General features: G+C 72.3%; 91 protein-coding genes and 1 pseudogene (2 of these 92 cut by a window edge). 33 read left to right on the forward strand and 59 right to left on the reverse strand.

The annotated features are described in order from the left end of the window. Nucleotides 1–244, reverse strand: partial view of an FAD-dependent monooxygenase gene (locus AC07DS_RS19255; RefSeq protein WP_479147127.1) — the 5' portion only. It extends 980 nt beyond the left edge of the window; the window shows 244 of its 1,224 coding nt (coding positions 1–244); its start codon is at nt 242–244; its stop codon lies beyond the left edge, outside the window. Nucleotides 245–588: 344 nt separating this feature from the next. On the opposite strand from AC07DS_RS19255, the gene melC1 reads away from it, so the two are divergent. Both melC1 and melC2 read left to right on the forward strand, forming a co-directional pair. Then, a complete protein-coding gene (gene melC1 / locus AC07DS_RS19260) occupies nt 589–963 on the forward strand; it encodes an apotyrosinase chaperone MelC1 (RefSeq protein ID WP_479146806.1) in 375 nt (124 codons plus the stop codon). A 34-nt stretch (nt 964–997) separates the two neighbouring features. Further along, on the forward strand, nt 998–1,819 hold the full coding sequence (gene melC2, locus AC07DS_RS19265) for a tyrosinase MelC2 (RefSeq protein WP_479146808.1): 822 nt from the start codon (nt 998–1,000) through the stop codon (nt 1,817–1,819). On the opposite strand, the gene AC07DS_RS19270 is transcribed toward melC2, so the two are convergent. Both AC07DS_RS19270 and AC07DS_RS19275 read right to left on the reverse strand, forming a co-directional pair. Beyond that, the gene (locus AC07DS_RS19270) at nt 1,820–2,512 is read right to left on the reverse strand and encodes a ribonuclease H family protein (RefSeq protein ID WP_479146811.1); all 693 of its coding nucleotides are present in this window, start codon (nt 2,510–2,512) and stop codon (nt 1,820–1,822) included. Between the two features lie 45 nt (nt 2,513–2,557). Then, the gene (locus tag AC07DS_RS19275) at nt 2,558–3,352 is read right to left on the reverse strand and encodes a VOC family protein (protein ID WP_479146813.1); all 795 of its coding nucleotides are present in this window, start codon (nt 3,350–3,352) and stop codon (nt 2,558–2,560) included. Nucleotides 3,353–3,499: 147 nt separating this feature from the next. Here AC07DS_RS19275 and AC07DS_RS19280 point away from each other — a divergent pair, with 147 nt between their 5' ends. From AC07DS_RS19280 to AC07DS_RS19300, 5 genes are all read left to right on the forward strand, one after another. Next, entirely contained in the window at nt 3,500–4,537 is a 1,038-nt protein-coding gene (locus tag AC07DS_RS19280; protein WP_479146814.1) for a zinc-binding alcohol dehydrogenase family protein, read from the forward strand. 230 nt (nt 4,538–4,767) lie between these two features. Further along, nucleotides 4,768–6,210 (forward strand): family 2B encapsulin nanocompartment shell protein, encoded by a 1,443-nt coding sequence (locus tag AC07DS_RS19285; RefSeq protein WP_479146816.1) that lies wholly within the window; start codon nt 4,768–4,770, stop codon nt 6,208–6,210. Nucleotides 6,211–6,226: 16 nt separating this feature from the next. Next, nucleotides 6,227–7,279, forward strand: a complete 1,053-nt coding sequence (locus AC07DS_RS19290; RefSeq protein ID WP_479146818.1) for a family 2 encapsulin nanocompartment cargo protein terpene cyclase — start codon at nt 6,227–6,229, stop codon at nt 7,277–7,279. A 49-nt stretch (nt 7,280–7,328) separates the two neighbouring features. Further along, nucleotides 7,329–8,213: a geranyl diphosphate 2-C-methyltransferase gene (locus tag AC07DS_RS19295; protein WP_479146820.1), complete on the forward strand. Its 885-nt coding sequence runs from the start codon at nt 7,329–7,331 to the stop codon at nt 8,211–8,213. Nucleotides 8,214–8,311: 98 nt separating this feature from the next. Next, a complete protein-coding gene (locus tag AC07DS_RS19300) occupies nt 8,312–9,202 on the forward strand; it encodes an aminoglycoside phosphotransferase family protein (RefSeq protein WP_479146822.1) in 891 nt (296 codons plus the stop codon). A gap of 75 nt (nt 9,203–9,277) precedes the next feature. Here AC07DS_RS19300 and AC07DS_RS19305 read toward each other — a convergent pair whose 3' ends face one another. Then, entirely contained in the window at nt 9,278–9,760 is a 483-nt protein-coding gene (locus AC07DS_RS19305) for a VOC family protein (RefSeq protein WP_479146824.1), read from the reverse strand. Nucleotides 9,761–9,882: 122 nt separating this feature from the next. Here AC07DS_RS19305 and AC07DS_RS19310 point away from each other — a divergent pair, with 122 nt between their 5' ends. Beyond that, the gene (locus AC07DS_RS19310) at nt 9,883–11,088 is read left to right on the forward strand and encodes an epoxide hydrolase family protein (RefSeq protein ID WP_479146826.1); all 1,206 of its coding nucleotides are present in this window, start codon (nt 9,883–9,885) and stop codon (nt 11,086–11,088) included. Nucleotides 11,089–11,107: 19 nt separating this feature from the next. On the opposite strand, the gene AC07DS_RS19315 is transcribed toward AC07DS_RS19310, so the two are convergent. From AC07DS_RS19315 to AC07DS_RS19325, 3 genes and pseudogenes are all read right to left on the reverse strand, one after another. Then, a complete protein-coding gene (locus tag AC07DS_RS19315) occupies nt 11,108–11,533 on the reverse strand; it encodes a helix-turn-helix domain-containing protein (protein WP_479146828.1) in 426 nt (141 codons plus the stop codon). A gap of 9 nt (nt 11,534–11,542) precedes the next feature. Beyond that, on the reverse strand, nt 11,543–11,995 hold the full coding sequence (locus AC07DS_RS19320; protein ID WP_479146830.1) for an ATP-binding protein: 453 nt from the start codon (nt 11,993–11,995) through the stop codon (nt 11,543–11,545). Between the two features lie 760 nt (nt 11,996–12,755). Further along, nucleotides 12,756–13,832, reverse strand: a pseudogene (locus AC07DS_RS19325) (DUF6777 domain-containing protein); the annotation flags it as partial. Between the two features lie 183 nt (nt 13,833–14,015). On the opposite strand from AC07DS_RS19325, the gene AC07DS_RS19330 reads away from it, so the two are divergent. Next, nucleotides 14,016–15,284, forward strand: a complete 1,269-nt coding sequence (locus tag AC07DS_RS19330) for a streptophobe family protein (protein WP_479146832.1) — start codon at nt 14,016–14,018, stop codon at nt 15,282–15,284. Between the two features lie 19 nt (nt 15,285–15,303). On the opposite strand, the gene AC07DS_RS19335 is transcribed toward AC07DS_RS19330, so the two are convergent. The 4 genes from AC07DS_RS19335 to AC07DS_RS19350 all read right to left on the reverse strand — a co-directional run bounded on the left by AC07DS_RS19335 (nt 15,304) and on the right by AC07DS_RS19350 (nt 19,697). Then, the gene (locus AC07DS_RS19335) at nt 15,304–16,305 is read right to left on the reverse strand and encodes a serine/threonine-protein kinase (protein ID WP_479146834.1); all 1,002 of its coding nucleotides are present in this window, start codon (nt 16,303–16,305) and stop codon (nt 15,304–15,306) included. Beyond that, nucleotides 16,305–16,856, reverse strand: a complete 552-nt coding sequence (locus AC07DS_RS19340; protein WP_479146836.1) for a hypothetical protein — start codon at nt 16,854–16,856, stop codon at nt 16,305–16,307. Before AC07DS_RS19340 ends, AC07DS_RS19335 begins: the two co-directional genes overlap by 1 nt. Before the next feature lie 8 nt (nt 16,857–16,864). Next, nucleotides 16,865–19,204, reverse strand: coding sequence for an ABC transporter ATP-binding protein/permease (locus AC07DS_RS19345; protein ID WP_479146837.1), 2,340 nt, complete (start codon nt 19,202–19,204; stop codon nt 16,865–16,867). A gap of 82 nt (nt 19,205–19,286) precedes the next feature. Then, entirely contained in the window at nt 19,287–19,697 is a 411-nt protein-coding gene (locus tag AC07DS_RS19350; RefSeq protein WP_479146839.1) for a hypothetical protein, read from the reverse strand. A gap of 327 nt (nt 19,698–20,024) precedes the next feature. Between AC07DS_RS19350 and AC07DS_RS19355 the strand changes: the two genes are divergently transcribed. Then, nucleotides 20,025–20,405 (forward strand): nuclear transport factor 2 family protein, encoded by a 381-nt coding sequence (locus tag AC07DS_RS19355; RefSeq protein ID WP_479146840.1) that lies wholly within the window; start codon nt 20,025–20,027, stop codon nt 20,403–20,405. 77 nt (nt 20,406–20,482) lie between these two features. Then, nucleotides 20,483–20,785, forward strand: a complete 303-nt coding sequence (locus AC07DS_RS19360) for a DUF1905 domain-containing protein (RefSeq protein WP_479146842.1) — start codon at nt 20,483–20,485, stop codon at nt 20,783–20,785. A gap of 21 nt (nt 20,786–20,806) precedes the next feature. On the opposite strand, the gene AC07DS_RS19365 is transcribed toward AC07DS_RS19360, so the two are convergent. The 3 genes from AC07DS_RS19365 to mgrA are packed head-to-tail and all read right to left on the reverse strand — an operon-like array spanning nt 20,807 to nt 22,350. Continuing rightward, nucleotides 20,807–21,097, reverse strand: a complete 291-nt coding sequence (locus AC07DS_RS19365; protein ID WP_479146844.1) for a helix-turn-helix transcriptional regulator — start codon at nt 21,095–21,097, stop codon at nt 20,807–20,809. Next, a complete protein-coding gene (locus AC07DS_RS19370; RefSeq protein ID WP_479146846.1) occupies nt 21,097–21,327 on the reverse strand; it encodes a hypothetical protein in 231 nt (76 codons plus the stop codon). Before AC07DS_RS19370 ends, AC07DS_RS19365 begins: the two co-directional genes overlap by 1 nt. A 30-nt stretch (nt 21,328–21,357) precedes the next feature. Next, nucleotides 21,358–22,350: an L-glyceraldehyde 3-phosphate reductase gene (gene mgrA, locus AC07DS_RS19375; protein WP_479146848.1), complete on the reverse strand. Its 993-nt coding sequence runs from the start codon at nt 22,348–22,350 to the stop codon at nt 21,358–21,360. Nucleotides 22,351–22,476: 126 nt separating this feature from the next. Here mgrA and AC07DS_RS19380 point away from each other — a divergent pair, with 126 nt between their 5' ends. Then, nucleotides 22,477–23,391 carry a LysR family transcriptional regulator gene (locus tag AC07DS_RS19380; RefSeq protein WP_479146850.1) on the forward strand — a complete coding sequence of 305 codons (915 nt, stop codon included), beginning with the start codon at nt 22,477–22,479 and terminating at the stop codon, nt 23,389–23,391. A 97-nt stretch (nt 23,392–23,488) separates the two neighbouring features. Then, complete coding sequence (locus tag AC07DS_RS19385; RefSeq protein ID WP_479146851.1) at nt 23,489–24,004, forward strand: mycothiol transferase; 516 nt, start codon at nt 23,489–23,491, stop codon at nt 24,002–24,004. Here the strand turns inward: AC07DS_RS19385 and AC07DS_RS19390 are convergent. From AC07DS_RS19390 to AC07DS_RS19425, 8 genes are all read right to left on the reverse strand, one after another. Then, nucleotides 23,986–25,056: an adenosine deaminase gene (locus AC07DS_RS19390; protein WP_479146853.1), complete on the reverse strand. Its 1,071-nt coding sequence runs from the start codon at nt 25,054–25,056 to the stop codon at nt 23,986–23,988. The two genes, AC07DS_RS19385 and AC07DS_RS19390, sit on opposite strands and share 19 nt — an antisense overlap. Before the next feature lie 46 nt (nt 25,057–25,102). Continuing rightward, nucleotides 25,103–25,495, reverse strand: coding sequence for a VOC family protein (locus AC07DS_RS19395; protein ID WP_479146854.1), 393 nt, complete (start codon nt 25,493–25,495; stop codon nt 25,103–25,105). A 108-nt stretch (nt 25,496–25,603) separates the two neighbouring features. Beyond that, on the reverse strand, nt 25,604–26,533 hold the full coding sequence (locus AC07DS_RS19400; protein WP_479146856.1) for a M48 family metalloprotease: 930 nt from the start codon (nt 26,531–26,533) through the stop codon (nt 25,604–25,606). After that, nucleotides 26,533–26,901 (reverse strand): BlaI/MecI/CopY family transcriptional regulator, encoded by a 369-nt coding sequence (locus tag AC07DS_RS19405; protein WP_479146858.1) that lies wholly within the window; start codon nt 26,899–26,901, stop codon nt 26,533–26,535. The genes AC07DS_RS19400 and AC07DS_RS19405 overlap by 1 nt, the downstream gene beginning before the upstream one ends. 290 nt (nt 26,902–27,191) lie before the next feature. Then, a complete protein-coding gene (locus tag AC07DS_RS19410; RefSeq protein ID WP_479146859.1) occupies nt 27,192–28,100 on the reverse strand; it encodes an aldo/keto reductase in 909 nt (302 codons plus the stop codon). A gap of 37 nt (nt 28,101–28,137) precedes the next feature. Continuing rightward, on the reverse strand, nt 28,138–29,460 hold the full coding sequence (locus tag AC07DS_RS19415) for an aldehyde dehydrogenase family protein (protein WP_479146860.1): 1,323 nt from the start codon (nt 29,458–29,460) through the stop codon (nt 28,138–28,140). A 121-nt stretch (nt 29,461–29,581) separates the two neighbouring features. Beyond that, entirely contained in the window at nt 29,582–30,781 is a 1,200-nt protein-coding gene (locus AC07DS_RS19420) for an RNA polymerase sigma factor (protein ID WP_479146862.1), read from the reverse strand. After that, entirely contained in the window at nt 30,781–31,131 is a 351-nt protein-coding gene (locus AC07DS_RS19425; protein ID WP_479147129.1) for a YciI family protein, read from the reverse strand. Before AC07DS_RS19425 ends, AC07DS_RS19420 begins: the two co-directional genes overlap by 1 nt. Nucleotides 31,132–31,280: 149 nt before the next feature. Here AC07DS_RS19425 and AC07DS_RS19430 point away from each other — a divergent pair, with 149 nt between their 5' ends. Continuing rightward, nucleotides 31,281–32,351 carry an acyl-CoA dehydrogenase family protein gene (locus AC07DS_RS19430; RefSeq protein ID WP_479146864.1) on the forward strand — a complete coding sequence of 357 codons (1,071 nt, stop codon included), beginning with the start codon at nt 31,281–31,283 and terminating at the stop codon, nt 32,349–32,351. A 522-nt stretch (nt 32,352–32,873) separates the two neighbouring features. On the opposite strand, the gene AC07DS_RS19435 is transcribed toward AC07DS_RS19430, so the two are convergent. From AC07DS_RS19435 to AC07DS_RS19465, 7 genes are all read right to left on the reverse strand, one after another. Continuing rightward, nucleotides 32,874–33,410, reverse strand: a complete 537-nt coding sequence (locus tag AC07DS_RS19435; protein WP_145881485.1) for an HXXEE domain-containing protein — start codon at nt 33,408–33,410, stop codon at nt 32,874–32,876. 99 nt (nt 33,411–33,509) lie between these two features. Continuing rightward, nucleotides 33,510–34,712 carry a hypothetical protein gene (locus AC07DS_RS19440; RefSeq protein WP_479146866.1) on the reverse strand — a complete coding sequence of 401 codons (1,203 nt, stop codon included), beginning with the start codon at nt 34,710–34,712 and terminating at the stop codon, nt 33,510–33,512. Between the two features lie 27 nt (nt 34,713–34,739). Continuing rightward, nucleotides 34,740–35,177, reverse strand: a complete 438-nt coding sequence (locus AC07DS_RS19445) for a peptidoglycan-binding protein (RefSeq protein WP_479146868.1) — start codon at nt 35,175–35,177, stop codon at nt 34,740–34,742. A gap of 87 nt (nt 35,178–35,264) precedes the next feature. Further along, nucleotides 35,265–36,410: an LLM class flavin-dependent oxidoreductase gene (locus tag AC07DS_RS19450; protein ID WP_479146870.1), complete on the reverse strand. Its 1,146-nt coding sequence runs from the start codon at nt 36,408–36,410 to the stop codon at nt 35,265–35,267. 134 nt (nt 36,411–36,544) lie between these two features. Next, entirely contained in the window at nt 36,545–37,102 is a 558-nt protein-coding gene (ssuE, locus tag AC07DS_RS19455) for an NADPH-dependent FMN reductase (RefSeq protein WP_145881480.1), read from the reverse strand. Between the two features lie 231 nt (nt 37,103–37,333). Further along, on the reverse strand, nt 37,334–37,417 hold the full coding sequence (locus AC07DS_RS19460; protein WP_361374499.1) for a putative leader peptide: 84 nt from the start codon (nt 37,415–37,417) through the stop codon (nt 37,334–37,336). 267 nt (nt 37,418–37,684) lie between these two features. Further along, complete coding sequence (locus tag AC07DS_RS19465; RefSeq protein WP_479146872.1) at nt 37,685–38,719, reverse strand: MerR family transcriptional regulator; 1,035 nt, start codon at nt 38,717–38,719, stop codon at nt 37,685–37,687. A gap of 397 nt (nt 38,720–39,116) precedes the next feature. On the opposite strand from AC07DS_RS19465, the gene AC07DS_RS19470 reads away from it, so the two are divergent. Continuing rightward, complete coding sequence (locus tag AC07DS_RS19470) at nt 39,117–39,554, forward strand: SPW repeat protein (protein WP_145881478.1); 438 nt, start codon at nt 39,117–39,119, stop codon at nt 39,552–39,554. A 143-nt stretch (nt 39,555–39,697) separates the two neighbouring features. On the opposite strand, the gene AC07DS_RS19475 is transcribed toward AC07DS_RS19470, so the two are convergent. Continuing rightward, entirely contained in the window at nt 39,698–41,155 is a 1,458-nt protein-coding gene (locus AC07DS_RS19475) for an APC family permease (RefSeq protein ID WP_479146875.1), read from the reverse strand. A gap of 119 nt (nt 41,156–41,274) precedes the next feature. Here AC07DS_RS19475 and AC07DS_RS19480 point away from each other — a divergent pair, with 119 nt between their 5' ends. Together AC07DS_RS19480 and AC07DS_RS19485 are read left to right on the forward strand one after the other, a co-directional pair. Further along, complete coding sequence (locus AC07DS_RS19480) at nt 41,275–42,459, forward strand: ROK family transcriptional regulator (RefSeq protein WP_479146877.1); 1,185 nt, start codon at nt 41,275–41,277, stop codon at nt 42,457–42,459. Nucleotides 42,460–42,560: 101 nt separating this feature from the next. Beyond that, complete coding sequence (locus AC07DS_RS19485; protein ID WP_479146879.1) at nt 42,561–45,284, forward strand: glycoside hydrolase family 2 protein; 2,724 nt, start codon at nt 42,561–42,563, stop codon at nt 45,282–45,284. Between the two features lie 39 nt (nt 45,285–45,323). Here the strand turns inward: AC07DS_RS19485 and AC07DS_RS19490 are convergent, their stop codons facing one another. After that, entirely contained in the window at nt 45,324–46,775 is a 1,452-nt protein-coding gene (locus AC07DS_RS19490; protein ID WP_479146880.1) for a hydrolase, read from the reverse strand. Nucleotides 46,776–46,991: 216 nt separating this feature from the next. Between AC07DS_RS19490 and AC07DS_RS19495 the strand changes: the two genes are divergently transcribed. Next, nucleotides 46,992–47,255 carry a GlsB/YeaQ/YmgE family stress response membrane protein gene (locus tag AC07DS_RS19495; RefSeq protein WP_403965069.1) on the forward strand — a complete coding sequence of 88 codons (264 nt, stop codon included), beginning with the start codon at nt 46,992–46,994 and terminating at the stop codon, nt 47,253–47,255. Nucleotides 47,256–47,262: 7 nt separating this feature from the next. Here AC07DS_RS19495 and AC07DS_RS19500 read toward each other — a convergent pair whose 3' ends face one another. Beyond that, nucleotides 47,263–48,039 carry a GNAT family N-acetyltransferase gene (locus AC07DS_RS19500; RefSeq protein ID WP_479146882.1) on the reverse strand — a complete coding sequence of 259 codons (777 nt, stop codon included), beginning with the start codon at nt 48,037–48,039 and terminating at the stop codon, nt 47,263–47,265. Between the two features lie 15 nt (nt 48,040–48,054). Next, nucleotides 48,055–48,447: a MerR family transcriptional regulator gene (locus AC07DS_RS19505; protein ID WP_479146884.1), complete on the reverse strand. Its 393-nt coding sequence runs from the start codon at nt 48,445–48,447 to the stop codon at nt 48,055–48,057. A 59-nt stretch (nt 48,448–48,506) separates the two neighbouring features. Here AC07DS_RS19505 and AC07DS_RS19510 point away from each other — a divergent pair, with 59 nt between their 5' ends. Together AC07DS_RS19510 and AC07DS_RS19515 are read left to right on the forward strand one after the other, a co-directional pair. Next, complete coding sequence (locus AC07DS_RS19510) at nt 48,507–49,796, forward strand: MFS transporter (protein WP_479146886.1); 1,290 nt, start codon at nt 48,507–48,509, stop codon at nt 49,794–49,796. Beyond that, nucleotides 49,780–50,262 (forward strand): nucleoside deaminase, encoded by a 483-nt coding sequence (locus tag AC07DS_RS19515; RefSeq protein ID WP_479146888.1) that lies wholly within the window; start codon nt 49,780–49,782, stop codon nt 50,260–50,262. The genes AC07DS_RS19510 and AC07DS_RS19515 overlap by 17 nt, the downstream gene beginning before the upstream one ends. Nucleotides 50,263–50,304: 42 nt before the next feature. Here the strand turns inward: AC07DS_RS19515 and AC07DS_RS19520 are convergent, their stop codons facing one another. Both AC07DS_RS19520 and AC07DS_RS19525 read right to left on the reverse strand, forming a co-directional pair. Beyond that, nucleotides 50,305–51,159 carry a GNAT family N-acetyltransferase gene (locus tag AC07DS_RS19520; protein WP_479146890.1) on the reverse strand — a complete coding sequence of 285 codons (855 nt, stop codon included), beginning with the start codon at nt 51,157–51,159 and terminating at the stop codon, nt 50,305–50,307. 236 nt (nt 51,160–51,395) lie between these two features. Beyond that, nucleotides 51,396–52,043: a chaplin gene (locus tag AC07DS_RS19525; protein WP_479146892.1), complete on the reverse strand. Its 648-nt coding sequence runs from the start codon at nt 52,041–52,043 to the stop codon at nt 51,396–51,398. 301 nt (nt 52,044–52,344) lie between these two features. Here AC07DS_RS19525 and AC07DS_RS19530 point away from each other — a divergent pair, with 301 nt between their 5' ends. Further along, a complete protein-coding gene (locus AC07DS_RS19530; RefSeq protein WP_479146894.1) occupies nt 52,345–53,982 on the forward strand; it encodes an alpha/beta hydrolase in 1,638 nt (545 codons plus the stop codon). A gap of 130 nt (nt 53,983–54,112) precedes the next feature. After that, a complete protein-coding gene (locus AC07DS_RS19535; RefSeq protein WP_479146895.1) occupies nt 54,113–54,640 on the forward strand; it encodes a DUF4232 domain-containing protein in 528 nt (175 codons plus the stop codon). Nucleotides 54,641–54,742: 102 nt separating this feature from the next. On the opposite strand, the gene asnB is transcribed toward AC07DS_RS19535, so the two are convergent. The 6 genes from asnB to AC07DS_RS19565 all read right to left on the reverse strand — a co-directional run bounded on the left by asnB (nt 54,743) and on the right by AC07DS_RS19565 (nt 76,894). Beyond that, nucleotides 54,743–56,584, reverse strand: coding sequence for an asparagine synthase (glutamine-hydrolyzing) (asnB, locus tag AC07DS_RS19540; RefSeq protein WP_479146897.1), 1,842 nt, complete (start codon nt 56,582–56,584; stop codon nt 54,743–54,745). Nucleotides 56,585–56,861: 277 nt separating this feature from the next. Beyond that, nucleotides 56,862–57,641, reverse strand: coding sequence for an alpha/beta fold hydrolase (locus tag AC07DS_RS19545; protein ID WP_145881452.1), 780 nt, complete (start codon nt 57,639–57,641; stop codon nt 56,862–56,864). A gap of 62 nt (nt 57,642–57,703) precedes the next feature. Beyond that, complete coding sequence (locus AC07DS_RS19550; protein WP_479146900.1) at nt 57,704–58,843, reverse strand: alpha/beta hydrolase; 1,140 nt, start codon at nt 58,841–58,843, stop codon at nt 57,704–57,706. Continuing rightward, nucleotides 58,840–61,338, reverse strand: coding sequence for a thioester reductase domain-containing protein (locus AC07DS_RS19555; RefSeq protein ID WP_479146902.1), 2,499 nt, complete (start codon nt 61,336–61,338; stop codon nt 58,840–58,842). Before AC07DS_RS19555 ends, AC07DS_RS19550 begins: the two co-directional genes overlap by 4 nt. A gap of 33 nt (nt 61,339–61,371) precedes the next feature. Further along, nucleotides 61,372–75,039 carry an SDR family NAD(P)-dependent oxidoreductase gene (locus AC07DS_RS19560; protein ID WP_479146903.1) on the reverse strand — a complete coding sequence of 4,556 codons (13,668 nt, stop codon included), beginning with the start codon at nt 75,037–75,039 and terminating at the stop codon, nt 61,372–61,374. A gap of 133 nt (nt 75,040–75,172) precedes the next feature. Beyond that, nucleotides 75,173–76,894, reverse strand: a complete 1,722-nt coding sequence (locus tag AC07DS_RS19565; protein ID WP_479146905.1) for a fatty acyl-AMP ligase — start codon at nt 76,892–76,894, stop codon at nt 75,173–75,175. Nucleotides 76,895–77,316: 422 nt separating this feature from the next. Between AC07DS_RS19565 and AC07DS_RS19570 the strand changes: the two genes are divergently transcribed. Together AC07DS_RS19570 and AC07DS_RS19575 are read left to right on the forward strand one after the other, a co-directional pair. Beyond that, the gene (locus AC07DS_RS19570; protein WP_479146906.1) at nt 77,317–78,411 is read left to right on the forward strand and encodes a baeRF3 domain-containing protein; all 1,095 of its coding nucleotides are present in this window, start codon (nt 77,317–77,319) and stop codon (nt 78,409–78,411) included. A 147-nt stretch (nt 78,412–78,558) separates the two neighbouring features. Next, nucleotides 78,559–79,584: a Gfo/Idh/MocA family protein gene (locus tag AC07DS_RS19575; RefSeq protein WP_479146908.1), complete on the forward strand. Its 1,026-nt coding sequence runs from the start codon at nt 78,559–78,561 to the stop codon at nt 79,582–79,584. Here the strand turns inward: AC07DS_RS19575 and AC07DS_RS19580 are convergent. Together AC07DS_RS19580 and AC07DS_RS19585 are read right to left on the reverse strand one after the other, a co-directional pair. Further along, nucleotides 79,574–81,598: a phosphocholine-specific phospholipase C gene (locus AC07DS_RS19580; protein WP_479146910.1), complete on the reverse strand. Its 2,025-nt coding sequence runs from the start codon at nt 81,596–81,598 to the stop codon at nt 79,574–79,576. The two genes, AC07DS_RS19575 and AC07DS_RS19580, sit on opposite strands and share 11 nt — an antisense overlap. A gap of 139 nt (nt 81,599–81,737) precedes the next feature. After that, nucleotides 81,738–82,151, reverse strand: a complete 414-nt coding sequence (locus tag AC07DS_RS19585; RefSeq protein WP_479146912.1) for an SsgA family sporulation/cell division regulator — start codon at nt 82,149–82,151, stop codon at nt 81,738–81,740. Between the two features lie 347 nt (nt 82,152–82,498). Between AC07DS_RS19585 and AC07DS_RS19590 the strand changes: the two genes are divergently transcribed. Beyond that, nucleotides 82,499–83,935 carry a PP2C family protein-serine/threonine phosphatase gene (locus tag AC07DS_RS19590; protein ID WP_479146914.1) on the forward strand — a complete coding sequence of 479 codons (1,437 nt, stop codon included), beginning with the start codon at nt 82,499–82,501 and terminating at the stop codon, nt 83,933–83,935. Between the two features lie 94 nt (nt 83,936–84,029). Here the strand turns inward: AC07DS_RS19590 and AC07DS_RS19595 are convergent, their stop codons facing one another. Further along, the gene (locus tag AC07DS_RS19595) at nt 84,030–85,523 is read right to left on the reverse strand and encodes a DNA-binding protein NsdB (protein WP_479146916.1); all 1,494 of its coding nucleotides are present in this window, start codon (nt 85,521–85,523) and stop codon (nt 84,030–84,032) included. A 308-nt stretch (nt 85,524–85,831) separates the two neighbouring features. Between AC07DS_RS19595 and AC07DS_RS19600 the strand changes: the two genes are divergently transcribed. Together AC07DS_RS19600 and AC07DS_RS19605 are read left to right on the forward strand one after the other, a co-directional pair. Next, nucleotides 85,832–86,977, forward strand: coding sequence for an aminoglycoside phosphotransferase family protein (locus AC07DS_RS19600; protein ID WP_479146918.1), 1,146 nt, complete (start codon nt 85,832–85,834; stop codon nt 86,975–86,977). A 324-nt stretch (nt 86,978–87,301) separates the two neighbouring features. Next, nucleotides 87,302–89,272 carry an N-acetylmuramoyl-L-alanine amidase gene (locus AC07DS_RS19605; protein ID WP_479146919.1) on the forward strand — a complete coding sequence of 657 codons (1,971 nt, stop codon included), beginning with the start codon at nt 87,302–87,304 and terminating at the stop codon, nt 89,270–89,272. Nucleotides 89,273–89,285: 13 nt separating this feature from the next. Here AC07DS_RS19605 and AC07DS_RS19610 read toward each other — a convergent pair whose 3' ends face one another. The 8 genes from AC07DS_RS19610 to AC07DS_RS19645 all read right to left on the reverse strand — a co-directional run bounded on the left by AC07DS_RS19610 (nt 89,286) and on the right by AC07DS_RS19645 (nt 98,371). Further along, nucleotides 89,286–89,783, reverse strand: coding sequence for a glycosyltransferase family protein (locus AC07DS_RS19610; RefSeq protein ID WP_145881428.1), 498 nt, complete (start codon nt 89,781–89,783; stop codon nt 89,286–89,288). 54 nt (nt 89,784–89,837) lie between these two features. Further along, complete coding sequence (locus AC07DS_RS19615; protein ID WP_479146921.1) at nt 89,838–92,720, reverse strand: ATP-binding protein; 2,883 nt, start codon at nt 92,718–92,720, stop codon at nt 89,838–89,840. Between the two features lie 161 nt (nt 92,721–92,881). Then, on the reverse strand, nt 92,882–93,802 hold the full coding sequence (locus AC07DS_RS19620; protein WP_479146923.1) for a universal stress protein: 921 nt from the start codon (nt 93,800–93,802) through the stop codon (nt 92,882–92,884). Between the two features lie 139 nt (nt 93,803–93,941). Beyond that, nucleotides 93,942–94,184, reverse strand: coding sequence for a DUF397 domain-containing protein (locus AC07DS_RS19625; protein WP_479146924.1), 243 nt, complete (start codon nt 94,182–94,184; stop codon nt 93,942–93,944). 82 nt (nt 94,185–94,266) lie between these two features. Continuing rightward, a complete protein-coding gene (locus tag AC07DS_RS19630; protein ID WP_479146926.1) occupies nt 94,267–95,433 on the reverse strand; it encodes a thiolase domain-containing protein in 1,167 nt (388 codons plus the stop codon). Continuing rightward, nucleotides 95,430–96,479, reverse strand: coding sequence for a thiolase domain-containing protein (locus AC07DS_RS19635; protein WP_479146928.1), 1,050 nt, complete (start codon nt 96,477–96,479; stop codon nt 95,430–95,432). Before AC07DS_RS19635 ends, AC07DS_RS19630 begins: the two co-directional genes overlap by 4 nt. After that, on the reverse strand, nt 96,476–97,417 hold the full coding sequence (locus AC07DS_RS19640) for a Zn-ribbon domain-containing OB-fold protein (protein ID WP_479146930.1): 942 nt from the start codon (nt 97,415–97,417) through the stop codon (nt 96,476–96,478). Before AC07DS_RS19640 ends, AC07DS_RS19635 begins: the two co-directional genes overlap by 4 nt. A gap of 153 nt (nt 97,418–97,570) precedes the next feature. Then, nucleotides 97,571–98,371 (reverse strand): crotonase/enoyl-CoA hydratase family protein, encoded by an 801-nt coding sequence (locus tag AC07DS_RS19645; protein WP_479146932.1) that lies wholly within the window; start codon nt 98,369–98,371, stop codon nt 97,571–97,573. A gap of 187 nt (nt 98,372–98,558) precedes the next feature. Between AC07DS_RS19645 and AC07DS_RS19650 the strand changes: the two genes are divergently transcribed. Both AC07DS_RS19650 and AC07DS_RS19655 read left to right on the forward strand, forming a co-directional pair. Beyond that, nucleotides 98,559–100,172: an acyl-CoA synthetase gene (locus tag AC07DS_RS19650; RefSeq protein ID WP_479146934.1), complete on the forward strand. Its 1,614-nt coding sequence runs from the start codon at nt 98,559–98,561 to the stop codon at nt 100,170–100,172. A gap of 182 nt (nt 100,173–100,354) precedes the next feature. After that, complete coding sequence (locus tag AC07DS_RS19655; RefSeq protein WP_479146936.1) at nt 100,355–102,103, forward strand: alkaline phosphatase family protein; 1,749 nt, start codon at nt 100,355–100,357, stop codon at nt 102,101–102,103. Here AC07DS_RS19655 and AC07DS_RS19660 read toward each other — a convergent pair. Both AC07DS_RS19660 and AC07DS_RS19665 read right to left on the reverse strand, forming a co-directional pair. Continuing rightward, a complete protein-coding gene (locus AC07DS_RS19660) occupies nt 102,072–102,944 on the reverse strand; it encodes an alpha/beta fold hydrolase (RefSeq protein WP_479146938.1) in 873 nt (290 codons plus the stop codon). The genes AC07DS_RS19655 and AC07DS_RS19660 overlap by 32 nt on opposite strands. A gap of 50 nt (nt 102,945–102,994) precedes the next feature. Continuing rightward, entirely contained in the window at nt 102,995–103,372 is a 378-nt protein-coding gene (locus AC07DS_RS19665; RefSeq protein ID WP_479146940.1) for a hypothetical protein, read from the reverse strand. A 144-nt stretch (nt 103,373–103,516) separates the two neighbouring features. On the opposite strand from AC07DS_RS19665, the gene paaK reads away from it, so the two are divergent. Next, complete coding sequence (gene paaK, locus AC07DS_RS19670; RefSeq protein WP_479146942.1) at nt 103,517–104,812, forward strand: phenylacetate--CoA ligase PaaK; 1,296 nt, start codon at nt 103,517–103,519, stop codon at nt 104,810–104,812. Nucleotides 104,813–104,815: 3 nt separating this feature from the next. Here the strand turns inward: paaK and AC07DS_RS19675 are convergent, their stop codons facing one another. Continuing rightward, the gene (locus AC07DS_RS19675) at nt 104,816–106,057 is read right to left on the reverse strand and encodes an MFS transporter (protein ID WP_479146944.1); all 1,242 of its coding nucleotides are present in this window, start codon (nt 106,055–106,057) and stop codon (nt 104,816–104,818) included. A gap of 80 nt (nt 106,058–106,137) precedes the next feature. Here AC07DS_RS19675 and AC07DS_RS19680 point away from each other — a divergent pair, with 80 nt between their 5' ends. Together AC07DS_RS19680 and AC07DS_RS19685 are read left to right on the forward strand one after the other, a co-directional pair. Next, nucleotides 106,138–106,701 (forward strand): CGNR zinc finger domain-containing protein, encoded by a 564-nt coding sequence (locus AC07DS_RS19680; RefSeq protein WP_479146946.1) that lies wholly within the window; start codon nt 106,138–106,140, stop codon nt 106,699–106,701. A gap of 90 nt (nt 106,702–106,791) precedes the next feature. Further along, nucleotides 106,792–107,742, forward strand: a complete 951-nt coding sequence (locus tag AC07DS_RS19685; protein WP_479146948.1) for a hypothetical protein — start codon at nt 106,792–106,794, stop codon at nt 107,740–107,742. An 8-nt stretch (nt 107,743–107,750) separates the two neighbouring features. On the opposite strand, the gene AC07DS_RS19690 is transcribed toward AC07DS_RS19685, so the two are convergent. From AC07DS_RS19690 to AC07DS_RS19700, 3 genes are read right to left on the reverse strand one after another with little or no spacing between them, the layout of a single operon-like run. Then, a complete protein-coding gene (locus tag AC07DS_RS19690; RefSeq protein WP_479146950.1) occupies nt 107,751–109,277 on the reverse strand; it encodes an acyl-CoA synthetase in 1,527 nt (508 codons plus the stop codon). Between the two features lie 42 nt (nt 109,278–109,319). Continuing rightward, entirely contained in the window at nt 109,320–110,870 is a 1,551-nt protein-coding gene (locus AC07DS_RS19695; RefSeq protein ID WP_479146952.1) for an acyl-CoA synthetase, read from the reverse strand. Continuing rightward, the gene (locus tag AC07DS_RS19700) at nt 110,867–111,994 is read right to left on the reverse strand and encodes an NAD(P)H-dependent flavin oxidoreductase (protein ID WP_479146954.1); all 1,128 of its coding nucleotides are present in this window, start codon (nt 111,992–111,994) and stop codon (nt 110,867–110,869) included. Before AC07DS_RS19700 ends, AC07DS_RS19695 begins: the two co-directional genes overlap by 4 nt. A 153-nt stretch (nt 111,995–112,147) precedes the next feature. Between AC07DS_RS19700 and AC07DS_RS19705 the strand changes: the two genes are divergently transcribed. Beyond that, a complete protein-coding gene (locus AC07DS_RS19705; protein WP_479146956.1) occupies nt 112,148–113,911 on the forward strand; it encodes a serine hydrolase domain-containing protein in 1,764 nt (587 codons plus the stop codon). Between the two features lie 60 nt (nt 113,912–113,971). Here AC07DS_RS19705 and AC07DS_RS19710 read toward each other — a convergent pair whose 3' ends face one another. Then, on the reverse strand, nt 113,972–114,587 hold the 3' portion of the coding sequence (locus AC07DS_RS19710; RefSeq protein WP_479146958.1) for a phytoene desaturase family protein. The gene runs 944 nt beyond the window's last position; only the last 616 of its 1,560 coding nucleotides appear in the window; its start codon lies beyond the right edge, outside the window — the gene reads right to left on this strand; the stop codon is at nt 113,972–113,974.

The following is a 114,587-nucleotide window of genomic DNA, read 5'->3' on the forward strand; positions in this document are numbered from 1 at the left end:
GGACGTGGGCCACGCCCTGGTTCCAGCGGACCGAACTCTCCTCGATCGCGCGCGCGGACTCGGGGTCGTGCTCGTGGAGCCGGTCGAGCAGCGCGCGCCAGTACGTGACGCCCCAGCCGTAGGTCGAGCCCTCGGGGTCGCGTTCGTGGACGGTGATGTCGTGGGCGGGGTTCTGCCGCTTGAGCAGGATGGCGAGGTACAGGCCCGCGGGCCCGCCTCCGACACAGACGACCTTCACGCACACACCCCTGACGATCACCGCTCGTGACTGAACGGCACCGCAGGGTAGCAGGGTTGAAGGGTGCGGCCGGACTTCCGGATCGCGTCAGTCTGGCGCGGTGACCCGCGCCACTCGGGCGGATCGCGGACGCGAAAGATCACCGGATTCCTGGACGCCCCGGCAAGGAATTCCCCGTTCCGCAGCAGAAGAGCCCATCTCCACAGCAAGATCATCTTGGTTCAATCTTCCACGACATGTGGCCAATTGTCCGGATCGCAGCCAACCGGTTCCGGGCGATTTCTTCCCCTCCCGAACGGCCAGGTAGGCATGCGGAGTCACCACTCGAACTCCCCCACAGGAGGACACGCATGCCCGAAATCACCCGGCGCCGCGCGCTCACCGCGGCGGCCGCCCTGGCCGCCACGGCCTCGGCCGCCGCGCTCGTCGCTCCCGGCGCCTCGGCCGCCGAACACCCGCACGGCGCACCGGATTCCTTCGACGAGGTCTACAAGGGCCGCCGGATACAGGGCCGTCCGATGAGCATGGGCGGTCACCACCACGAACACGGCGGCGGCTACTCCGTGTTCGTCGACGGGGTGGAGCTGCACGTGATGCGGAACGCGGACGGCAGCTGGATCAGCGTCGTCAGCCATTACGACCCGGTGCCCACGCCGCGCGCCGCCGCCCGCGCCGCGGTGGACGAGCTGCAGGGCGCCGCGCTGCTGCCGTTCCCCGCCAACTGACCGCCCCCGCAAGGACATCCGGAGCACCACGCACATGACCGTACGCAAGAACCAGGCCACCCTGACCGCCGACGAGAAGCGCCGTTTCGTCAACGCCGTCCTCGAACTCAAGCGCAGCGGGCGCTACGACGAGTTCGTCCGCACGCACAACGGCTTCATCATGGCCGACACCGACAGCGGTGAACGGACCGGCCACCGCTCCCCGTCCTTCCTGCCCTGGCACCGCAGATTCCTGCTCGACTTCGAGCAGGCCCTGCAGGCGGTCGACTCCTCGGTCGCCCTGCCGTACTGGGACTGGAGCACCGACCGCACCGTACGCGCCTCGCTGTGGGCGCCGGACTTCCTCGGCGGCACCGGGCGCAGCAGCGACGGCCGGGTGATGGACGGCCCGTTCGCCGGGTCAACCGGCAACTGGCCGATGAGCATCCGCGTGGACGGCCGTACGTTCCTGCGCCGCTCGCTCGGCACGGCCGTGCGTGAGCTGCCGACGAGCGCGGAGGTCGAGTCCGTGCTGGCCATGTCGACGTACGACATGGCGCCGTACAACAGCTCCTCCGACGGCTTCCGCAACAACCTCGAGGGCTGGCGCGGGGTCAATCTGCACAACCGGGTCCACGTGTGGGTCGGCGGGCAGATGGCCACCGGGGTCTCCCCCAACGACCCGGTGTTCTGGCTGCACCACGCCTACGTCGACAAGCTGTGGGCCGAGTGGCAGCGCCGGCACCCGGACTCCGCCTACGTGCCGACCAGCGGGACGCCCGACGTCGTCGACCTGAACGACACGATGAAGCCGTGGAACAACGTGCGCCCGTCGGACCTGCTGGACCACACGAAGTTCTACACGTTCGACAGCTGATCAGGCCTCGGCGGTACGGCACTCCGGGTGGCCCCAGCCCTGCGCGTTCTTGGCGATGGACTCGCCGGCCGCGTAGCTGCGCCCGCACAGGCAGCGGCCGGGGAACTTCGCCTTGATGGTGCGCGAGGACGCTCCGCCGTCGGTCCGGCGGGGCGCCTTGCGGCGCGGGGCGGCCGCCTTGGGGGTGTCGGGCGACGGGGGCGGCTGCGGGGAGCCGAGGGCACTGCCGGCCTCCTCCTGGACCGAGGCGGCCTGGCTTGCGGCTCGGTCGGCGAAGTCGTTCAGCGGGTCGCCGTCGATCTGGTGGGCGGGCACGTAGCGGAACTCGACCGAGCGGCCGTCGAGCAGCTCGTCGATGCGGACCACCAGCTCCTGGTTGGCGACCGGCTTGCCGGCGGCCGTCTTCCAGCCGTTGCGCTTCCAGCCGGGCAGCCACGTGGTGACCGCCTTCATCGCGTACTGCGAGTCCATGCGGATCTCCAGCGGCACGTCCGGTTCGACGGCCGCCAGCAGGCGCTCCAGCGCGGTCAGTTCCGCGACGTTGTTGGTGGCCCGGCCGAGCGGGCCCGCCTCCCAGCGGGCGGGGGTCCGCTCGTCGTCCGAGACCACCCATGCCCATCCGGCCGGTCCGGGGTTTCCCTTCGAAGCCCCGTCGCACGCGGCCACCACACGTTCACGCATGCGGTCGATCATGCCACGGCCGCGCCGGCCACCGCTCCGTACCTGGTCGGAACCTGGTCAGATCTCCTGGAAGCTGGGCCTGTCGCCCTCGGTCGTCGTGGTGTCGATCACGGAGAAGTTGGCGCCCTGCGGGTCGCTGAGCGCCGCGAACCGGCCGAAGGGGCTGCTCATGGGCCCGAAGCGAAGAATGCCGCCCAGCTTGACGGCCCGGGCCACGGCCGCGTCGCAGTCGTCGACGCCGAAGTACACGTTGATGTACGACGGGATCTCGGGCGGGAACTCGTCGGTCATCCGCATCCGGCCCAGGACCGTGTCGTCGCCGAGGTTGAAGACACGGAAGTCGACCCCGTCGTCCTCGAGCTGCTTCGCCGCGTACGGGAAGACGGCCGTGAGGAAGGTGTCCGTTTTATCGGGGTCGCGGGTGAAGACCTCGGCCCAGGTGTAGGCGCCCGGCACCGCCGTCGCCTCGAAGCCCTCGTGAACACCTGCCTGCCACACGCCGAACACGGCACCACTGGGCTCGAGAGCCAGGCACATCGTGCCGAAGTCACCGACCTGCATCGGCTCCATCAGCACCTCGCCGCCGCTCTCCCGGATCCTGGCCGCGGTGGCCGCGGCGTCCGGCGACGCGAAGTACAGGCACCACTGCGACTGCCCCTCCTGGCCGGGCATCGGCGGCACGACCGCGGCCACCGCCCTGCCGTTCGCATAGGCCTGCGTGTAGTTGCCGTACTCCGACGACGCTTCGCCGAAGGTCCAGCCGAGGACCTCGCCGTAGAAGTTCTTGGCGCCCTCGACGTCGGTGAACATCGCGTCGGCCCAGCAGGGCGTTCCCTCAGGTTGCACGGCCATGGTCGCGACCCTCTCCGGTGAGGCGGATTGTCCGTATTCTCACGCTAGTCATCCCTGGGTCGGCCCGCGCGCCGAACGGGTGAACCTGCCCGACACTGGACGGGGGAGCCGGGAGGGACGGCGGGCTTCGGCGAGACGGAGCGCGGAATGTCTGAGTTGACGGCGACGACAGGGACGACACGGGCGTGGTCGCTGACCCGGCCCGCGCCGGTGGAGGAGGATCCCCTCCGGTTCGTCGAACGACCGGTGCCCGTGCCCGCGGACGACGAGCTGCTGGTCCACGTGCGCGCCTGCGGAGTGTGCCGCACCGATCTGCACGTCACCGAGGGGGACCTGCCGGTGCACCGGCAGGGGGTGACCCCCGGACACGAGGTGGTGGGCGAGGTCGCCGGGTTCGGGACGGGGGTCGAGGGTTTCACCGTGGGCGACCGGGTGGGCGTGGCCTGGCTGCGGCACACCGACGGCGCGTGCGTGTACTGCCTGCGGGGCGCCGAGAACCTGTGCCCGCGGTCCCGGTACACCGGCTGGGACGCCGACGGCGGCTACGCCGAGTACACGACCGTACCGGCGGACTTCGCCTACCGGCTCCCGGGCGCACTGGACGACGTGCCACTGGCGCCGCTGCTGTGCGCCGGGATCATCGGCTACCGCGCGCTGCGACGCGCCTCGCTGCCGCCGCGCGGCCGGCTCGGGCTGTACGGGTTCGGGGGCAGCGCCCATCTGTGCGCGCAGGTGGCCATCGCCGAGGGCGCCACGGTGCACGTCCTCACGCGCGGCGCGGCCGCCCGGCAGCTGGCCCTCGAACTGGGCGCCGCCTCGGCACGCGACGCGTACGACCTGCCGCCGGAGCCCCTCGACAGCGCGATCCTGTTCGCTCCGGTCGGCGACCTGGTCCCGGTCGCGCTGCGGGCGCTGGACCGCGGCGGTGTCCTGTCCGTGGCGGGCATCCACCTGAGCGACGTACCGCCGCTGCACTACGAGACCGACCTCTTCTACGAGAAGGAACTGCGCAGCGTCACCTCCAACACACGCACGGACGGACGCGAGTTCCTGGAGAAGGCCGCGCTGCACAAAGTCCGCGCGACGACGCACACGTATCCCCTGTCGCGGGCGCCACAGGCCCTGAAAGACCTCAAGGCCGGACGCTTCGACGGGGCAGCCGTGCTGGTGAACGATCTTTCCTGAGCGCAAACGTGAGGATTCACCGCGTGCGGAGGCAGAGTTCAGGCTCGTGATCACGAACACCGACTCGCAGCGCTCTCGACGGCGGGTTTGCACCACTGTTGATCAAAGGCGCCCCCTTCGCGCTGTACCCGAAGATCACGAGTCCTGTTTGGCTGGTCGGAGCGCACCGGCACCCCGCGCACCACCGACCCATCCCCATCACCCCCGTTCGCCTCTCCGCAGGAGGGAATGTGTCCACTCCGGACATCGCCACCGGTTCCGCAGTCGACGAGCCCGATCCCGGGCCCCCGACCGACGGGCAGCTCACCAGCCTGAGCACGCGGGCGGCCCGCAACCTCGCCACCACGACCAAGTCCGAACCGCAGATGCAGGCCATCACCTCGCGATGGCTGCTGAAGACCCTGCCGTGGGTGGACGTCAAGGGCGGCACGTACCGGGTCAACCGCCGTCTGCAGCTGCGTACCGGGCGCGGGCGCGTGCACTTCGAGCAGAACGGCGCCGACGACATCCGGGTCATTCCCGGGACACTGACCGAACTGCCCATCCTGCGCGGCTACTCCGACCTGGACGTGCTGCGGGAGATGGCCACCCGCTTCCGGCCCCGGGAGGTGCGCCCGGGCCAGGTGCTGTTCGAGGCCGGACAGCCGGTCACGGAGGCGTACCTGGTGGTGCACGGCCGGTTCACCCGGTTCGCGGCCGGCAAGTACGGCCAGGAGGAGATCGTCGGGGTCGTCACGGACGGCGACCAGATGGGCGACGAGGCGGTCGGCCAGTCCGACCCGCTGTGGCTCACCTCGGTGCGCGCGGAGACGGCGGGCGTGGTGCTGGCGCTGCCCTGGGACGTCGTCCAGGAGTTCACCGAGCGGGTGCCGTCCCTCGCCGCCCATCTCCACGCGTACGTCGAGCAGCAGCGCAGGCCGATGAACCGCAAGGGCGAGGCGGAAGTGCCGGTGCAGGCCGGCCACGTCGGCGAGCAGACACTGACCGGCGGCTTCGTGGACTACGAACTCGCCCCTCGTGAATACGAGTTGTCACTCACCCAGACCGTGCTGCGGGTGCACACCAGGGTCGCCGACCTCTACAACAGCCCGATGGACCAGACCCAGCAGCAGCTGCGCCTCACGGTCGAGGAGATCCGTGAGCGCCAGGAGTGGGAGCTGGTCAACAACCGCGAGTTCGGGCTGCTGCACAACATCGACTACGGGCAGCGGATCAGCTCCTTCACCGGGCCGCCGACGCCCGACGACATGGACGAGCTGCTCTCCATGCGCCGCAAGACCAAGGTGTTCCTGGCGCATCCGAAGGCGATCGCGGCCTTCTTCCGGCAGTGCAACCGGCGCGGTCTGATGCCCGCCTCCGCGAACATCGACGGGCACGAGATCCCGGCCTGGCGCGGTGTCCCGATCTATCCGTGCAGCAAGATCCCGATCAGCGACGACCACACCACCAGCATCATCGCGCTGCGCACCGGCGAGGCCGACCAGGGCGTCATCGGCCTCTACCAGACCGGTATCCCGGAGGAGTTCCAGCCGGGCCTGAACGTCCGCTTCATGGGTATCGACACCGCCGCGATCATCAAATACCTCGTCACCGCCTACTACTCGCTGGCCGTCCTGGTCCCCGACGCCGCGGGGATCCTGGAGAACGTCCAGCTCGGCCGTACCGCCGACTGACGGCCTGGAGCACGCCATGAGCACACCCATCCACTCCTACGCACTCCCCGGGCCGCCGAACATCGCCCAGAGCCTGCGCCGGCCGCGGCGCACCGGCGTGATCCCCGGACTGCGCTACCAGCCGGCCGTTCCCGCCGACCCGGAGAAGGCCGCCGAGATCGACCGCCGGCTCGAGACCTGGGCCCGCGACCTGGATCTGTTTCCCGAGGCCTGGACCGGTGACTTCTCGGACTTCCAGTTCGGCCGGGCCGTCGTGCTCCAGCATCCGGGCGCTCTCGACCTGGACCGCCTCACCGCCGCGGGCAAGCTGCTGCTCGCCGAGAACATCGTCGACTCCTGCTACTGCGAGGAGGACGAGGGCCGGGGCGGATCGCGGCGCGGCCTCGGCGGCCCGCTGATCATCGCCCAGTCGGCGCTCGACCCCTTCCACGGCATCCCGGAGCTGGAGGAGGAGTGGCGGGAGGGCATCCGGGCCGACGGTCCGCTGCGCTCGTACCACTTCGCCCTCGCGGACTACGCGGCCATCGCCACGCCCAGCCAGACCGGCCGGTTCGTGCACGACATGGCCCGGCTGCACATGGGCTACCTGGGCGAGGCCGCCTGGATGGAGACCAAGTACGTGCCGCGGGTCTGGGAGTACCTGGTGATGCGGCAGTTCAACAACTTCCGTCCCTGTCTGTCGCTCGTCGACGCGGTGGACGGCTACGAACTGCCCGAACAGGTCTACGCCCGGCCGGAGATCCAGCGGATCACCGCCCTCGCGTGCAACGCCACCACGATCGTCAACGACCTGTACTCCTTCACCAAGGAGCTGGCGAGCGATCCGGACCATCTCAATCTGCCCCAGGTGGTCGCCGCCAACGACCGGCGCGGACTGAAGGCGGCCTATCTGAAGTCCGTCGAGATCCACAACCGGATCATGGAGGCCTTCGAGGAGGAGTCCGCCCTCCTGGCCGCCACCTCGCCCCTCGTCGAGCGCTACGCCCAGGGGCTGTCCGCCTGGGTCGCCGGCAACCACGAGTGGCACTCGACCAACACCAGCCGCTACCACCTTCCCGACTACTGGTGATCACACCAGTTCTCCGAAACACCGTCAGACGCACTTCGAGGAGTCACTGTTGACCACCGCCCCTGTCGCCCGGAAGACCCCCACGTCAGCTCCGGTGCCGACCCAGTCCACGTACCAGACCCGTGTCGCGGACTACTGGAACGCCGAGGAGAACCCGGTCAACCTCGAACTCGGAAAGATCGACGACCTGTACCACCACCACTACGGCATCGGGGACGCCGACTGGTCGGTACTCGACGAGCCCGACCCTGACCTGCGCAGGAAGCGGGTCACCGGTGAACTGCACCGTCTGGAACACGCCCAGGCCGAACTGCTGGCCGGCCATCTCGGCCCGCTCACCCCCGCCGACCGTGTCTTCGACGCCGGCTGTGGCCGGGGCGGCGGCAGCGTCGTGGCGAACCTGCGCCACGGCTGCCACTCCGACGGTGTCACGATCTCCGCCAAGCAGGCCGAATTCGCCAACGCGATGGCCCGCAAGCGGGGCATCGACGGCAAGGTGCGCTACCACCACCGCAACATGCTCGACACCGGCTTCGAGTCGGGCGCGTACGCCGCCTCGTGGAACAACGAGTCCACCATGTACGTCGAGCTGGACCTGCTGTTCGCCGAGCACGCCCGGCTGCTGCGCCGTGGCGGACGGTACGTGGTGATCACCGGCTGCTACAACGACACCTACGGGCAGGCCTCGCGCGAGGTGTCCCTGATCAACGCGCACTACATCTGCGACATCCACCCGAGGTCGGAGTACTTCCGCGCGATGGCCCGCAACCGGCTGGTGCCGGTGCACGTCGAGGACCTGACGCAGGCCACCGTCCCGTACTGGGAACTGCGCAAGGAGGCTGACCACCTGGTCACGGGCATCGAGGACACCTTCCTGTCCGCGTACCGCAACGGCAGCTTCCAGTACCTCCTGATCGTGGCCGACCGGGTCTGATCCCGGCAGGCCGACGGGCGGGGGCGGTGTCCGACGACGCCGCCCCCTCTCGGTATTTCGCTCGACAGGGGGCGCGCCGGGCCGTTGGATGGGGGCCCATGTGTGCGGTGAAGATGCACGAGGACGAGGTCGCGATCGACGCTGCGCTGGTCGGGCGGATGATCGCGCGGCAGTTCCCGGCCTGGGCGTCGCTGCCCGTCCGGCGCCTGGAGTCCTCCGGCACCGAGAACGCGATGTTCCGGCTGGGGACGGAACTGGTGGTGCGGCTGCCCCGGCGTCCCGGCGCCGTGGCCGACGTGGTGCACGAGCAGCGCTGGCTGCCGCTCCTCGGGGCACGCGTTCCGGTGGCCACGCCCGAGCCGGTCGGGCTCGGCGAGCCGGACGAGGGCTTTCCGTGGCCCTGGTCGGTGTACCGCTGGCTGGAGGGGCGCAACCCGGTCGCGGGTGCCGTCGAGTCGCCGGAGCGTTTGGCCGGGGAGCTGGGGGCGTTCGTGGCCGCGCTGCGCCGGACCGGCCTCGGGGACGGGCCGTCCGCCGGCCGGGGCGTCCCGCTCGCGAACCGCGACGAGCCGACCCGTGCGGCCCTGGCGCAGCTCACCGGCAGGATCGACACGGATCCGGTGACAGCTCTGTGGGAGCGTGCGCTGCGCGCCCCGGCGCACGCCGGGCCACCGGCCTGGATGCACGGCGATCTGTCCCCGGGGAACGTGCTGGTGGCCGACGGGCGGCTGAGCGCGGTGATCGACTTCGGCTGCGCCGGGACCGGCGATCCCGCCGTGGACCTGATCGTGGCCTGGAACCTGCTGCCCGCGACCGCCCGCGACACCTTCCGCAAGACCGTGGGCGCCGACGACGCCGAGTGGGCGCGCGGGCGGGGCTGGGCGCTGTCGATCTCGCTGATCCAGCTGCCGTACTACTGGCACACCAACCCGGCGCTCGCGGAGAACTCCCGGCATGTGATCGCCGAGATCCTTGCCGAGGCCGGCTAGGGCCTGTCGTCACATTCGCGGGGCGGACGGGAAGGTGACGACGGGCCCCGGCGGCCCGGCCCGTCGCGGGACGGCCTACTCGCCCGCGTACGCCTTGTCCAGCTCGGCGATGTCGAGCTTGCCCATGCTCAGCATGGCGCGGCTGGTACGGGTCGCCTTCTCCGGGTCCGGGTCACCGATCATGTCGATAAGGCGGTCGGGGACGACCTGCCAGGAGACGCCGTACCGGTCCTTGAGCCACCCGCAGGGGCCGCCCTCGCCGCCGTTCTCGGTGAGCCGGTTCCAGTAGTGGTCGATCTCCTCCTGGTCGGCGCAGAAGATCTGGAACGAGATCGCCTCGTTGAACCTGAACTGGGGGCCGCCGTTGAGCGCGACGAACTTCTGCCCGTTGGCCGTGAACTCCACGGCCACCACGGAACCGGCCGGTCCGGGCCCGGCCTCGGTGAAGCGGCCGACGCGGCCGACACTGGAGTTCTTGAAGATCGACACGTAATAGTCGGCGGCCTCCTCGGCCTGGCCGTCGAACCAGAGACACGTGGTGAATCCGTCGGTGGTCATGCGCACCTCCTGGGGCGTGGAACACGGTCATGTGTATCGACCGGCCCGCGCCCCGAAACTCATCGGCCGGCCACCGACCGGCCTCCCGGGGACCCGGCCCGCCGGGCACTAGCATCCGGGCCATGACGTCTGCGTCCGCCGAGACCATCCGGCCGTTTCGACTGTCGGTCCCGCAGAGCGATCTGGACGACCTCCACGACCGTCTCGACCGCACCCGCTGGCCGGCCGAGTTGCCGGGGGCGGGCTGGGAGTACGGCGTTCCCGACGGCTACCTGCGGGATCTGGCCCGGTACTGGCGGCACGAGTACGACTGGCGGGCCGCCGAGGCACGGCTGAACGAGTGGCCGCAGTTCACCACCACGGTGGACGGGGCGCACGTCCACTTCGCCCATGTGCGCTCCCCCGAGCCGGACGCGACCCCGCTCATCCTGACCCACGGCTGGCCGGGTTCGATCGTCGAGTTCCTGGACGTCGTCGGGCCGCTCACCGACCCGGTGGCGCACGGCGGCGAGGCCGCCGACGCGTTCCATGTCGTGGTGCCGGGGCTCCCGGGCTTCGGTCTCTCCGGGCCCACCACGCAGCCCGGCTGGGAGGCGGCCCGGGTCGCCGACGCCTGGGCGGAGCTGATGCGGCGGCTCGGCTACGAGCGCTTCGGCGCGCACGGCGGCGACTGGGGCGCGGTGATCTCCCGGGAGCTGGGCCGCGCCCGTCCCGACCGGGTGATCGGCGTCCACCTCACCCTGCTGCCGGGCGCCCAGGCCGCCACCGAGCCCGACGCGGAGGAACTGAGCGGGCTCGGCGCGCGGGAACGGGAGAACACCCTCGCCTCGTGGCGGCGGTGGGCGCAGTGGTCGCGCGAGGGCACGGGCTACGCCGTCCTGCAGTCCACCCGGCCGCACACCCTCGGGTACGCGCTGACGGACTCGCCGGTCGGTCAACTCGCCTGGATCGTCGAGAAGTTCCGGGAGTGGACCGACTCCGAGGAGGTGCCGGAGGAGGCCGTCGACCGGGACCGGCTGCTGACGAACGTCATACTGTACTGGCTGACCGGAACGGCCGGTTCGTCCGCGCGCATCTACTACGAGCGGGCCCACGCGCACGGCCGTACCGCGCGCCCCGCCGAGCCGTCCACGGTGCCGACGGCTCTCGCCCTGTTCCCGGCCGAGCTCCAGATCCCGCTGCGCCACAGGGCGGACCGGACCGAGAACATCGTGCGCTGGACGGAGTTCGACCGGGGCGGGCACTTCGCGGCCCTGGAGGAACCGGACCTGCTGGCGGCCGACCTCCGGGCCTTCTTCCGGCAGCTCCGCGAGAAGGGCATCGGCTGAGCGGACCGGGGCCGGCGCCTCAGGCCACCAGGCACAACCCGTTGTACGGCCGGTACGGGCGCTGCGGCACCGCGGCCGTACGGCGGCTCGCGGCGGCGTGCCGGGTCAGCTCGCCCTGCGTCAGCGACAGCAGATCGCCGAGGCCCAGGCCGAGTGCGCGGGCGGCCGCCGCGAGGACCTCGGAGGAGGCCTCCTTGCGGCCGCGCTCGATCTCGGAGAGATAGGGCAGGGAGATCCGGGCCTCGTCGGCCACGTCCCGGAGCGTGCGCTCCTGCGCCAGCCGCTCACGGCGCAGCACCTCACCGACAAGATCGCGCCACAGGGGCTCCCTGGGCGCGGGCTCCGGCGCGTCCGTCCGGACCGGTTCGGGTCGGTTGGGCTCCGGGCGGTCGGGCTCCGGGCGGAGCGGGATCACACGGGCTTCGTTGCTCACCTGGTTGCTCACCCCCTCACCCTAGGACGCGAGTTCCACCCGCGCGCACACGCGCTTGCCCACCGGCACGCGCTCCACGGTCACCTGCGCGGCCAGGGCGTGCACGATCTCCATACCGTGCCGGCCGACGCGCTCGGGGTCCTTCGGGAACCGTCGGGGCAGCGCCGCGCTGCTGTCGTACACCACCACCGTGACGGCGGTGTCCGTGCCCTCCAGCTCCAGGATGTACGGGCCGCTGCTGTGCCGGTCCGCGTTGGTGACCAGCTCGCTCACGACGAGGAGCAGCTCGCCGTCGGCCCGGCTGTCGATGGCGGCGCACCACTCGGTCCTCAGCTGCTGCAGGAACTGGGCCGCGAAAGCCCGTGCGTCGCCGATACATCCGGGTTCGCCGGTGTAGTGCGCCGCGCGTCGCAGCGGCTCCACGGGTACGTCGAAACCAGTCGGTATCACTGCCCCGCCCAGGTATTCGGTCATGCGCGTCTCTCTCGGAAGCCCGTCCGGCCGTTCAGTGTTGCACCAGTCCTCGTACCCCGAGCCGGGCCCGCCAGTCCCCTGTTGTGTTCGCCGACCGCGCACAGCGAGCTTTGTCACAGTCGCCGGGGCGGGACTGTGGGGCCGCTCACGTCGCCGGGGCGTTCTCGGCCGGGGAGTTCTGCGCGGGCGGGTTCTCGGCCGGGGAGTTCTCGGCGGGCGGCTTCTCGGCGGGGGAGTTCTCGGCCGGCGGCTGCTCCTGAGCGCTGGACTTTTCCGCCGACTGCTGAGTCTTCGGGGACTCGCCCTGGCTGGACGGGGGCTCCGACACGGATGACTTCGAGGACGGCGCTCCCGATGTGGAGCCTTCCGTCTTCGGTGACTCCGACGACGGGGACCCGGAGGTCGGTGACTCCGATGATGACGCGGACTTCGACGACGGGGATTCCGATGACGGGGATTCCGACGACGGGGATTCCGACGACGGGGATTCCGATGACGGGGACTTCGAAGACGGGGATTCCTTCGACGGCGACTCGGACGTGGACGATGGCGACTCGGACGACGGCGACTCGGACTTCGACGATGGGGACTCCGACGACGAGGACTTCGACGACGGCGACTCAGAGCTGGGCGAAGCCGAGGTCGGGGACGACGAAGAAGTGGGCGAAGGGGATGAAGTTGGCGAAGAGGGCGTAGAGGGCGAGGTTGAGGGCGAGGGGGACAAGGAGGACTCGAAGAACGGGGACGAGTTGGAGGGGCTGGTCGGCATAGACGTCGGCGGCACGCCCCAGGGGTGGGTTTGGCGGGGCGGCTTGGTGTGCTGGTCGTGGCGGCCGGTGTCGTCGCCGCGCCGGCGGTGGAACCAGTCGTCGCGGTGGGAGTCGTAGATCACGAAGACTTTGACGACCACGATGGTGGGCCGCACCACAACGACGTTCGCGGGGTGGTACGACGACCAGTGGTCGCCCGTCTGCCGTGGCGCGGTGCGCTGGGCGACCGGCGGGGTCAGCGGGTTGCCGCAGGCGCAGCGCGCCCGGGGAACGCCGTGCCCGTCGACCAGGACGGCGGTGCCGGACTGGAGGACGGCCTGGTAGGAGGTGCCGGAGCCGCTGCGGTAGCCGTGGTTGGTGACGCGGGTGTCGGCACGCAGCGTCACGGGGGTGAGCGAGCGCAGGTAGGCGGGGACGGCGGAGGGCTGGATGCCGGCTTCCGCCGCGTACGCGCGGTTCTTCGCCGGGTCGGCCTGGAGGGTCCTGATCTGCTTCTCGACGTCACAGCTGGGGCGGTTCTGCACACCGCTGTAGAGGCCCGGCGCACCGCCGTCGACCGTGCGCACCTGGTTGGCGGGCGCGGACGGTGCCGCCTGCGAGGTGCCGGCCGGGGCGGAGGACTTCCCCGGCGGGGCGGTCGTCGCCGGGGCGGAGGACTTCCCCGGCGGGGCGGTCGTCGCCGGGGCGGAGGACTTCCCCGGCGGGGCCGTCGCCGTCGGGGCGGAGGTCTTGGGCGGGGCGGAACCCTCCGTCGCGGTCGACTCCATGAAGGGGTCCGGGCCGGTCTTGCTCGCGGCCTGCAGGAAGACCTCGCCGCCCTGTGCGGTGCCTCCGCCGCCGGGCCGGGTGAGGACCAACGCCACCACGACCGCGGCGACCACGACACCGGTGAGGGCGGCCACGCGCGGGGCGGACCTCCACCACGGCCGGCGCGGTCCGCCGGCCCCCGCCCCGGAGCTCTGGCCGGGTGGCGGTTCGGGCGGGCCGGAGGGGGGCTGGTTGGGTCCCGACAGCGGGCCGGAGGGGGGTCCGGTCGGGCGGCCGGATGACGGAGGTTCGACGCTCACGAGCACTTCTTCCCGTCGCGCTACCCGTCGCGATGCGCGGCTCATATCCGAGAAAGACCCGTTTGATGTTCATTTGCAGCGCAATTCCTCCTATTGTGTGCTCCGGCCCCAGGTGACTCGCAAGCCGACGCGGACGGGCCACCCGGCGGGCGGGGCGCCCGCACGCTGCCTAGCGTGGCAAGGGTGAGCCCCGAGACCGTCCCCGCACGGCCCGTCGCCCGCCACGGCTGGGTACAGGCCGCGGCCGCGGTGCTGACCGGGCTGGCCGTCATGGTCGTACTCGCCGCGCTGGGCCTGTGGGCGGCCGGAGCCGCTGACCTGCCGGACGGCGCGTTCCCCCGGGTGGTGACGGCGACCGTGGTCGCGGCGGTCGGCGGCACGCTCGAACTCTCCGGCAACGCGGGCGAGCTGGCGCAGGCCCGGGCAGGCCTCACCGTGATCCCGCTGTCCGTGACCCTCGCCGGTGCGCTGGTGATCGGCGCGGGCTTTCTGCGGCCGCTGCGGCACCGGGCGGTCGCCTCGGCCCGGGAACTGGCGGGCTGGGCCGCCCGTATCGCGGTGTTGTGGCTGGTCGCGCTGCTCGGCCTCTCGTTCGCCGCCCGGAAGACCTTCGCCGTGGACGTGGGCAAGGGCACCCTCAGCGATCTCACCGACCTGTTCGACTCGGCTCCGAAGGTCGGGTTCACCACGAACGTGCCGCTGACCGTGCTGTTCGGGCTGCTGTGGCTGGCCGGGGTGCTGGCGCTGACCGTGCTGGTCGCGCCCGGCGCGCCGCTGCCGGGGCGCCTGCTGCGCTGCCAGGAGTCGGTGCGCCCCGCCGCGCACGCCATGGTCGTCCTCCTGCTGGTCTACGTCGGCCTGGGTCTCGTCGCCGCGCTGGCGTCGGCGGTGACGCGCGGGCACGTCGCCGAGACGTTCGCGGTGATCCTGCTCGGGCTGCCCAACCTGGCCTGGCTCGCTCTCTCCCTCGGTCAGGGCGCCACCTGGCACGGCCGGGTCGAGGGCCCGTTCGGCCTGCCGATGCCGCATGTCCTGGACCGGATCCTGCGCGCACCCGATGTCGCCACGCTGAATCTGCGCACGCTCACCGAGTACGACCGCGGGATGTGGTGGCTGCTGGTCACACAGGTGGTGGTGCTGGCGGGGGTCGCCTTCCTGATGGCGGCGCGGTCCCCGGCCCGGGTCCGGGCCTGGCAGCACGCCCTGCGGCTGGCCGTCGCCCTGGCCCTGACGATGCTGATGATCTGCCTGCTGTGCCGGGTATCGGCGCACTACGGCCTCTCCCTGCTCGGCATCGGCGAGCTGGGCGGCGGTCTGTCCGGGGAGCTGTTCCTCGAACCCCGGTTGTGGCAGGCGGCGGGCCTCGGTGCCCTGTGGGGTCTGGCGGCCGGCTTCCTGGGCGCGCTGCTGGCCCGGCCCGTGCACCGTAGGGGCGAGGTCGAGACGCCCTAGAGACCCTCTCGGAGCCCCGCTAGCGGAAGAAGGACTGAGCCCACCGGGGTGGCTGCGGGAGTTCGGCGGGTGTCCGCAGGTCGGTCTCGGTGTCCGGATCGTCGTCACCGTCACCCCCGCCGTCGCCGTCGTCATGGCCGACGTCGCCGGCCGGGGCCGTGCGCAGGGCGGCGACGAAGTCGAGGCAGGTGTCGTAGCGGGCGTCCGGGCTCTTGGCGAGGGCCCTGGCGAACACGGCGTCGACGGCCGGGACGAGGTCGGGGCGGGGGTCGCTCGGCGGGGGCGGCTCGTCGTACTGGTGGGCCCAGAGCAGCGCCATGTCGTCCTCGCGCACGAAGGGCGGGTGTCCGGCCAGGGTCTCGTAGACGACACAGGCGAGGCCGTAGACGTCGCAGCGCCCGTCGACGGGCCGCCCGGAGATCTGCTCGGGAGCCACGTAGTCGAGGGTGCCGACGAACTGGCCGACGCTGGTGAACCCGGTCAGGGACAGCGATTTCTTGGTCAGTCCGAAGTCGGTGAGGTAGACGTGCTCCGGGTGCTCGCTGTCGGTACCCCGGGCCACCAGGATGTTGCCGGGCTTCACGTCCCGGTGGACCAGGCCGTGTTCGTGGGCGGCGTCGAGCGCGGAGGCCACCTGCCCGGCGATACGTACGGCGGCCTCGAACGGCAGCGGTCCGCGTTCGTCGAGGAGATGGCGCAGGTCGCTGCCGGGGACGTACCGCATGGCGATGTAGAGGACACCGTCCGTCTCTCCGGCCTCGAAGACGGGCACGATGTGCGGATGGTCGATCGCGGCGGCCACCCGGGACTCGTGGGTGAAGCGCTGCCGGAAGGTGTCGTTGCGGGCGAGTTCCGGGGCGAGCAGCTTGAGCGCGACCGTCCGGTCCAGACGCAGGTCGCGGGCCCGGTAGACGACGGCCATGCCGCCGCGGCCGATCTCGCTCTGCACCAGGTAGCCGGCCACCTGGCACCCGATGAGCTGCGAGGGCCGGCGGGAGGACAGGCTGGTCCGGCGGGCCATCAGGGCTCACCCTTGGGGGCCACGAAGCGGGTGGCGGCGTGCCCGGTGTCCTCGTCCGACGGCGTCCGGTCGGTGGCGTAGGTGTGCAGCCGCCGTCCGTCGCCGTACAGCCAGCGTTCCTCCTCGGGGTCGTACACCCACATGGACTCGCCGTCCAGCACGACACCGACGCGCAGTCCGCGGGTGCGGTCCCCGAAGGACTGCCCGTCCAGGTCCCCGGCCGCGAGTTCCTCCACCGCGGACCGGTAGTCGGCCAGGGCCTGCTCGGCGCGGGCCAGCAGCGGGCGCGGATCCGAGGTGCCGGTGGGCGGGCCGTCGCCGGCGGGCGGGTCCTGGGGTACGGCGATCAGGTGGCGGCCGTCGACCCAGGCGGCCCAGCCGTTGGCGCAGCGGATGTGTCCCCAGTCGCCGACCCGTTCCTCCAGCACCACGGGCAGCAGCGGGTCGAGGGACGCGGTGGGCCGGGAGGGGTCCGGGGCCTCCCAGGCGGGCATGCCGTTCGGCGGCACGACGTGGGTCGGGCGGAATCCGGGTGGCTGCTGTTTTGTCATGGCGCCGCCTACTTCCGCATCACGGCGGGTTCGTGGCGGCGCAGCAGCCGGGCGACCAGGAATCCGTAGCCGGCGGACAGCACCAGCAGCATGGCGAGGTCCAGCAGCCAGACGCCGGCCGAGTGCCGGAACAGGGGGTCGGCGGTGAGGTCGCCGGGCACGATCCGGGCGAGGTCGACCGTGCCGGCCATGGCGCCGAGCGCCCAGCGGGAGGGCACCAGCCAGGACAGCTGTTCGAGTACGGGTACGCCGTGCAGCGGGAGCAGGGCACCGCAGAAGACGACCTGGACGATGGCCAGCAGCACCAGCAGCGGCATGGTCACCTCCTCCTTGCGCACCAGCGCGGAGACCAGCAGGCCGAGCATCATCGCGGTGAACGACAGCAGGGCGACGGCGAGGGTGATCTCGGCCAGGGGAGGCATCAGGACGCCGTGACCGCCGGGGGCGTTGAGGTCGACGCCGAGCAGCGCGACCAGGGTGAGGACGACGGCCTGGACGACCGTGATGGTGCCGAGCACGACGACCTTGGACATCAGGTACGCCGATCTGGGCAGGCCGACGGCGCGTTCGCGGCGGTAGACCACGCGTTCCTTGACGAGTTCGCGCACCGCGTTGGCGGCGCCGATGAGCACGCCGCCGACACACAGGATGAGCAGCGCGTTCATCGCAGTGTCCGGGGTCAGTTTCCCGCCCGCGAGGGCACGGTCCATGGCGCCCATCACGAACGGCAGGGCGATCATGACGGCGAGGAAGGTGCGGTCGGCGGCGAGGACGGCGGTGTAGCGGCGGACGAGGGTGCCGAGCTGGGCACGCCGGCTGCGGGGGCGGGGCGGCGGGGCTGGGGCCACCGGCGCGGAGTCCGGGCGGCGGGGCTGGGTGGTGGCCTCGCTGACGTAGTGCCGGTGGAACGGCGAGTCGCGGTACTCCCCGGACCAGTCCCGGTCCTGGTCGCGGTCGAAGGCCTCGAAGGCCTCGGGCCAGTGCTCGAAGCCGAAGAAGGCGAGGGCGTCGTCGGGCAATCCGTAGTACGCGATCCGGCCGCCGGGGGCGAGGACCAGGAGGCGGTCGCAGACGTCCAGGCTGAGGACGCTGTGCGTGACCACGACGACGGTGCGGCCGTCGTCGGCGAGACCGCGCAGCATGTGCATCACCGAGCGGTCCATGCCGGGGTCGAGGCCGGAGGTCGGCTCGTCCAGGAAGAGCAGCGACGGTTTGGTCAGCAGTTCCAGGGCCACGCTGACCCGCTTGCGCTGCCCGCCGGAGAGGCTGTGGACGGGCTGCTCGGCGCGCTGTTCGAGGCCCAGTTCCCGGATCACCTCGTCCACCCGGGCCAGGCGTTCCGTCCTCGCCGTGTCCTCGGGGAAGCGCAGCTCGGCGGCGTAGGACAGGGCGGCGCGCACGGTGAGCTGGGGGTGCAGGATGTCGTCCTGCGGGACCAGGCCGACGCGCCCGCGCAGCTCGGCGTAGTCGTGGTACAGGTCGCGGCCGTCGTACAGGACGGTGCCGTGGTCGGCGGGCCGCTGGCCGGTCAGGGCGTGCAGCAGCGTGGACTTTCCGGCGCCGCTCGGTCCGACCACCGCGAGCAGGCACTTCTCCCCCACCGGGAAGGAGACGTGGTCGAGCAGGACCTTGCTGCCGTGGTCGACGGCGACCGTGAGGTCCTGCACGTCGAGGGAGATCTCGCCGCGGTCGACGTACTCCTGGAGTTCGTCGCCGACCAGGCTGTACGCGACATGGCCGATGCCGATGATGTCGCCGGGGCCGACCGGGGCGCGGGTGACGGGCCGGCCGTTGAGATAGGTGCCGTTGTGGCTGCCGAGGTCGACGATCTCGTGGCCGCCGCCGGGGAGGGCGCGCAGCTCTGCATGGCGCCGGGACACGGTCAGGTCGTCGACGACGAGGTCGTTGCCGTCGGAGCGGCCGATGCGGATCGTGCGTGCGGGCAGCGGCCGTACGCTGCTCGGCGCGCGGAAGGTTCCGGTCAGCTCGGGACGCGAGATCCCCGACGGGCGGTCGGCGGCGGGTGCGCGCGGGCCGAGCGGGACGGCCCGGGGGCCGTCGTCCGGATTGCCGAAGCGGATCACGCTGCCGGGGCGGACGTCCCACTCCCGGATGCGCAGGCCGTCGGCGAAGGTGCCGTTGGTGCTCTGCTCGTCCCTGAGCGTCCAGCCGTCGTGGCCGCGGCTCAGCACGGCGTGGTGCCATGAGACCCGGGCATCGTCGAACACGATGTCGCTCAACGGATCACGTCCGACGTGGTAGTCGTGGCCCGGGCTCATCACCGTGGAGCCCGTGTCGGTCTCCAGAACGAGTTCGAGTGACGTCGGGGCGACCGGCTGCTCCGCCATGGCCAGAATTGTACCGATTCGCCCATATATGCGCCCCTGTGGCGTCGGGGTCCCGGTGTACACGGAACCGCCGTGGCACGTGTCAGGCGACGGGTACGACGAGGGCCGGGAGGGTGCGCTGCATGCGCAGGGCGTCCACGGACTCGGCGAGCAGCTCGTACTCCGTGGTGTCGTCGGTGGCGGCGATCCGCACCAGCCGCCCGCCGGCCAACTCGTCCGCGACCAGCTCCTGCTGCATGTCGTCGGCGCACCACGCACGCAGGAGCGCGGGGACGTCGGCCACCGTGTCCGCGACCGGCACGAGCGCCCCCACGGGGAAGGTGGGGGTCTCCGGGCTGGGGTCGAGCCGCTCGGCGATCCAGGACGCCCGGTCGCGCAGCCACCACAGGGCCAGCGCCAGGGTCGGCGCGCGATAGGTGCCGAGCGGTACGCCGATCCGCTGTCCGCCGCACATGCCGTACGCGGTGACATGGCACAGGAATTCGTCGTGCACGATCACTCCCCCGAACGCATAGCTGTGGTGCCGGCCGAACCCTCGCTTTCCGTGCGGCTCCCGTGCGGTGAAAGTGCCCCTGAAGTTCGAGTATCGCCACTCCCGAAACACTGTCACCATGACTTTCCGGCCAGTCTCTTGGCATATTCACCGCCCGTTCTGGCTGAAAATGCACCGGCTATGCACCGGCCGTACGGCGCCTCCGTCATTACCCGGGAGGTAATCGACCCTCCCCCGCCGCTCGGGCATGGTGGTCACACCGGATCGGCGGAACCCCGGATCCGGCTCCTGACCAGCAGATACGACCTCGATGGAGGCTGATTCGCCATGACCGTGAACACCAACAGTTACGACAGCGCCGTCACCCGTTACTTCGAGGCCTGGAACGCCATCGAGCCGGAGGCCCTGGAGAAGGCGGTCGCGGCGGCCTGGACCACCGACGGCGGCTACACCGACCCGCTCGCCGACGTCCGCGGGCACGACCAGATCGCCGCCTTGATCGCCGCGGCCCACGAGCAGTTCCCCGGGTTCGCGTTCCGCCCCCTCGGCGCCGTGGACGGGCACCACGACACCGCGCGGTTCGGCTGGGAGCTGGTGAACGAGGCGGACGGCTCGGCGCCGGTGGCCGGGTTCGACGTGATCACGCTGGACGGCGAAGGCCGTATCCGGCAGGTGCTGGGCTTCCTTGACCGGCTGCCGGGGGCCTGAGGCGGAAAGGGTGATGAGTTTTCCCGCTCGCGGCGGTCCGGTAATGCAGAAAAAGATCACCGCGAGCGGAGGCCGTCATGAACACCGACGACAGAAACACGGGCACGGCGGAGAAAGTCGACGAGGAATTCACCGCCGTCCTGCGCAAAAGCCCGGAGAAAGGCGGCTGGACCTATGTGGTCCGGCCGCGGTCCGTCGAATTCTTCGGCACCCGCGGACAGGTCAAGGTGCGCGGGACGGTCGACGGCCACCCTTTCCGGAGCTCCTTCATGGCCCTGGGCGACGGCACCCACAAGCTCCCCGTGAAGGCCGACGTACGCAGGGCGATCGGCAAGGGCGAGGGCGACACGGTGACCGTACGCATCCTGGAGCGGCTGTGATCGCACGCCGTCCGGAGCGGCTCAGCTCCTGGCCACCTCCCGGTAGCGGCGGGGCGCCACGCCGACGGCGCGTTCGAAGGCGTTCCCGAAGGCGCTCTCGGAGGTGTAGCCGACCGAGCGGGCGAGCGCCGCGACCGGGGTGGAGTCCTGCCCGAGGGCGCGGGCGGCCAGGCTCATCCGCCAGTTCTGGAGGTAGGTGAGGGGCGGCACGCCGGCGGCTTCACGGAAGCGGACGGCGAAGGTGGTCCCGGACATCGCGGCCGCCCGGGCCGGCTCCTCCAGCTGCCAGGGGTGGGCCGGGTCGGCGTGCATCAGACGCAGGGCGGGGGCGAGCCGCTCGTCCGCCAGGGCCCGCTGCCGGCCGGCAGCCCCGCCGCCTCACCGAGGCAGGCGCGCAGCACCTGGACGAACATCGGCTGGGCCAGGTGGGCCGCCCCTGCGGACGAGGCCGGGTGACGGGCGGAGCCGGGGCTGCCCGGCGTGCTGCCCGCCGCAGACCCGGAGGCGGCTGCGCGCCTCAGGGAGGTCGGCGAGCGGCTCACGGCCCGACGGTCCCTCACCGCTCCGCCTTCTCAGACCTTCACGATCGCGTCGATCCGCGCCAGTTCCTCGTCGTCGAAGTCCAGGTTGCGGATCGCGCCGACGCTGTCCTCGATCTGCCGCGGGCTGCTCGCGCCGACCAGCGCGGAGGTCACGCGGCCGCCCCGGAGCACCCAGGCCAGGGCCAGCTGGGCCAGGGTCTGGCCGCGGGACCCGGCGATCTCGTCCAGGGCGCGCAGCCTGCCGACCAGGTCCTCGGTGACCGCGTCGGAGTTCAGGAAGGGGCTGTCGCTCGCGGCCCGGGAGCCCTCGGGGATGCCGTCGAGGTAGCGGCCGGTGAGCAGGCCCTGCTCCAGCGGGGAGTACACGATGGAGCCGGCCTGCAGCTCGTCCAGGGCGTCCAGCAGGCCCTCGTCCTCCGGGCGCCGGTCGAGCATCGAGTAGCGCGGCTGGTGGATGAGGAGCGGGGTGCCGAGTTCGCCGAGGATGCGGGCGGCCTCGCGGGTCTGCTCCGCCGAGTAGTTGGAGACGCCGACGTAGAGCGCCTTGCCCTGCTGCACCGCGGAGTGCAGGGCGCCCATCGTCTCCTCCAGCGGAGTGTCCGGGTCGAAGCGGTGCGAGTAGAAGATGTCGACGTGGTCGAGCCCCATCCGGGTGAGGCTCTGGTCCAGCGAGGACAGCAGGTACTTGCGCGAGCCCCATTCGCCGTACGGACCCGGCCACATGAGGTAGCCGGCCTTGGTCGAGATCACCAGCTCGTCGCGGTACGGCGTGAAGTCGGCCTTCAGGGCCTCGCCGAGCGCGGACTCGGCGGCGCCGGGCGGCGGGCCGTAGTTGTTGGCGAGGTCGAAGTGGGTGACACCGAGGTCGAAGGCGCGGCGCAGGATGGCGCGCTGGGTCTCGACGGGCCGGTCGGGCCCGAAGTTGTGCCACAGGCCGAGGGACAGCGCCGGGAGCTTCAGGCCGCTGCGCCCGGTGCGCCGGTAGGGCATGTCGGCGTAACGGTCGGGGTGTGCGGTGTACAACGCGACTCCAGAGGGGTTGGCACAGGCGAGTCAGGTTCCGGGGAACCGGTGTCCACTCTGTCGCGGGCCGCGGGCAGTGGTCCAACAGGAGAATCCGATGGAATTAAGCGGATACGCTTCTGAGTCATGGAACTGCGTCATCTCCAGCACTTCGTCGCGGTCGCCGAGGACCAGCACTTCACCCGGGCCGCCGAGCGTCTCATGGTGTCGCAGTCCGGCCTGTCGGCGTCCATCCGGGCACTGGAACGGGAGCTGCGGGCGCCGCTGTTCGTGCGCACCACCCGGCGGGTGACGCTCACCGAGGCGGGGCGCGCGCTGCTGGTGGAGGCCGAACGGATCCTGGCGCAGGTGCGCTCGGCGCACGAGGCGGTGGCGGCGGTGCAGGGCGTGCTGCGCGGCACGCTGGCGCTGGGCACCGAGCAGTGCATCGCCGGGGTGCACGTGGCGCAACTGCTGGCGGGCTTCCGGCGGCGGCATCCGGACGTGGAGATCCGGCTGCGGCAGGCGGGTTCGGGCGCGCTGGCCGAGGAGGTCGCGGCCGGACGGCTGGACCTGGCCTTCGCCTACCGGACCCAGGCGGACGACGACCAGCTGCGCTCGGTGTCGCTGACCAGCGAGCCGATGACGGTCCTGTGCCATCCCGATCACCGGCTCGCCGCGACCGGGGCGGTGCTGACACCGGACGACCTGGCCGGTGAGGTCTTCGTGGACTTCCATCCGGACTGGGGGCCGCGCCGCACCACGGACTCCGCCTTCGCCGCGGCCGGGATCCGGCGCCCGGTCGCGCTGGAGGTCAACGACGTGCACAGCCTGCTGGACCTGGTCGACGAGAACCTCGGCATCGCCGTCGTACCGCGGCACTTCCGGCACAAGCGGCCCTCACTGACGGCGCTCCCGGTGAAGGGCACGGGCGAGGCGGAGTACGAGACCGTGGCCCTGCTGCCGCCGGAGCGGGCGACGAGCCCCGCGGCCCGCGCCCTGGTCACGCTCCTGGAGACGGAGGGTCTGACACCGTCCCAGGAGGGGTCCCGGGCCTCCTGATCGAACGGCGGGGCACGGGCGTCACCGCCCCGCACCGGGTCCGGGCGGGGGCCCGATTCCGCACGCACGACAGCGCGCGATGCGCGATGGTGGACGCATGCATGCGAAGGACATCCTCATCGACGGCTACGGCCGCATCCAGGAAGAAGTCCATGCCGCCCTCGACGGCCTCGGACCGGACCAGCTGCACTCCCGTCCGGCCCCCGACGCCAACTCCATCGCGTGGCTCGTCTGGCACCTCGCCCGGGTGCAGGACGACCACGTCGCCGACGCCTTCGACCTCGACCAGGTGTGGCTCACCCAGGACTGGCAGAAGCGCTTCGGCCTCGACCTGCCCCGCCACGACACCGGCTACGGGCACACTCCCGCGAAGGTCGCGAAGGTGCGGGTCGAGTCGGCCGACCTGCTCACCGGGTACTACGACGCCGTGCACGAGCAGACCCTCGGCGTCCTGCGCGAGCTGGCCGCCAAGGATCTCGAACGGATCGTGGACGAGCGCTGGGATCCCCCGGTCACCCTGGGGGTCCGCCTGGTGAGCGTCCTGTCCGACGACCTTCAGCACATCGGACAGACCGCCTACCTGCGGGGGCTGCTTCAGAGCGCGGCCGCGTAACCCGGCAGGACCACGTTCTCGATGAGGGCGCCTCGCTCGTCGAACGGGATGAACGCGCTCTTGACGGCGTTCACGGTGACCGTGCGCAGGTCCTCGACGGTCCAGCCGGCCTCCTCGACCAGCAGGGACATCTCCCGGGTCATCGTCGTACCGGAGACCAGCCGGTTGTCGGTGTTGAGGGTGACCCTGAAGCCCAGGTCCTTCAGCGCGGTGATGGGGTGCTCGGCGATCGAGGTGGCGCAGCCCGTCTGCAGGTTGGAGGTGGGGCACATCTCCAGGGCGATGCGGCGGTCGCGCACCCAGCCGGCCAGGCGGCCGAGCTTGCCGTCGACGATGTCCTCGGTGATGCGCACGCCGTGGCCGATGCGCTGGGCGCCGCAGACCTGCAGGGCCTGGTGGATGCTGGGCAGGCCGTGCGCCTCGCCGGCGTGGATGGTGAAGGGAACGCTCTCGCGGCGCAGGTGCTCGAAGGCGGCCAGGTGGTCGGCGGGCGGGAAGCCGTCCTCGGCGCCGGCGATGTCGAAGCCGACGACACCGGCGTCGCGGTAGGCGACGGCCAGCTCGGCGGCCTCGCCGACGCGGTCGAACATGCGCATGCCGCACAGCAGGGTGCCGACACGGACGGGCGTACCGGCGGCGGCCGCCTTGGCCATGCCGGCGGCAAGGCCTTCCTGGACGGTCTCCACGACCTCGTTCAGGGTGAGCCCGCCCTGGGTGTTCAGCTCGGGCGCGTAGCGCACCTCGGCGTAGACGACGCCGTCGGCGGCGAGGTCGAGCACGTACTCCTCGGCGACGCGCAACAGGCCCTCTCGGTTCTGCATGACGGCGAGGGTGTGCTCGAAGGTGGCTATGTAGCGGACCAGGTCGCCGGAGTTTGCGGCCTCGTAGTACCAGGCGGCCAGCTCGTCGGGGTCGGTGGTCGGCAGGGTGTGGCCGACCGCGGCCGCGAGCTCGACGACGGTGGCGGGGCGCAGGCCGCCGTCGAGGTGGTCGTGGAGGACGGCCTTGGGCAGGCGGCGGATCACGTCGGCGTCTACGCGCGTAGCAGTCATGGCGGGTCTTTCCTTGAGCAGGCGGTTCGAAGCAGCGGGAGAAAAGTCAGGCGGCGGGCTGGAGCAGGTCCCAGCGGTTGCCGTAGAGGTCCTGGAAGACGGCGACCGAGCCGTAGGGCTCGTGGCGCGGCTCCTCCAGGAAGGTCACGCCGGCGGCGGTCATGCGAGCGTGGTCGCGGGCGAAGTCGTCGGTGTACAGGAAGAACCCGACCCGCCCACCGGTCTGGTCCCCGATCCGGGCCCGCTGGTCCTCGCCCTTGGCGCGGGCCAGCAGCAGGCCGGTGCCGTGGCCGTCCGTGCCGGGCTCGACGACGACCCAGCGGGAGCCGTCAGGCCGCGGCGCGTCCTCGGCCAGCCGGAATCCGAGGGCCTCGGTGTAGAAGCGGATGGCCTCGTCGTAGTCGTCCACGACGAGGGTGACCAGGGCAACGCGTCGCATCGGGGCCTTCCGGTGAGGGTGGTTAGCGGGTGAGGTTATACGTAAAACTTCGTGGACGCCAGTCACCCGCCCCACGGGTGGGTCCGGCGGGGCGCGAGTAGCGCCGGATCAGGGCTTTTCGTCGCCCTGGGCGACCTCGACCCGATGGTGGAAGTCGGCCATTCCGGTCACCGCGGCCACACAGGAGACGGCGGCGCAGGCGAGCAGGAGCGCGGCGATGCGCCGGCCGGTGCGGTGCGCGGCCCGGGGGGCGGCCAGCAGGGCCTGGACGCGTTGCGGGACGGGGCCCGTCGTGGCCGCCGCGGCGAAGTCGGGCCGCTCCGAGCGGGCGGCCTGGCCGGCGAGGGCTGCGCGGGCGATGGCACGGGCGGTCAGGCGCCGGTCGCCCACGGAGGAGGCGGCGGCCTCGTCGGCGGCGCGCTCGGCGGCGAGCCGGATGGTCTCGCGGACCGGGCGCAGGGCGGGATGGCAGTGCGCCGCGAGTTCGGCGGCGGCGAGGAAGTAGTGGTGGCCGCCCTCGTTGTGCGCCCGCTCGTGTGCGAACAGCGCCTCGCGCTCGGGTCCGTCGAGGCTGCGCAGCATGGCGGTGGTGACGACGATGCGGTGCGGGCGCCCGGGCAGGGCGTACGCGTCCGGGCGGGGCGAGTCGACCACGCACAGGTCGCCCGCGGCGGGTCCGCGGCCGGCCTCCGTGCGCGCGGCCCGGAAGGCGCGGGTCTGGCGCAGCACCGAGCGGACGAGGGTCCAGCCGCAGACCGCGAGGGCGCCGACGGAGGTGGCGGCGGCGGGCAGGACGACGAGGTCCGAGGCCGTGCGCAGCGGATGGACCAGTTCACCGAGGGCGGCGAACAGCGGCACCTTGAGCAGGCCCGTCAGGACGAACCCGCCGAGCGCGGCGAGCGAGCTGCCCGCGAGGACGACCGCACAGGCCGTGATCGCCCACAGCGCGACGGCCGGGACGAGCCGGTCCAGGGCCCGCCGGGCCAGCGCCGGCAGAGCGAACGGCAGCAGCAGTGGCAGCAGGAGCAGTGCGGTCATCAGTCGTCGGATTCGAGCAGGTCCCGCAGGATGCGTTCGTCGTCGGGGCTGAGCTGAGCGACGAAGCGGGCGAGGACGGTCTCGCGGTCGTTGTCCCGGTCGAGTTCGGTGTGCATCCGGCGGGCGGTGAGGCCCTGGGCGTCCTGGAGCGGGAAGTAGGCGAAGCCGCGGCCCTGGCGCTGCCGCTCCACCATGCCCTTGTCGTGCAGGCGGGTGAGGATGGTCGTCACCGTCGTACGCGCAAGGGCCGCGCCGAGACTCAGCTGGACCTGGCCGGGTGTCTGGGGCGCTGCGGCGGCCCAGAGGGCGGCCATGACGCTCGCTTCGAGCTCACCGGCCGGCCGGCGTTCGTCCTTGGCGTCGGTCATGGGAACGTTCCTCACCCCGTCTTCGTCTGCAGTTCGGAAGACCGTCTACGTCATTGTAGTCAGCCGGGTGCCATGCCGGGCCGTGCGCCCGGACGCCCAGTATGGAAGGGGCCGCCGACGAAGTCCGAACGGCCGCGTGCGTACCGCCCCGCTGCCCTTCCTCGACGGCCCCCGTCCGGCGCTGCGGTCCCGCGGCACTGCCCGGCTCGCGCCTGCCGGCGCACGTGAACGCCGGCGGGGCACTCGGCCCTTCCCGCGCCGTCCGCGGCCGGGGGTCAGACGTCCTGGGTTCAGACGTCCTGGGTGTGGAGAGCGTCCAGCCGCTCCAGCTCCTCCTGGCTGAGCCGCAGGGCGCCCGCGGCGACGTTCTCCGTCAGATGGTCCGGGTTGCCGGTGCCGGGGATGGCGAGGACGTGCGGGCCCTGGTGCAGGGTCCAGACGGTGCGGATCTGCGCGGGGCTCACACCGTGCGCGCGGGCGACGGCGAGGATCTCGTCGTCGTTGCGCGTGCCGGCCGCGCCGCGCTCGCCGCCCGTGCCCGCGACGGCGTAGTAGGGCACGAAGGCGATGCCGCGTTCGCCGCACATCCGCACGAGCTCGTCGGCCCGCGGGTCCGGGGCGTCCAGCGCGTACCGGTTCTGCACGGAGACGACGGGAGCGATCTCCAGCGCCTCGGTCAGGTGTCGGGGCTGGATCGCGGAGATGCCGAGGTGCCGGACCAGACCGGCCTCGCGCAGTTCGGCGAGGGCACCGAAGTGTTCGGCGATCGAGTCCTGGTTCATCCGGCGCAGATAGACGAGGTCGAGGTGGTCCCGGCCGAGCTGGCGCAGGTTCTCCTCGACGTGACCGCGCAGCTGGTCGGGCCGGGCCGAGGTGGCCCACTCCCCGGAATAGTCGCGGAACGGGCCGACCTTGGTCGCGATGACCAGGTCGTCGGCGTACGGCGCGAGGGCGGTGTTGATGAGTTCGTTGGCCGAGCGCAGGGAGGAGAAGTAGAACGCGGCCGTGTCGATGTGGTTCACACCGAGTTCCACGGCCCTGCGCAGGACGGCGATCGAGCGGGCGCGGTCGCTGACGGTGCCCAGGTGGAAGGCCGCACTGCCCGTCAGCCGCATGGCACCGAAGCCGATGCGGTGGACGGGCAGGTCGCCGAGCTTGAAGGTTCCGGAGGCGTCCGCGGTGATCGTTTCAGCGGTCATCGGCGGAGTCTCGCACACGCGCCCCGGAACCGTCCCTTCAGCCGAGGGGCTTGGCCAGCACCGCCTTGCGGTGGCTGAACGTCTCGATCGAGTAGCGCCCGTGGTAGCTGCCCGTGCCGCTCTCCCCCACACCGCCGAACGGCAGGTCGGAGACGGTCAGATGGGCGAGCGGCAGGCCGTAGCCGAGGCCGCCCGAGGAGGTCTCGGCGGCCATGCGCCCGCGCGTCTGCTCTGACTCGGTGAAGACGTACAGCGCGAGCGGCTTGTCGCGGTCGTTGATGAAGTCGATCGCCGCGTCCAGGCCCGGCACGGCGACGATCGGCAGCACCGGCCCGAAGATCTCCTCCTGCATCACGGGGGACTTCGGGTCGACGTCCGTGAGCACGGTCGGCGCGATGTACTTGTCCGTGCGGTCGCTGCCGCCGCCGACCGCCACCCGGCCGGAGCCGAGCAGGGCGGAGAGCCGGTCGAAGTGGCGCTCGTTGACGATCCGGCCGTACTCGGGCGAGGCCTGCGGGTCGGTGCCGAAGAGGGTCTCGACGGCGCGGACCAGCGCGGCCTCCAGGCCTGCGGCGGTCTCGTGGTCGGTGAGGACGTAGTCGGGGGCGACGCAGGTCTGGCCCGCGTTCAGGAACTTGCCGCGCGCCAGCCGGTCGGCGACCACGTCGAGATCGGTGCCGCGGTCGACGAACACCGGGGACTTGCCGCCCAGTTCGAGGGTGACCGGGGTGAGGTGCTCGGCGGCGGCGCGCATCACGATGCGGCCGACGGTGCCGTTGCCGGTGTAGAAGATGTGGTCGAAGCGCTCGGCGAGCAGTGCCGTGGTCTCCGGGACGCCGCCCTCGACCACGGCGACCGCGTCGCTGTCGAGATACACGGGGATCAGCTCGGCCAGCACGGCCGAGGTGGCCGGGGCCAGTTCGCTCGGCTTGGCCACGACCGCGTTGCCGGAGGCCAGCGCACCGACCATGGGGGCGAGCAACAGCTGGGCCGGGTAGTTCCAGGGGGCGATGACGAGGACGACGCCGAGCGGGTCGTACTGCGTCCAGGCCGTCGCGTCGCCGCCGAGGTGCGCCGGTACGGGCGCGGACTCCGGGCGCAGCCACTCGTCCAGGTGCTCGAGGGTGTGGTCGATCTCCCGGATCGTGAAGTCGATCTCGGTGCGGTAGGCCTCGGTGCTGCTCTTGCCCAGGTCGGCGTGGAGGGCGGCGGCGAAGCCCGCGCCGTTCTCCGTGAGCATCGCGCGCAGGCGCCGGAGCTGGCCGGTGCGCCACTCGACGGGCTTGGTGCGGCCGGTGCGGAAGGTGGCGCGCAGCCGGGCCACGACGTCGGCGGGCTGCTCGGGGGTGGAGTGGTTCACGGATGCCTCGCTGGTGGTGCACGGGCTGGTCGGCCCGAGCGTAGGGTCTCGAAAGTCAGATGTAAATGCCAACCTTTTAGGTTCCCAAGTAAATTCCGCCGGCTGCCGTCGGTGACGAGAGTCACGTCCGGTGGCCGAGGTCCCGTCTGCGCCGCTCCAGATGGGCCCGCTCGGCCTCGCTCGTCGCCAGCTCGACGGCTTTCGCATACTCCGCCGCGGCCTCGGCGGGCCGGTCCAGGCGGCGCAGCAGGTCGGCGCGGACGGCGTGCAGGACGTGGTAGCCGGTGAGGTCGAGGGAGTCGACCAGCGCCAGGGCCTCGGCCGGGCCCTCGACCTCCGCCACCGCGACCGCCCGGTTCAGTGCGACGACCGGTGACGGGGCGACGGCCGTCAGCTGGTCGTACAGGCTGAGGATCTGGCCCCAGTCGGTGGCGGCGGCGATCGGCGCGTCGCTGTGCACGGCGTTGATCGCGGCCTGGATCTGGTACGGCCCGGGCCGGTCGCGGCGCAGACAGCGCCGGACCAGGTCCTGGCCCTCGGCGATGAGGCCGCGGTCCCACCGGCCGCGGTCCTGCTCGGGCAGCGGCACCAGCGCGCCGTGCGCGTCCCGCCGGGCCGGACGGCGTGCCTCGATCAGCAGCATCAGGGCGAGCAGTCCGGTGACCTCCGGTTCGTCCGGCATCAGCTCGGCCAGCAGCCGGCCGAGCCGCACGGCTTCCGCGCACAGGGCGGGATCGCCGGTGTAGCCCTCGTTGAAGATCAGGTAGACGACGGCGAGGACCCCGCCGAGCCGGTCGGGCAGATCGGCGTCGCGGGGCACGCGGTACGGGATGCCCGCGTCGCGGATCTTGGCCTTGGCCCGCACCAGCCGCTGGGCGAGGGTCGGCTCGGGGACCAGGAAGGCCCGGGCGATCTGGGCGGTGCTCAGGCCGCCGAGCAGGCGCAGGGTGAGGGCGACCCGGGACTGCAGGGCGAGCGCGGGGTGGCAGCAGGTGAAGATCAGACGGAGCCGGTCGTCGCGCACGGGGCCCTCCTCGGGCGGTGCGTCGGGCGCGTACAGCCGGGTGGCCTCGGCGTGTCGGGCGTCCCGGGAGGACTCCCGGCGCAGTCGGTCGACGGCCCGGTTGCGGGCGGTGGTGATGATCCAGCCGGCCGGGCTCGGCGGTACGCCGGTCTCCGGCCACTTGCGCACCGCGGTGGCGAAGGCGTCCTGCACCGCCTCCTCGGCGAGGTCGATGTCGCCGAGGAAGCGGACGAGGACGGCGACCGCGCGCCCGTACTCCGCGCGGAAGACGGCCTCGATGTCGGGCGCCTTCGCCATCAGTGCTGGTCCACGAAGGGCCGCACCTCGATGGGCAGGGTGGTCGCCAGGGCTGCCTTGCGTCCCCACTCCAAGGCCTCGTCCAGGTCGGCGGCCCGGATCAGGCAGAGTCCGCCCAGGTACTCCTTGCCCTCGGCGTAGGGCCCGTCGGTGATGAGCACGTCGCCGTCCTTGGGGCGCAGCACGGTGGCGGTCTCCGGGCCGTGCAGGCCACCGGCGAAGACCCAGGCTCCGGCCGCGCGGAGTTCGTCGTTGAACGCCTCGACGTCGCGCATGATCCCGGCGAGCACCTCGGGGGCGGGCGGCTGCTCTCCGGCCGGCTGGACCACGCTGAGCAGGTAGTGCTTCATGATGTCCTCCTGGGGGTTCTTCCCCGGCGTCTTCCCGGTGCCGGGGGTGTCTGTCACCTCCTACACGAACGGGCGGGGCCCGGATCGACACCGCGCGCCACCGATCCGGAAGAAAAAATCCGGCAGCCGTCTTCGGAAGAATCCCCCGCATGACCGACACCGCACATCCGCTCGTCGTAAGCGCCCGGCGGCTCGCCGCCGACCTGCTCGTCCCCGAGGCCGAGCGGGTGGACCGCGAGGGCGTCCCCGTGAGCCACATCGAGGCGGTGAAGGAGTCCGGGCTGCTCGGCGTCGTCGCACCCGTCGCGTACGGCGGCTCGGGGGCACCGCCGGCCGTGCTGCGGGAGACCGCGGAGATCCTGGCCGGGGCGTGCTGTTCGACGTGGTTCGTCCAGACACAGCACCACACTCCGGTGCAGACCCTGGCGAAGAGCGAACTGCCGGTACGTGAACGCCTGTTGGGCCCGCTGGCCCGCGGCGAACTGCTGTCCGGGGTGGCGTACGCGCATCTGCGGGCCCATCCACGCGTCCCCGTGCGGGTGCGGCGGGAGGGCGGCGGCTGGCGGTTCGACGGGACCGTCCCCTGGTACACCGGATGGGGCCTGAACGACGTCATGCTCCTCGCCGGGGTGACCGAGGCGGACGAAACCCTGTTCGCCTTCGTCGAGGCACGCGACCAGCCGGGCCTGCGGGCCTCGCCGCCGCTGCGCCTCGCGGCGCTCACCGCCGCCCGCACGGTGTCGCTGGAGCTGGACGGCCTACGGGTCCCGGAAGAGGCGGTGGCCCTGCGGACACCGTACGAGTCGTGGGCACCCGGCGACCGGGCCAGGACTCTGAACACCGTTCCGGCGGTCTTCGGCATCGCGGAGGCGGCGCTGTCCGCGCTGGACGAGGAGGCCGCCGGTCCGCTGCGCGCGCGCCTCACCGACGTCCGCCGCCGCGCCTACGCGCTGGCCGACCACCCGGCGCCGCTGGAGCGGGTCGCGGAACGGCTGGCCGTGCGGGCCGAGGCGTACGACGTCCTGGGTACGGCCACCACGGCGGCGGTCGTGGCCGGCGGCGGCCGAGCCATGTCCCTGACCAGCCGCGCCCAACGACTGGCCCGCGAGGGCATGTTCCTGCTGGTCCAGGGGCAGACGGCGGAAACCCGTGCGGCGCATCTGCGGGCGCTGGGCGGGAGATCGGCTGTGGGCGGGGGATCGGCTGCGGGCGGGGCGTGAAGCCTGGCACGGCTTGAGGTCGAGCGGCGCGTGAAGCCTGGCCCGGCTTGAGGCCGAGCGGGGCGTGAGCCGAGCAGCGCGTGAAGCCAGGCAGGGCATGCAGCCGAGCGGCGCGGGAACCGGGCGGCCCGTGAACCGGGCGGCGCTCACGGGCAGGCGCCGAGCACCGACCAGGGACGCGGCCGAGTCCGTCATGGCGACGATGCGAGAGGGGGAGGCGGTGCCCGGGCGCAGCCGAGGTGGACTCGCGGGCACACCGGCGGAGGCCGTACACCACGGCCGGCCGGCTCGCGTGGACGCGCCACACGCGTACGGGTCGGCGGCGGCCACCCGGTCAAATCGGCAGAGGCCGCACACCACAGCAAGCCGGCTTACGTCCACGCGCCACACGCTGACGGACCGACGGCGGCCACCAGGTCGAACCTCAGGCGAACGGACCGGCGGCGGCATCCCCACGCACACCGCCGGAGCTGCGCGCCACAGCAAGGCGACTCGTGTGCGCGGGCCGCACGCGGGCCGGGGTCAGCGGTGGCGCAGTACCCGGCGCGCCACGGCGTGGGTGCCCACCGTGGCGGCCGCGGCGAAGGCGAGGCCCTGGAGTGCGTCGCGCGGGCGGGTGGGGCGGAGGACCCCGGAGCGGCGCAGGCGGCCGCGGGCCCAGAGGGTGAACGGGAGGACGATCAGCGGGGTGGTCACCGAGCCCGGGGTGTAGCCCCGGAACGCGGCCGCCTGGGCCAGGTGCACCACACCGTGCAGGCCGAAAGCGTTGAGCGCTGTCTGGTAGACGGCTGACCGGCCGCCGGTGCGGTGCCCGTCGGCGGCAGCCGCGGCGAGCACCACCGCCATCGCGGCCACGGCGGTCGTGAACTCGCGGCCGTCCACCGACTCCAGTTGCCGCCACACCGTCTCCGGCACCCGGGGATACCTCTTCCGTAACTCCGGAACTCCGGTCCGCACCCACCTCGGCACCGTGACCAGTTCCTCGGTGTCGTGCACGGCCCAGGCGGCCAGCAGTCCGAAGGTGACGGATGCCCCCACATCCAGCGGTTCTCGTGTCATGAACCCGCAGTCTGCCAGGCGGAGTTGCTCACCCGGTCGGCGCCCCGACGGCACCTGCACCCGCGACTCGCCGACCGGGGTGTCAGGCCGGCGCCCCCTTCACCGCGGGGGCGACCCGGCAGGTTGCTCCACCGCTGCTTCCTTGCCCCGGCCCCTCCGGGTCTGCTGACTGTTCCCGTACACGGTGGCCTCCATGACGGCGGCGTTCTCCGGGTCGACCACCGAGTCGGTGGGTTTGCCCACCTCCGACAGCGTCATCTGCGCACGGTCGTCGACCAGGCGGGTCACCAGGTGCTGCGCGGCGCCGAAGACGGCGGCCCAGGCGATGACCTGCGCCCGGCTGTCCAGGTCGCTGAGTCCGGGTACGAAGGCGCCCCTGATCAGCAGTACCCCGAGGAAGGCGGACAGAGCGCCGGTGGGGAACTTCAGCACCGCGGACGCCAGGGGCAGCATGTAGGGCGTGCTGGTGCCCCGGATGTGGCGCAGTGAGGCGATGACGGTGAAGGCCGCGCCGGCCAGCCCGGCCACCTCGACGGTGAGGATGTCCCTCGGATCGGCGCGACTGCTGGGAACGGTGCCTGCCGGCAGACCTCGGAAGTCCTTGCTCGGGCAGACGATGTCGACGGCGGTCCCGCCGCCGGGGCCGAGCTTGGGCGCGAAGCACAGGCTGAGCGACTGGGGGAAGAACCAGCCGTACACGGCGAGGCCCGCCACCCCGAGAAGGACGACGAACGTGGCGGTCCAGAGAATGTTGCGCAGGCTCCGGACGCGGGCCAGTTCGGCGTCGAGGGCGACGTACGCGCTGTCCAGCGCCCGGACCAGCAGTTCCCGGTCGGTCGGCGCCAACTCGCCGGAGACTATGGGACGGATCCGCTGGGCGAGTCTGACGCGCTGCGGATCGTCCCTGCCCAGATGGCGCTTGACCAGCGCCATGACCTCACTGGCGCGGCCCGCGGCCTCCTGGTCGGACACCAGCTGGAGCAGCAGCACGTCGGCGCTGCGCAGATTCGACCAGACGCCTTCCTGGGCGGTCGACCCCGACCACAACCGCCGCCACCCGAAGGTCTCCTCCACCGCCGCGCGGGCCTTGCCGAGGTGGCCTTCCATTCCCTTGAGCAGGGCCTTGCGGTCGGCGGAGGGCGGTCTGGCCTCCTCGCGTTTCAGCTGCACCTCGAGATAGGCGAGACGGGTCTTGGCCCGGGCCCGCCAAGGCGACCGCGGCGGCCGGGGACGCAGCCCGGACTCGAGCCGTCGGCGCGTACGAGCCCAGGGACTTCCCCGGGCCGCCACGGAAGTGGCCATGGCGGGCTCCCCTGACGCCCCGGCAGGCTAGCGACTCAGGGCGGGCACATGGAGTTTCTTCCACGACGCCGGCCCTGGAGTTCCGTCGGCGTCGCTGCCGCCGAATCCGAGTTTGCGCTGAAATTTGGCGTAGGATTCCCGGTCCTCTTCGCTCCACTGGGAGTCGGGCTCGTCGTCGGGATACGCCGAGCAGCCCTCCTCGATGAGGCGCCAGCCCATGAGCTCGATGATCGGGCTGCTCACGGACGGCTGGAAGAAGTCCTTGCCCGGGAAGGGCTCGTCCGCACCGACCGGCTCCTGACTCGGCGCCCTCACACGGACCTGCTGGCCCACCTGAATGATGTTCGGATTCTTGATCTGGGGGTTCCACTCCTCGATCTGGGCCAGGGTCACATGGAAGTTGGCCGCAATTTTGGCGAGTGTGTCACCCGCCCGTACCACGTAGAACTCCGGTGTAGCGTTCATACGTCCATGCTAATGACGGATCGACAAGAATTCGACACGGGAAATCCCCCGGAGAACCGGTTGAATCAGGGCCAGTTGAATATTCACTCAGCCCGCGAAAGGAACCTGGGTCGTGGGGGCGGCCGCCGTACGGAAGGGGTGCCGCCACAGCCCCTCCGCGGCAAGTCGCGGCAGCACTCCCTCTCCGAACCAGTACGCCTCCTCCAGGTGCGGATATCCGGACAGCACGAACTCCTCGATTCCCAGGGCCGCGTACTCCTTGATGCGCTCGGCGACCTCCACGTGGCTGCCCACGAGCGCCGTGCCCGCGCCGCCGCGCACCAGGCCGATACCGGCCCAGAGGTTGGGGTGGATCTCGAGGCCGTCACGGTTGCCGCCGGCGTGCAGTGCGAGCATCCGCCGCTGCCCTTCGGACTCACTGCGGGCCAGTCCGGCCTGCACGGACTTCACGGTCTCGGTGTCGAAGCCCGCGAGCAGCCGGCCGGCCTCCGCCCAGGCCTGCTCCGAGGTGTCGCGGGTGATGACATGGAGCCGGATGCCGAAGCGCAGGGTGCGCCCCTGCTCGGCGGCGAGCCCCCGAATCCAGGCGATCTTCTCGGCGACCTGAGCGGGTGGCTCACCCCAGGTGAGGTACACGTCGACATGCTTGGCGGCGACCTCTCCGGCGACGGGCGAGGACCCGCCGAAGTACACCTCGGGGACAGGGGCGGGCACACGGGCGAGTCTGGCGTCCTCGACCTGGAGGTGTTCCCCGTGCAGGTCGACGCTCTTGCCCTCCCACAACTCCCTTACGATGTGCAGGAATTCGCCGGTACGGCGGTAGCGGTCGTCCTTGTCGAGGAAGTCGCCGTAGGCACGCTGCTCGTGGCTCTCGCCGCCGGTGACCACGTTGAGCAGGAGTCGTCCGCCGGTCTGCCGCTGGAAGGTGGACGCCATGTGCGCGGCCAGGGTCGGTGAGACGAAGCCGGGCCGGAAGGCGACCAGGAACTTCAGTCGTTCGGTGTGCCGGCTGACCATGGCGGTGGTCAGCCATGCGTCCTCGCACCAGGCACCCGTCGGGGTGAGCGCGCCGACGAAGCCCAGGTCCTCGGCGGCCCGCGCGATCTGGCTCAGGTAGGCCACGGTCGGCGGCCGGTCCCGGCCGGAGGCGGTGGCCGGGGAGCCGTGGCCGCCGCCGACGACATGCCGGCTGTCGCCGTTGGTGGGCAGGAACCAGTGGAAGGTGAGGGACACGTGGGGGTCTCCGATCAGAGCAGGCCGTGACGGGGCGGCGGGGTCCGTTCAGCAGGTGCCGGAGTCGACGGCCGCGCAGAGCAACTCGGGTTCGGCGTAGAGGCGTTGCCGCCGCACCTGTGCGGTCGTGCCGCTCAGCCAGCCGCCGCCAGTACGGGAGTGGTGCGCTCCAGGGCCGCCGAGAACTGGTCGACGATCTGTTCCAGGGCCTCGGTGGTGGCCGGAGCCACGGTGAGCGAGCCGTCCTCTCGTACCGTGATGTCCTTGTCGAGGGTGAACCAGCCCTGGACTATGTGCGCGGCACCCATGGAGTTCAGCACCGGGCGCAGCGCGTAGTCGATGGCGAGGACATGCGCGGTGGAGCCGCCGGTGGCGAGCGGCAGCACGGTCTTGCCGGTGAGCGCGTACTGCGGGAGCAGGTCGAGGAGCGCCTTGAGGACTCCGGAGTACGACGCCTTGTAGACGGGGGTGCCGACCACGACGCCGTCGGCACGGGCGAACAGCTCGGTCACCTCGGCGATGGCCGGGTGCCCGAAGTCCGCGCCGAGCAGCGCGTCGGCCGGAATCGTGCGGACGTCGAGCGGGATCACCTGATGGCCCTGGGCGATCAGTCGCTGGTCCAGGTGGCGCAGCAGGCGGCCGGTGCGCGAGGAGGCGGAGGGACTGCCGGAGACGGACAGGACGGTGGCCATGGGGTGCCTCATTCTGGGTGCCGGGCGCCGGTGGGGAGACGGGCGCGAGAAGGGGGAAGTCAGGCTCGGGAAGGGCGGCACGTGCCTGTCGAAGTACTCGGCCTTGCAGGCGACGATGCGCTCCGCTTTCTGCTCCGGGCACGCCGAATTCGGTGCGCGCCGAACGCAGGGGAATTCAGGCGGAAGCAGAAGGGAGGAGAAGGAATCGCGGCGGATCGAAAAGGCGGACGATCAGGCCGCGGGGCGACAGGAGGCGCTGGAGACACGCGCGAGGTCGACATGGCGTCGCCGCGTGAGGTCCAGTCGCATCGTCATGCCGCCGATCGTGGCAGCCGCCCGCGAAAGCCGTCAAGGAAATCCCGGCGGGTCTCGTATCGCGGAACATTGAATCTCACGAGGGTGCGTCCGCCGGTCGTCCACGACCGGAACTTCCAAGTGGACGCGACTTCTCGCCTCTCCCCCGCGCCTGCACTTCGGGCGCTCTGACGCATCCGGCCCCGACCACCGAACTGTCCGACGGGGCTGCCCACTTCGACTGGGCGCACGGTCGTGACTGAGGATGGTCCGGCCGCGCTGTGGGGCCTACCGTTCCGGGCCCGGTCGGCCGCAGGTCGCCGCCAGCGCGTCGAGGGCTTGGGGCAGGCTCGCCGGACGCAGCATGCCGTGACCGGGCCGGCCGGCCCAGCCGGGGCCGCCGAGGAGGACCAGCGGTCGCGATCTGGCTCCCTTCACCCCCCACTCCGTGGCCGCGACGTGCTGCGCCAGCGGCAGGCTCGCCGTGGAGCGGGCCTGCGCCCACAGCACCACGGCGGCAGGGCCCAGGCGCCGTACCGCCGCAGCGAGCGCCTCCACGGGGACGGCGGCGCCGAACATCCTTGTGGCGATGCCGAGTTGACTCAGTCCGGCGTTGAGCGCCTCCAGGGGCAGGCTGTGCTGTTCGCCGGGCACGCAGGCCAGCAGGACCGGGCTCGCCGCGGTGGGACCGGCGGACGCCGCGGGCGGTCGGGTGTGCCGGCGCAGGGTGGTGGAGACGTGCCAGGACAGCAGGTGCTCCACCTCCACGTAGCGGTCCCCGGACGTGGCCCACTTGCGGCCCACGGCATGCAGGGTGGGCACCATGACCTCCTGCCAGGCGTGGACGAGGCCGAACCCGGACACTGCGGCGGCCAGCCGCTCCTCCACGGTCGGTGCGTCCAGCCGCACCGCCGCGCGGGCCAGGCCACGGCACTCCTGGCGCACGGCGTCCGAGGGCGGCACGGCGGCCTCGGGGGTGCGCGTGGACGCAGGTACGCCCGTCGCCGCCTCGTCCTGGGCGGCGCGGCGCTGGTGCCCGCCCGCCGAGGCCTCGTTCCGCGCGGTCCGGGCCGCCTCGGCGGGGGCCAGGCCTGCCGCGGTCAGCCGGCACATCGTCTCCAGCACGGCCACGTCCCGGGGCGACCAGCGCCGGTGCCGGCCCGCCATGCGCTCGGCAGGGCCGATTCCGTAGCGGCGTTCCCAGGAGCGCAGGGTGGTGGGTGAGACCCCGAGCCGGCGGGCGAGGGCACCCGTGGTCAGACCCGCCGCGGCCGCCCCTTCGTCCGGCGCGGAGGGGTTGGCACCGATGCGCTTCTCGTCCACACCGCGACTATACGATGCAGAATCGATGCGGGTTGAGGGCACAGCTCGAGCACTCCGAGGATGGCGACATCGTCCACGCGAGAGCCATGACATTCCCGGCATCACCTTGCGCCGGACCGGCTTCGGCGTCTGCTCGGGCCGGTACGGGCCGGAGGCTCCGGTGCGGAAGCGGTGCCGCTTCGAGGAGATCGCCGCCGAGGCACCGCTCCCCTCCGTCGGCCCCCGGAGAGAGTCGGCGCTCTTCGGGGGCTCTCCCCTCTCCCGGACCGCACGGTCAAAGGGACGCACCGACCTCTACACATAAAGGGCGAATAAGAGGAAACTAGGTACACGGCGCTTACCGCACGCACACCGCACCGGACGCGGTCAGGCCCGCAAGTCAAGAAGGAGACGAGTCATGGCCAACGTCTCGCACAGGGGTGACATGACAACCCACCCCGATGTCTCCGAAATGCGGGCACGGTACGCCCGCATGCTCGGTGGTCGTGATGTGGCGCTGGTGGACGGGCCGGTGTTCCTGCTCGGTCTGTACTGCGCGGCATCTCCGTGGATCCTTCACTACACGACAAGCCAGCCGGCGCTCGCCACCCACAACCTGATCGTGGGCATCGCCATAGGCCTGCTGGCCCTGGGGTTCACCACGGCCCCCGAGCGGATGTACGGCCTCAGCTGGGCCATGTGCGCCATGGGTGTCTGGATGATCATCGCGCCGTGGATCGTGGGCAGCAGCCCGGACACCGGCGTGATCATCAACAACATCGTCATCGGCGCCCTGGCCATCGTTCTCAGCCTGATGTGCGCCGGTACGGCTGCGAAGAGCGTCCCCAAGCCATAAGGACAGGGCACGAGGAAGGGAGGACCACGTCGAAGGAAGCGAAGGCCACGAAAGGAAGACGGGGCCGGTCCGCCCGGGCGGACCGGCTTCCGTGTGCGCGCACCTCATGGCGGTGACTTCGGTGCAGCGCACGGCTGTTGGCGTCAGGCCCCGGCCGGCTGACCGTCCGGAACCGGTGTGGCGGCCAGGTACTCCTCGCTGATCTCCCGTTCGCCGAGCGGCCAGACCTTCTCCCATCGCGCCCAGATCAGGAAGGCCACGCAGCCGAGGACCAGCCAGCCCAGGGACCACTCGATGGGGTGACGGCCCGGGGAGTTCTTGTCGGCGTAGGCGTAGATCACGCACCAACCGGCGAAGGCGATGATGCTGGGGAGCGGGTAGAGCCACATCCGGTACGGGCGGCGCAGCGTCGGCTGCCGCTTGCGCAGGACGGAGAGGGCGACGATCTGGGCCAGCGCCTGGACGATCACCATCACCGTGGTGAGCAGCTGGATCAGCGTGGCGAGGTCGGTGTGCCGGCCGATCAGGAAGCCGACCGCGGTGATCACGCCCATGGTCGCCAGGCCCAGCATCGGGAAGCGGTGCTTCGGGTGCAGCTTCTCGTACGGGCGGAAGAAGACCCGGTCGCGGGCCGCGTCGTAGGGGACGCGGGAGCCGCCGAGCAGGCCCGTGAAGACCGAGGCGAAGGCCGTGATCAGGATGAGGACGGTCACCGTGTCGGCGGCGCCCTTGCCCCAGGTCTCCTCCAGCACCGCGGAGGCCACCGAGGTGGAGGCGATGTCCTTCGGGTCGGTCATGCGGTGCCAGTCGAGGACGCCGAGCGTGCCGATCTGCAGGAGCAGGTAGATCGCCATGATGCCCAGGATCGAGAAGAGGATGGAGCGCGGCAGGATGCGGCCGGGGTCCTTGATCTCGGCGCCCATGTAGGCGGTGGTGTTGTAGCCGAGGTAGTCGTAGATGCCGATGGTCAGGCCCGCGGCGAAACCGAGCCAGAAGTGGTTCGAGGTGAGGTCGAAGGCGTGCGCCGGGTAGGTGAAGGCACGGTGCGGGCTGAAGTCCGTGGCCGCGGCGACGATCACCAGGAGGACCGAGGCGATCATCACGGTCCACATCACGGCGGTGATGCGGGCGATGTGCTCGATGCCGCGCCAGAGCAGCAGCACGACGAGGGCGATGACGCCGAGGCCGATGAGGTCCCCCGAGGTCCGGCCGAGGTCGGGGGCGAGGTAGCCCAGGTACTGCACGAAGCCGACCACGCCGGTGGACATGATCAGCGGGATGAAGAGCATCGCCGTCCACACGAACAGGAACGGCATCAGCCGGCCGGTGCGGTACTGGAAGGCCTGGCGGAGGTAGACGTAACTGCCGCCGGAGCCGGGCATGGCGGCGCCCAGTTCGGCCCACACCAGCCCGTCGCAGAGGGCCAGCACGGCGCCCGCGACGAATCCGATGACCGCCTGGGGGCCGCCGAACGAGGCGACCATCAGCGGGATCGTCACGAACGGGCCGATGCCGCACATCTGGCTCATGTTGATGGCCGTGGCCTGGAACAGGCCGACACGACGGACGAAGCCACCCGAGGGTGGCGGGCTACCGGACATGGAGGCTCCTGACGCGAGGCACGGAGAGGGGTCTGCCGGAGGAGGCTGGATGGCCGATAAAGTTAAGGAGCCTTACTAGATACGTCAAGCATGCGTCAGTAATGCGTGAGAATGGTGCGATGCCCGCCAGCGACGCCGTAGAGCAGCACGAACAGCCCTGGAGCCGTCGGCGGCTGCGCAGCGCCAACGAGCGGCTGCTCCTGGACCGGCTGCGCCACGCCGGCGCCGCCTCACGCGCCCAGCTGGCCCGGGAGACCGGCCTGTCCAAGCCCACGGTGTCCAGCGCGCTCGCCTCACTGGAGGCGGCCGGACTCGTGCACGAGGTCGGCACCCACGCCCCCGAGCGCGGGCGCGTCGCCGTGCTGTACGCACCCGACCCGGCGGCCGGTCACGCGCTCGGCGTCGACATAGGCCGCAGCTGGCTGCGGATCGCGCTGGCCGACCTGGACGGCACGGTGGTCGCACGGTCCGACGTGCGCAACCCGGCCCGCGGCGCGGACGCCCTCGCCGACCTGGTCGTGGGCACCGCCCGCCAGGTCGTCGCCAACTCCGGGGTGGACCCGGCGGAGGTGGTGCACGGAGTGGTGGGCACGCCCGGGGTCTACGACGAGAAGCAGCGGCGGGTGCGGTACGCGATGCATCTGCCGGGGTGGGGCCGTGCGGGGCTGCTCGACCGCCTGCGCGAGGAGCTGGGCATACCGCTCGAGGTGCACAACGACGCCAACCTGGCCGCCCTCGGCGAGTACACGTACGGGGTCGGCGCGGGCAGCCGGCTCTTCGCCTACATCCTGATCGGTACCGGTCTCGGCATGGGCGTCGTCAGCGAGGGACGGCTGTTCACCGGGGCGCACGGGCTGGCCGGGGAGATCGGGTTCCTGCCGTGGCCGGGCCGGCAGAAGCCTGAGCGGCTGGAGGACGCGGTGTCGGGGGTGGCCGTCGTGGAGGCGGCGCGGCACTTCGGGATGCGCGGGCAGCTCACGGCGAAGGCCGTGTTCGACGCGGCCCGGCAGGGCAACACGGCCGCGGTACAGGCGGTGGAGCTGGAGGGCGAGCGGATCGCGCACACCGTGGCGGCCGCGGCCGCGGTGCTCGATCCGGACCTCGTCGTGCTCGGCGGCGGCGTGGGCCACAGCGTGGACCTGCTGCTGCGGCCGGTACGGGAGCAGCTGCGCGCGCTCACACCGCTGCGGCCGAAGCTCGCACCCAGCCGACTGGGTGAGGACGCGGTCCTGTTGGGCGCGGTGGCGACGGCTCTGGGCGCGGCACGGGAGATGGTGTTCGAGCGCAGGACGGCCACACCCTGAGCATCTGCCGCCGCGGCCACGGTGATTGACACCGCCCACCGCGCGCCCTAGCTTGAGGCAGGTTAGTAAAGTTTCCTAACTTTACGAGCCTGGAGACCGCCGTGTTCCCTCGCCCCGATCGCAGACGCCGCCTGGCCACGGCCACCATGGCCCTGGGTCTGCTCTGCTCGCTGTCCACCAGTGCCTGGGCCGGGTCCCGGGATCCGGTCCCGGCACACCGGCACGCCCCGGTCACCCGCGTGCCCTCCGCAGCCGGAAGCAGCACACCGCTGTCCGGCTACGCGATCCAGTCGACGGCGAAGGTCGGCGACTCGGCGGAGGCCGTCTCCTCCCCCGGCTATCCGGCGACCGGCTGGTATCCGGCGGGCCCGCGCTCGACGGTCCTCGCGGCGCTGCTCGCCGACGGCCGGTACGCGGACCCGTTCCACTCCACCGACCAGGACAAGATCCCCAGGGCCGACTTCCAGGTCCCGTGGTGGTACCGGGCCGACTTCACGGTCGCCGACACCACCGAGCGCACCCACCTCGACTTCAGCGGCGTGATCTCGGCGGCGGACGTCTATGTGAACGGCCGTCAGGTGGGCCGGGCGGCCGATGTCGTCGGCGCCTACACCCACCACGAACTGGACATCTCCTCACTGGTGAAGTCCGGCACGAACACGGTCGCCTTCCGCATCCAGCCCAACGAGCCCAACAAGAACCTCACCATGGGGTGGATCGACTGGCTCCAGCCGCCGCCCGACCGGAACATGGGGATCGTCCGTGACGTCCTGGTCCGCCGGGGCGGCCCGGTCGCCCTGCGCGACGCACATGTGGTGACCAGGCTCGCCGTGCCGTCCCTGGCCACCGCCGACCTGACCGTCAGGGCGCAGGCCCGCAACGACTCCGCCACGGCGGTCACGGCCGAGATCTCCGGCACCGTCGCCGGGACGGCCGTCACCAGATCCGTGCCGCTCGCCGCGCACGAGACGAAGACTGTCACCTTCTCCCCCGCCGACGTCCCCGGGCTCCGTCTCACCTCCCCGAAGGTGTGGTGGCCGGCCGGCATGGGCGGGCAGCCGCTGTACGACCTGGACCTCACCGCGTCCGTGTCCGGCACGGCCTCGGACACCGCCCACGAGAGCTTCGGCATCCGCGACGTGCAGGCGCCCCTGAACTCCGACGGCGCCCGCCAGTACCGGATCAACGGCCGCAAGCTGCTGATCAAGGGCGGCGGCTGGTCGCCGGACGAGTTCCTGCGCTGGGACTCCACCTATGTGGAGGACCGGCTGAAGTACGCCCTCGACCTCGGGCTGAACACCATCCGCCTGGAAGGCCACATCGAGCCGGACGAGTTCTTCGACATCGCCGACCGGTACGGCGTGCTCACGCTGCCGGGCTGGGAGTGCTGCGACAAGTGGGAGGGCCAGGTCAACGGCAGCGGTGAGACCGGCGACGAGTGGACCGCCGCCGACTACCCGGTCGCCAAGGCCTCCATGGCCGCCGAGGCCGCCCGGCTGCGCGACCACCCGAGCGTGATCTCGTTCCTGATCGGCAGCGACTACGCGCCCGACGCGACCATCGAGAAGAACTACCTGGACGCTCTGAAGGCGGCCGACTGGCCAAACCCGGTGGTCTCCTCGGCCTCCGACAGGTCCTCGCCCCAGCTGGGCAGTTCGGGCATGAAGATGTCCGGGCCCTACGACTGGATCCCGCCGAACTACTGGTACGCCAAGCGCGAGGGCGGGGCCACCGGCTTCAACTCCGAGACCAGCGCGGGCCCCGACATCCCCACGCTCGACACCCTGCACCGGATGATGACGCCCGCCGAGCTCGACACGCTCTGGAAGAACCCGGACACCAGGCAGTACCACCGCTCGCCCTCGCCCGTGTTCGGCACGCTCAAGATCTACGACGCGGCCCTCACCGGCCGCTACGGCGCCCCGACCGGCCTCCCCGACTATGTGCGCAAGGCGCAGCTCGCCCAGTACGAGAACGTCCGCGCCCAGTACGAGGCCTACGCGCGCAACGCGACGGACGCGAGCAAGCCCTCCACCGGAATGATCTACTGGATGTTCAACAGTGGCTGGACCTCGCTGCACTGGCAGCTGACGGACCGCTATCTGGACCAGGGCGGCGCCTACTTCGGCGCCAAGAAGGCGAACGAGCCGCTGCACGTCCAGTACTCCTACGACGACCGCTCGGTCGTCGTCGTGAACAACCGGCACGCCGCGGCCGGCGGACTCACCGCGCGTGCCACGCTGTTCAACCCCGACGGCACACAGAAGTACGACAGGACCGTGACCGGGATGACGGTGAACGGCGACGGTGCGCACGGCACCGCGCTCACCCTGCCCGCGTCGGTGAGCGGCCTGTCGTCCAGTTACCTGCTGCGGCTGACGCTGACCGGCGCGGACGGCAAGGAGGTGAGCCGGAACGTGTACTGGCTCTCCACCAAGGCCGACACGCTCGACTGGGCGAAGACCGACTGGTACCACACACCGACGACCGGCTACGCCGATCTGAAGGGGCTGGCCTCGATGGCGCAGACACCGGTGTCGGCCACGGCCTCGACCGAGTCGGCCGGCGGTACGTCGACCACCACGGTGACCCTGCGCAACACGGGCAGCGGGCTGACCCCGTCGCTGTTCACGGACGTCCACCTGGTCGACGCGCAGGGGAAGCCGGTGCTGCCGGTGCGGTGGTCGGACAACGAGGTCGGTCTGTGGCCGGGCGAGTCGGTGACGCTGACCGCCACCTACCGGACGGCCGACCTGCACGGCTCGGCGCCGGGCGTACGGGTCTCGGGCTGGAACACGCCGGAGCGGACGGTCCCGGCCGCCTGACGTGCCGGGGGTGGGCCGGACGGCCCACCCCCGCACGGCTCAGCCGACGTTGAGCGCGGTGTCGTCCACGACGAACGAGGTCTGGAGCTTGGAGCCCTCGGTGCCGGTGAACTTGAGGGTGACGGTCTGCCCGGCGTAGCTGCTCAGGTTGAAGCTGCGCTGGGTGTAGCCGGAGGCGGCGTTGAGGTTCGAGTACGTCGCCAGGGTGCCGAGCACGGTGCCGGAGCTGTTGAGGACCTGGACCTTGAGCGTGTCGTAGGCCGTGGTGGTCGTGGTCTCCGCGGTGTCGATGTGGAGATAGAAGCTGAGCGTGGCCGACGTGCAGGCGGACGGGATGGTCACCGACTGGGAGAGCGTGTCGGTGGTCGCGGTCGCGGTGCCGTCGAGCCAGGCGTAGTACGAGCCGGAACGGGCAGACTCGCCGCTGGAGTTGGTGATGACGCCGCTGGTGGCGCTCCAGGTCGAGTTGCCGGACTCGAAACCGTTGTTGCCGAGGAGCTGGGCGGCGGTGCAGGTGCCGCCACCGCCGCCACCTCCGCCACTGGTTCCCGCGCCGGCCAGCCAGGCGGTCGCGTTGAGGGCGAGGGCCGCATTGGTGGCGCTGGAGTCGTTCCAGCCGTCGTACAGGGTGTTGCCCGACTGGCCGGTGCCGTCGTCGATCGGCGAGCTGTCGCCCCAGAAGGCGACGCGGCCGCTGCCGAAGGTGGACGTCAGGAAGAAGGCGCCGGTGTTGCCGGAGTAACCGGTGCGGTAGAGCAGGCCCTTGACGCCGGAGTTGTCGGCGGGCTTGAGCGTGGCGGTGGTGCCGCTGGCGATCAGGCTCTTGGTGACGGTGCCGAAGGAACCGTGCAGGACCGGGTCGGTGCTGTCGCTGATCGCCGACGGGTGGTCGGAGCTGATGCTCAGCGAGTCGATGGAGAAGCCGAACGGGTCGGTGGAGTCGACGCTGTTGTTCGTCATCAGGTCGTTGAGGATCTCGACCGCGTCGTAGCCGTCGTTGTTGCGGTCGGCTCCGGTGTGGTCGGAGATCATGAAGAGACCGCCGCCGTTCTTCACGAAGTTCATGATCGCCGTCTTCTCGGCGGTCGTGAACATCGTGTTGGGCTCGGGCAGGACCAGCGTGTCGAAGTTCGACAGGTCGGTGGTCGACGAGCCGCCGTAGCTGAGGCTGGAGCCCGAGGGCAGCGTCTTCAGGCTGTAGCTGCCGGTCTTCTGCAGGTCGACGCCCCAGGAGGACAGGGCGCCGGTCCAGTCCGTCTCGGCGGACGGGGAGGAGTCCTGGCCGAGCGGGTCGGGCTGGCTGGTGGAGATGATCCAGTCCGCGTTGCCGGCCGTCTCGGCATGGGCGTTGTCGAACAGGATCCGGTGCGTGGTGGCCGCGTGGGCGGGGGTGGCGCTCGTGCCGACCTGCAGGGCTGCGGACGTGACTAGCAGCCCGAGTCCGGCCAGGACAGTGGTGAATCTGCGGCGGGATCTCCTCGATCCGAGCATCCGGCGAACCTCCATGAGGGGTGGGGAGAGGCGGTGGGGACGCCAACTCTGCGCGCGTAGAACCCGCTTGAGGGTTCTACACGCGTTGATTGGTTGAAAGGTACATGGCATGTCGGCTCGGTGAACAGAAAGTCCCGGCAATAACCGCAGCGGAGTGCCCGCGGCCGGAGCGGGCACATGGAACGTCAGCGGGGAACGCGACGGAGAGGGGTGGACATGGAGATCTCAGGCCTCATCAGCGCCATCGTCATCGGACTCGTCATCGGCGTGCTGGGCCGGCTGGTCGTACCCGGACGGCAGCACATCGGCATCCTGTGGACCATCGTGGTCGGCATCGTGGCGGCGCTGCTGGGATCGGCGATCGCCGCCGGGTTCGGGGTCGCGGACACCAAGGGGCCCGACTGGATCGAGTGGTTCATCCAGATCGCCCTCGCGGCCGTGGGTGTCGCCGCGCTGGACCGGGCGCAGGCCCGACGCTGATGGGAGATCAATTCCCGTACAGGTAAGGGGTGGTGGTGCTCAGTGCGTGGAAGCCGAGGCGTTCCAGGATCGGACGGCTCATGACCGAGGCGTCGACCTGGAGGTAGCGGTAGCCGTGGGCGGCGGCGACGCGGGCGCGGTGGGCGACCAGGGCGCGGTAGACGCCCCTGCCCCGCCAGCCCTCGATGATGCCGCCGCCCCACAGTCCGGCGAAGCGGGTGCCGGGCGCCAACTCCATGCGGGCGGCGCCCACCGGCTCGTCCCCGGCGAGCGCGACCACGGCGACGAGCGTGCCGGGGTCGGCGGCCAGCCTGGCGAGCAGCCGGTGGCGCAGCCGAGAGCCGTCGGTACCGAAGGCCTTCTCGTGCACGTCCACGACGAGGTCGATGCCGGCCGGGTCGGTGGCCTGGACGAGGCGGATCCCTGACGGCGGCTCCGCGTCCGGGGCGAGCCGGGCGACCTCGCCGATCAGGAGCGTCTCCTCGGGCTCCGCGCGGAATCCGGCGGCGGCGAGCCGGGGGCCGAGGTCCACCGGCCGGTCGTGTCCGTAGAGCTTCCACTCGAAGTCGCGGCCGAGGTCCGTGAAGTACGCGATCTGTTCGCCGATCGCCCGGTCCGCGCTCCCCTCGTCCAGGGCGGACCACACCACGCCGTTCCAGCCCTGCGCGTCGGCGACCTGGCGGACGACCGGGCCGGTCCGCTCGATCCGGACTCCGGGCCCGTCGGGGCGTGCGCCCTCGCGCATGTCCCGGTCGTAGAGGGCGAGTACCGCGGTGTGATCCATGGGATCACTCCAGCATCAGCGCCCCGGCGGCGCAACGGAATTACCCTCCGGCCGCACCACCGACAGGTATGCGGTGAGCCGGTCGCGGTTGCGGGCCAGGCAGTCGATGCGGGCCTGGATGCGGTCGATGTGCGACTGCAGCAGGGCCGCCGTCCGCGAGGTCACGCACTCGGCGGGCGGGTGCAGTTCCTCCGGTCCCGACAGGTACGGCAGGATCGCGCGGATCATCTCGGTCGTCAGGCCCGAGTCCAGCAGGCCACGGATCTGCTGGACGTCCGGCACGGCGGAGTCGGGATAGCTGCGGTAGCCGTTGTCGGCGCGGTCGGGGTGGAGCAGGCCCTGCTCCTCGTAGTAGCGGAGCAGGCGGGTGGGTACGCCGGTGCGCCGGGACAGTTCCCCGATCCTCATTCACGCCTCCCGTTCCCACGCTTGCCTTCACACTGATGTCAAGGTTCCACCATGGTCGCATGTCCCTGTCTTCCCAGGTCAAGGCCGGTCGGCTGCCGTGGTCGGGGCTGCTCGCCCTGTCCTGCGCCGCCTTCACGGCCGTCCTGACCGAACTCCTGCCCGCGGGTCTGCTGCCCGCGATGGCACCCCGGCTAGGGGTGGCCGAGTCCCGGATCGGCTTCCTCGTCACCGCGTACGCGGCGGCCTCCTTCCTGGCGGCCGTGCCGCTCACGACGGCGCTGCGCCGGCTGCCGCGGCGGCCGGTGCTGTGCGGCGCGCTGCTGGGGTTCGCGGTCAGCGACGCGCTCGTCGCGCTGTCGTCGTCGTACGCGCTCACCTTCGCGGCCCGGCTGCTGGCCGGCGCCATGGGCGGCACGCTGTGGGCGATGCTCGTGGGCCATGCGGCCCGGATGGTGCCGGCCGCCAGGAGCGGCCGGGCCATCGCGGTCGTGCTCGCCGGGATCACCCTGGCCCTGGCGCTGGGCCTGCCCGCCGGTACGGCGCTGGCCGGTGCGGTGGGCTGGCGGGCGGCCTTCGGCTCACTGGCCGTCCTCGCCGTACTGCTCGTGGTGTGGGTACGGATGCGGGTGCCGGGCTTCCCGGGCGAACCCCCGCACGCGCGCGTGCCGCTCGTCCGGGTCGCCGTACGCCCCGGGATCCGGCCGGTGCTGTCCGTGACGCTGTGTCTGCTGCTGGGGCACCAGGTGATGTACACCTACGTCGCCCCGTTCGCCGCGCACGCCGGATACGCCCGCACCGGCGTGCTGCTCGCGGTGTTCGGGGCCGCCACGGTGACCGGGATCTGGCTCACCGGCGTGCTGGTCGACCGGCATCTGCGGCCCACGCTGCTCGCGGCGCTCGCCCTGTTCGCGACGGTCCTGCCGGTGCTGGGCCTGGCCTGCGGTGCGCACGCGGTACTGGTCAGCGCCGTCGCCGTGTGGGGCGTCGCCTTCGGCGGGGCGCCGACGCTGATCCAGACAGCGCTGGTCGACGTCTCGGGACCGGCCGACGCCGATGTGGCGACCTCGCTGCAGACCACGGTGTACAACGCGGGGATCGCCGCGGGTTCACTCACCGGCGGGGTCGCGCTGGACTCCCTGGGTGCCGGGGCGCTGCCCTGGACGGCGCTGCCCGCGGCCGTGCTCGCGCTGGGGACGGTGGCGGCGGGGCGCCGGTACGCCTTTCCGGCCGTGCGGCACGGTGCGGCGCCGCACGGGAGCCGACTGGCTGTGTCACCGTCGGTGGCCGTAGCCTGCGGCGCCGAAGATCATGCTGCGAGGAGGTCCGTGCCCCATGGTGAAGGACAGTGAGCTGGGTCATCTGCGCCGGTGCGTCGCGCTCGCGCGGGAGGCGCTCGAGGCGGGCGACGAGCCCTTCGGGTCGGTGCTCGTGGCGGTGGACGGCACGGTCCTCGCCGAAGACCGCAACCGGGTGGCCGCCGGGGACCGCACCCGGCATCCGGAGTTCGAGCTGGCCCGCTGGTCGGCCGCCCACCTCACGCCCGAGGAGCGGGCCGCCGCCACCGTCTACACCTCGGGCGAGCACTGCCCGATGTGTGCGGCCGCGCACGCCTGGGTCGGGCTCGGCCGCATCGTGTACATCGCCTCGTCCGAACAGCTCGAGTCCTGGCTGACCGAGTTGGGCGTGCTCGCGGCTCCGGTGCGGGCGCTGCCCGTGCGTGAGGTGGCCCCCGGTGTGGCCGTCGAGGGGCCGGTGCCCGAGTTGGTCGAGGAGGTACGGGACCTGCACCGCCGCTGCCACTCGGACGGTCGCTGACCGGCGCCTCACGCCCCCGGCTGCCGGCCGGCGCCGGCCGCCTCAGCCGAGTTCGAGCGTGGCGACGCCGAAGATCCGCTCCCTGGCATGCTCACGGACCGGCCCGGTGTACATCCGGGCGGTCTCGAACGAGGTGCTGAAGCCGGCCTCCTCGGCCAGCGCGACACCGGCCGTGTTCGGTTCGGGGACGTCGATCGCGACCTCGTGGCCCGCGGCCTCGGTGGTGAGTGCGGCGAACAGGGCCCGGGCGTCGTCGGCGGTGTCGGCGAAGAGCGGGCCGATGCGCAGGCTGTCGTGGCCGGGCCGGATCACGCCGTAGCCGGTGAGGCGGTCGCCGTCGTGGCGGAGGAACGCGCGGTGGCCGGGTCCGGTGAGCCACTCGGCGAGGAAGCGCGGGCGGTCGGCCGGGGAGCAGGCGCCGTCGTAGGCGGTGACGGCGGGCAGGTCGGCCGGACCGGCGGGCCGGACGCCCTCGGGCATCCGGCTCTGCGGGGCGGTGCCGGTGAAGCGGACGGTGCGGTAGGCGAGTTCGAAGCCGGACTGGCGGTAGTTGTCCTGCTGGGCGACGACTCCGTCCAGGCCTACGGTGCGGTTCCCGGCGTGGGCCAGGGCGGTCTTCCAGGTGGTGAGGCCGTGGCCGTGGCCGCGCAGGTCCGGGCGGACGAGGTAGCAGCCGAGGAAGGCGTAGTCGGAGCCGTGGTTCACGACGGAGATCGCCGACACCGGCTCCCCGTCGATCCGGCCGAGGAAGAAGCCGTCCGGGTCCTGGGCGAAGAACGCCGGACCGTCCGACAGCCCGGGGTTCCACCCCTCCGCCGCAGCCCACCCGCTGATCACCGGCCAGTCGGCGAGGGTGGCCTGCGTGACGACGAGGTCCTGGGGGGCCGGAGAGGTCATCGGTGCGCTCCATTGCGTGGGGGTCGGACGTACTGGGCGGCGCGGTACGGCGACCGCGCCCGCAGCATCCTTGCCGATCAACGCGGGCCGCGCCACGCATGGTTCGGCCGTTGCCGAGACCGATCCGCCCCGCTGTGGGACGCGTTGGCAGCGCGCGCCGGACAGGACCCGGACCGGCCCACGCCGACGGCCCCACCGGGCCGGCGTCCGGCGGGGCCGCTCTGCGCATGTGGGGGTCAGCGGTCCCGGCCGGGGCGGAAGCGGCGGTACAGGGTCGCGCCCGTGAGCAGGAGCGCGGCGCTGCCCGCGACCGCGGGGGCCATGAGGTCGCTTCCGGTGTGGGCCAGGGTGGCCCCGGGCGGCTGCGCGGCGGGGCGCGGGGTGTCCGGGGCGTGCGGGTGGGCCTTGGTGGGGGCCGGTGGCTTCGGGGTCGGAGCCGGGTGGTGGGTGTTGACCGAGTGGTTGCCCGTGGCCGGGTTGCCCACGCCGACGACGTCGACGGAGTTGCCGCTGACGTTCACCGGCAGGTGGACGGGGAGCTGGACCCCGTTGCCGGAGAGCACACCGGGTGAGTCCTCCGTGCCGCCCTGCGCCGACGCACCGCCGGACGACGAGGCGCCGCCGGACGTCGACGAGGCGCCGTTGCCGCCACCGCCGCCGTTCGCGCAGGCGTTGCCGGCGGCGGGGTTCAGCAGCCCCACCACGTTCACGGTGTTGCCGCACACGTTCAGCGGGACGTGCACCGGGAGCTGGACGGTGTTGCCGGAGAGCACACCGGGCGAACCGGCCGCCGAACCGTCGGCGGCGGCCCCGTCGGCCGCGAAGGCGGCGGACACCGGCATCGCCACAGCCATCGCGCCGGAGGCGGCGACGACGGCGATCACACCGTTTCGGGTAGCCCGTCTCATAGGTTTCCCTGCCTTCCAGACTTCGTCGCGGGCACTCACCCGCATCCCAGAAAACGCATACGAACCATCCGAGTTATGGCTTATCGGCCTTTCACCCCGTCGAGTGACATGATCACTCGAACTGCACGTAAAGCAATCGAAAGATCATTGATCAAGACTGAAGCCGCGAAAGCCGGATAATCGGACATGGCGCCCGGAGGCGGCCCGCACAAGGCCCGCTTATGGTGAGCGAGGGCACGGCCCCGGTCCGCGGCGGGCGTGCCCCGGGAGGCGATCGATGCTGGTCAAGCTGTCCACCCGGCCCGCCGTACGGCGCTGCGCGGGCGCCGGAGCCCTCACCCTGGCGCTGCTCGGGTCCGGGCTGCCCGTGGCGGCCGCCGCCGACCAGCCGCAGCCGGACCTGTCCCGCTTCTACCGGCAGAAGCCGTCGTGGGCGGCCTGTGCGGGCCCGGACATGCCGAAGGACCTCCAGTGCGCGAAGGTGACCGTCCCGCTCGACTACGAACACCCGAACGCGGGCACCCTCGACCTGGCCCTGGCCCGGTACCGGGCCACCGGTAGGTCGCGGGGCTCGGTGCTGCTGAACTTCGGCGGGCCCGGCGGCGCGGGCATCCCCGAACTCTCCGGGGGCGGCAAGCAGTTCATGGACCTGACCAACGGCTACGACGTGGTCACGTTCGACCCGCGCGGCGTCGGCCGCTCCTCCCCCGTCAGCTGCGGCCAGGGCACCGAGGAGGCCGCGGCGGCGATGGGCCAGAACGCCGACATCGGCCACCCCCAGGCCCTGCTGCAGAAGCTGCGGCAGGCCGCCGACCAGTGCGCCAAACACTCCGGCCCGGTCCTGCGGCACATAGGCACCGTGAACGCCGCCCGGGACATGGACGTCATCCGCCAGGCCCTCGCCGACAAGAAGCTCAACTACCTGGGCTTCTCCTACGGCACCCGGCTCGGTGCGGTGTACGCGGCGCAGTTCCCGGACAAGCTCGGCCGGATGGCCCTGGACGGCGTGGACACCCTGACGGAGCCGCTGTCCGAGCAGGGCCTGGCGGGCGCCGAGGGGCAGCAGACCGCACTCGACGACTTCCTGGACTGGTGTACGACCGACATCGCGTGCCCGTTCGGGCAGGACCGGCGCATGGCCGGGGACCAGGTCGTCCAGCTGGTGCGCTCGCTCGACGAGAACCCGGTGCCCACGGACTTCGGCGGCACGTTCTCCGGCCAGGACCTGGTGGGCGCCATCGGGCAGGCCCTGTACAGCAAGGAGATGTGGCCCTCGCTGGAGCGTGCGCTCGTCTCGCTGGTCGAGGACGGCGACACGCGGCGGCTGCTCGGCCTCACCGCCGGCGGCGGTTTCGCCGTGCCCGTCCGGCAGGACGGCCAGGGGAAGGCCCAGGGCGGCGCGAGGCGGGACGGCGGGCTCGTGGACGCCCAGGACGTCCCGGCGGACAACCTGCCGGCCGCGCTGATGGCGATCAACTGCGCGGACGACCCCGACCGGCCCGGCGAAGCACAGATCGCCAGGGACCTGAAGGATCTCCAGGCCGCCTACGACCAGGCCTCGCCGGTCTTCGGCCGCTTCCGGCTCACCCAGCTGCTGATGTGCTACGGCCGCCCCAAGGGCACGACGTTCATCCGCGACCGGGTCAAGAACCTCGACTCGGCGAAGCTGCTGCTCGTGGGCACGCGCGGCGACCCGGCGACGCCGTACCGCTGGACCGAGGAGACGGCCGGGCGGCTCGGTTCCTCCGCCGTCGTGCTCGACAACAAGGGCGACGGACACACCGGCTACTCGTCGTCCACGTGCGTGCACCGCAAGGTCAACGACTTCCTGCTGTACGGCACCCTGCCACCGAGCGGCAGCTCCTGCCCCGCGGACGGGAACACCTGGAGCTCCGCCACGAACACCACTAATTGATGACAGGAGCAGCGCAACCGGGTGTCAGGCGTGATTCCGGCACAACCTCCCGGCCGGCCCGGACGTCACACCGGGCAGGCGCGCCTCGGCCCGCCGTACCCGTACATGACCGTGACAGGGGGCACCCGCCATGCGTTTCCGCGCCGTCATCGCCGTACCCGCCGCCTCCGCCGCCGCGGCGGCCCTGCTGCTGACCGCGCCGCCGGGCCAGGCGGCCACGGGGCACGCCCGGCCCGCCCGCTGCGCGGAGAAGGCACTGAGCCTGCGGGCGAAGGCCGCGTCCGGCGATCCCGCCGTGGTGCGGGTCAGGGTGACCAACATCGGCGCCAGGGCCTGTGTCGTGGACCGGGTGCCCACGGTCACCTTCGGTGACCTGGACGGTGCCGCGCTGCCGGTGCCGGAGGGCGGTGGGGGAGGCACGTACCGGCTCGGGGCCGGGAGGACCGCCTACGCGGCCGTGCGCACCATCGTCGACCCGGCGGACCCCGAGGCCCGCCGGGTGGACACGATCACCGTGGCCGCGTCGGCCTCCCAGTGGGGCCGCGCCTTCACCGCCGCACAGCTCGGCACCGGGAGCGAGGTCCGGGTGTGGGAGCCGGTGACGACGTGGTGGCAGCCGACGGCGGCGGCCGCGGACCGGGCACTGCGCCACGGCTGAGGGCCGGCTCCGGGGAGCCCCGCGCACCGGGTACCCGGCCACGGCCGAGGGCGCTCCCCAGGGGGCCGGGGACCGGGGAGCCGCGGACCCGGTGCCGGGGCCTCAGGCGAGGGTCAGTTCCGGGTTGTAGAGGTCGAGCCACTGGGCGAGGTCCAGGGCGCGCTCCAGGCCGCGGCGGGCCACCTGGGTGCTGACGGGGGTGTCGTTCTCGGCGGCCTCCCGGATCCGCTCCCGGTCGACCAGGTCGAAGACGCGGTGGGAGGGCCGGGCGAGGAGGTCCCTCACCTGGACCTGCAGGGCACGGGCGTACCGCGGGTCCTGGGTGGACGGGTACGGGCTCTTGACCCGGTCGTACACCGAGCGCGGCAGGAGGTCCGCGGTGGCTTCCCTGAGCAGGCTCTTCTCCCGGCCGTCGAAGGACTTCAGCGACCAGGGCGTGTTGTAGACGTACTCGACGAGCCGGTGGTCGCAGTACGGCACCCGGACCTCCAGGCCGACGGCCATGCTCATCCGGTCCTTGCGGTCGAGCAGGGTGCGGACGAAGCGGGTCAGGTGCAGGTGGCAGATCTGCCGCATCCGGTACTCGAAGTCGCTCTCGCCGTCCAGGCGGTGGATGACGGCGACGGCGGTGCGGTAGCCGTCGGCGACGTATCGCTCCAGGTCCAGGGTCTTGGCCAGGTCGGGGCGCAGTACGCCGGCGTCGTCGCCGAAGTGGCGGCCGAAGTGCACCAGCCAGGGGAAGGTCTCGGCGCGGCGGGCCTCCTCGTCGAAGAACTGCAGGTAGCCGCCGAAGACCTCGTCGGCCGACTCGCCGGACAGGGCGACCGTGGACTGGTCCCGGATGGCCCGGAAGAGCAGCAGCAGCGAGGTGTCCATGTCGCCGAAGCCGGCCGGCAGGTCGCGGGCGCGGATCACCTTCTCCCGCACGCCCGGGTCGGCGAGGGACTGGGCGTCCAGGACGATGTCCTGGTGGTCGGTTCGGGCGAGCCGGGCCACGTCGTGCACGAAGGGGGTGTCCGGGGTGCCGCGCAGCTCGTCGGCGACGAAGTTGTCGGTCTGGCCGACGAAGTCGACGGAGAAGCTGCGGACCTTCTCGCCGTGCTCGGCGAGCTGCCGGGCGGCGAGCGCGGTCATGGCGGAGGAGTCGAGGCCGCCGGAGAGCAGGGTGCAGCGCGGGACGTCGGCGACCAGCTGGCGGCGCACGATGTCGTCCAGGAGCGAGCGCACGGTGGCGACGGTGGTGTCGCGGTCGTCGCTGTGCGCACGGGTCTCCAGCCGCCAGTAGACGCGGGTGCGCAGGCCCGCGCGGTCGACGGTGACGACGGCGCCGGGTTCGACCTCGTGCATGCCGTCCCACACGGCGTGTCCCGGAGTCTTGACCATGGTGAACATCTCGCGCAGGCCGTCCAGGGCGACACGGGGCCGGGCGAGCGGGTTGGCGAGGATCGCCTTGGGTTCGGAACCGAACAGGACGCCGTCCGGGGTCGGGTGGTAGTAGAACGGCTTGATCCCCATGCGGTCGCGGATCATGACCAGCCGGTCGTGGCGGGCGTCCCACACGGCGAAGGCGTACATGCCGTTCAGCCGCTCGGCGACGGCGTCGCCCCATTCGAGGTAGCCGTGGAGGACGACCTCGGTGTCGGAGTCGGTCGTGAACCGGTGGCCGCGGTCGGTGAGTTCGCGGCGCAGTTCGGTGAAGTTGTACGCCTCCCCGGAGTAGACGAGGGCGACGGCCCCCTCGGGGGTGCGGACGGACATCGGCTGGCGGCCGCCGGGGAGGTCGATGATCGCGAGGCGGCGGTGGCCCAGGGCGGCGGGGCCCTCGGCCCAGGTGCCCCGGTCGTCCGGGCCACGACAGGCCATCGTCTCGGTCATCGCATGCAGAGCGGTGGACTCGGTGGTCAGGTCACGGTCGAAGGAGACCCAACCGGTGATGCCGCACATGCGCTGCCTCCCGTCTCCGGCCGGCGGCCGTCCCGTCGCTCGTCTGCGCTTTCCGGGGTGGACAGAAGGCGACCGCCGAACCGGTTGTATCGAGCACCTATATGACGAGCCTCCGTCAGGCGCTCGCGGCGGTCAACGCGGGCGCAACACGGACGGCCCACACTCCCTCAGGGTTTCGGCCGTGTTTTGCCCGCGCGAAATGGAAGAACCGCCGTGGCACCGGGCCGGCAGGACAGGAACCGGCCACGGGCAAAAACTTCGCCAAGCGGCTCCGGCGCTAGGCCTTCGCAGTCAGAAACCAGTCGAGCGCAGCGGTGAGTTCGGCCGGCTTCTCCACGGGCAGCTCATGGCCCGCGTCGATGATGCGCACCACCGCGTTCGGGTAGGCCTTCGCCATCCGGAGCATCTGCCGCACGGGCAGCTGGATGTCGTGGTAGCCGTGCACCATCAGGGTGGGCGTGCCGATCTCACCGGCCCGGTCGAGGAGGTCGAAGGCCCGCATGGCGCCGTACAGGGTCATGACGACCTCGCGCGGGGTGTCGGCGGAGGAGCGGATGTACTCCCGGACCTCCTCGCGCGGGTACCCCGGGGCGAAGGCCCGCTGGATGTTGGTCGCGACGAACAGCTTGTACGGCACCAGGGTGGAGGCGGCCATGAGCAGCCCCCGGCCGCGGTTGTACGTCATCCGCCCGATCGAGTTGACCAGCACCATCCGCTCCACCCGGTCCGCGTGGGAGAGGGCGATGGTCTGGGAGATCATCCCGCCCATCGAGTGGCCGACCAGCACGAACCGCTCCACCTCCAGGTGGTCGAGGAGGGCGAGGACATCCTTCGCCAGCTCCGCGATCGTGCGCACCCCGGCCCCCGTGCTCTCGCCGTGCCCGCGCAGGTCCAGCCGGATCACCCGCCGGCCGGCCGAGAAGTGCGCCAGCTGGTGGTCCCAGCGGTGCCGGTTCGCGGTCCAGCCGTGCACGAACACCACGGGCACGTCCGCGCCGTCACGGGGGCCCTCGTCGTCGTACGTCAGTACGGCTCCGTCGACGTCGAGCTGCGGCATGGGGGCCTCCTGGGTACGCTGCGGTTACTGCTCGGTACGGTAACCGGCCGCGCGCCCCGCCGTCACCGGCGTTCCCCGAGGAATTCGAGGATGTGACCGAAGACGTCGAGGGCGGCGCCCCGGCCCAGGAACGTGTCCAGGTGACCGTAGCCCGGGATCTCGGTGTAGGAGACGTCCAGCTGCGGCTGCCGGCGGGCCAGCACCTCGTGGCAGAGCCGCTGGGAGTCCAGCCACAGCCCGTTCTCGCTGCCCGAGAGCAGTAGGACCGGGGTGTCGATGCGGGCGGCCGCATCGAGGGCGTTCTGCGGCAGTGCCCGGTAGCGGTGGTCGGTGTCGTGCCAGCGGACCACGCTGCGGGCCAGCTCGATCCGGCGCAGGTGCGGCAGGATCCACAGCGGGGCGGGGCCGAGCAGCTCGGCCAGCCGGTCGTGGGTGGCGTCGGCCAGGTTCTCGTGGACGAACAGCGAGGCGCCCGTGCCCCAGGCCGAGTGGTGCAGGATCTGGCAGGTCGGATCGGGGCAGCTCGCCCTGCGGGCGGCCAGGGCGAACAGCGGGGTGTACTTCGACCACAGGCCCACCTTGCGGAAGTCGACCGGGATGTGGTCGATCCGGGTCTTCAGCAACTCCCCCGCCACGGACATCCGCAGCGACGTCCGCCCCGCCAGCCTGGGCGTCAGGAAGACTCCCTGCGAGACGACGCCCGCAAGCCCCGGCACCAGCCCGGCCGTCATGCTCAGCGACAGGGTGAGCGAGCCGATGCAGTGCGCGACCACGAACAGCGGGCGCTCGCCGATGCGTCCCCGGATGTGGGCGACGGCCTCGGGGATGTCGTACAGCGCCACGTCGTCGTAGGTGTAGCGCCGGCCGGTCTCGTTGTACGGCAGCCGGCAGCTGCCCCGCCAGTCCAGCAGCCAGGGCTCGTAGCCGTCGTCGAGGAGCGTGTCCACGAGGTTGCGGGTCTCGGGCAGCAGGAACATGTCGGCTGAGGCGGTGTGCCCGTGCAGGAGCAGCACGGCGGGCCGGCCGGTGTCCCCGGTGTCGACGCGGGTCAGGCCGAGGCGGACGCCGTCGCTCGTGCGGAACGGGATCTCCTCGACACGGGCCGGGTCGAGGCGGTGGCGCAGGGGGCGGAGGGCCTCGGTGGTGCGGACCCTGCGGAGCGCCGGCCGGGCCGGCCGGGAGGAGGTGGTCCTGAAGATCATCGGTGGTGCTCCCTGAGGGTCGGGGTGCGGCGCAGGTCGAGAAGGTCCGCCGCGGCCCGGGCGAACGGGGCGAGCAGGCCGCGGCCCATCTCCAGGCCGAACCAGGCGAGCCAGGTCAGCTTGGCCGCCCGCTTCTCCTGAGCGGTCAGACGCGGGTCCACCTTGATGCCGTCGATCTGGTCGCGGACATAGGAGTCGGCGGGTACGACGACCTCGCCCAGCAGACTCGCGGCCTCGCCCTCGCGGCCGATCTCCACGGTGAGCGCGCGGGTCTGGCGCCACAGGTCCCGGCGGGCCCGCGCGTACTTTCGGCCCTCCAGCCACCACTGGCCGCCGTCCGCGTCGCGCAGCCTCAGCCGGTAGCGCAGGAGTTGGTGACGGAGGCCGTGCTGGAGCGGAATGCCCTCCTCGGGCCGGACCCAGACGTCGCCGCGCTCCACGGTGAGCGGCTCCGGGTGGACCGCCGGGCAGGTCACCTCGCCCGTGACGTCCACCCGGCGCTCCTTCACCAGCTGGTACATGCTGGCGATGGACAGGGTGAGCGCCATCGAGCAGGGGGTCTCGGCGGCGGCCCCGACCGGGCCGACCGTGCCCTCGGTCGTCTCGGCGAACCAGAGGTAGGGCTGGTCGTCCTTGTGCGGAAGCCGGGCGAGGCCGTCGTCGGCGAGCTTCTCGAAGGTCTTCATCTGGGCCTGGGCGTCGTACCGGGCGGCCGGCGTGAGGCCGAGGGCGGCGACGAGGGCGTCGGTGCGGTCCGCGCCGGCGGCGGGGCCCTTCAGGGTCGCCTCGCACAGCTTCAGCGCGGTGGGGCTCTGCAGCACCCGGGAGAGGAAGGCGAGTTCGGGCACCGGCTCGGCCTGCAGGCGGGCGAGCGTGTCGGCGCGCCACTCGTCCCAGTCCTGGACGCGGACGTGCATGCCGCCCAGAGCCATGTCCTGTACGACGTCGTCCAGGGTGTTGGGCACACCCGTGAGGTTGTAGTCGAAGCCCCACGCGTCGGGCTCGCAGATCGCGGCGACCGCGACCCGGCTGACCCAGTCGACGGGAGCCGCGTTGAGGTAGCGGAACGCCGGTACGGTGCGGAAGCGGCCGAAGGCCGATGTCAGGCCGCTGCTGAGGTCCAGCGGGTTGTAGGCGCCGGTCTTCGTGTGGCCGCCGATGCCGCCCGGGCGGAGCGCGGTGACGACGAGTCCGTGGTCGCGTGCACGGCGCAGCGCGACCTCGGCGGCCCACTTCGACTGGTCGTAGCCGGAGATGAGCCGGTCGACGTGGGCGAGCGGGTCGTCCTCGCCCATGGACGTGATGCCGACCTCGTTGAACACGGCGATGGACGAGATGTGGTGCAGCGGCTTGGGCCGGCCGGTCGCGGCCAGCTCGGCGAGGGTGAGCGTGCCGAGGACGTTGCTGCTTCTCAACGACTGGTAGCCGCGCAGGAAGTCCACGGCGGCCGCGACGCCGACGATGCTGTCGAGTTCGTGCGCGAGGGTGTGCCACTGCTCGTCGGTGAGCCCGAGACGCGGGCTGCGGATGTCGCCGGGCAGCACGGTGACGCGCCGGCGTATCTCCGCGGACCACGGCAGCTTGTAGCTGCGCAGCTGAGCGCCGAGCCGTTCGGTCGCGGCAGCCTCGTCGGCCGCGCGGACCAGGCAGTACACATGCGCGTCGCTGTGCCGCAGCAGGTCGAGCAGCATATGGCTGCCGAGGAACCCGGTCGCACCGGTCAGCAGGATCCGCCGCGGCGCGAGCGGCTCGGGCACGTCGGTGAACGGCAGCCGGTCGGCGAGGGCGAGATCGGCCAGGATCTGGTCGAGGTCTTCCTGCCGGGCCCGGGAGTGGGGGGCGTCGGGCCGGTACGGGGTGGCGGGTACGGCGGGTGGGGTGCGGGGGGACGGGACGGGGAGGGTGTGGGGGGCGGGCGCCGGGGCGGCGAGGGGGGCGGCCGAGGCGGGAGCGCCCGGGGAGACACCGGGCGCGGCGGGAGCGGCCGAGGGGGCGCTGGGTGCGGAGATGCCCGGTGCAGCGGCTGACGCGGCCGCGGCCCGGGAGGCACCCGGTGCGGAGACAGCCGGTGCCGCGGCGAGCGGTATCGGTGTGGACGAGGGCGTCGTCGTCGCCTCGACCAGCAGCAGCCACCTTCGGGCCAGACTCGCCGGGCGGGCGTCCGCGAAGACCTCGTCGAGGTCGATCTCGATGCCCAGCTCGGCCTCCAGTTCGGCGGCCAGCTCGACCGCGTCGACGGATGTGCCGCCCGCGTCGAAGAAGTCGGCGTCGGGCGCCAGCCGGCCGGAGGGCAGGTGGCGGCCGGCCGCGGCGGCGATGACGGCCGTCAGGCCCGCCAGGTCGGGTGCCGGGGTCCGGGCGGGCTCGGGCCCGGTGTCCGCCGCCCGCACCTTGGCCAGCAGGCCGGCCACGCCGAGTCCGCCGCCGCCCCGTTCGATCGACTCGGCGATCGCCCGCCGGCCGGCGTAGGCCGACTCCTCGTTCACGTCACGCATGAGAGCCCTTCGCATTGTGCTCGGTCTTGTTCCTCACTGCTGCTCCCAGGAGCGGAAGGCCCGCAGGTGGTCGGGGGTGGTCACGACGTCCAGCCGCTCGTCGTCCGGGTCACCGCCGCCGAGCGCGGCGAGCAGCCGGCGGGCGGGGGCGTTGCGCGGGGTGCGCTCCGCGGTGAACCGGACCTTCGCGCAGCCCAGCTGTTCGGCCCGGTCGGCGAGCCGGCCGAGCAGCCGTTCCTCGACGCCCCGGCCGAGGGCGCGGCAGCTCATCAGCCAGGCGAGCACGTCGAGCTGGTCGCCGTCGGCGCGGACCGCGAGCAGCGCGATCTGGCCGTAGTCGCCGAACCGGTCCCGGGCCGCCGCCGTCCACACCTCACCCCGTTCCCGCCACCGGGCGAGGTCGCCGCCGTCGGCGGACCGGGCCCGCAGGGTGAACTGGTTGGTGCGGCGGACGAGTTGCTCGCCCCGCTCGACGTCGGCGTCGGCCAGCTCGCGGATGTCGACCTCGAGGTTCAGCTGGGCGAGGAACTCCTCGAACCCGGCGCCCTCACGGACGGCGTCCCGCTCACGCTCCTGGGCGTAGAACCGGGCCCGCAGGGCGTCCTCGGCGGTCGCCGCGACCGGGACGAGCGGCCACAACCGGTCCAGGAACGCGTCGAGTCCGTCGGCCGGCGGGCACGTCACGGACAGCACCTGCGGGTGCATCGCGCGCATCCTGGCGATCTCGGCCGGGTTGTCGTCCAGGAACAGGAAGCTGTCCAGGCCGAGGTTGAGGGTGCGGGCGGCCTCGGCGAGGCGGTCGGGCTTGGGGTTCCAGGCGGCGGAGACCACGCTGAAGTGCTCGGCCTTCAGCAGGCTGTCGGGGCGGTCCAGGACTGCCCGGACCGTCGCCTCGTCGTTGTTGCTGACCAGCGCCAGCAGCGCGCCGGCCTCCCGCCACCGCAGCAGCCTGCGGGCCAGCCGCGCGCGGGAGCCGGTGAGGTCCACCGCCTCGGGGCCGGCCTCGCCCGCCACTCCGCCCCACAGGGTCTCGTCGCCGTCGACGGCGATCACCTTGGGCGCGGGGCGCCGTACGGCCCTGACCACCTCGGCCAGACGCAGCGCCACGGCTGCCTGGAAGGCCGGGGTGAAGGGCAGGTGGGCGAGACGCTCGGTGCGCTGGTCGAAGCGGTCCTCGACGGTGTGGTGCCGGGTCCACTCGTCGGGGCCGAGCACCGCGATGCCGGGCAGTCCGGCCAGGTCGGCGGCGATCCCGCGCTCCCAGTCGAGGAGGCGGTCATCGGCCCCGGCGGTCGGCAGGACACCGACGACCAGCGGCCTGCGGGTGCGCTCGGCGAGGGACTTCAGCGCGGCCGGGTAGGCGCCGCGCAGTTCGGCGAGGACCGTGTCGTCCACCGCTCCGAACCGCTCCAGGTCGGCGGCCCGCAGCAGGACTACGCCCACCGTGGTGGCCGGGTCGGCGAGGACGCCAGAGGGGTCCTGGAGGGCGGCGAGCACCTGGTGGTACGGGGCCTCGGCGACCGTCGCCCTCTCCTCCTCCAGCGCCGCCTCGCACATCAGGGACAGGTTGCCGAGGGCGAAGGTGGCGGCGAGGGCGAGACGCGGTCCCTCGACCGCCGTCCGCTGAACGGCCGTCGTGCTCTCGCGTACGGCCACGGTCGCGTCCTCGGCCGTCTCCGCGAGCAACTCCAGGAACTCCTCGCCGAGTTCGGTCGCGGTGTCCGCGTCCAGGATGTCGAGATTGTGGTCGAGACGGACGGTGCCCGCGTCCGGGGTCATGGTGATCATCAGATCGAGGTCGGTGTGGCCGACGCCGGCGGGCAGCACTTCGAGGCTGGTCAACCGGCCCGAGAAGCGTACGTAGTTGAAGTACACCTCGACGAGCGGTGCGTTGGCGCGGTGCAGGCCCTGCCGGGCGAGCGTGGCGAGGACGTCGGAGAACATGGCGCCCTTCGCCAGGATCCGCTGCAGGCGCTCGTCGGTGCGGACCAGCACGTCCGCGACCCGCTCCCCGGCCGCCGCCTGGGCGGGGAAGGGCACGGGGACACCGAAGAAGCCCACCGCGCCGTACGCGTCTGCGTGGATACGGGTGTCCACGGGCACGGCGAGCGCGAACCGCTCCCGTTCCCGCTTCCTGGCCAGCAGCACGGTGAGGGTGCCGAGGCAGAACGCGGCGGGCGTGACGGCCAGAGCGCTCGCGGCGGCCGAGATCCGCTCCACGAGACCGTCCGGGACGGTCACGGTGACGCTGCCGGACCGGTAGGAGCGGGTCTCCGGGCGCGGCCGGGCCAGGGTCAGGTCGAGTCGTTCGCTGCCCTGGAAGGCCGCGCGCCAGTCGTCGCCGGGGCCGTCGCCGCCGCCCTGCTGGGCCTCGATCAGCAGGTCGATGTCCCGGTTGGTGACGGTGCCGTCGAGCGGGGTGCCGGAGAGTTCGGCGTCGATCTCGGCGGCCACGAGGAGCAGGGACTGCAGGTCGCTGACCGCGTGATGGGCGCCGAAGACGAGGATCTGGCCCTGCGGGCCGCCGTCGGCGAGTTCGAACCGCCACAGCGGCGGGACGGCCAGGTCGAACGGCGGCTCCAGGAGCAGCCGCAGCCGCTCGGCGGCGTCGGCCTCCGTGGTCTCGGTCCACCGCAGCAGCGGCGTGGGCGGCCGACGGTCCACCCGCAGCTGCCGGCCGCCCTCGTCGCCGGTCACGACGGCGGTGCGCAGGGCTGCGTGGCGGGCGGCGAGCCGGTCCAGGATGCCGCTGAGGGCTTCCTGCGTGGTCGGCGTCCTGAGCCGTACGGCCAGGCCGACGCCGTGGGCCGCGTCGGGCATGTCCGGCTGGGCACTGCGCAGGAGTCGTACGACATCCCTGGTCGCGGGCCGCAGTTCGGTCTCGGGCACGTCCCGCGCGGGCGAGCTGCCGGTTCCCTCTGCGGGGGCGGCGCGCTCGGCGGGGGCGGCGCGTTCGGGCAGGGCCGCGCCGAGGGTGCGGGCGAGGCCGCGGACGTCGGCGGCGGAGAACACGTCGGCGGCCGGGAGTTCGACGCCCAGCTCGCGGGCGAACGCGTTGCGCAGCCGGACCAGCATCAGCGAGTCCAGGCCCAGCTCCTTCAGCGCCGTGGTGGCGAACACGTCCACGGCGCCGCCGGAGACCTCGCCGACCCGGGCCCGTACATAGGTTTCCAGCCACTCGGTGCGCTCCTGCCCGGGGGCGGCCGCGAACACCTTGTCGACCAGGTCGTCGGTGTCCGCGCCGCCGGCCGGGGCGGACACCAGGTCGGCGAGCAGCGGGCGGCTGCGTACCGCGTCCGGGTCGAGGGCCAGCAGCTCCCAGTCGAGGGCGATCGGGGCGAGCTGGCGGCGGGCGGTGCCCAGCACCCGCTCGAAGAGTTCGCCGCCGTCCTGCGGGGAGAAGGCGACCAGGCCGGAGCGGCTGGTCTCGGCGGCCCTGGTGCCGGACTCGGCGACCATGCCGACGCCCGCCCAGGCACCCCAGTCCAGGCTCAGCGCCCGTCGGCCGGCGCCGGAGAGGTGGTGTGCCCAGGCGTCGAGGAAGGCGTTCGCCGCCGAGTACGGGCTCTGTCCGGCCGAGCCAAGCAGACCGGCCGCCGAGGCGAACAGGACCAGGTTCCCGGCCTCCGGGACCAGTTCGGTGAGCAGGGCGGTACCGAGCACCTTGGGCGCGAGGACGCGTCGCACGCGCTCCTCGGTGAGGTTCGCCAGCGTGGCGTCGTCCAGGACACCTGCGGCGTGGACCACGGTGGAGACCGGGCCCGCCTCGCGGCGCAGCGCGTCCAGGGCGGCGCCGAGTCCGGCACGGTCGGCGACGTCGGCGCGGGCGAGGTGCACGGTGACGCCCCGCTGTTCGAGGCCCTGTATCCAGGCGGTGGCAGCGGTGTCCGGCGTGCCGCGGCTCAGCAGGGCGAGCCGCCGGGCACCCCGGCGCACCAGCCGTTCGGCGACGACACGGCCGAGGCCGCCCAGACCACCGGTGATCAGGTGCACGCCGTCCGGCAGTTCGGGGTGGCCGCCTTCGTCGGGGCGGGTACGGGCCAGGCGCGGGACGAGCCGGCCGGTGCCGCGGAGCGCGACGAGACGCTCGTCGTCGGCGTGCCACAGCTGGGTCCACAGCGCGTCGGCGCCGCCGTCGGCGGGCAGGTCGACCAGCGTGGTGGCGAGTTCCGGGTGCTCCTGGGCCACGGCGAGTCCGAAGCCCCAGGCGAGGGCCTGCTCCGGCCGGGTCACCTCCGTGCTGCCACCCGCGGCCTGGCTGCCGCGTACGACGACGAACAGACGCGGTGTCCGGCCCTTGGACCGATCGCGCCCGGTGAGGGCCCGGACCAGGTGCAGGGTGGTCAGGCAGCAGAGCCGGGCGGCTTCCTCGGCTTCGCGGTCGCCGGAGACCGGCGGGGCGTCGAGCGCGGACAGCTGGACCACCCGCTCGGGCGGCGCGTCCGCGAAGGCCTCGTCCAGGAGCCGGGCCCACTGGGCCGGGTCCGCGGGGTCGAGGACGTAGCGGCCGGGGCCTTCGACGCCGTACGCGGTGCCCGGGCGGACGACGACGTGCGGAGCCAGGTCAGCCAGCCTGGCGGTGAGTTCGTCGGCGGCTCCGGTCCGGTCGGCGACGACGAGCCAGCTGCCCTCCGCGGGCGGCTCCTGCGCCTCGGGACGGGGTTGCCAGCGGGTCTCGAAGAGGGCGCCGTCCAGTGGGGAGAGCGCGGCGAGCCGGAACTCGTCGGCTGCCAGCACGAGTTGGCCGTCCTCGTCCCACAGACGCAGGTCGAGGAGGGCGGTGTCGCCGTCGACAGCGCGCAGGTCGCAGCTCACCCAGGCGGGTGCGGTGCGCAGGCCGGTGAACCGTACGTGTCCGGCACCGGCGGGCACGAACGCCCGGCCCTGCGGGGCGGCCGCGGGCAGCGCTGCCGTGTGGAAGGAGGCGTCGAGCGTGGCGGGGTGCAGGAGGTGACCGGCTGCGGGCCGGTCGGCCAGGCGCGCCACCGCTGTCGTGCCGCCGTCCCGGTGGCCCTCGGACAGGCCCCGGAAGGCGGGGCCGTAGTCGATGCCGAGGGCGGCGAGTCCGGCGTAGACGGCGGGCAGGTCGACGCGCTCGGTGCAGCGTTCGCGCAGCGCGGCGAGTTCCGCGCCCGCGTCCTCCGCGGGCTCCGCAGTCCCGGCGATCGGCTCCGCAGTGAGGGCGATGCGCCCGGTCACGTGCCGCTCCCACCGCGGCCGTCGCGCACCGGCGGCGGCCGAGGCGACGGAGAACTCCCGGTGGCCGTCCTCCGCGGGCCGCAGCACCAGTTGCACCCGTACGGGCCGGTCGGCGTCCAGTCGCAGCGGCTGGACGAACCGAACGTCGGACAGCCGCACCTCGTCGCCGTCGGCGAGCGTGTTCGCGGCCTCCAGCACCAGGTCCAGGAAGGCGGCGCCCGGCAGCCACACCTCGCCCGTGACCTGATGGTCGGTCAGGTAGGCGAAGCGGCTGTCGTTCAGGTCGATCTCGCTCTGGAAGAGGTCCCGGCCGGGTTCGTCGCTGGCCTGGACGTGGGTGCCGAGCAGCGGTGAGCCACCGGTGGAGGTGGCCTGGACGGGGGCGAGCCAGTGGCGTTCGCGGGCGAAGGCGTAGGTGGGCAGGTCGGCGCGGCGGCCGTGCGGGAAGAGCGCCGTCCAGTCGGGCGTGTGTCCGGCCTCGTACAACTCCCCCAGCCTGCCGAGCAGTACGTCCTGCCCGTCGCGGCCACGGCGCAGTGAGCCGATGCCCACCGCGTCGGTCCCGGCCTCGGCGGCGACGGCCTCGATCGCCGCGGTGAGCGAGGGGTGCGGGCTGAGTTCCACGAAGTAGCGGTAACCGTCGTCGAGCATCCGGCGCACGGTGTCGGCGAAGCGGACCGGGTGGCGCAGGTTGTCGAACCAGTAGGCGGCGTCCAGGCCGTCCCCGGTGACGGGTTCGGCGAGCACGGACGAGTAGAGCGGGGTCGGTGTGCCGGTGCCCCGGATGCCGGAGAAGCGTTCGAGGAGTTCCGCGCGCAGCGGTTCCATGAGCGGGGTGTGCGAGGCGAACGGCGTCGACAGGACTCGCGCGAAGACACCCCGCTCCTCCAGCCGGTGACGCAGTGCGGTGAGCGCGTCCGCCTCGCCGGAGACGGCGGTGGCACCGGGACCGTTGACGGCTCCGACGAACAGCCGGCCGGCGTAGGGCTCGAGCAGCTCCTCGACGTCGGCGAGCGGCAGCTCCACGGCGAGCATGCCGCCCTGCCCGACGAGCGGGACCACTGCTGCGGCCCGCCCGGTGACGGCGGCCACGGCGTCGTCCAGGGTGAGGGCTCCCGCGCTGTACGCGGCGGCGATCTCGCCCAGGCTGTGGCCGACCACCGCGTCCGGGGTGACGCCGAGTTCCCGCCAGGCGGCGGCCAGCGCGGCGTTGACGGCGAACAGCACCGGCTGGAGGTACTCGGTGCGGTCGAGCGGGGAGAACTCCTCCGGTGCGCGCAGCACGTTCAGCACGGACCAGCCGGCCTGCCGCTCGACGGCGGCGTCGATACGGGTCAGCTCCGCCCGGAAGGCCTCCGACTGGGACAGCAGCTCCAGACCCATGCCGGTCCATTGGCCGCCGTGTCCGGCGAAGACGAAGGCGACCTTGCCGGTCTGGTCCTGGCGGGGCGCGGGCACGGGCTTGCGTCCGCTGCCCAACGCTTTGAGGGAGGAGAGGAGTTCGTCGCGGTCGCCCGCGACGACCGCGGTGCGCCACTCGAAGTGGCTGCGGTGCCGAACCAGGGTGTGGGCGACGTCCGGGAGGGAGGTGTCGGGGGTGGTGTACCGGGCGAGCCGCGCCGCCTGCCCGCGCAGACCGGCCTCACTGCGTCCCGAGAGCAGGAACAGCCTCTTCCCTTCGGGGAGTTCGGCTTCCTGCAGCGACCTGGCGGGGGCTTCCTCCACGATGACGTGCGCGTTGGTGCCGCTGATGCCGAAGGCGCTGACCCCGGCCCGGCGCACCCGCTCCTCCGTCGCCGGCCAGGCGACCGGTTCCTGCAGCAGGCTCAGGCCGCTGCCGTCCCACTCGACGTGCCGGCTCGGCGTGCCGGCGTGCAGGGTGCGGGGCAGGGTCTGGTGGCGCAGCGACTGCACCACCTTGATCAGCCCGGCCACGCCCGAAGCGGCCTGCGCGTGGCCGATGTTGGACTTCAGCGACCCCAGGTACAGCGGGCGGTCCTCGGGGCGGGAGCGCGCGAAGACCTCGGCCAGGGCGTTGGCCTCGATCGGGTCGCCGAGGGTGGTCCCGGTCCCGTGGGCCTCGATGTAGTCGAGGTCGGCGGGTGCCAGCCCGGACAGCTCGAGCGCGCGACGGAGCACCTGTTCCTGGGCCGGGCCGTTGGGCGCGGACAGGCCCTGGCTGCGGCCGTCCTGGTTGACGGCCGTGCCGCGCAGCACGGCGAGCACCTCGTCGCCGTCCCGCTCGGCGTCGCTCAGTCGCTTGAGGACGAGCATGCCCGCGCCCTCCGCCCAGATTGCGCCGTCGGCGTCGTCGGAGAAGGACCGGCAGCGGCCGGTCGGGGACAGGCCGCGCAGGCGGCTGAACTCCACGAAGGTCTGCGGGGTCACCATGAGCGTCACCCCGCCGGCCAGGGCCAGGTCACACTCCCCGGCGCGCAGGGCCTGGGCGGCCAGATGCGTCGCGACCAGGGAGGACGAGCAGGCCGTGTCCACGGTCAGCGCCGGGCCGTGCAGGCCGAGCGCATAGGCCAGCCGGCCGGAGGCGACGCTGAGCGCCGAGCCGGTGCCGACGTAGCCGTCCAGCTGATCGAGGCGGGAGCCCGCCAGGTAGTCGCTGCCGAACATGCCGACGTACACGCCGGTGGTGCTGCCGGCGAGCCGGGCGGGCACGATTCCGGCGCGCTCCAGTGCCTCCCAGGCCGTCTCCAGCAGCAGCCGCTGCTGGGGGTCCATGGCGGCGGCCTCCTTCGGGGTGATGCCGAAGAAGCCCGCGTCGAAGGACTCGATGTCGTCCAGGAAGCCGCCTTCGCGGGCATAGGACTTGCCGAGCGCGTCCGGGTCGGGGTCGTAGAGCGCCTCCACGTCCCAGCGTCCGGCCGGGAACGGGCCGACGGCGTCCCGGCCTTCGGCGACCAGCCGCCACAGGCCGTCCGGGTCGCTCACCGAGCCGGGCAGCCGGCAGGCCATGGCGACGATGGCGATCGGTTCGTCGCCGGCGGGCGAGGTCGTCCTGGCCCGCTGTACCCGGACCTTGCCCGAGGCGCGCCCCAGCACGGTGGTGAGCAGGTACTCGGCGAGCCGGTCGGCGGTGGGGTGGTCGAACAGGAGGGTGGCGGGCAGGCGGGTGCCGAGCCGGGCCCCGATGCGGTTGCGCAGTTCGACGGCGGTGACGGAGTCCATGCCGAGGTCGCGCAGCGGCTGGTCGGGGCGCACGGATTCGGCCGAGCGCAGGCCGAGGGCGCGGGATGCCTCGTCACGGACCAGGGCAAGGACGCGCTCGGCCCGCTCGGGCTCGGGCAGCCGGGCCAGGCGGTCGGCGAGGGCGTCTGCCCCGGTGCCGCGCGAGGCGGGCAGCAGCGAGCGCCACAGGGCGGTGCCGCCTGCGTCCGACCGGCGCAGCCGGGACAGGTCGAGGGACCAGGCCACCAGGTGCGGGGCGGTGCGCCGCAGGGCCAGCGCGACGAGGTCGCGGCCCTGCTCCGGGGTGAGCGCCCGGTGGCCGAGCCGGGCCATGCGGTCCAGGTCGGCATGGGCCGCGGCGAGGCCCTCACCGGCCCAGGCGCCGAAGGAGATCGAGCTGCCGGGCAGGCCCAGGGACCGCCTGTGGTGGGCGAGTTGGTCGAGGAAGGCGTTGGCGGCCGCGTAGTTGCCCTGGCCCGCGTTGCCCACGACACCGGCGGCCGAGGACACCAGCAGGAACAGGTCCAGCGGGGCGTCGGCGGTGAGCCGGTGCAGGTGGAGGGCTCCGTCGACCTTGGGTCGCAGTACCCGCGCCAGCCGCTCTGGCGTCAGCTCTGCGACGACCCCGTCGTCCAGGATGCCGGCGCAGTGCACGACACCGCGCAGGGGCGAATCCTGGCCCGCCCGGGCGAGTACGTCGGCGACGGCGGCCGGGTCGGTGACCTCGCAGGCGACGACCTCGGCCGCGGCGCCGAGCGTGGCCAGTTCGGCGACCGTCTCGGCCGCGCGGGGATCATCGGCACCCCGGCGCGCCGTCAACAGGAGCCGGGGAACGCCGCGTTGGGCGAAGAGACGGGCGATGTGCCGGCCGACGGCACCCAGACCGCCGGTGATCAGGACGGTCCCGTCCGTGGGGAGGTGTCCCGCCGAGCCCCGCTCGTGTCGGTCGGGGCGTGCGCGCACCAACCGGGGGACGAGCAACGCCCCTTCGCGAAGGGCGAGTTCGGGTGCCCCGGCAAGGCCTGCGGCAGCGCTGAGCGCAGCCTCCGGATCGCCGTCGTCGAGGTCCAGCAACGTCAGCCCGAGGTCCGGGTGTTCCGCCCGGGCGCTGCGGACGAGCCCCCACAGCACCGACTGGGTGTATCCGGCGACCGGGTCGCCGTCGGCGGCGGCGATCGCGCCGCGGGTCACCCAGACGGTCCGGGCGGGCATCCGGTCCTCGGGGAGCGCGATGAGGCGCTGCAGCTCGGCGAGCGCGGTGGCCGCCAGCTCATGGGCACCGGACACCGCTTCGCCGGGGTGCGGCCAGAATCGTACGGCGACGTCGGCGCCCGTCTCGCGCAGCGCGAGGCCCCGCAGAGCGGCCTGCGCCTTCGGGTCTGCCGGATCGCCGGCCACGGTCCAGGTGAGGTCCGGCGCTGCGGCGGGCGGCTCCTCGGTGACGGCGGTCCAGGCCACCTCGTACAGGTGCCGGGCGTTTTCCGAACCGGCGTCGAGGTCGGCCTGGTCGGCGGCGCGCAGGCGCACGGACTCCAGGCGTCCGGCGGGCAGGCCGTCGGCGTCCCACAGCGTGACGTCCAGGGTGAGGTCCGAGTCGGCGCCGCCGGTGCGCCGCACTCGTGCGGTCAGGTCGCCCGCGCCGCCGTGCGGCAGGACACAGCGGCCCACGGCGACGGGGAGCAGGGCGCGTCCGTCGGCCGCCCCGAAGGCGGCGGTGACATGCAGAGCGGCGTCCAGCAGAGCCGGGTGCACCGGGTACGGGTCGGCCCCGTCGCGGGCGCCGGCGGGCAGGGAGAGCCGGGCGAGGAGTTCTCCGTCACCGGTCGTGACCGCCGAGCGTACGCCCTGGAAGGCGGGCCCGTAGCCGAGGCCGAGGCCGGCCAGACGGTCGTACGTCTGCGCGGTCCAGGCCTCTTCGGCGGTGTCGGGCCAGTGCGGCGGGCGGCCCGTGGTGAGCGGGGCGGACTCGGCCGCGGAGGCGGTGGCGTGCAGGGTCCAGCCGGGGGCGTCCTGGCCGCGCGGACGGCTGTGCACGGTGATCTCGGGCACCGGACCGGCGGTGACGACCTCGACGGAGACCTCGACCGTGCCGGTGCCGGGCAGGACGAGGGGGCTGAGCAGGAGCAGGTCGGTGACGTCGGCCGCGTCGTCCGGGCGGGCCACGGCGAGGGCGGCACGGCACAGTTCCATCAGGGTGGTGCCGGAGACCACGGTGCGGCCGAACACGGTGTGGTCGGGCAGCCAGTCGGCGGTGGCCGGGGACCACTCGTTGCGGAAGGTCCAGCGGGTCTCGTCGGCGGACTGGAGCTGGATGCCGAGGAGCGGATGCGCGGCCCGGTCGAACAGGGCGGGGCCGTCGGCGGCGGTCTCCGGTTCGATCCAGTGGCGCTGCGCGTCCCAGGCGTAGGTGGGCAGGTCGGCGGTGTCGCCGTCGGGGACCAGGCGGCGCCAGTCGATCCGCCGTCCGTGGACGTGGAGTTCGGCGGCTGCCCGGTCCAGGCAGGCGGGGCCGTCCTCGTCGCGGCCCAGCGAGCCGACCGCGGTCAGGTCGTGGCCGGTGTCCTCGCCGAGGGTGCGCAGCGCGGTGAGCAGGGCCGGGTGGGGGCTCAGTTCCACGAAGTGGCGGTAGCCGTCGGCGAGCATGCGCTCGACGGTGGGCGCGAAGCGGACGGTCTCGCGGAGGTTGGTGTACCAGTACCCGGCCTCCAGTTCCTCGGTGACCGGTTCGGCGGTGACCGTGGAGTACCAGGCGATGTCCGTCGGGTACGTGGTCACACCGTCGAGTTCGTCGAGGATCCGGTCGCGGACCGGTTCGACCCGGTCGCTGTGGGAGGCGTAGTCGACGTCGAGACGGCGGACGAACACCTGGCGGGCTTCGAGGCGGGCGAGCAGCGCTTCCACCGCTTCGACGGCGCCCGCGACCACGGTCGCCCGGCCGCTGTTGACGGCGGCGACCGACACGGCCCCGTCGAGTTCGGCCCGGACCTCGTCGTGGGGCAGCGCGACGACGGCCATGGTGCCGGTGCCGGACAGGTCGGTCAGGGCCTGGCTGCGCAGGGCGACGACGGCGGCCGCGTCGTTGAGGCTGAGTGCGCCGGCGACACAGGCCGCGGCGACCTCGCCCTGGCTGTGCCCGATCACGGCGTCCGGACGGATGCCCCGGGCGCGCCACACGGCGGCCAGCGAGACCATCACGGCGAACAGGGCGGGCTGGACGACGTCCACGCGGTCCGGGGACGGGGCGCCGGCATCGCCGCGCAGCACCGCGGCCACGGACCACTCGGTGAACGGGCGCAGCGCCGCGTCGCAGCGGTCGAGTTCGTCGGCGAACACGGGGTCCCGCTCCAGCAGGTCGCGAGCCATGCCGGCCCACTGGCTGCCCTGGCCGGGGAAGACGAAGGCCAGCTTGCCGGCGGGGGCGGTCCGCTCCGGGCCGGTGGTGTGGTCGGGGTCGGGGTGTCCGTCGGCGAGCGCGCGCAGGGCGTCGACGAGCCGGGTGCGGTCGGTGGCCCGGACGACGGCCCGGTGGTCGAAGTGGGTGCGGTGGTGGGCGAGGGTCGCGGCGACCTCGGGGAGCGCGGGCTCCGGGCGTGTCTCCAGGGCGTCGAGCAGCCGGGCGGCCTGGCCGCGCAGGGCGGCGAGGCTGCGGGCGGAGAGCGGGAAGAGGGCGGGGGCGGCCTGCTGCGCGGGGGTGTCCGCGGTGGCGGGTTCCGGTGCTTCCTCCAGGACCACGTGGGCGTTGGTGCCGCTGATGCCGAAGGCGCTGACCCCGGCCCGGCGCACCCTGTCCGCGGTGCGCGGCCAGTCCTGTCCGGCGCTCTGCACGTGCAGTCCGCTGCCGGTCCAGTCGATCCCGTCGGTGCGGGGCTCGGCGTGCAGGGAGGCGGGCAGGTGCTCGTGACCGAGGGCGAGGACGGTCTTGATGACGCCGCCGATGCCCGCGGCCGCCTGGGTGTGGCCGATGTTGGACTTCAGGGAGCCGATGCCGAGGGGGCGGTCGGCCGGCCGGCCGGGTCCGAACACGTTGGCCAGGGCGCGGAGTTCGATGGGGTCGCCGAGCCGGGTGCCGGTGCCGTGGGCCTCGACGTGGTCGAGGTCGTGCGCAGTGAGCCCGGCGGCGTCCAGGGCGGCGCGCACCACTCGTTCCTGCGCCGGGCCGCTCGGGGCGCTGAGGCCCTGGCTGCGGCCGTCCTGGTTGATCGCCGAGCCCTTGACGACGGCCAGGATCCGGTCGCCGTCCCGGCGCGCGTCCGCGAGCCGCTTGAGCACGACGAGCCCGCAGCCCTCGGCCCACACGACGCCGTCCGCGTCGGCGGAGAACGGGCTGCACCGCCCGGACGGGGACAGTCCGCGCAGCCTGCTGAACTCGACGTGGCCGCGCGGGGTGACCAGCAGGGTGGCCCCGCCGGCCAGGGCGAGATCGCACTCGCCGCTCGCCAGGGCGCGCGCCGCCAGGTGCAGGGCGACCAGCGAGGACGAGCAGGCGGTGTCGACGGTCACCGCAGGGCCCTGCAGGCCGAGGGTGTAGGCGATGCGTCCGGAGGCCACGCTGGCCGCCGATCCGGTGCCGACGTGTCCGTCGAGCCGGGTGAGCGGGGCGGTGGCGAGGTAGCCGCTGTCGTACAGGCCGAGATAGACGCCGGTGGAGCTGCCGTTCAGGGACTCCGGGAGCATTCCGGCGCGTTCGATCGCCTCCCAGGTGGTCTGCAGGAGCAGCCGCTGCTGGGGATCCATGGCGGCGGCCTCGCGCGGCGAGATGCCGAAGAAGGCCGCGTCGAAACGGTCGATGCCGCCGTCGAGGAAGCCGCCGCGCAGGGTGTAGGCCTTGCCGGCGGCCTCGGGGTCGGGGTCGTGCAGGCCGTTGGTGTCCCAACGGCCCGCCGGAACCTCGGAGATGGCGTCCTCGCCCGAGGTCAGCAGCCGCCACAGCGCCTCGGGGTCCTCGGCGCCGCCGGGGAAGCGGCAGGCCATGGAGATGATCGCCACGTCGTCGCCGGGACCGGTCCGCTCCACGGCCGTGCTCGGCAACGGCGTCTGTGCCCGCTGCGGTTCGAAGACGGCCTGCGCGACGGCGGCGATGGTGGGGTGGTTGAAGACGAGGGACGGCTCCAGGGTGCGGCCGGTCAGGGTGCCGAGTTCGGCGGCCAGGGTGACCAACTGGCGTGATCCCAGGCCGAACTCGGCGAGCGGCCGGTGCGGGTCGACGTCCGCCGGGTCGGTCCCGGCCGACTCGGCGACGGCCGATGCCAGCCAGGCCCGGACTCCCTCGGAGGTCGTCAGGGACGGCTCGGGGGCATGCTTCGGGGACTCGTTCGCAGGCATCTGGGCAGGTGTCCTCGTGAACTCGGGCTCATGCTGGATTCCGTACCGGGCGACGGGTGTGCGGTACGGCGGAACGGGCGGCGTACGGCCGCGAGGGCCTCCCGCGCCGACAGGGGCGCGGGAGGCGGCGGTGTCACTCGGCGGGCGCGGTCACCACGGAGAGGGTGCCGTCGACGTACGCCGTGCGGGTGGCGCGGCGCTGGATCTTCCCGCTGGAGGTCTTGGGGATGGTGCCGGGCTGGACCAGGACGATGTCGCGCAGGGACAGGCCGTGGGCCTCGCCGACCGTGCTGCGGATCAGGTCGGTGATCTTCTCGGACTCGCCGGCGTCGTCCGGGGCGATCTCGGCGACCAGGACGGGCTGTTCGCCTTCGCCGGCGGAGTCCACGGAGAACGCGGCGGTGCAGCCGGGGCGCAGGGCCGGGTGGGACAGTTCGGCGGTCAGCTCCAGGTCCTGCGGGTAGTGGTTGCGGCCGTCGATGACGATGAGGTCCTTCAGGCGGCCGGTGACGAAGAGTTCGCCGTCGTGCTGGAAGCCGAGGTCGCCGGTGCGCAGGAACCGGCCCTCACGGTCCGGGAGTCGGGCGCGGAACGTCTCGCGCGTGGCGAGGGCGTTGCGCCAGTAGCCCTTGGCGACACTCGCTCCGCCCACCCAGATCTCGCCGATCTCGCCCTCGGGCAGCTCCTCCTGCCGCTCGGGGTGGACGATCGCCACGCTCACGCCGGGGCCGGGCCGGCCGCAGCCGACGGCCGCCGCGTCGGCCTCGCCGGCGTTGGGGGCGCCGTCGGCGGCGGCGAGCAGCGTCGGCGGGGTGTCCACGGCGCCGCCGGTCACCATCAGGGTGCCCTCGGCCAGGCCGTAGCAGGGGTAGAGGGCCTCGCTGCGGAATCCGGCGGGGCGGAAGGTGTCCGCGAAGCGGCGCAGGGTGGCCGGGCGCACCGGCTCGGCCCCGTTGAAGGCGACCTTCCACGAGCTGAGGTCGAGGCCGTCGAGCAGGTCCGGGCCGGCGTGCTTGAGGCACAGCTCGTAGGCGAAGTTGGGTCCGCCGCTGGTGTGCGGGCGGTAGCGGCTGACGGCGGTGAGCCAGCGGGACGGCTGCTGGAGGAAGTGCAGGGGCGAGAACAGGGTGGCGGTTGCGCCCAGGTACACCGTGTTCAGGACGGGACCGATGAGCCCCATGTCGTGGTAGACCGGCAGCCAGCTGACGAACAGTTCGTGGTCGTGCGCGGCGAGCACCTCGGGGGTGTGGCCCATGCGCTCGGTGATGACCCGCTCGTTGTCCATCAGGTTGCCGTGGGTGACGACGACGCCGCGCGGGGCCGAGGTGGAACCCGAGGTGTACTGGAGGAACGCCACGGAATCCGCGGTGAGTTCGGGTTCGTGCCAGGCGGCGGCCGCGTCGTCGGGTATGTCCTCGGTGGCCAGCCGGGCTATCGCGTCGAGTTCGGGCAGGTGTGCGGCCATGCCGTCGAGCGCGGTGATCACGTCCCGGCCGCCCAGGATGACCTTGGCGTCCGCGTCGGCCATCAGGCGCTTCGTCCGGGTCAGCGCGCGGTGGTTCTGGGAGCGGCCCTGCGGGGGCACGCCGGGTACGGCGACCACACCGGCCGACAGGCAGCCCAGATAGGCGGAGATGAACTCCAGGCCGGGCGGGTACAGCAGCATGGCACGCGAGCCGGCCAGTCCGCGTTCCTGCAGCCGGGCGGCGATGGCCCGGGAGCGGGTGGCCAGCCGGCCGTAGGTGAGTTCCTGGATCTCTCCGTCGCAGTCACCGGTGACGAGGTGGCGATAGGCGGTGCGCTCCGGATGGTTCGAGGCGTGCGCGGTCACAAGATCGACCAGGGAACTTGCCATGGGACGAGTCTCACCTGTCTGAATAGGTGGTGTGCAGAGATAGGAGTTTGGGCGTCGCGCCACGCGGACGCACGGGATCGGGCCAATCCGGCCTCATTGCCGGATCGTCGGACGCGACCCCTCGCACAGGCACCGTGGGTCGGACGGCGCCGCGTAATCCCCCCGCAGCAGAGCGCTACCGGCGAGTAGCACCATAGCAGTCCGAATGACCGACATGTCGAACACATGTAAACGCTGCGTGTCCAAGCAAGTTGACCGAACTGACGGACCGTGACGAATGAGTGAACAGGCCACGGGAGCACGGCCCGGCGCGCATCTCGTGACACTCGTCACGCTCCGCATGGGAACCGATACGCAACGTTAGTAAAAATCAAGCTATTACAGCACATGCCGGACAGGTGATTCCGCCCTATCGTTCTGTCATGGAGCACGCACTGAGTCCCGCAACCCTCGCCGAACTGCGGCGCCCGCGTCCCTACCCCGCGGTGTCCGTGCTGACGCCGACACACCGTCGCGAACCCGAGAACGGCCAGGACCCGGTCCGGCTGCGCAATGTGGTGGCCGAGGCCAGGAAACGGCTGGAATCCGACCCCTCGGTCTCCCGGGAGCGGCGCGCCGACGTCGTGGCACAGCTCGACCGCGCACTGACGGAAGTGGACCTGGCGCACGCCGAGGACGGCCTGGTGATCTTCGCAGCCCCGGGTGAGCACCAGGTCTGGTCGCTGGCCCGCACCGTCCCCGAGCGGGTGGTGTTCTCGGACACCTTCCTCACCCGCAACCTGGTCTCCGCGCAGGCCGCCGAACGGCCCTTCTGGGTACTGTCGCTCGCCGCCGACCGTGTGACCCTGTGGAGCGGCGGCCCCGACCGGGTGTTCGAGGAGCATTCCGGCGGCTTCCCGCTGATCCACATCCGGGAGAACTTCGACGCCGAACGCCGGGAGCAGATCGGCAACGTGCCGAGCATCTACGCCGACGAGGGCACGCGCCAGTTCCTGCGCGAGGTCGACACCGCCCTGAGCACGGTGCTGCGCGACCAGCCCCGTCCGGTGTACGTCACCGGCGCGCAGGCGGCCCTGTCCCTGCTGGACGAGGTCGGCAGCGCCGCCAAGGCCGCCGTACAGATCCCGCACGGCGGGCTCGCCCACGCCGGCCCGGAGGCCGTGTGGCAGGCCGTGAAGCCGGTCCTGCAGGCGGAGGCCCGCAAGGACGCCTCGTCCGTCGTCCGGGAACTGACCGCGGCACGCGGGCGCAAGACCTTCGCTGCCGGGGTGGACGAGCTCTGGCAGAACGCCCGGGACGGCCGCGTCAGGCTGCTCGCGGTCGAGGAGAACTACCGCGTGACCGTCCGCGACCAGGGCGACCACCTCTTGCCGGCCGAGCCCGGGGATCTGGACTCCCGCGACGACATCGTGGACGAGATCGTGGAGCAGTGTCTGGAGACCGGCGCCGACGTGCGCTTCGTCCCCGACGGCACACTGGGCGACGCGAACGGCATCGCGGGTATTCTGCGGTACTGAGACCCTCCCCGGCAGCGGCACCGAGACACTCGACGGGCGGCGGCACCGAGGCTCCCCCGGGGCCGCTGCGCCGAGCCGCGCTCCCCTGGCAGCGCTCCCCCCGCGGCGTACGCTACGGCGTGATCGTCGGCGAGAGAGAGCGCGCACATGGGTGACCTGCTGGGTGTGGCCGTACTGGGTGCCGGACACATGGGAGCCGACCACATTCGACGCCTCGCCGAGGTGGTCAGCGGCGCCAGGGTGGCCGCCGTGGCCGATCCCGATCCCGACCGGGCGAAGGAGGCCGTGGCCGGTCTGGACGGCGTCACCGTGCACACGGACCCGGTGGCCGCCCTTCAGGCGCCCGGTGTGGCGGCCGTGCTGATCGCCTCCCCCGGCCCCGCGCACGAGGAGGCGCTCCTCGCGGCCTTCGAGCGCGGCCTGCCCGTGCTGTGCGAGAAGCCCATGGTGCCCGACTCCACAGGTGCACTCCGCGTGGTGGAGGCCGAGGCGCAGCTCGGCCGCCGGCTAGCCCAGATCGGCTTCATGCGACGCTACGACGCCGAGTACCGGCGGCTGAAGGCGCTGCTGGACGGGGGCAGCCTGGGCCGGCCGCTGATGCTGCACTGCATCCACCGCAACGTCTCCTCCCCGCCCGGCTTCACCAGCGCCATGCTGATCAACAGCTCCGTCGCGCACGAGATCGACGCGGCCCGCTGGCTGCTCGGGCAGGAGCTGACCGCGGTCACCGTGCTGCGCCCGGCGTCCTCGGCGGGCGCGCCCGAGGGCCTGGTCGACCCGCAGTTCGTGCTGTTCGAGACCGAGCAGGGCGCCCTGGTCGACGTGGAGGTCTTCGTCAACTGCGGCTTCGGCTACCAGGTGCGGTGCGAGGCCGTGTGCGAGGCGGGCAGCGCCCGGATCGGCGACGAGCACACCATGCTGGTCACCCGCCGGGGCAGCGCTGCCGAGGAGGTGGCGCAGGACTACCTGGTCCGCTTCGCCGACGCCTACGACCGCGAGGTGCAGGCCTGGGTGGACGCCACACGGCGCGGCGAGGTCACCGGCCCGAGCGTCTGGGACGGATACGCGGCCTCCGCCGTCGCGGAGGCGGGGGTCCGGGCGCTGGAGACCCGCGGCCGGGTTGCCGTCGAACTCGCGCCGCGCCCGGACCTGTACGCCGAGGTCAGCCGCTGACGCTCGTGGCGCCGGTCTCCAGGTGCCCGGTGAACCGGCGCGACCAGGTCGCGTCGGAGTCGACGGTCACCGTGAAGTCGTACCAGCCGTTCTGGTACGCGACGGCGTTGAAGTAGTCCTCCGCCGAGGCTCCCGCCGCGACGGTGTAGGTCCAGGGCCCGTCGGTGCGGTAGTGGTTGGAGGTGATGGTGAACTTCACCGAGGAGGCACCCGAGTTGGTCATCTTGAAGTAGACGGCCAGCTTGCCCGTGCCCGGCTCCACGGCGTAACGGGTGCTCACCTCGGCCGACTTGCCCGCCCTGGTGGCGTCCCCCTTGAAGCGGCGCAGGAAGCGGTTGGGGCCGGCCATGGTCAGGTCGTACTTGCCGCCGCCGAAACCCGTGCCGATGTTGAAGGAGTCGGAGGCGGTGCCGCCCGCGTCGACCGTGTACTGGTAGGGCGTGGTGTCGCGGTATGCGTTGGGGTGGATGGAGAAGTGCGCCGCCCTGGCCGCCGGACCGCCCTGGTTGGTCATGGTGAACCAGGCAAGGACCTTGCCGGCGGCCCCGAACTCCAGATGGTCCAGGTATCCGCCCGGCTGGTACGGCAGCGCGCGGGCCGGGCGGGTGCCGGACTCCTGGGCGGGCAGGGCGTTGTCGGTCGGCACCGGGTTGGGCAGCGGACCGCAGGTCGCCATGCCGATGACGCTCGTCGCGGGCAGGGAGACGGAGCCGTGGACCGGGTTGGCGAAGTCGAAGACGCCGGTCAGGTCACCGCTCACCCTGCGCCGCCAGTCGCTGATGTTGGGGCACTTGGCGGGCTTGCCCATCGCCGCCGTCCAGGTCTCCAGGAACCGCAGCACCGAGGTGTGCTCGAAGACCTCGGAGGAGACCCACCCTCCGCGCGTCCAGGGCGAGATGACGAGCATCGGGACGCGGAAGCCGAATCCGTACGGCACCCCGTTGAGGAACTCACCCGCGGTACCGGCCGGCGGCGCCGGGGGCGGGACATGGTCGAAGTAGCCGTCGTTCTCGTCGTAGTTGAGGAACAGGACGGTGGAGTCGAACACGTCCTGGTCGGCGGCGAGGGCCCGGTAGACGAGGTCGATGAAGTGGGCGCCGTCGCCGGGCGGGGCGTACGGGTGCTCGGAGAAGGCCTGGTTGGGGACCACCCAGGAGACCTGCGGGAGAGTGCCCGCGAGGACGTCGGCCTTGATGGCGGCTGCGATGTCGTCCGGCGTCGAGCCGGTGACCTTCGGGACGGAGGACATGCCGCGGTCGTGCAGCGGGTCGCCCGCCTTGGCGTTGGTGAAGTTCTTGAAGTAGGCGCAGCCGTTGTCGCCGTAGTTGTCCGCCGCGTTCTGGTAGACCTTCCAGGTCACCCCGGCTGCCTGCAGCGCCTCGGCGTAGTTCTGCCAGGTCAGGCCCGACTCGTCACCGCCGTCGTAGCTGGAGGAGTCGACCTTGCCGCTCCACAGGTAGGTGCGGTTCGGGCCGGTCGCGCTGAGGGTGGAGCAGAAGTAGGCGTCGCAGATCGTGTAGTTGTCGGCGAGCGCGTAGTGGAACGGGATGTCGGAGCGGTCCAGGTAGCCCAGCGAGCGGACGTTGCCGACGCCCGAGACCCAGTTGTCGAGGCGGCCCTTGTTCCACGCGGAGTGCTGCGAGGACCAGGAGTGCGGCAGGTCGCCGTTGCACTGGGCGAGGGTCTCGCCGTCCTTGCCGCCCGCGGCCGGGGTAGCGCTGAGCTTCCACGGGTACTGGCGGCCCGTTCCGTTCGGCTGGTCGAAGACCGGGTAGCCGCCGCTCAGCGTGATGCCGCTGCGGTCGTCGAAGCCGCGGACACCCTTCAGGCGCCCGAAGTAGTGGTCGAAGCTGCGGTTCTCCTGCATGAGGATGACCACATGCTGCACGTCCTTGATCGTGCCGGTCGCGGCAGTCGCTGCCGCGGCCGTGGTGCGGGTGCCGGCGCCCAGCGCCACGCCTGCCGCCACGGATGCGCCGAGTCCCACGAAGCCTCTTCGGCTGATCGGTGTCATTCGCCCCGTCCTCGTCAGCGGAGTGCCCCTGCGGCACACCGCGCGCCAGGGTGCACGCGGTGATCGTCGAGGTCCACAGCCGTGCGGTGAGGCATGAGTGAATAAAGGTCAAAGTCGCGGCACCGGCCCCTGCAGGGGCTCACACACCGCCGAAAAGGCTGCTCAGACCGCGTTCCACGACCGCCCCGACGTCCTCCTGCCCGGCCGGCACCACGGTGTAGGTGTGCTGCAGGAAGCGGCGCAGCGCCGAGGTGGGAAACTGGAGCAGGGCGAGGCCGCACGGCGAATGGAGTTCGAGGACCGTCCGGGTGCGGCCGTACGGCCAGATCTGTACGTCCCCGTGTCCGGCCGGGGCCCGCAGACCCTGGTCCAGCAGGGAGCGGGCGAAGGTCCAGGTGACGTCGTCGCCCGCCAGGGTGGCCTCGGGCGGGAAGTCCACGAAGACGGCCAGCGGATCGTCCGCCGCGTAGCGCAGGAGCGCGTACACCGGGACCTCCCGGTCCTCGGCCGTGATGAGGCGGGCGTGGGCGGGCTGCTCGACGAAGATGTCCATGCCATTAAGGAGTCCGCGAAGGCCCGTCACAGGACGTCAAATCCAGACAGAGTTGGTGCGGATCGAGCAGTCGGCGCCATCATGGAACATCCGAGCGTCGAACAGTCGACTGAGCATACGAGCGGGGCTCTCCGATATGAGTCAAGTCCCGTAGAAGTCCTACGACTTGAACCGGCCCGCACGTACGCCATCCGTATCCTCGGATCAGCCCGGGAAGACTCTGGCATATGCCCGAAGCACCACCGTATCGTGTGTTGCCAAATCCCTTACAGGGCGTGGCGGGCTGTGCAACAGTCGTAACGGTCCCTCCGTCCCCCTGGCCGTTCCACCCCCCTCCGGAGTGCGTCATGCCGTCCCCAGTCTCCGCGGACCCCTCAGCCGCCCAACCGCCCGGACGCGGCTCGGTCGAGGCGTTGATCACGCAGGCGCGGCGGCTCAAGGGCGACATGGACGCCGTACGGCGGGACGCGCAGAGCGTCGGATCGGACCCGGAGGAACGCTGGCAGCGGGCGCTGTACGACCTTGCACTGCACCAACTCGACGACCTGGACGCCCACTTGGCACAGCTGCGGGACGGGCCGGAGCCCGCCCCGGCGGACGGGCCGGCCGACACGCCCGTCGTCCGGCCGACGGCAGCCGCCGGAGCCCCGCGCGCCTCGCTGCTCAGCCGTGTCGGCAGCGCGGAGTGGAACCTCCTGACGGATGAGGCGAGTTGGTCCGGGGAGCTGTACCAGATCCTGGGTCTCGACCCGGCCGGTCCCGCCCTCACCCTGGACGAGCTGCCTTCGCTGGTCCTGGAGGAGGACCGGGCGGCGCTGACCCGGATGGTGACGGACTGCCTGGTCGACGCCAGGCCGATCGACGGCGAGTTCCGTGTCGTACGGCCCGACGCCTCCGTGCGGACCGTGCACATGATGGGCGAGCCCGTGCTCGGCGGCGACGGCGGCACCACCTCGATGTGGGCCGTGCTGCGTGACGTCAGTGAACTGCGCCGCAGCCAGCTGACGGTGCGCGAGACCCGTGACTCGCTCCAGCACCACCAGCGGCAGGCGCAGACCGAGCAGCGGCTCGCGGTCGAGCTGCAGGAAGCCGTGCTGCCCCCATGGCGCGGCTCCCTGCGGCTCCCGCACCAGGGACCGCGGACCCTCGACCTCGCCGCCCACTATCTGCCGGCCGCCACGAGCTCCCTGATCGGCGGCGACTGGTACGACGCGCTGGAGCTGTCCGACGGCGCGACCCTGCTCAGCGTCGGCGATCTCACCGGGCACGGCGTCGCCGTCACCTCGGGCATGGCGATGCTGCTGGGTGCCGTACGCGGCATGGCCATGGCCGGCACGCAGCCCGGCCCCCTGCTGGCCATGCTCAACCAGTTACTCGACGCCACCGTGCAGCCTGCCCTCGGCAGCGCCGTGTGCTGCCACTACCGCCCCGAGACCCGCACCCTGGTGTGGGCGCAGGCAGGACACCCCGCCCCGCTGCTGTACCGCGGCGGGACGGGGCGCATGCTGAACGCACCGGACGGCGTCCTGCTCGGCGCCACCACGGGTGCCACCTACGGGCAGGCCGAAGTGCCCCTGGAGCCCGGCGACCTCCTCCTGCTGCACACCGATGGACTGGTGTCCGGGCATGGCAGCGCCACAGCCGTGGACCGCCTGCTCGACCTCGCCCCACGCTTCGGCGCGGCGCGTACCGCGCAGGAGTGCGTGCGGACGGTGGTGGAGGAGTTCGGCGGAGCCGAGCGCGAGGACGACGCCTGTGTGCTCGTCGCCAAGGTCACCTCATGAGCCGACCGGTCTGACGTTCCGGACCTGCTCCCGACCTGATCCGAAACTGATCAGCCGTCCTGGGGTGCTCTGCAGAAAAAACGGCGCACCGCCCTTATGCCTGTGCGCTGTTGTCCGCCCTGCCCTTCGGCTTCGGCAGGACGAGCCTGATCTCCTCCCGCAGTGCGTGGATCTTCGGGTAGCCGGAGTACTCGGCGGTGAGCCGGTACATCTGCCGCAGTCGGTCCCAGGTGCGGCGCGAGGAGTTCGAGCCCATCGACATCAGGGCCAGCCGTGCGTAGCGGTCGGCCTGTTCCGGGTCGTCGGCGATGAAGCAGGCCGAGGCCATGGAGAGATGGTCGAAGATCTTCGACCGCTCCCGCCCGTCGATACGCAGGGCCAGGGCCTTCTCCGCGTAGTACTGCGCGTGCGCGGCCGCACCGGGGTCGAACTCCGCCAGGGTGCGGTAGGCGAGGGCCTGCATGCCGTACAGATCCTCGTCCTTGAAGGTCTGCATCCAGTCCGGCGGTTCCAGGTCCTGACGGTCGGAGATGAAGAGGTCCTCCGCCTGTCCGAGCGTGCGGCGCATCGCCTGGCCCTTGCCCATGGACGCCTGTGCCCAGGCCTCGATGGTGTGGAACATGGCCTTCGTACGCGGCTGCAGCCGCTCCCCCGCACCGGACTGGGCGAGCTTCATCAGGTCCAGCGCGTCGTCGGGCCGGCCGAGGTGCACCATCTGCCGGGCCGCCCGGGACAGGGCCTCCCCGGCGCGCGGCCGGTCCCCGCCCTCGCGGGCGGCGTGGGCGGCGATGACGAAGTACTTCTGGGCCGTGGGCTCCAGGCCGACGTCGTGCGACATCCAGCCCGCGAGGACGGCGAGGTTGGCGGCGACGCCCCACAGGCGCCGCTGGAGATGGGGTGGGTGGTGGTAGGCGAGCATGCCGCCCACCTCGTTGAGCTGGCCCACGACCGCCTTGCGCTGGAGCCCGCCGCCTCTGGCGGCGTCCCAGGCTCGGAACACCTCGACCGAACGCTCCAGTTCCTCGATCTCCTGCGACCCGATGGGGGCGGCCTCGTAGCGGTCGAACCCAGCGGGGTCGGCGTGCAGGGGATCGTCGAGGACAGGGGCGTCGGCCTTCAGTGTGGGGTCGGCGTGCAGCCAGTCGTACATGGCGCTGCTGAGTGTGGATCCCGCGGCGAGCGCGGCACCCGCGCCCACCAAGCCGCGTCGGTTGAGCATGAGGTCCATTCCCGTGAATTCGGTGAGGACCGCGGCGGTCCGTTCGGGCGCCCACGGCACTCCGTCGGGATGTTCCGCATTCCCGTCGCCCTGCCGTTTTCCCGTACGCCCGTGCCGCACCAGACCGAGGTCCTCGATGGTCACGACACGGCCGAGACGCTCGGTGAACAGGGCCGCCAGCACCCGCGGTACGGGATCGCGCGGGATCTCTCCCATGTCGATCCACCGCCGCACCCGGGAGGTGTCGGTCGAAAGCTGGGGGTGGCCCATGGCCGCCGCCTGCTTGTTGACCAGCCTCGCGAGTTCGCCCTTGGACCAGCCGGCCAGGCCGAACAGGTCCGATAGGCGGGCGTTGGGTTGTCCGCTCACGTCAAGCCCCCAGGTTCTCGGCTGAGTTGACAGTAGCCCCGTGGAGGTTGCCGGGCGACTATTCGCCACGGTTCGCCAGGGTGCGCCAGATGGTGTGCCACTGGGCATCGGGTGTCAGGTAGGAACGCGCCACCCCGACCCGGTCGCCCTCCCAGTGACGGGTGCATTCCCCAGGGTGTACCCGGGCGACCGGGACGGGTGGGCGTATGAACTCGAAGCACCCGCATTGCGTATCCACTTCGCACAGGGGTTTCGAGCATGGATGTACAGGCAGGCACCGCAGGCACACGAAGGGATCTGTATCTCCCATGTACGCAGCATCGTCCTCCGTGTCCGCTCCGCCCCGGCCCCTGCGTCCCCGCCCGGCGGGCGGCGGGCCGTTCCTCGACCCGGCGGCGCGGCCGGCAGCACCCGTGCTGGGCGCGGGCCGACCGCGACGCGTTCCGGGGCAGCCCGGATCCCAGCCGCTCAGCGGGCGACTCGACCTGTCCGGACCCCAGGGCGCGCAGTTGCGCACCGCGATCGCCTCGGTGCACCGGATCTGTCCGGAGTTCGCTCCGGTGCAGGTGCTGCGCCGCAGCGGACGCTCCGTGCTTCTGGTCGGGACGACCGGACGCAGCACGGCCGTGGCCAAGTGTCTCCTCGACCAATCGCCCGCCTGGGCGGAGCGGATCCGCCACGAAATAGCCGCATACCGCTCGTTCGTACGGCACCGCCCACCGGTGCGGGCGCCGAGACTGATCGCAGCGGATCCGGACAACTGCACGCTGGTGATCGAGCGCATGTCCGGCCGGGTGGCGGCGCTCCAGCGGCATCCCTTGGAGGCTCCGCCCCGGCCGGACATCCGGGCGGCGCTCGGCGCCATCTGCCGGCTGAACGCCTGGCGCCCCCCGGCGGGCACCTTCGACGCCCCCCTGGACTACGCGGCCCGCATCGCCCGGTACCACGAACTGGGCCTGCTGACCGACCGGGACCTGGGGGACCTGCAGAAGCTGCTGCACGGCATCGCGCACGCGGCGGGCCGCCAGGGGATGGGCCAGTTCTGCCACGGCGACGCCCTGCTCTCGAACATCCTGCTCTCACCAGCCGGTCCAGTGCTGGTGGACTGGGAGCACGCGGGCTGGTATCTGCCGGGGTACGACCTGGCGACGCTGTGGATGGTCCTCGGGGACGCGCCGGTGGCGCGGCGTCAGATCAGTCAGATCGCCCAGTCGGCGGGCCCTGCCTCCAGGGATGCCTTCCTGGTGAACCTGATGCTCCTGCTGACGAGGGAGATCCGTACGTACGAGACGGCCGTGCAGCGTTCGATGCACGATACGGCCCCGGCGGCACCGGGTACGACCCACCCGGGTGCTGCGCCGTCCGGCGAGGAACAGCGGCTGCTGCTCAGGCGGCTGCACGACGACTGCCAGCTGGCCCGTCGGGCCGTGCGCGCGGCGGTCGGCACTCGCTGACGGGGACGACGGCTCCGCGGTGCGCCCAGAGCGGCGGCGCACCGCGGACCTTCGTGTGTTCGGGCCCTTCGTACGCTAGGGCCCTTCACATGTACGGCCCAAGGATCTGTCCAGGACAGGGCCGGCTGCGGGCGACGGTCACTGGTGTACGCCACTGACGCCCCGCAGGCCCGGTGCACCGCCGCTGCGAAACTCGCCGAAACCCTTCGTGACGTGGGAAATCGGGTATCCGAAGGCATCATTGACGGATCGTCGGCAAGCCGGTACCACTGATCCAGCTCGGAGCCGCACGCCCCGCCGCCCGCCCGTCACAGGAGGCCGCACTTGCGAGGATCCGCCACCGACCCCACGCCCACACCCGGCCACAGACACCTGAGGCGAAGCGCCGGTACGCTCGCCTCCGCCGCCCTACTGCTACCGCTGCTCGGCGCGGCCCCCGCCCCGAGCGCGCCGGACTCCTCGGCCGGCCGGCTCCAGCACGCCTTCGCCGACGCGGCCGCCCGGTACCACGTGCCGCAGAGCGTCCTGCTGGCCGTCTCCTATCTGCAGTCCCGCTGGGACTCGCACGCCGGGGCGCCCAGTGTGACCGGCGGCTACGGACCGATGCACCTCACCGACGCCCGCACCGCGCTCGCCACCACCGAGCACCTCGCCGAGGGCACCGAGGACGCACGCGGCGACAGCGCCCGCCCCGCCCTGCACCCCCACATCAAGGTGCCCGGGAACTCCGCGCTCCCGGCCCGCCTGAGGACGCTGCCCAGGGCGGCCGGGCTGACGGGGCTGCCCGCTGCCGAGCTGCGCACCGACCCGGCCGCCAACATCGCCGGCGGCGCTGCCCTGCTCGCCGCGGCCCAGAAGGAGCAGGGCGAGCCGGCGAGCGCCGACCCGGCCCAATGGTACGGCGCGGTGGCCCGCTTCTCCGGCGCGGACGACACGGCGACCGCGCGCGCGTACGCGAACGACGTGTACGACGTACTGCGGACGGGTGAGCGGCGCACCACGGACGACGGCCAGCGGGTGACCCTCGCCGCCCGGCCGCACCTCCTCGCCGACACCGCCCAGCTCCGGCGGGCGGGGCTGCGCACGGTCACGGCGGACGACGTCGAGTGCCCGAACTCGGTGTCCTGCGAGTGGATCCCGGCGCCGTACTCCGAGTTCGGGGACAACGACTACGGCAACCACGACCTCGGCGACCGTCCTGACTCGCAGAGCATCAAGTACATCGTCATCCATGACACGGAGGGCACCTGGGACGGGGTGCTGAACCTGGTCCAGGACCCCACCTATGTGTCCTGGAACTACACCATCCGCTCCACCGACGGTCTGATCGCCCAGCACGTCAAGGCGAAGGACGTGGCCTGGCACGCGGGCAACTGGTACATCAACGCGAAGTCGGTCGGCATCGAGCACGAGGGCTTCCTCGCGGCGCCGGACGCCTGGTACACGGAGGCGATGTACCGGTCCTCGGCGCGCCTGGTGAAGTACCTGTCCCGGAAGTACGGCATCCCGCTGGACCGGCAGCACATCCTGGGCCACGACACCGTGCCGGGCCCGACCGCCTCCACCATCCCCGGGATGCACACGGACCCGGGCCCGTACTGGGACTGGCGGCACTACTTCCAGCTGCTGGGCCACCCCTTCAGGGCCACGGGCGGCAAGTACTCCGGCATGGTGACGATCCGCCCGGACTACGCCGACAACGAGCCGGTGTACACGGGCTGCACCACCAAGGGCGAGCCCTGCGCCGTGCACGGGTCCAGCGAGGTGCGGCTGTACTCCGACCACGACGAGAACGCCCCGCTGATCAAGGACATCGGTCTGAAGACGGATCCGACCGACGGGGTGAACGATCTGTCGTCGCGGGTCTCCACCGGCCAGCAGTACGCGGTCGCCGACCGCTGGGGCGACTGGACGGCGATCTGGTACCTGGGGCAGAAGGCCTGGTTCGAGAATCCGGCCGAGCAGCCCACTGCGGTGCCGGCGTCCGGTCTCGTCGTCACCCCGAAGGACGGTCTGACAAGCGTCCCGGTGTACGGCCGCGCGTACCCGGAGAAGGAGGCCTACCCGGCAGGGGTGCCCGCCCAGTCGGTGGTGGCGCTGCCGTACACGCTCCCGGCCGGGCAGAAGTACGTGGTCGGTGACGTGGTGCCGGGCGAGTACTACTACGCGGTCACCTTCACCACCGACTCGCACCGGGTCGTGGTCGGCAAGGACCTGTACTACGAGATCCAGTACGGCCACCGGGTGGCGTTCGTGCGTGCCGCGGACGTCCGTCTGGAGGGTGCCGCGGGCTAGCCGGGACCGGCCGTCAGCCCTGCTGGAACAGCTCCGCCGGGAGCGGCTTCAGCAGGGCGTACAGGTCGTCGGTGATCGGACGGTCCCAGGCGGCGATGGTCACGAGGACGCCGTCGCTGCGGTCGAACTGGACGCACGAGATCCGGCTCTCGGAGAGCTTCAGCCGCCGCACGATCAGCAGGTTGTCACCCTGGAGGACCGGGGTGTCCTCGATGCCGACGACGGTGACCTCCTCGTCGTTCTCCAGCGCCAGCAGCAGCTGGCCCACCTCGAACGGGATCTCGCCCTCGGCGACCTCCCGGGCCGGGGAGCCCTCGGGGAGGTTGCCGATGATCATGGCGGGGCCGCGTCCGCCGAACAGGTCGTAGCGCAGAAAGACGCCCTGGCAGGAGCCGTCGGGGGCGGGCAGCAGGCCCGCGCCGAGGTTGCCCGGCCAGTCGCCCGGGTCCATGGCCAGAACGTCGAAGTCGGGTCCGGCGGGAGTGGCGCTGCGGCGGCGGAGGAACGACATGCGGCCATGGTACGTGCCCGAGCACACTCGGCGACGTGTGGGCACCTCCGGTCTCTAGCCCGGCGCCGTCCCCTCGCCCAGCGCCGCTCCGAGCCCCGACCGGTCGGTTCCCAGCTTCCGGTACACCGCCGAGAGGAGGCGTACGACGCTCTGCTCGTCGGTGTGGAGCTCCGCGGCGATCTCCGCCTCGGTGCGGTCGTGGACCGCGAGGGTGGCGGCGAAACGCTCGCGGCTGGTGAGGGTGTCGGTCTCGGTGCTGTGGAGGCGGCGGGGGCGCAGGCCGGCGGCGGCGAGTTCGGCCCGGGCCGTGTCCACGAGGCCGTCGGCGCCGCACTGGACGGCCGTGTCGAGACCCCGGTAGAGGTGCTCGGCGGCTTCCCCCGGGCGGCCGGCGTGGCGCAGTTCGGTGCCCAGGGCGACCAGCGCGCAGGCGAGCTCGTACGCGGCCGGGGAGCGCTCCAGATGGGCGACGGACTCCTCCAGGTACTTGACGCGCGCCGAGCCCGAGGACACCTCCGCCACCGTCCGCAGGGCCTGTCCGATCGTGGAGGGGGCGCCGAACTGGTGGGCGCGCTCCACCGCTTCGAGGGCTGTGGCCAGGGCTCGTTCGGGGGCGTAGTGGCTCTCGGCGCGGGCGAGGTGGAGCTGCCAGGGGCACCAGGCGGGGTTGCGGATGCCCCGCGGGTCGAGGCGGCGCCCGGCGGCGGAGAGCGCGGCCGCCGCGTCCTTGTCGAGACCACGGGCCAGGAGCAGTTCGCCGTGCACCGTCTGGGCGTCGGGGAAGACGACGGCGGCCGGGAAGGGCTCCCCGAAGCAGAAGTCGTCGGCGGTATGTGCCGCCTCCGCGACGCGGCCCCGGGCCAGCAGGACCTGGATCAGGATGCCGACGGCGTACCAGTGGGCGGGCGTGCCGGGGCCGACGCGTTCGGCGAGCCTGAGGCCCGCGCGGACGAAGTCCTCCGCCTCGGCGAGCCGCCCGCGCCGGTAGCGGACGTAGGCGAGGAGGGTGTAGGCGAAGGAGAGGTGGGCGCCGCGCCAGCCCTGGCGCTCGAAGTCGGCGATCCCGGCGGCGAACAGTTCCTCGGTGCGGCCCGGCCGGTCGGCGTACATGAAGGCGAGCGCGACCAGGACCGGCACCTCGAAGCCGCGGTCGGACTCGGCCCAGCCGAGGCCGCCGGCCAGGGCGCGTTCGGCGTGCTGGAGGGCGACCTGGGCGGGTTCGCCGCGTTGGACGGCGTCCCAGGTGCGCAGCCCGATGATGTAGCGCTCGGTGAGGTCGCGGCCCTTGAGGCTGCTCGCCAGCCTGGCCATGCGGCGGGAGCGGGAGGGGTGGTCGGGTTCGTCGGCGCGGAAGGCGTCCCACATGAACTGCTCGGAGACCATGCGCAGCCTGACCCGCGCGTCCTCGGTCAGGCGGATCTCGCGGGCCAGGGTGTCGGAGGCCTCGGCGAGGCGGTCGCTGTGGGCGAGGACCTGGGAGAGGCGGTAGACGATGTTCTGCCGCAGCTCGGGGTCGGCGATGGGCTCTTCGAGGGCGGCGCGCAGGTGGTTGACGGTGGTGGCGGGTTCGGTGAGCAGGGAGGCGGAGCCCAGTTCGTACAGGACGGCGGCCCGGTCCCTGGGCGGCGGAGGCTCGCTCAGGGCGCGGGCGAGGTAGCTGCAGGCGGCTTCGGGGGCGCCGGCCCGGAGGGTCTCACCGGCGGCGGCGCGCAGTTGCTGCACGACCCAGATGTCGCCCTCGGGGTGGGTCTCCAGGAGGTGGCGGGCGGCGGCGGAGGGGCCCTGTCCGTCGTTGATCACACACCAGGCGGCCTGTCCGTGCAGGGCGACGCGCACGCCGGACGGGATGGCGCGGTAGACGGCGGTGGCGATCAGCGGGTGCACGAATTCGAGCGTCTCGACACCCGTCAGAATGCGCGCGCCGCGCAGCGCGTCGGCGGCGTCGGCGGCCTCCTCGTGCCCGAGTCCGGCGACGGCGGCGCCGAGCCGGGGATGGATCTCGGTGCCGAGGACGGCGCAGGCCCAGGCGAACCGGACTGCGGAGGTGCCGAGGCGTTCGAGCCGGGTGATCAGTCCGGTGCCCTTGACGGCCGCGGCGAGGTCGCGCAGCAGATGGGCCCCGGTCTCGGTGGGGATGAGTCCGCGATCGTGCACCTTGGCGGTCAGCTCGACGGTCTCGAAGGGGTTGCCGGCGGTGACGACCCAGCACTCGCGGCAGAACGCGTCGTCGGCGTGCGTGCCGAGGGTCTCCCGGACCAGGCGGGCGACGGCGGCCGCGCTGAGCGGCTCCAGGTCGAGGGGGCGTCCGCCCGCGCGGCCCGGGAGGCCGCGGAGCGACTCGGCGTGGTCGGGGAGTTCGTCGGGCCGGTAGGCGACCACGACCAGCAGCGGGAGTTCCTCGGCGCGGGGCGCGAACGCGGCCAGCCAGCGCAGGGATTCGGGGTCGGCCCAGTGGGCGTCGTCGAGGACGAGGACCATCGGGGCGCTGCGCACGGCGAGGTGGGTGAGGACCCAGTCCAGGCCGTCGCCGAGACCCTGCTGGTCGGGCGGGGCACCCTCGGTGGGTGCGCACAGGCCGAGGGCGGGTCCGACGATGTCGTACCAACTGCCCAGCGAGGACCGCAGTTCGCTCTCCGGCACTCCGGCGAGCTGCGGCTGGAGCAGCTGGCGGGCCACGTGGAAGGCGACGCGCTGTTCCTGGTCGCCGCCGCGGGCGGAGAGCACGGTGCAGCCGAGGTCGGTGGCCCGGCGCCGGACCTCGGCGAGCAGAGTGGTCTTGCCGATGCCGGCGCGGCCGGCGAACGCGAGCAGGGCGCCACGCGGCCGCCGCGCCGCTTCCGCGCCGTCCTCGCGCAGGCCGGTGAGCTCGCCCAACGCCTCTTCCACAGCGGCGAGTTCGCTCTCCCGCTCGAAGAGGCCCCTACGGCTGCGCGCCATCCGTTGTCCCATCCCACACCCCCGCCCCGGCGTCGGACCCGCGCGGGGAGCGGGCGCACACCGTGACCGTCAGGCACCACAGCGTACGCCTCGCGCGGCGCGTTCGGGCCGGTCCGGGCAGGGTTGTGGACCACCGCCCGGCCGCCGCCGTGCGGCGCGGGTCACCGGACGGATTCGCGGGCCTTGCCCGTCGGTTCCGGCGGTACCACCGCGATCGGGCTCGCCGCGTGGAGCAGGACCGCCTGGGTGACCGAGCCCATCATGCGGGCGGGTGCCAGCAGGCGTCGCCGGTGGCGGCCGACGACGACCAGTTCGGCACCCTTCGAGGCGGCGACGAGGAGGCCGGCGGCGTCACCGGGCAGGGCCGCGACGTCGGCGCGGACGTCCGGGTGGCGTTCCTGGTGCGGAGCGAGAAAGCCTTCCGCGAGGGTCCGGGTCTCGTTCTCGACGGCGGCCCGGTCGATCGGCGGCGGCACCATCTGGCCGGGCGCGGACCAGGTCAGCACCGGCCACGGGTAGGCGGCGATCACCTCGACGCGGGCCTCGCGCAGGGCGGCCTCGGCGAAGGCGAGGCCGAGGGCGTCGTCGTCGGGGCTGTCGACGTGCAGGCCCACGACCACCCGGGGCCCGGGTTCGGTCGGGCCCTCCCCGTGGACCTCGCGGCCGGGCCGGGGTACGACGACCACCGGGCACTCGGCGTCGCGTGCGGCGGCCAGGCTGTTGGAGCCGAGCAGCAGGCTGGCGAAGCCGCCACGGCCCCGTGAGCCGAGGACCAACAGCTGGGCGTCCAGGCCGAGTTCGGGAAGCACCGCGCCCGGCACCCCCTCCAGTGCGACGTACTCCACGGTCTTCGCGTCGGCGCGGTCCCGCAGCAGTGCGCGGACCTCGTCGAGCTCCGGGTCGCCCTCGGTGTCGGGTGGACCGGCGACCAGGACGTCGGCCTGTCCCCAGGCGGCGTACTGCCGTACGTGCACCACCCGCAGTGGCGCCGCGCGACGGTGGGCGGCGTCCACGGCCCACTCCAGCGCCCGCCGGCTGTCCTCGGAACCGTCCACCGCGGCGATGACCGGCGCACTGCTCATCTTCCCTCACCTCCGGAACGCGACCTTCCCCTTGTCGGGGCCAGCCTCGCTCAGGCGTCGGCCCCGACAGGGCGCTGTCGATCGCGTGTCCAGATATCCGCGCCGAACACCCCCGGTTCGGCTAGCGGCACGAGGGCACTCAGGTGAGGTCGAACTCGCCTTCCCGGGCCCCGGAGACGAAGGCACCCCACTCGGCGGGGGTGAAGATCAGGGAAGGGCTTTCCGGGCGCTCGCCGTTGCGCATGGCGATGAAGCCCTCCACAAAGGCGATCTGGACATCGCCCAGCCCTCGGCTGCTGGACTGCCACTCGGCCCTGCTGAGGTCCAGCTCCGGCTTGTCCCAGCCCACGAACGGCTGCTGCTGGATGGTGCTCTCGGCCACGTCCGTACTCCTCCCGGTTCGTCGTCCGCGGTCAGCCTAGCGACCGCTTCCCACGGCGGACAGGCCGTGTCGGGAGGACCTTTCAGGAGTCGGGGGGCTCGGATCCGACGAGCCACATGGAGAAGAACTGCGAACCGCCGCCGTAGGCGTGACCGAGCACCTTCCGGGCCCGGTCCACCTGGTGTTCTCCGGCCTGGCCGCGCACCTGCAGGGCGGCCTCGGCGAAGCGGATCATGCCGGAGGCACCGATGGGGTTGGTGGAGAGCACCCCGCCCGACATGTTGACGGGCAGGTCCCCGTCCAGCTCGGTCACCCCGGACTCGGTGAGCTTCCAGCCGCCGCCCTCCTCGGCGAAGCCCAGGTTCTCCAGCCACATGGGCTCGTACCAGGAGAACGGCACGTACATCTCGACGGCGTCGATGTCCCGGCGCGGGTCGGCGATGCCGGCCTGCCGGTAGACGTCGGCGGCGCAGTCCTTGCCTGCCTGCGGGGAGACGAAGTCCTTGCCCGCGAACAGGGTCGGCTCGCTGCGCATGGCGCCGCCGAGCATCCAGGCGGCCGGCCGGGGCGCACGGGCGGCTCCGGCGCGGTCGGTGAGGACCATGGCGCAGGCGCCGTCGGAGGACGGGCAGGTCTCCGAGTAGCGGATCGGGTCCCACAGCATGGGCGAGGCCTGGACCTTCTCCAGGGTGATGTCGTGCTCGTGGAGGTGGGCGTAGGGGTTCTTCAGGGCGTTGCGCCGGTCCTTGTAGGCGACGAGGGAGCCGACGGAGTCGGGGGCGCCGGTGCGCCGCATGTAGGCGCGTACGTGCGGGGCGAAGAAGCCGCCGGCCCCGGCGAGCAGGGGCTGCTGGAAGGGGATGGGCAGGGACAGGCCCCACATGGCGTTGGACTCGGACTGTTTTTCGAAGGCGAGCGTGAGCACGGTGCCGTGGACGCGGGCCGCCACCAGGTTGGCCGCCACGAGGGCGGTGGATCCGCCGACCGAGCCGGCGGTGTGCACCCGCAGCATGGGTTTGCCGACCGCGCCGAGGGCGTCGGCGAGGTACAGCTCGGGCATCATGACGCCCTCGAAGAAGTCGGGCGCCTTGCCGATGACGACGGCGTCGATGTCGCCCCAGGTCAACTCGGCGTCCTGGAGGGCCCGTCCGGCCGCCTCGCGGACGAGTCCGGCGATCGAGACGTCCCGGCGGGCGGCCACGTGCTTGGTCTGGCCGACTCCTACGACGGCCACGGGCTCCTTGCTCATCGTGGATCCCCTTCGAGTACGGCGACCAGGTTCTGCTGCAGGCAGGGGCCGGAGGTGGCGTGGGCGAGGGCACGGTCGGACCCGCCGCGGTGGATGCGGGCGGCGGCCTCGCCGATGCGGATGAGTCCGGCGGCCATGACCGGGTTGGCGGCGAGCGCGCCCCCGGAGGGATTGACGCGGACGCTCTCGTCCAGCCGGAGCGCCTTGCGCAGCACGACCTCCTGTGCGGTGAACGGGGCGTGCAACTCGGCCGTGTCGACGGGCCGTTCGAAGGCACCGGCCTTGTCGGCGGCCAGTCGTGCGGAGGGCGAGTCGGTGAGGTCGCGCACGCCCAGGGAGTGGGCCTCGATGCGGTGGTCGATGCCCCGGATCCAGGCGGGCCGTTCGCACAGCTCGCGGGCCCGCTCCCCCGCCGCGAGGATCACGGCGGCGGCGCCGTCGCCGACGGGCGGGCAGTCGCCGGGGCGCAGCGGGCGTACGAGGTAGTCGCCTTGCGGGACCGAACCGGTGAGCTGTGCATGGGAGTTGGCGGTGGCAGAGGCACGGCTCCGCGCCCCGATAGCGGCGAGGGCGGGCTCGTCCGTGTCCCCCGCGTCGATGAGGGCCTGCGCCTGGAGGGCGGCCAGCGCGACCGAGTCCGGCCAGAGGGGGGCCACGTAGTACGGGTCCAACTGGCGTGTCAGGACATCTCGTACGGATCCGGGAGAGGACTTGCCGTAGGAGTACACCAGGGCGGTGTCGGCATCGCCCGTCATCAGCTTGGTCCATGCCTCGTACAGCGCCCACGCGCCGTCCATCTCGACGTGCGACTCGGAGATGGGCGGCCAGGCGCCGACACCGTCGAGGGCGAGGGTGAAGGAGAAGGCCCGGCCGGCGAGGTAGTCGCTGGAGCCGGAGCAGGTGAAGCCGATGTCGGCGGTCCTGAGCCCGGTCCGGGCCAGCACCTGGTGCAGCACCGGCATGAGCATCTCGACCTCGGAGGACTCCTCGGTGGAGCGCCGGTGGTCGGTCTGGGCGAAGGCGACGACCGCGATCTCCCTTGTCACAGCAGCTCCTTGTAGGTGTCGTAGTCGGCGTCGGGTTCACCGGTCGGGCGGTAGTGATCGGGGTAGCGCGCTCCCGGAGTCCAGACCGGCTCGACCCGCATACCCATGCGGACCTCGTCGTACGGGATCCCGCCGATACGGGCGTGCAGGGCCAGGTCGGCGCCGTCGAGGGCGATGTGCGCGTAGACGTACGGCACCTCGATGTCGAGGTTCTTCGCCTTGATGTTCACGATGCAATAGGTGGTGACCGTGCCGCGGGGACCCACTTCGACATGTTCCAATGTGGCGACGCCACATGTGGGGCACGCACCCCTCGGCGGGATGTACACCTTGCGGCAGGAGGGGCAGCGCTCGCCGACGGACCGTTGTTCGGAGAGGGCGTTGATGTAGTCGGTCTGGGCGCGGCCGGGCGAGTAGGTGTAGTCGAGGCGGGCGTGGGCGACGATCCCGGTGAGCGGGTTCTCGAACTCGCCGGTGTGGCCGCCCGGTCGGCCCGGTTCGCCGTCGTACGGTTCGAAGCAGGCGATGTCGGTGATGGCGCCGGTGCGTTCCCCGGCCCAGCGGATCCGCACCCGCATGCCGGTGTGCACGGCATCGGGTCCGGGGGCGTCCAGGGCGTGCAGCAGGGCGGTGTCGGCGCCGTCGAGGCGGACCAGGACCCAGGCGAAGGGCGTGTCGAGGGGCTGGCCCCGGCGGGGCTCATGGTTCCAGGCCCAGGTGGTGACCGTGCCTGTGGCGGCGACCTCCACCAGGTCGCGGATCTCCTCGGCGGTGACGGGGTCGTACTCGACGGGTGGGACTAGCGTGCGCCCGTCGGTGGTCTTCACCCCGAGGACGACGCGTTCGCGCAGTCCGGTGAGGAAGGCGCTCTGGACGGGGCCGAGAGAGCGGGTGAAGGGAAACTCGACGACGAGCGGGGCTTTGAGGACTTCGGGCATCGGGGGCTGCCTCCTTCGGAAGTCGGCGTGCTGGGCCGGGGCTGCGCGGCCGGTGGGGGTGTGGCGGTGTGCGCTGCGCCGCGGGGCGCGACCGGCAGCGGCGGCCCGCGGTCCCGCGAACGGCGCTCCTCGGCCGCTCGCCCGGCGGGGCCGCTACGCGCGCTTGTAGACGGGGGGCCGCTTCTCCGCGAAGGCGCGGGCGCCCTCCTTGGCGTCGGCGGTGTCGAAGACCGGCCAGCCACGGGCGAGTTCGGCGGCGAGTCCGTCGGTCTCGGTCATCTCGGCGGTCTCGTACACGGAGGCTTTGACGGCCTCCACGGCGAGCGGTCCGCAGGCGTTGACCTGCTCGGCCATCTCCAGCGCCCTGGCGAGTGCGGTGCCTTCGGGGACGACATGTCCGACGAGCCCGACGGCGGCCGCCTCCTGAGCGCTGTACGGCCGTCCGGTGAGCAGCATCTCCAGGGCGTGGGTGCGCGGGATCTGGCGCTGCAGCCGGACGGTCGAGCCGCCGATCGGGAACAGGCCGCGCCGGACCTCGAACAGGCCGAAGGTCGCGGACTCGCCCGCGACCCGGATGTCGGTGCCCTGGAGGATCTCGGTGCCTCCGGCCACGCAGTACCCCTCGACGGCGGCGATCACCGGCTTGCGGGGGCGGTGGTGGCGCAACATGGCCTTCCAGTGCAGGTCGGGATCGGCCTTGAGCCGGTCGCGGTAGTGCTGCCCCGCCATGCCGTCCCCGGCCAGGGCCTTGAGGTCCATGCCGGCACAGAAGGTACCCCCGGCCCCGGCGAGCACGATCGAGCGGATCGTGTCGTCCTCGTCGGCCTCGACCCAGCCGTCGTACAGGCCGACGAGCATGGGAAGCGAGAGCGCGTTCTTCGCTTCGGGCCTGTTGAGCGTGAGCACCAGTGTGGCGCCTTCGCGCTGCACGGTGAGGTGTTCCGTCCCACCCATTGCCCATCTCCCCTCGGTTGGAACGAGAACAGGTTGCAGTAGGCGGGGAGGCACTTCAAGGGAACTTCGCGGGTTTTCTGACAGGCAGTCAGATTTCTTGGCCCGGGCCCTTCACAGTTGCCGCGCCCTTTGCTCTGATGACCGGCGAACCGGTGGATCGCCAGGCCGTCGGAGGTCAGGAGGAGCGGTGGAGTACAACCTTGCCGATCTGTTCGAGTCGGTCGTCGACGTGGTACCGGACCGCGAGGCCCTCGTGTACCTCGATCATCCCGGCACCGGCGCGGAACGCCGCCTGACCTACGCGGAGCTGGACGCGGCCGCCAACCGCATCGCCCACCACCTGATCGACAGCGGGATACGCCCCGGGGAGCATCTGGGCCTCCACCTCTACAACGGCGTCGAATACCTGCAGACGGTCCTGGCCTGCATGAAGGCCCGGGTCGTCCCGGTCAACGTCAACTACCGCTATGTCGAGGAGGAGCTGGTCTACCTCTACCGGGACGCGGATCTGGTCGCGCTGGCCTTCGACGGGGAGTTCGGCGACCGGGTGGCGGCGGCGCTGCCACGGGCGCCGAAGCTGCGGCACGTGCTGCGGGTGGGCGATTCGTCCTCGCCGGTGCCCGGCGCCGTCCCGTTCGCCGAGGCGGAGGCGTCCGGTCCGCCCGGGCGGGGCTTTCCCGCCAGGTCGGGCGACGACCAGTTCATCATCTACACCGGCGGTACGACCGGCATGCCCAAGGGGGTGATGTGGCGCCAGGAGGACCTGTTCTTCGCGGGTCTGGGCGGCGGGGCGCCCACGGGTGAGCCGGTGAAGAGCCCGGAGGAGCTGGCCGAGCGGGTTGCCGCCGGCGGGTACGGGATCACCTTCTTCCCCACTCCCCCGCTGATGCACGGCACGTCCACCCTCACCGCGTTCATCGGCTTCAACTTCGGCCAACGGGTCGTCCTGCACCGCAAGTTCGTGCCGGAGGAGGTGCTGCGGACCGTCGAGAGGGAGAAGGTCACCAGCATGTCGCTGGTCGGTGACGCGATGCTCCGGCCGCTGATCGACGCGCTGGGCGGGCCGCTGAAGGGCACGGACTGCTCGGCACTGTTCAGCGTGTCCTCGTCGGGCGCGATCATGTCGGAGACCGTGCGCCGGCAGTTCCGGGAACTGGTCCCGAACGCCCTGCTGCTGAACAACTTCGGCTCCTCCGAGTCCGGCTTCAACGGCACGGCTACGGAGGACTCGGGACCCGAGCGCGGCTTCCGCATCCGGGTCAACTCCCGTACGCAGGTGGTGGATCCGGCGACGCACGAGCCGGTGACCGTCGGCGAGATCGGGCGGGTCGCACAGTGCGGCCATGTGCCGCTCGGCTACTACAACGACCCCCGCAAGACCGCCGAGACGTTCTTCGAGAAGGACGGGACACGCTGGGTACTGCTCGGCGACATGGCGACGGTGGACGAGGAGGGCGTGGTCACCGTCCTCGGCCGGGGCTCGCAGTGCATCAACACCGGGGGCGAGAAGGTGTACCCGGAGGAGGTCGAGCAGGCCCTCAAGGCCCATCCGGACGTGTACGACGCACTGGTCGCCGGAGTGCCGGACGCCACCTGGGGCAACCATGTGGCGGCCGTGGTGCAGCTGCGCGAGGGAGCCCGGCATCCCTCGCTGACCGACATCCAGGACCACTGCCGCACCCGGCTGGCCGGCTACAAGATCCCGCGCCAGCTGGTGATCGCGGACTCCATCCAGCGGTCACCGAGCGGGAAGGCGGACTACCGGTGGGCGCGGGAGGTGGCGGTGGCCGCGGACCGCTAGGGCAGGTCCCGGGGCGAGGTGTCCGACCGTTGCCGTGCGGCCGGGGGCGCGTACTGTGTGCGCCATTGCTGAACGGACGGTGACGCTCGGCCGTACGGGTGATGACGGCGTCGGCCTGCTGGTTCCGCCCGTCGCAGCCGGGACCGGGCCACGCGCGGAAGGACCTTCGGGTGTCGCACCTCATGCCTCGCCAACTGCCGGATCCCGGACCGGGGTCGGACACCGATGACGAGGGGAGCGGGGAGGACACCCGGCGGGACTCCGCGGCGGGCGTCCGCCCCGGACGGTTCGGCCGGCGTCTGCGCCACCCGCGGGTCGCGCGGGCCGTGAGTGCGGGGACGACGGTCCTCGCTGCCGTGCTCGTACTGGGCGCACTGCTGTTGCCGAACCGGCTCGACGGGCTGACCTTCGTCGCCTTCCTGCGCATCCCCGCGGAGGGGATCCTGCTGGCCGGTCTGCTCCTGGTGCTGCCGCACCGGGGCCGACGCGTCACGGCGGTGGTCACGGGCCTGCTGCTCGGTCTGCTGACCATCCTCAAGTGCGTCGACATGGGCTTCTACTCGGTGCTGGTGCGGCCGTTCAACCTGGTGATGGACTGGGGCCTGCTGGGCGACGCGGCCGACTTCCTGCGGGAGTCGCTCGGCCGGACCGGCCAACTGCTCGCCGTCACCGGTGCCCTGCTCCTCGCCGTCGCGGTTCTTCTCCTCACCACGCTCGCCACGGTCCGGCTGACCGGTCTGATGGTCCGGCACCGCCAAGTGGCCACCCGCAGCACCCTGGTGCTGGGCACCGCGTGGATCACCTGTGTCACGCTCAGCCTGCAGATCGGTGACGTGCCGGTCGCCTCCAAGATCAACGCCGTCATCGTGGGCAACCGGGTCGAGCAGGTGCGCGCGGGCCTCGCGGATGCCCGGGTCTTCCGTGCGGAGGCCGCCGTCGACGCTTTCGCGGGTACACCGCGCGACCGGTTGCTGACCGGCCTGCGCGGCAAGGACGTCCTGTTCACCTTCATCGAGAGCTACGGCCGTACGGCGATCGAGGACCCTGCGATGGCGCCGCGGATCGGTACCGTCCTGAAGGAGGGCACGGCCTCCCTGAAGGCGGCGGGATTCGAGGCCCGCAGCGGCTGGCTCAGGTCCCCTGTGACGGGCGCGGGCAGCTGGCTGTGCCACACGACCTTCCTGTCCGGGCTGTGGGTCAAGAACCAGCAGCGGTACCGGACGGTCACCTCCAGCGACCGGATGACCCTCACCAAGTACTTCCGCGAGACCGGTGCCTGGCGCACGGTCGGCGTGGTGCCGGGTGTGCGGTACGCCTGGCCGGAAGGCAGGTTCTTCGGCCTGGACCACATCTACGACTCCACGCACCTCGGCTACCACGGCCCCTACTTCAGCTGGACGCCCGTGCCGGACCAGTTCAGCCTGGAGGCCTTCAACCGGCTGGAGTTCGGCAAGAAGGACCGGGGGCCGCTGATGGCGGAGATCATCCTCGCCTCCAGCCACAACCCCTGGGCGCCCGTCGCCCACATGATCGACTGGAAGGACCTCGGCGACGGCTCGGTCTTCCACCGCATCAAGAAGGAGGGCAAGGACCCGAAGGAGGTCTGGAAGAACCCCGAGAGCGTGCGCACCGAGTACCGGAACGCCATCGAGTACTCGCTGCACAGCCTCGTCGAGTTCGTGCAGCGCTACGGCGACAGGAACACGGTGCTCGTCTTCCTCGGCGACCACCAGCCGGTGCCGACGGTCACCGCGGGCAGTCCCCGCAAGGACGTGCCGGTCACGATCGTCGCCCACGACCCGAAGGTGCTGGACCGTGTCTCCGGTTGGGGCTGGACGGAGGGCCTGAAGCCGGCGGCGGACGCTCCGATCTGGCCGATGAACAAGTTCCGCGACCGCTTCATGCGGGCGTACGGCCCGCAGCAGGGCTGACCGGGTCCCCGTCCAGGAAGGCGAGGGTGCGGCGGACGAAGTGCTCCGGGTCGTCCAGCCACGGGTAGTGGCCGGCGCCGGGCTGGACGGTGAGCTCCGCGTTCGGGAAGACCTCGGCGGTGCGGCGGGCGAGGTCCGGGCGGGGGCCGCCGTCGAGTCCGCCCGCGTACACCAGGACCGGGGCGCTCAGGGCGGCGAGCGCGGCCCGGGTGGCGTCCGGGGTGAAGGCCCCCTCGCCGAAGTACCGTTCGCCCGCCTCGTCGTTGGTCTGCTCGTCCGCGGCGGCGTCATGCGTGCGGGCGGCCTCGTCCCAGCGGCCGTAGAAGAACGGCATGAAGACCTCGTCGAAGTCGCCCTCCCGCGTCAGCCACGCCTCGAACGCGGCAAACGCCTCCGCGAACCACGGCTCACCGGCCCGCAGCCGGGCCGCGGCCAGCCGGTCCTCGGGGGTTGCCCGCATGCCGAGGGCCGACGGATTCGGGGTGATCAGCGCGAGCCGCCGTATCCGGTGGGGGTAGCGGGCCGCGTAGAGCAGCGCGAGGCTACCGGCCGCCGAGTGGGCCAACAGATCCATGTGCTCCAGCCCCATGTGGGCCCGCCATGCCTCCACGTCGTCCACCAGCCGATCACAGCGGTACGTCGCCGGGTCGCCCGGCACCCCGGAATCCCCGGTGCCCCGCAGATCGAGCAGCGCCAGCCGCCGGTGCGCGGCAAGCCCGCCCAGGTCCCCGAGATAGACGGAGGCCCGCATGGGCCCGCCGGGCAGCACGGCGAGCGTCTCGCCCTCACCCCTGAGGTGGTAGGCGAGCTGGGTTCCGTCGGCTGCGCTGAAGATCGGCATGCCGTTGATCATCCCGGCCCGGACCGCCGGGCCGCAACGCCATTGCCCGCTCACAGCGCGATGGGCCGGTAGGCCGCCGGCTCCTCCACGATCCGCTCCGGCGGGGCGTCCGCCAGGTGGGCAGGCGGGCGGAAGAGCAGGTCGGCGGCCCGAGGATGAGCGACGTTGGTCCGCAGCACCGACAGGTAGCAGTCGGTGTCAGGGTCCCCCGATGCGCATCCGGCCAGGATCCGGCGGACGATCTCGGTGAGTTCCTCGCAGGTGACGTCCGGGACACGTGGCCGGGCCGGCCGGGCGGCCTCCAGAGCGAACTCCTCCAGATCACGCTGTGCGAACCGGCAGAGGAAGGCCGACGGCTCGTACGCGCACCCGGTTGCCGCGTTGAAGGCGTCGACGGGCGGGGGCAGCAGTTCGCGTCGTATCTCCACGCGCCCGTCCTTCCGGAGCGCCCCGTCGGGAAAATTCCGGGCCGGCCTCTTGCCCGGAGGCCGGTGGTCTGAATTTACTGGCCCCGGAGGGGCGACCGAATGATCGGTCGTCCGGAATGTGTGGCTGACGAGGGAGAAGGCCCGATGGCGGATGCGGCGGACCTGCTGGATGCGGGCGAGAAGCTCGGGCCCGAGGAGTTGCGGGCGCTCCAGCTGGAGCGGCTGCGTGCCTCACTGCGGCACGCCTACGACAACGTGCCCTTCTACCGGGAGTCCTTCGACAAGGCCGGCATCCGCCCGGAGGACTGCCGCTCGCTGGCCGACCTGGCGCACTTCCCCTTCACCACCAAGGCCGACCTCCGGGAGCACTACCCGTACGGCATGTTCGCCGTGCCGCGCGAACGCATCCGCCGCCTCCACGCCTCCAGCGGCACCACCGGACTGCCCACGGTGGTCGGCTACACGGAGAACGACCTTTCCATGTGGGCCGACATGGTGGCGCGTTCCCTCCGGGCCGCGGGCGGGCGCCCCGGTGACACCGTACATGTGGCCTACGGCTATGGACTGTTCACCGGGGGGCTCGGCGCCCACTACGGTGCCGAGCGGCTGGGCTGCACGGTCGTCCCGGCGTCCGGTGGCATGACGGCGCGCCAGGTCCAGCTGATCCGGGACCTCGAACCCGGCATCATCATGGTCACCCCGTCGTACATGCTCACGCTGCTGGACGAGTTCGAGCGGCAGGGCGTGGATCCACGGAGCACCTCGCTGCGGGTGGGCGTCTTCGGGGCCGAGCCCTGGACCGAGCAGATGCGGCGGGAGATCGAGGAGCGGTTCGCGATCGACGCCGTCGACATCTACGGGTTGTCCGAGGTGATCGGTCCGGGGGTCGCCCAGGAGTGCGTGGAGACCAAGGACGGTCTCCATGTGTGGGAGGACCACTTCTATCCGGAGATCGTCGACCCGATCACGGGCGAGGTGCTGCCGGACGGCGAGCAGGGCGAGCTGGTGTTCACCTCGCTCACCAAGGAGGCCATGCCGATCGTCCGGTACCGGACCCGGGACCTGACCCGGCTGCTGCCCGGCACGGCCCGGGTGTTCCGGCGGATGGAGAAGATCACCGGGCGCAGCGACGACATGGTGATCCTGCGCGGGGTCAACCTCTTCCCGACGCAGATCGAGGAGATCGTGCTGCGCACCCCCGGCGTGGCCCCGCACTTCCAGCTGCGCCTCACCCGCGAGGGCCGCCTCGACGCGCTCACCGTTCGCGCCGAGGCGCGCCCGGGCGCCACTCCCGAGGTGCGGGAGGCGGCGGCCCTGTCCATCGCCGCGGCCGTGAAGGACGGCGTCGGTGTCTCCGTGGACGTGGAGATCGTGGAACCGGAGTCGCTGGAGCGGTCCGTGGGCAAGATCCGCCGGATCATGGATCTGCGGCCGCGCTAGCGGTCACGGCACCGGCCCGGCCGGTACGGCGTCCACGGGGGCTTCGGCCGCCCCGGGTGTCGTCCGGCCGCGGGTCAGGTGCCGGGCGAGGGCGATCACGGCCGTCAGCGCCACCAGGCCGGTCACTCCGGGCCAGCCGAACCGGTCGTAGGCCCGCAGCCCGAGCCAGGACCCCACGCTGCCCCCGATGAACGCGCACGTCATGTACGCGGTGTTGATCCGCGCCCGCGCCGCCGGGCGGAGCGCGAAGTTCCGTGCCTGGTTCGCGACTTGGCCGCACTGCACCGCCACGTCGAGCAGCAGCATGCCGCCCGCCAGCGCGACCAGACCGGCCGCGCCGCCCCATCCGCCCAGTGCCAGCACGCCGGCCGAACCGGCGACCCCGATCAGACACCAGAGGCTGACCGCGTCCGGTCCCCTGCGGTCGACGGCCCGGCCGGCCTGCGGCGTAGCGAACATGCTGGCGGCGCCGACCAGCCCCAGCACGCCCACCGTCCGGGCGCCCATGCCGTACACCGGTCCGGTCACGAGCAGCGTGAGCGCGGTCCAGGCGGCGCTGAAGCCGGCGAAGACGGCGGTCTGGTAGAGGCAGGAACGGCGCAGGCCGGGTTCCTCTCGCAACAGGCGCAGGGGGGCGGCTATCAGCGCGGGATAGGTCTGACGGGAGGTCGGCCCGGTGTCCGGGACCACCCGGGAGAGGACCGCCGCCAGGGCGAGGACGGCCACCGCGGCCACCAGATAGGGGGCTCGCCAGCCCAGCCATGACCCCAGGGTGCCGCCGAAGGTGCGGGCCAGCAGGATGCCGCCGATGAGGCCGCTGCCCACCGTGCCGGTGACGGCTCCGCGTCGCTCATCGGGGACGAGTCCGGCGGCCATGGGGAGGATGATCTGCGGCACGACGGTGGTGACGCCGGTGGCCGCGCTCGCGACGACGAGCACCGGGAGGCTGGAGGCGGTCCCGGCAGCCAGAAGTCCGAGCGCGGTCAGGGTGAGCAGGGTGACGAGGAGACGGCGGTGCGGCAGCCGGTCACCCAGCGGCACCAGCAGGAACATGCCGCCCGCATAGCCGAACTGGGCCGCGGTGACGACGAGGGCCGCCGAGCCGGCGGGGACGTCGAGGTCGGCGGCGACCAGCGAGCTGATGGCCTGAGGGAAGTAGATGGTGGAGACGCCCACGCCGCAGGCGAGGGCCAGGACGAGGATCACCCGGCGGGGCGGGTTCGGCGGTGCGGGGGACGCGGACACGCAGACACCTCACAGAGGAACCGTTTTAAGTGGTTCGCCGAAGGTACCAGTCAAACCGGTTCTCCAGTAGCCTGACCGACGTGCCTACGACTCCCCGCTTCCGCCAGGGCGCCGGCCGCCCCTGTCTGGACTTCGTACGGACCCTGCGCCGCCGGGACACGGCCGACGCCGCGGAGGAACTGCCCGACGCCGAGTCCTTGGCCGCGTGGATACGGCAGTGCGCCCCCTGTCCCGCCGAGGCCGGCGACGCCGATGCCGTCCTGGTGCGCACGGCGCAGGAACTGCGCGAGTCGATCCACCACCTGATCGGCTCCGCCCGGGCGGGCCGAGCCCCCGACGCCCAGGCCCGCGAGCGGGTCAACCGGGCCGCCGCACACGCCGTTCCCGTGCCCAGCCTCGGCCCTTCGGGCCGGCTGGAGTGGCAGGCCGGCGACCCCGTCCGCGCCACCCTCGCCCTCGTGGCCCGCGACGCCCTGGACCTGATCACCTCCCCGGCCCTCGACCGGGTACGCGACTGCTCCGGCCCCACCTGCGGCGCCCTCTTCCTGGACACCTCACGCCCCGGCACCCGCCGCTGGTGTTCCATGGACACCTGCGGAAACCGCGCGAAGAAGGAGGCGCTCCGCCGCAGGGCCACTTCCTAGCGTTGCGGCCCGGAGCGTGCAGCCGGACGGGTACGGCATCATGACGGAAACGTCCGGGGCCCGGCCCCACGCCAGTGAAGGGTTCGCCCCGTGAGCAACATCCAGCCCCCCGAAGGATCCGACGGGGGACCGGAGGACCACTCCTCCATATCCGACGAGCAGTGGGCGGCGTTCCTGCGGGACGCCGCCGAAGGCGATGGCACCTCCGCGCCGAAGGAGCCGTCGGCCCGGGCCAGGATGGTGGACCGGCGGTTCCGCAACGTACTCAAGGCGAAGCGGAAGGGCCGCGGCCCGAAGCGGAGTTCGTTCCGCGACAGGGCGGGTGCGGTGGTCCCGTGGACGGCCGTGGCGGCCGTGGTGCTCGTGGGGGCCTACCAGCAGGGCCTGTTGTCGTGGGGCGGACCGCCCGCGTCCGGCCCGGCCGAGGCCGTCGCACTGCCGGGAGGCGGGACCTCCGACGGCGATCGGTGCGGAACCAAGGGGTTCCACCACTTCCCGCTCCCCTCGGCCGCCTCCTCCCCCGCCCCCGACGCCACCCGGCGCCCCGGCCCGCAGCTGACACTCGGTTCCTACGGCTATGCGCAGTCCGGCAGCGACGCCGACAGTTTCCACATCGGGCTGCTCTTCGCTCAGGGCCCGAAGGGGTCCCTCGAGGTGTCCCGGACCCTGGGCGGGGAGGGGGCCTCGGTGGAGATCGAGGGCCCGGACGGACTGGTCGCCGGCGCCCACGGCCTCCCTGTCACCTGGAACTCCCCCGGGAAGACCGGCCGCGAGGACAAGACGCACATCGACCTGACCGGCGGCGGCAGCGGCGAGATCACGCTGCCCCTACGAGCCCTGTGCCCCGGCTACGACGGCGACGCGGTGTGGAAGGGGCTCCAGCCGCCGATCGACTCCTCGAACACCATGACCGGGCAGCCGGCCTACACCCTGACCGTGTCCGTCCGTGATCCGGGCATCGGAGAACTGCGCAGGTCGATCGGTCTTCCGGTCGGCGGCAATCTCCTCAGCACGAACAACCTCGTGCCCGACGGCCCCTGAGCACGGCGTCAGCGGCCGCTGGTCGACGCGCTGTCGTCCTGGCCGCTGAACCGGTCCCGCAGCTCCCGCTTCAGGATCTTCCCGCTCGCGTTGCGCGGCAGCCGGTCCACGAACAGGACCCGCTTGGGCGCCTTGAAGGACGGGAGGTTCTCCCGCACATGCGCGATGAGCTGCGTCTCCGTCACCTCGCCGCGGGGGACGACGACCGCCGTGACGGCCTCGATCCACCGCTCGTCGGGCAGGCCGATCACAGCGGTCTCGGCGACCGATTCGTGGGTGTAGAGGGCGTCCTCGACCTGGCGTGAAGCCACCAGTACGCCACCGGAGTTGATGACGTCCTTCACCCGGTCCACGATGGTGAAGTAGCCGTCCGGGTCGCGCACCGCGAGGTCGCCGGAGTGGAACCAGCCGTCCCGGAAGGCCTCGGCGGTCTCCTCGGGCCTGTCCCAGTAGCCCTCGCACAACTGCGGTGAGCGGTAGACGATTTCGCCCGGAGTGCCGTCGGGGACGTCCTCGCCCTCGTCGTCCACGACACGCGCGTCCACGAACAGCACGGTGCGGCCGCAGGAGTCCAGCCGGCCCTCGTGCTCGTCGGGCCCGAGGACCGTGGCCAGGGGGCCGATCTCGCTCTGCCCGAAACAGTTGAAGAAGGCCAGCCCGGGCAGGTGTTCGCGGAGTCGCCTGAGCACCGGCACGGGCATGATCGACGCGCCGTAGTAGGCCTTGCGCAGGCCGCTCAGGTCCCGGGTGGTGAAGTCGGGCCGGTTGGCGAGGCCGATCCAGACGGTGGGCGGCGCGAACAGGCTGTCCACACGGCCCGCCTCGATCAGGTCGAAGAGGCGGTCGCCGTCGGGCGCGTCCAGGATGATGCCGGTCGCGCCGACCGCGAGGTAGGGCAGCAGGAACACGTGCATCTGCGCCGAGTGGTAGAGCGGCAGCGCGTGCACGGGCCGGTCGCCGGCGCTCAGGTCCAGGGCGGTGATCGCGCTCAGGTACTCGTGGACCAGCGCCCGGTGGGTCATCATCGCCCCCTTGGGCAGGGCGGTGGTGCCGGAGGTGTACAGCAGCTGCACCAGGTCCTCGGTGCGTGGTTCGGGCCCGTCGTACGGAGGCGCCTCGGCCAGCCGGGCGAGGAAGGAGTCGTCCGAGTCCCGTAGCGGCAACACCCGTACGCTGCCGGGCAGTTCGCTGGCGATGTCCGGATCGGAGAGCACCAGCGCGCTGCCCGACTGGCCGACGATGTACGCCAGGTCGGTGCCGGTCAGGTTCTGGTTGACCGGCACGTGGACCAGGCCCGCGCGGGCGCAGGCGAGGAAGGCGATCAGGTAGGCGTCGGAGTTGTGGCCGTAGGCGCCCACCCGGTCGCCGGGGGCGAGCCCCTCGGCGCGGAGGAGGCCCGCCGCACGGGAGACGGCGGTGTCGAGTTCCTCGTACGTCCAACTGCGTTCGCCGTACTCCAGCGCCACCCGTGCGGGGGTGCGCCGGGCGCTGCGCCGCAGCACCCCGTCGACCGTGCTGCCGTGTCCCTGCGTCATGACAGCCGATCCTCGGTCCACCACAGGCGCAGGTCAAGAACCTCACACCAGCCGGGTGCGGCCCTCCCAGTACGGATCCCGCAGGCGTCGCTTGTACAGCTTGCCGTTGGGGTCGCGGGGCATCTCCGTGATGAAGTCGACGCTCCTGGGCCGCTTGTAGCCGGCGAGCCGCTCGGCGCAGTGGTCGAGGAGGGCGGCGGCGAGGGCCGGGCCCGGCTCGTGCCCGGGGGCCGGTTCCACGACGGCCTTGACCTCCTCGCCCCAGTCGTCGTGCGGGATGCCGAAGGCTGCGGCGTCGGCGACGGCGGGGTGGGCGAGCAGCGCGGACTCGATCTCGGCCGGGTAGATGTTGACCCCGCCGGAGATGATCATGTCGATCTTGCGGTCGCGGAGGAAGAGATAGCCGTCCTCGTCCAGGTAGCCGAGGTCGCCGACGGTGAAGAAGTCGCCGATGCGGTTCTTGCGGGTCTTGTCCTCGTCCTTGTGGTACGAGAATCCGCCGGTGCTCATCTTCATGTAGACGGTGCCCAGCCGGCCGGGCGGGAGCCGGTTGCCGTCGTCGTCGAAGACGGCGAGTTCGCTGATGGGCCAGGCCCTGCCGACCGTTCCGGGTTTCTTCAGCCAGTCCTCGGCGGTGGCGAAGGCTCCGCCGCCCTCGCTGGCCGCGTAGTACTCCTCCACGCAGTGCCCCCACCAGTCGATCATGGCCCGTTTCACATGGTCCGGGCAGGGGGCGGCGCCGTGGATGGCGTGCCGCATGGACGACACGTCGTACCGGCCCCTCACCTCGTCCGGGAGAGCCAGGAGGCGGTGGAACTGGGTGGGGACCATATGGGTGTGCGTGCACCTGTGGGCGTCGATGAGCCGGAGCATCTCCTGCGGGGTCCACTTGTCCATGAGCACCAGACGGTGGCCGATGTGCAGGGACGCGCCCGCGAACTGGAGGACGGCCGTGTGATAGAGCGGCGAGCAGACGAGATGGACGTTGTCTTCGAAGGGCCTGATGCCGAAGATGCCCAGGAAGCCGCCGAGGTAGGCCTCCTCGGGGGCCTTGCCGGGCAGCGGGCGGCGGATGCCGCGGGGGCGTCCGGTCGTACCGGAGGTGTAGTTCATGACCCAGCCGAGCGTGCGGTCACGGGGCGCGGACCCGGGCTGTCCGTCGAGGAGTTCGGCGTACGGCCGGAAGCCCTCGACCGCGCCGACCGCGTAGCGGTGGGTGGCCGGCAGGCCGGCCTCGTCGGCGGCGTGCCGGGCCGGCACGGCGAAGCGCTCGTGGGCGACGAGCACCTTGGCGCCGGAGTCGGCCACGATCCAGGCGATCTCGGGGCCGACCAGGTGGTGGTTGACCGGGACGAGGTAGAAGCCGGCCTGGCTCGCGGCCAGGTAGGCGGTGAAGAACTCGACGCCGTTGGGCAGGACGACGGCGAAGGCGTCGCCGCGTTCGAGGCCCGCCGCGCGCAGCCCGTGGACGAGCCGGTTGGCGGCGGCGTGCAGGCGTCCGGCGGTCCACTGCTCGCCGTCGGGGGCGATCAGGACCGTGCGGTCGGGGTTCTGGGCCGCCTGGGCCCAGAAGCCGGTGGGGGGTGTGCTCACGACTGGCCGCTCCTTCCGGCGATGCGGTTGATGCGGTCGACGGCCTGCTCGAAGCCGCGGGTGAGGTCGTCGAAGACGGCCTGGACGCTGCGTTCGCCGGTCATCCGGCCGACGATCTGGCCCACGGGCGTGCCGAGCAGCGGATCGACCTCGTACTTCTGGATCCGGGAGACCGCCTCGGCGACCAGCAGGCCCTGCAACGGCATGGGCAGCGTGCCGGGCCCGGCCGGGTCGTCCCAGGCGTCGGTCCACTCCGTGCGCAGCTGACGGGCGGGCTTCCCGGTCAGGGCGCGGGAGCGGACGGTGTCGCCGGACCCGGCGGCGAGAAGCTTGCGGGTCAGGGCGGGCGAGTGGAGGTCCGCTTCTGTGGTGGTCAGCCATATGGAGCCCAGCCACACACCCTGGGCGCCGAGGCTCAGAGCGGCCGCCACCTGCTGCCCGCTGCCGATGCCGCCCGCGGCCAGCACGGGCAGCGGATCGACCGCTTCGACGACTTCGGGGGTGAGCACCATGGAGGCGATATCGCCGGTGTGGCCGCCGGCCTCGTAGCCCTGGGCCACGACGATGTCGATGCCCGCCTCCTGGTGCTTGCGGGCGTGCCGGGCGCTGCCCGCGAGTGCGGCGACCAGGACGTCCCGGTCGTGGGCGCGGGCGACGACGTCGGCGGGCGGGGAGCCGAGGGCGTTGGCGAGCAGCCGGATGGGGTAGTCGAAGGCCACGTCGAGCTGGGTGCGGGCGACCTGCTCCATCCATCCGGTGATGCGCCACCCGGACACCTCCCCCTCGGCCAGTTCGGGCACTCCGTGCTTGGCGAGGGTGTCGCGCACGAACTGCCGGTGCCCCTCGGGGATCATCGCCTCGATGTCCGCCTCGGTCAGTGTGCGATCGTCCGGGCCCTCCACCTTCTTCGCGGGCATCACGACGTCCAGCCCGTACGGCCTGCCGTCGACGTGCGCCTCGATCCAGTCCAGGTCCCGTCTGAGGTCGTCGGGGGCGGTGTAGCGGACCGCGCCGAGCACACCGAAGCCGCCGGCCCGGCTGATGGCCGCGGCGACGGCGGGGAACGGCGTGAAGCCGAAGACGGCGTGCTCGACTCCGAGTTTCCTGCTCAGCTCCGTCTGCATGGGCGCAGGATGCCGCAGTCCCCCGGACGACGGAAGAGGTTTTCTGATGCTCCGTCAGATACGCGGCAGATTTTGCTCCGTCGGACTCATGTTCACCCCGGATGGCGTGTATGCCTCGTTGACACCTCCCGCACCCGACAGGACAGTTTCACGATGACCGATGAGGTGGCCAACAGACTCACCCGCCGTCAACTGGGCGCCCTGACCCTGGGCGGCGCCCTCACTCTCGCCGGCTTCCCGGCCGGCCCGGCCGAGGCCGAGGCCGCCTCCGGCCACCGCACCCTGCGGCACGGCTCCCCGGAACAGGCCGGGCTCCTGGCCACGCATCTGCGCCGGCTCGTCATCGATGCGGAGGCCTTTCTCGGCCCCTCCCCCAAGCACCCCTGGTACGCGGGCGCCGTCCTGCTCGCCGGACGGGGCGCGACCGTGGCGCTGCACCAGCCGATCGGCACGGCGGTGCGCTACGCGGGATACGACGACAGGACCGACACCGGGGTCGAGTTCCCGGCCGACCGGCAGATCCCGATGTCCGCGGACACGGTCTTCGACCTCGCCTCGGTCTCCAAGCTCTTCACCTCGCTCCTCGCGGTGCAGCAGCTGGAGCGCGGGACTCTGGAACTGGAGGCGACCGTCGCCTCGTACCTTCCGGACTTCGGCCAGGCCGGCAAACAGGACATCACGATCCGTCAACTTCTCACCCACACCTCGGGGTTCCGCGCCTGGATCCCGCTCTACAACGCGCCGTCGCACGAGGAGAAGCTGCGCCTCATCTGGAACGAGACGCCACTCAATCCGCCCGGCACGGTCTACCTCTACTCGGATCTCAACCTGATCTCCCTCCAGCTCGTCCTGGAGAAGATCACCGGCCGCGCCCTCGACGTCCTCCTGCGCGAGGAGATCACCGGTCCACTCGGCCTGGACCGCACCCGCTACAACCCGCCCGCGTCCTGGAAACCGCTGATCGCCGCCACCGAGGTCGCCCGCCCGCCCTGGTCGGGGCTGGACCGCGGGCTGGTGTGGGGCGAGGTGCACGACGAGAACGCGTTCAGCCTCGGTGGAGTGGCGGGCCACGCGGGGGTGTTCTCCTGCGCCTGGGACCTCGCGGTCCTCGGCCGCACGCTGCTCGACCGCGGCGTCCACGGCCGTACACGCATCCTGGAGCCGGAGTCGGTGGACCTGATGTTCACCAACTTCAACACCACCTTCCCCGGCCACGACCACGGTCTCGGCTTCGAGCTCTACCAGCACTGGTACATGGGCGCGATGGCCACCCCGCGAACCGCGGGCCACACCGGCTTCACCGGAACCTCGCTCGTACTCGATCCGACCACCGACTCCTTCCTCGTGGTGCTGGGCAACTCCGTTCATCCGGTACGTACGTGGCGGTCGGGATCCGCTCCCCGGGTCGCCGCGGGCAACCGTCTGGCCCGCGCCGTACCGGTCCGCCCGGCCCGTGGCCGTGCCGCCTGGTTCTCCGGAACGGCCGACGCCACGACGGCGACCCTGACCCTGCCCGCGCTCGACACCTCGCCCGGTGACGCACGGCTGTGCTGCGCCCTGTGGTGGGACATCGAGCCCGCCTCGGACGTCCTCGTCCTGGAGGCCACCTCGGACGGCACCACCTGGCAGCCGGTGCCGTTCACCACCACGAGCCGGGGCACGGAACCGCAGGAACACCCCGCGGGCTCGGTGACCGGCTGGTCCGGACGGGTCTGGCACCGGCTGACCGCCGGGCTTCCGTCCGCCCGGCAACTCGCCGTGCGCTGGCGGTACACCACGGACCGGCTGTACGTCGGCCGCGGGGCCTACGTGGACGCATCGCGCATCGAGGCCGACGGCGCGGTCGTGTTCGACGAGACGCGGCCGGCCGACGCGGCCCGGATCGTGGCGGTGGGGTGGACGGCCTCGGCCGACTGACGCCCGCGCCGGGGCGGTCACCGGTCGGCCGGGCCGACAGGCCGCGGGTCGAACCGCGTGCTACCCCTCCAGCACCGCCATGGCCGCGTTGTGCCCCGGCACCCCGCTCACCCCTCCCCCGCGCACCGCGCCCGCGCCGCACAGCAGGATGTTGCCGTGCCGGGTCTCGACGCCCCAGCGGCCGGTGTCCTCCTGGGCGTAGGGCCAGGACAGGGCGCGGTGGAAGATGTTGCCGCCGGGCAGGCGAAGGTCTCGTTCGAGGTCCAGCGGGGTCTTCGCCTCGATGCAGGGGCGGCCGTCGGCGTCCGTGGCGAGGCAGTCGGTGAGGGGTTCGGCGAGGTGTGCGTCGAGCTGGGCGAGGGTGGACTTCAGCAGTTCCTCGCGCACGGCGTCGTTGTCCCGGGCGAACAGCCGGGCGGGGGTGTGCAGGCCGAACAGGGTCAGTGTCTGGTAGCCGCGCTCGGCGAGTTCGGGGCCGAGGATGCTGGGGTCCGTCAGGGAATGGCAGTAGATCTCCGAGGGCGGCGCGGTGGGGAGTTCACCGGCGGCGGCCTGGTCGTGGGCAGTGGCCAGTTGCCGGTAGCCCTCGGCGATGTGGAAGGTGCCGGCGAAGGCCTCGCGGGGGTCGACGGCCGGGTCCCGGAGCTTGGGGAGCCGCGTGAGCAGCATGTTGACC

Source organism: Streptomyces sp. NPDC044064, from assembly GCF_056434245.1.

Excerpts from the sequence above, each read along its gene's own strand:
- AC07DS_RS19435 (WP_145881485.1), bottom strand. The coding sequence starts at position 33,410 with ATGACACGAGAACCGCTGGATGTGGGGGCATCCGTCACCTTCGGACTG.
- AC07DS_RS19310 (WP_479146826.1), top strand. The coding sequence starts at position 9,883 with ATGACGTCTGCGTCCGCCGAGACCATCCGGCCGTTTCGACTGTCGGTC.
- AC07DS_RS19400 (WP_479146856.1), bottom strand. The coding sequence starts at position 26,533 with ATGACCGCACTGCTCCTGCTGCCACTGCTGCTGCCGTTCGCTCTGCCG.
- paaK (WP_479146942.1), top strand. The coding sequence starts at position 103,517 with ATGGCGGATGCGGCGGACCTGCTGGATGCGGGCGAGAAGCTCGGGCCC.
- AC07DS_RS19610 (WP_145881428.1), bottom strand. The coding sequence starts at position 89,783 with ATGTCGTTCCTCCGCCGCCGCAGCGCCACTCCCGCCGGACCCGACTTC.
- AC07DS_RS19550 (WP_479146900.1), bottom strand. The coding sequence starts at position 58,843 with ATGATCTTCAGGACCACCTCCTCCCGGCCGGCCCGGCCGGCGCTCCGC.
- AC07DS_RS19420 (WP_479146862.1), bottom strand. The coding sequence starts at position 30,781 with ATGGCGAAGGCGCCCGACATCGAGGCCGTCTTCCGCGCGGAGTACGGG.
- asnB (WP_479146897.1), bottom strand. The coding sequence starts at position 56,584 with ATGTGCGGCATCACCGGTTGGGTCTCCTTCGACCGTGACCTGACCACC.
- AC07DS_RS19380 (WP_479146850.1), top strand. The coding sequence starts at position 22,477 with ATGGAACTGCGTCATCTCCAGCACTTCGTCGCGGTCGCCGAGGACCAG.
- AC07DS_RS19305 (WP_479146824.1), bottom strand. The coding sequence starts at position 9,760 with ATGACCACCGACGGATTCACCACGTGTCTCTGGTTCGACGGCCAGGCC.
- AC07DS_RS19520 (WP_479146890.1), bottom strand. The coding sequence starts at position 51,159 with ATGACCTCTCCGGCCCCCCAGGACCTCGTCGTCACGCAGGCCACCCTC.
- AC07DS_RS19645 (WP_479146932.1), bottom strand. The coding sequence starts at position 98,371 with ATGGGTGGGACGGAACACCTCACCGTGCAGCGCGAAGGCGCCACACTG.
- AC07DS_RS19320 (WP_479146830.1), bottom strand. The coding sequence starts at position 11,995 with ATGACCGAATACCTGGGCGGGGCAGTGATACCGACTGGTTTCGACGTA.
- AC07DS_RS19460 (WP_361374499.1), bottom strand. The coding sequence starts at position 37,417 with ATGACGATGCGACTGGACCTCACGCGGCGACGCCATGTCGACCTCGCG.
- AC07DS_RS19615 (WP_479146921.1), bottom strand. The coding sequence starts at position 92,720 with ATGGCGCGCAGCCGTAGGGGCCTCTTCGAGCGGGAGAGCGAACTCGCC.
- AC07DS_RS19300 (WP_479146822.1), top strand. The coding sequence starts at position 8,312 with ATGTGTGCGGTGAAGATGCACGAGGACGAGGTCGCGATCGACGCTGCG.
- AC07DS_RS19700 (WP_479146954.1), bottom strand. The coding sequence starts at position 111,994 with ATGCAGACGGAGCTGAGCAGGAAACTCGGAGTCGAGCACGCCGTCTTC.
- AC07DS_RS19405 (WP_479146858.1), bottom strand. The coding sequence starts at position 26,901 with ATGACCGACGCCAAGGACGAACGCCGGCCGGCCGGTGAGCTCGAAGCG.
- melC1 (WP_479146806.1), top strand. The coding sequence starts at position 589 with ATGCCCGAAATCACCCGGCGCCGCGCGCTCACCGCGGCGGCCGCCCTG.
- AC07DS_RS19600 (WP_479146918.1), top strand. The coding sequence starts at position 85,832 with ATGTACGCAGCATCGTCCTCCGTGTCCGCTCCGCCCCGGCCCCTGCGT.
- AC07DS_RS19445 (WP_479146868.1), bottom strand. The coding sequence starts at position 35,177 with ATGAACGCTACACCGGAGTTCTACGTGGTACGGGCGGGTGACACACTC.
- AC07DS_RS19280 (WP_479146814.1), top strand. The coding sequence starts at position 3,500 with ATGTCTGAGTTGACGGCGACGACAGGGACGACACGGGCGTGGTCGCTG.
- AC07DS_RS19580 (WP_479146910.1), bottom strand. The coding sequence starts at position 81,598 with ATGACACCGATCAGCCGAAGAGGCTTCGTGGGACTCGGCGCATCCGTG.
- AC07DS_RS19425 (WP_479147129.1), bottom strand. The coding sequence starts at position 31,131 with ATGAAGCACTACCTGCTCAGCGTGGTCCAGCCGGCCGGAGAGCAGCCG.
- AC07DS_RS19430 (WP_479146864.1), top strand. The coding sequence starts at position 31,281 with ATGACCGACACCGCACATCCGCTCGTCGTAAGCGCCCGGCGGCTCGCC.
- AC07DS_RS19365 (WP_479146844.1), bottom strand. The coding sequence starts at position 21,097 with ATGCACGCCGACCCGGCCCACCCCTGGCAGCTGGAGGAGCCGGCCCGG.
- AC07DS_RS19500 (WP_479146882.1), bottom strand. The coding sequence starts at position 48,039 with ATGGATCACACCGCGGTACTCGCCCTCTACGACCGGGACATGCGCGAG.
- AC07DS_RS19410 (WP_479146859.1), bottom strand. The coding sequence starts at position 28,100 with ATGACCGCTGAAACGATCACCGCGGACGCCTCCGGAACCTTCAAGCTC.
- AC07DS_RS19495 (WP_403965069.1), top strand. The coding sequence starts at position 46,992 with ATGGAGATCTCAGGCCTCATCAGCGCCATCGTCATCGGACTCGTCATC.
- AC07DS_RS19355 (WP_479146840.1), top strand. The coding sequence starts at position 20,025 with ATGACCGTGAACACCAACAGTTACGACAGCGCCGTCACCCGTTACTTC.
- AC07DS_RS19530 (WP_479146894.1), top strand. The coding sequence starts at position 52,345 with ATGCTGGTCAAGCTGTCCACCCGGCCCGCCGTACGGCGCTGCGCGGGC.
- AC07DS_RS19345 (WP_479146837.1), bottom strand. The coding sequence starts at position 19,204 with ATGGCGGAGCAGCCGGTCGCCCCGACGTCACTCGAACTCGTTCTGGAG.
- AC07DS_RS19630 (WP_479146926.1), bottom strand. The coding sequence starts at position 95,433 with ATGAGCAAGGAGCCCGTGGCCGTCGTAGGAGTCGGCCAGACCAAGCAC.
- AC07DS_RS19270 (WP_479146811.1), bottom strand. The coding sequence starts at position 2,512 with ATGATCGACCGCATGCGTGAACGTGTGGTGGCCGCGTGCGACGGGGCT.
- AC07DS_RS19335 (WP_479146834.1), bottom strand. The coding sequence starts at position 16,305 with ATGGCCCGCCGGACCAGCCTGTCCTCCCGCCGGCCCTCGCAGCTCATC.
- AC07DS_RS19475 (WP_479146875.1), bottom strand. The coding sequence starts at position 41,155 with ATGTCCGGTAGCCCGCCACCCTCGGGTGGCTTCGTCCGTCGTGTCGGC.
- AC07DS_RS19660 (WP_479146938.1), bottom strand. The coding sequence starts at position 102,944 with ATGCCGATCTTCAGCGCAGCCGACGGAACCCAGCTCGCCTACCACCTC.
- AC07DS_RS19690 (WP_479146950.1), bottom strand. The coding sequence starts at position 109,277 with ATGACGCAGGGACACGGCAGCACGGTCGACGGGGTGCTGCGGCGCAGC.
- AC07DS_RS19620 (WP_479146923.1), bottom strand. The coding sequence starts at position 93,802 with ATGAGCAGTGCGCCGGTCATCGCCGCGGTGGACGGTTCCGAGGACAGC.
- AC07DS_RS19705 (WP_479146956.1), top strand. The coding sequence starts at position 112,148 with ATGACCGATGAGGTGGCCAACAGACTCACCCGCCGTCAACTGGGCGCC.
- AC07DS_RS19560 (WP_479146903.1), bottom strand. The coding sequence starts at position 75,039 with ATGCCTGCGAACGAGTCCCCGAAGCATGCCCCCGAGCCGTCCCTGACG.
- ssuE (WP_145881480.1), bottom strand. The coding sequence starts at position 37,102 with ATGGCCACCGTCCTGTCCGTCTCCGGCAGTCCCTCCGCCTCCTCGCGC.
- AC07DS_RS19390 (WP_479146853.1), bottom strand. The coding sequence starts at position 25,056 with ATGACTGCTACGCGCGTAGACGCCGACGTGATCCGCCGCCTGCCCAAG.
- AC07DS_RS19515 (WP_479146888.1), top strand. The coding sequence starts at position 49,780 with ATGGTGAAGGACAGTGAGCTGGGTCATCTGCGCCGGTGCGTCGCGCTC.
- AC07DS_RS19535 (WP_479146895.1), top strand. The coding sequence starts at position 54,113 with ATGCGTTTCCGCGCCGTCATCGCCGTACCCGCCGCCTCCGCCGCCGCG.
- AC07DS_RS19655 (WP_479146936.1), top strand. The coding sequence starts at position 100,355 with ATGCCTCGCCAACTGCCGGATCCCGGACCGGGGTCGGACACCGATGAC.
- AC07DS_RS19575 (WP_479146908.1), top strand. The coding sequence starts at position 78,559 with ATGGGTGACCTGCTGGGTGTGGCCGTACTGGGTGCCGGACACATGGGA.
- AC07DS_RS19640 (WP_479146930.1), bottom strand. The coding sequence starts at position 97,417 with ATGCCCGAAGTCCTCAAAGCCCCGCTCGTCGTCGAGTTTCCCTTCACC.
- AC07DS_RS19360 (WP_479146842.1), top strand. The coding sequence starts at position 20,483 with ATGAACACCGACGACAGAAACACGGGCACGGCGGAGAAAGTCGACGAG.
- melC2 (WP_479146808.1), top strand. The coding sequence starts at position 998 with ATGACCGTACGCAAGAACCAGGCCACCCTGACCGCCGACGAGAAGCGC.
- AC07DS_RS19555 (WP_479146902.1), bottom strand. The coding sequence starts at position 61,338 with ATGCGTGACGTGAACGAGGAGTCGGCCTACGCCGGCCGGCGGGCGATC.
- AC07DS_RS19565 (WP_479146905.1), bottom strand. The coding sequence starts at position 76,894 with ATGGCAAGTTCCCTGGTCGATCTTGTGACCGCGCACGCCTCGAACCAT.
- AC07DS_RS19545 (WP_145881452.1), bottom strand. The coding sequence starts at position 57,641 with ATGCCGCAGCTCGACGTCGACGGAGCCGTACTGACGTACGACGACGAG.
- AC07DS_RS19510 (WP_479146886.1), top strand. The coding sequence starts at position 48,507 with ATGTCCCTGTCTTCCCAGGTCAAGGCCGGTCGGCTGCCGTGGTCGGGG.
- AC07DS_RS19505 (WP_479146884.1), bottom strand. The coding sequence starts at position 48,447 with ATGAGGATCGGGGAACTGTCCCGGCGCACCGGCGTACCCACCCGCCTG.
- AC07DS_RS19440 (WP_479146866.1), bottom strand. The coding sequence starts at position 34,712 with ATGGCCACTTCCGTGGCGGCCCGGGGAAGTCCCTGGGCTCGTACGCGC.
- AC07DS_RS19480 (WP_479146877.1), top strand. The coding sequence starts at position 41,275 with ATGCCCGCCAGCGACGCCGTAGAGCAGCACGAACAGCCCTGGAGCCGT.
- AC07DS_RS19590 (WP_479146914.1), top strand. The coding sequence starts at position 82,499 with ATGCCGTCCCCAGTCTCCGCGGACCCCTCAGCCGCCCAACCGCCCGGA.
- AC07DS_RS19395 (WP_479146854.1), bottom strand. The coding sequence starts at position 25,495 with ATGCGACGCGTTGCCCTGGTCACCCTCGTCGTGGACGACTACGACGAG.
- AC07DS_RS19385 (WP_479146851.1), top strand. The coding sequence starts at position 23,489 with ATGCATGCGAAGGACATCCTCATCGACGGCTACGGCCGCATCCAGGAA.
- AC07DS_RS19470 (WP_145881478.1), top strand. The coding sequence starts at position 39,117 with ATGGCCAACGTCTCGCACAGGGGTGACATGACAACCCACCCCGATGTC.
- AC07DS_RS19275 (WP_479146813.1), bottom strand. The coding sequence starts at position 3,352 with ATGGCCGTGCAACCTGAGGGAACGCCCTGCTGGGCCGACGCGATGTTC.
- AC07DS_RS19570 (WP_479146906.1), top strand. The coding sequence starts at position 77,317 with ATGGAGCACGCACTGAGTCCCGCAACCCTCGCCGAACTGCGGCGCCCG.
- AC07DS_RS19340 (WP_479146836.1), bottom strand. The coding sequence starts at position 16,856 with ATGACAAAACAGCAGCCACCCGGATTCCGCCCGACCCACGTCGTGCCG.
- AC07DS_RS19290 (WP_479146818.1), top strand. The coding sequence starts at position 6,227 with ATGAGCACACCCATCCACTCCTACGCACTCCCCGGGCCGCCGAACATC.
- AC07DS_RS19490 (WP_479146880.1), bottom strand. The coding sequence starts at position 46,775 with ATGCTCGGATCGAGGAGATCCCGCCGCAGATTCACCACTGTCCTGGCC.
- AC07DS_RS19585 (WP_479146912.1), bottom strand. The coding sequence starts at position 82,151 with ATGGACATCTTCGTCGAGCAGCCCGCCCACGCCCGCCTCATCACGGCC.